Source organism: Mesorhizobium sp. B2-1-3A (genome assembly GCF_006442655.1).
GTDB lineage: Bacteria > Pseudomonadota > Alphaproteobacteria > Rhizobiales > Rhizobiaceae > Mesorhizobium.
In genome coordinates this window covers 114,243-222,675 of record NZ_VFWK01000007.1, presented here as the reverse complement: position 1 = coordinate 222,675, position 108,433 = coordinate 114,243, and the positions used below count along the sequence as shown (strand labels likewise).

Here is a 108,433-nt window from a genome sequence, read left to right as displayed (position 1 = left end):
CCAAGGGCGAGGATTTCGTCCTGTATGCCATTCTCGATTTCATCGTCGACAACTACATGCCCGTGCTCGAGCAGATCGAGGACGAGGTCGAGGCGATCGAGGACAAGGTCCTTTTGAAGCCGATGACCGGTCCCGACATCGAGCGGCTCTATATGCTGCGCCGCGATCTCCTGCGCCTGCGCAATGCAGCGCTGCCGCTGGTGGAAGTCTGCCGCCGGCTGACCAGCGCCGACCTGCCGCAAATCCATTCAGCCATGCACCCGCTGTTTCGCGACGTGACCGACCACATCCGCACCGTCCAGGAAAAGATCGACAGTTTGCGCGAGGTGCTGGCCTTCGCGTTCGAGGCAAGCCTGCTGGTCGGTCAGAGCCAGGAAACGGCGATCTCGAAGAAACTTGCCTCCTGGGCGGCCATCCTGGCGGTGCCAACGGCATTCGCCGGCATCTACGGCATGAACTTCACCGACATGCCGGAACTGAAGATGGAATATGGCTACCCGATGGTGCTGGCCACCATCGCGGCGATCTGCGCGTTTCTCTACTGGCGGTTTCGCAAGAATGGATGGCTGTGAGGTGAGTCAGTAGAAATTAGTAAGTAGTGAAACTCACTACTCACTACTCACTACTCCGCGCTCAGCGATTGCGTCTGCGCTCCGCCGCCGGCTGGAAGGCCACGCGGGCGTGGTATTTGCAATAGGGACCGGTTTCGGCGGCTTCGTTGCCGCAGAAGTTGAAGTCCTCCGACAGCGGATCGCCATTCGGCCATTTGCAGGTGCGCTCGGTCAGCTCGACGAGCTGCAAATGCCGTGAGATCGGTACCACCACATTCTCGACCGGGCGGATATAGTGTCGCGCCACCGGCTCGGCGTCGAATTGCGTCTGAAGGGCGGTCGCACCGATCGATGTCGTGACATGGCGAGTCGTGGTTGCGGCGCGCGCCACCGATTTCTGGACGGTCGAGCCCTGTGTCGCCTTCTTCTGGCGTGCCGGCGTCGCCGTTGCACGACCGCGGCCCGACAGCTTCAGCCGGTGCACCTTGCCGATGACGGCATTGCGGCTCACCCCTCCAAGCTGGGCGGCAATCTGGCTTGCGCTCAGACCCTCCGACCACAGTTTTCTGAGAAGTTCGACCCGCTCGTCAGTCCAGTTCATGAGACCGCGCTCCTGCTAAGCGTGCGGCAATCGGAATCCACTCCCGACCCAGCACCACTGCTGGGGCAGACACCACATATATCTGGTGATTAGGTCCGCCGCACGAAATCTAGTTATTTCTCGACTACAATTACCTTATGCGCTGACTCGGTGACAAGAGTCCCAAGTGCAACACGAATCGGTTTTTTCGGTTTTCCCCAACTTGCCCGGTCGCTTATGAGCCGGCGTCGCGTCGGAGGGCTTGCCGCGCGCACTACGCGACGTTTTCGTTGACTTCATGGCCGAAAAACACGATAAGCCGCACAAGGCCGCCGCTTTGGCGGCTTTTTTGATTTTCCGGTACCGGAGACGCATATAATGAGCGGTTCGGCGCTTTACGAGACCTTTGCGCGCGCACCCCTGGCTTTCGACCACGGGGAAGGCACTTGGCTGGTTACCGACAAGGGAGAGCGATATCTCGATTTCGCCGGCGGTATCGCGGTCAATTCGCTCGGCCACAGCCATCCGCATCTGGTCGCGGCGCTGACCGAGCAGGCGGGAAAACTCTGGCACGTCTCCAACCTCTATGAGATCCCGGGACAGAGCCGGCTTGGCGAGCGCCTGGCCGATGCCACCTTCGCCGACAAGGTGTTTTTCACCAACTCCGGCGCCGAGGCGCTGGAATGCGCGATCAAGACGGCGCGGCGCTACCACTTCGTCAAGGGTCATCCCGAGCGCTTCCGCGTCATCACCTTCGAAGGCGCCTTCCATGGCCGCACGCTGGCGACCATCGCGGCCGGTGGCCAGTACAAATACCTCGAAGGCTTCGGACCCAAGGTCGAAGGCTTCGACCAGGTCGGCTTCGACGACATCGATGCCGCCGAGAAGGCGATCACGCCGGAAACCGCGGCGATCCTCATCGAACCGGTGCAGGGCGAGGGCGGTATCCGCCCGGTGCCGACTCAATCGTTGAAACGGCTGCGCCAGCTCTGCGACCAGCACGGCCTGCTCTTGATCTTCGACGAGGTCCAGTGCGGCATCGGCCGCACCGGCAAGCTGTTCGCGCATGAATGGACGGGCGTGACGCCCGACATCATGGCGATCGCCAAGGGCATTGGCGGCGGCTTCCCGATGGGCGCGTGCCTGGCCACCGACGAGGCCGTGGTCGGCATGACGTCGGGCGTGCACGGCACCACATTCGGCGGAAATCCGCTGGCCATGGCTGTCGGCAATGCGGTTCTCGACGTGGTGCTCGAAGACGGCTTCCTCGAGGATGTCCAGCGCAAGGCATTGCTGCTGAAGCAAGGCCTGGCGGCGATCGCGGACGAGTTTCCCGATGTCATCGAAGGCATCAGGGGCACCGGCCTGATGCTTGGCCTCAAATGCGCCATGCCCAACACCAAGGTGAACATGGCGCTGCGCGACCAGCATTTGCTGGCGGTTCCGGCCGGTGACAACGTCATCCGCCTGCTGCCGCCGCTCACCGTCACCGACGCCGAGATCCACGAAGCGCTCAACCGCATCCGCGCTGGTGCCAAGGGCCTGGCGGACGCCATTGCCGTGGCCGCCGCGAAGTAATTCCGGAATATTGCTGATGTCAGTTCGCCATTTTACCGATCTTTCCACCGTTTCCGAGGGCGACCTGCGCTTCATGCTGGACGACGCGGTGGTGCGAAAGGCGCGCCTGAAGGCCGGCGAGCGGACCAAGCCGCTCGAAGGCAAGGTGCTGGCGATGATCTTCGACAAGCCGTCGACCCGCACACGCGTTTCCTTCGACGTAGGCATGCGCCAGCTTGGCGGCGAGACCATCATGCTGACCGGTACCGAAATGCAGCTCGGCCGCTCAGAAACCATCGCCGACACCGCCAAGGTGCTGTCGCGCTATGTCGACGCGATCATGATCCGCACCACCTCGCATGAGCGGTTGCTGGAACTGACCGAGAACGCAACCGTGCCGGTGATCAACGGGCTGACCGACGACACCCACCCCTGCCAGCTGATGGCCGACATCATGACCTTCGAGGAGCATCGCGGTCCGGTTGCCGGCAAGACCATCGCCTGGACCGGAGACGGCAACAATGTGCTGCATTCGCTGCTCGAAGCGTCTGCGCGGTTCCGCTTCAACCTCAACGTCGCCGTTCCCGAAGGCAGCGAGCCGGCGCAGAAGCATGTCGACTGGTCCAAGGCGCATGGCGGCAAGCTGCATTTCACCCGCTCGCCCGAGGAAGCCGTCGACCAGGCCGATTGCGTCGTCACCGACTGCTGGGTGTCGATGGGCCAGGAGCATCGCGCCCGCGGCCACAACGTCTTCTCTCCTTATCAGGTCAATGCCAAGCTGATGGCGCATGCCAAGCAGGACGCGCTGTTCATGCACTGCCTGCCGGCGCATCGCGGCGAGGAAGTGACCGACGAGGTCATCGATGGACCCCATTCGGTGGTCTTCGACGAGGCCGAGAACCGGCTCCACGCCCAGAAGGCGGTGCTCGCCTGGTGTCTTGGTGCTTGAGATGAAGTGTCTGGGCGCTTGATCTGCGGGGGCGCGATGCCTATCTGCGCCGCATCACGCAAATCAAGCGCGTTTGGACGCATGCACCCCAGGGGGCGGCATGGCCGCGCCCTGGAGCTTTGTCATGTTGGAAACGCATCAAGTGACTGAACATCACCCCAAACTCGGCGAGTTCGGCTATGCCGGCGACGACCATGTCGTGCCTTTCGAGGTCGGTCCGCTCGACGTGCGCGGTCGCACGGTCCAGCTCGGGCCGATGCTCGACGCCATCCTCAGCCGCCACGACTATCCCGAGCCGGTCGCCCGCCTGCTGGCGGAAGCCTGCGTGCTGACGGTGCTGCTCGGCACCTCGCTCAAATTCGAGGGCAAGTTCATCCTGCAGACCCGTACCGACGGGCCGGTCGACATGCTGGTGGCGGATTTCACGACGCCTTCGGCGCTGCGCGCCTATGCGCGCTTCGATGCCGATAGGCTCGAGGCCCTCGTCGCGGCGGGCGAGACGTCCCAGCAGACGCTGCTCGGCAGCGGCGTGCTGGCGCTGACCATCGACCAGGGTGCCCACACGCAGCGTTATCAGGGCATCGTGCAACTCGACGGCGAGACGCTGGAGGACGCGGCGCGCACCTACTTCCGCCAGTCGGAGCAGATTCCGACGGATATCAGGCTCTCTGTCGCCAAGCTTTTGACGCCGGGCCCTGGTGGCGCGCGCGAACAGTGGCGTGCCGGTGGCATCCTGGCGCAGTTCCTGCCGCAGTCCCCCGAGCGCATGCGCGTTCCGGACCTGCCCGGCGGCGATGGCGATCCGCGTGACGAGATCCACGATCCGGCCGACAATTCCTGGCAGGAATTGCTGGCGCTGCTCGGTACCATCGAACCGACAGAGCTGATCGATCCGACGATCGGCGCCGAGCGGCTGCTCTATCGCCTATTCCATGAGCATGGCGTGCGCGTCTTCGGCGGCGTCCCCGTCGCCGACCAGTGCTCGTGCTCGCGCGACAAGATCCGCGGCATCCTCGAGGGCTTCTCCGCGCAGGAGATCAAGGACTCGACCGAGGACGGCGGCATCCACGTCGCCTGCGAATTCTGCTCGAAGCAATATGACTTCGACCCGGCGGAATTCGCGGCGCAGTAAAGGGAGCTTCCTTCTTCCCGTCACTATCGGGGAGAAGGTGCCGGCAGGCGGATGAGGGGCAGCGCTAACTTTGGCAAGTGGCCGCGCGTAGACCCGTCACGTGCGTGAAAGATAATCTCATCAGTTCGGCGCCGCCCCTCATTGCGTGCCGGGCATTTCTCCCCGTGTAGTGACGGGGAGAAAGACGCTCAATTCACCGTCCGTCTCGTTCCCGGCAGATCCAGCGAAAAGGCCGGGATGGCGATGTCGAATGTCTCGCCGCGCTTGTTGCGCATCGTATAGCGCCCGACCATGATCCCTGACGGCGTCGAGAGCGGGCAGCCCGACGTGTATTGATAGCTGTCGCCGGGATTGAGTTCGGGCTGGTCGCCGACAACGCCGGGGCCTCGCACTTCCTCGACCCGGCCGGCGCCGTCGGTGATGTGCCAATAGCGCGACAGAAGCTGCACGAATTCGTCCGACTGATTGTCGATCGTTATCTGGTAACCCCAGACATAGCGGTTCTCGGAAGGATCCGAACGGTCCTCGAGATAGAACGGCCTGACCTGCACTTCGATGTTGCGCGTGACTGCGCGGTACATAAGCGGCTCCAAAACGATATCGAGCATGATCCCGAAAAGTGGACCGGTTTTCCCGGCCAAACGGTTTCCGCCTGTCCAAAGATCATGCTCAAACAAACAAAACTTTCGGCCCTCCAGGCGAGGAGGTCAACGTGCGCGTCTTGTCGCGCTCGTCCTCGAAAGGCAGGTGCCGGCAAAGAATGTCATTTAAGTGACACATGACAATGGTGGTGTGCGCGAACCGAGCGACTCGGCGCTCTGTCGAACTGTTGAAAGCGGCCACACCGCGGCCCGTCTCTTCTGGAGCGCCCAGATCTCGATGGAACTCACTATCATAGCCGCCTCGCTTTCGACTGCTCTTATCCTTTCAAACGCTGCCAGCATCGCGCTGGCGGCCTCACAGCTGAAACGGCGCACTACGATCTCGCCGCCAGCCGGCAAATCGCAGCCGGTGTCGATTGTCGTGCCGTCGCGTGGCGTCGAGCCGTTCACGCACGAGACGCTGGAGCGCGCCTTCTCGCTCGACTGGCCGCGCTACGAGTTGATCTTCTGCGTTGCCCATGCCGATGATCCGGTGGTCGGGTTGATCAGACAAGCCATTGCCCGTTTCCCCAAGCTGCCGGCCCGGCTGTTGATCGGTGACGATCGCGTCAGCGCCAATCCCAAGCTCAACAATTGCGTCAAGGGTTGGGAAGCCGCGCGGCACAAATGGGTCATCCTGGCTGATTCCAACGTGCTGATGCCCGGGGATTACATCCAGCATCTGATGGCGGCGTGGCGGCCAAACACGGGCCTTGTCTGCTCGACGCCGATCGGCTCGCGGCCGGATGGCTTCTGGGCCGAGGTCGAATGCGCCTTCCTCAACACCCTGCAGGCCCGCTGGCAGTATGCCGGTGAGGCGCTCGGCCTTGGCTTTGCCCAGGGCAAGAGCATGCTTTGGAACAAGCCGATGCTGGATGCCAATGGCGGCATCCGCGCGCTGGCCGCCGAAATCGCCGAGGACGCCGCCGCGACCAAGCTGGTCAATGGGCTCGGCCTGCGCGTCAATCTCGTCGCCTCGCCCTTCGAACAGCCGCTTGGCCGGCGCACGCTTGGCGAGATCTGGTCGCGCCAGGCCCGCTGGGCGCGCCTGCGCCGCGTCACCTTTCCGCTGTTCTTCGCACCTGAAATCCTGACCGGCGCGGTGGTGCCGCTGGTGCTTGCGCTGGTTGCGGCGGCAAGCGCCGGCTTCAGCCTGCCGCTGACGGCCGTCGCCGTGCTGGCGGCCTTCTACTTCCCGGAATGTGCACTGGCCTGGTCCAAGGGCTGGTACCTGTCGCCGCGCATGGTCGCGGCGATCGTGGTGCGTGACCTGATCCTGCCGGCGATGTGGGCACGCGGCTGGCTCGGCGGCGCCGTCGACTGGCGCGGCAATGCGATGACCATCGGCACCAAGGCCGCCGAACTTGAAGAGGCGCCGTCGCGAGCCTGAATCCGCCGCAGGCGACGCTGCCTGGACGGCCTGCTATTTGGCGGCTTTCAACGCCTGTGCGATGTCTTCCAGAAGGTCGTCGGTGTCTTCCAGGCCAGCAGACAATCTCAGCGTACCAGGCCCGATGCCGAGTTCGGCGCGGGCCTCGTCGCTTAAATTCTTGTGCGTCGTCGTCGCCGGATGGGTGATCAGGCTCTTGGCGTCGCCAAGGTTGTTCGAGATCAGCACGATGTCGAGTGCATTCTGCAGGGCGAAGGCTGCCTGCTTGCCGCCCTTGACATCGAGGCAGATCAGCGTCGAGCCGCCCGACATCTGCTTCTTGACGATATCGGCCTGCGGGTGGTCGGCGCGGCCGGGATAGATGACACGAGCAATCTGCGGCTGTTCGGCGAGAAAATCGGCGATCCTGCCGGCGCTCTCCGTCTGCTGGCGCACGCGCAGCGGCAGCGTCTCCAGGCCCTTCAGCAACGTCCAGGCATTGAAGGGCGACAGGCTGGGGCCGGTGTGGCGGAAATAGTCGTGCAGGTTCTCGTCGATCCACTTCTTGTCCGACAGGATCACGCCGCCGAGGCAGCGGCCCTGGCCGTCGATGTGCTTGGTCGCCGAATAGACGACGATATGCGCGCCAAGCTGCAACGGCTTCTGCTGCAAAGGCGTGGCGAAGACATTGTCGACGACAAGCCGCGCGCCGATTGAATTGGCAAGCGCGGCGACGGCTGATATGTCGACCACTTCCAGTGTCGGATTGGTCGGGCTTTCCAGGAAGAACAGCTTGGTGTTGGGCCTGACCGCCTTTTCCCAATTGGCGATGTCGGTGCCGTCGACCAGCGTGGCCTCGATGCCGTAGCGCGGCGCCAGCGTCTCGACCACCCAGCGGCAGGAGCCGAACAGCGCGCGCGCCGCCACGATATGGTCACCGGCCTTGACGCTGCACAGAAGGGCCGCCGTCACCGCGGCCATGCCCGACGCCGTGGCGCGCGCATCCTCCGCGCCTTCGAGCGCGCACATGCGCTTTTCGAACATGTCGACGGTCGGATTGGCGTAGCGCGAATAGATGAAACCTGGTTCCTCGCCCTTGAACCGGGCTTCGGCCGCCTGCGCCGTTTTGTAGACATAGCCCTGCGTCAGATACATCGCCTCGGAGGTTTCGCCGAAGCCGGAACGCAGGGTTCCGCCATGCACGAGGGCTGTCTGAGGCTTCCAGTTGCGCTTCTTGGTGCTCATCGCTTTTGTTCCAGACACAAAAAAACCGGCCGCGAAAGTCGCAACCGGTCCATACGGCCTTGCGGCCCGACGGTCCTTTAGCGACTTGTTTAACGTGGCTGCAAGCCGACCGGCCAAATCACCACGGGATAACGACCCTTTAGACCCGTCCCACGCTTGCGTCAATTGCCGGCTTCATTAAGAGGTTTGTACCAAGCGGGTTCGACAAAGCCTGCCCTCTAGGAGCGAAGCCTTGCGAGAGACGGGCATTCTTCCCGATCAGGACATTTCGGCGCTGTTCCAGTCCGGCGCGCTGAAGTCGCCGCGTGCCCTCGATGCCGACCAGATCCAGCCGGCCAGTCTCGATCTGAGACTCGGCGACAGGGCATGGCGGGTGCGGGCCTCCTTCCTGCCCGGCCCCAATCACAAGGTTTCGGAGAAGCTCGACCGGCTGAAGCTGCACGAGATCAATCTTGCCGACGGCGCGGTGCTGGAAACCGGCTGCGTCTACATCGTGCCTCTGCTTGAAAGCCTGGCATTGCCGGCGGAGATTTCCGCCTCGGCCAATCCGAAGAGCTCGACCGGGCGGCTCGACATCTTCACCCGTGTCATGACCGACCGAGGCCACGAGTTCGACAAGATCGCCGCCGGCTACAATGGTCCGCTCTATCTGGAGGTCAGCCCACGCACCTTCCCGATCGTGGTGCGCACCGGCTCACGCCTGTCGCAGATCCGCTTCCGCACCGGCAATGCGCTGCTCTCGGAGGCCGAGCTGCACGAACTCCACCGCGCGCAAATGCTGGTCGCCACCGAGCCGCCTAACATTTCCGGCGGCGGCATCGCGCTGTCGATCGATCTCAATGGCGACAGTGACGGGCTGGTCGGCTACCGCGGCAAGCATCACACCGGTCTCGTCGACGTCGACAAGCGCGCGGCGCAGGATGTCGTCGATTTCTGGGAGCCGATCCACAAGAGCGGCGCGGGCGAACTGGTGCTCGACCCCGACGAATTCTACATCCTCGTCAGCCAGGAAGCGGTCCACGTGCCGCCGCTCTATGCCGCCGAGATGACGCCGTTCGACCCTCTGGTCGGCGAATTCCGCGTCCACTATGCCGGCTTCTTCGACCCGGGCTTCGGCCATTCGGCAGCCGGCGGCACCGGCAGCCGGGCCGTGCTGGAGGTGCGCAGCCATGAAGTGCCGTTCATCCTCGACCATGGCCAGATCGTCGGCCGGCTGGTCTACGAGCACATGCTGAAGCGCCCGCAGGCGCTCTACGGCACCGATCTGGGCTCCAACTACCAGGCGCAAGGCCTGAAGCTGTCCAAGCACTTTCGCGCCGCGCGGTGACACTGCCAATCTCCCCCACGAGGGGGGAGATCACCACTCACAGCGCCTTTACAACCACCTTCACCGGCTTTTCGATCTCCAGCGGATTGCGCAGCGGCAGGCCGAAATCCCCCGCCTCGATCTCGAACACATCGCCGGCCTCGGTCTTGACCCCGTCGGCGAAGGACAGTGTCGCGGTACCGAACATATGCACATGCACGTCGCCCGGCTGGCGGAACGCCGAATATTTGAAATGGTGATGTTCGAGATTGGCGATGGTGTGCGACATGTTCGCTTCGCCCGACAGGAACGGTTTTTCCCACAGCATCTTGCCGTCGCGTACGATGCGCGATGTGCCGCGGATGTCGGAAGGCAGGTCGCCGATCAGGATCTCCGGCCCGAACGAGGCATTGCGCAGCTTGGAATGGGCGAGGAAGAGATAGTTGACGCGCTCGGTCACGTGGTCGGAAAATTCGTTCGACAGCGTGAAGCCGACACGGAAGGGCGCGCCGTCGTCGCCGATGACGTAGATGCCGGCGACCTCGGGTTCCTCGCCGGCGTCCTTGGCGAAGGCCGGTGACAGGAGTGCCGCACCTGGGGCCACGGCCATGGTGCCGTTGCCCTTGTAGAACCATTCCGGCTGCACGCCGACCTGGCCTTTGGCGGGCTTGCCGCCCTCCAGGCCCATGCGGAACATCTTCATGGAATCGGTGAGCTGCTCCTCGCCATCGGTGCTCAGCTTCTTGTGCATGGAATCGCGCGTCGCCGCCGAGCCGAGATGCGTCAAGCCCGTGCCGGTGAGATGCAGGTGAGCCGGATCGGGATGGTTGATCGGCGACAACAGCCGCCCCTTCTTGTAGGCGGCGTCGAGATCGATCGTCTCGCCAAGCCCCTTGCGCTCGATCAGGGTGGCAAGGCCGACGCCTGTGCGGGCAGCTTCCATCGCCAGCGAATAGACGCTGCGGGCGCCGTTGATTATCCGGGTCTTGCCGCCGCTGCGGGCCACGACACGAATGGTCTCGGCGTCGTCGAGAATCTGCGAGATCAGCATGATCAATCCTCTCTTATTTGCCTTGGTCCGGTTGCCTTTTGACAAACCTTGACCTGCGCGGCTCGGACCTCGCCGCGCCACGGGTGAAATTTTTCGTCCGGATTGCGCTCGCGGGCTTGATCCCCTGGGGGACTTCTTGATGCCGACTATTTGCCGGCGCCATCGCGATCTAGACCCGTATGCCTTCCTTGTTGCCTCGCGGGAGCGGTTCAGCTTTGAGGAACCGAGCCGCTCCCGGTATTTTGTTTCTGTGCAATTCCTGTGGGAAAACCGTGATGCGCTTTTCCTGGAATTGCTCCTGTCAGGCCTTGTTCTTGTTGTAGACGTCAAAGATCACGGCGCCGAGCAGCACCAGGCCCTTGACCACCTGCTGCCAGTCGACGTTGACGCCCATGATCGACATGCCGTTGTTCATCACGCCCATGATGAAGCCGCCGACCACCGCGCCGATGACCTGGCCGACGCCGCCCATCGCCGAGGCGCCGCCGATGAAGACTGCGGCGATGACATCGAGCTCTGAGCCCAGACCCGCCGCCGGCACGGCCTGGCCGAGGCGGGCCGCGATGATCAGGCCGCCGAGCGCCGACAGCACGCCCATGTTGATAAACACGTAGAGCGTCAGCCGCTCGGTGTTGATGCCCGACAGCTGCGCCGCCTTGGCGTTGCCGCCCATTGCGTAGATGCGGCGGCCGATGGTCATACGCTTGGTGACGAAGACGAACAGCGAGATCAGCACGCCCATGACGAGGAGCACCACCGGCAGCCCCCTGTAGCTGGCGAACTCATAGACCAGGAACAGCGCCAGCGCGCTGGCGACCAGCGTCTTGACGACGAACAGGGGGAAGGGTTCGGCTTCATAGCCATGGCGCTCGCGCTTGCGCCGGGTGCGCAGCCCGAAATAGGCATAGGCCAGCACGGCGATCACGCCCAGCACGACCGTCGTCATATGCAGCGTCAGGCCGCTGCCCATGATTGTCTTGCCGGCGGCGTTCACCGTCGGCGGGATCAGCGTCAGCGGGCCGATCACGTCCGGGATGAAGCCGGAGCTCAGTGCCTTGAAGCCGTCCGGAAGGGGGCCCACCGAGGATCCGCCGCCCAGCAGCGCCTGGCAGATGCCGCGGAAGATCAGCATGCCAGCCAGCGTCACGATGAAGCTTGGTATCCGGTGATAGGCGATCCAGTAGCCTTGCGCCGCGCCGATAAGGCCGCCCACGATCAGGCAGACGATCGAAACCACCAGCGGATTGCTGAGCGGTCCGAGCTGCCAGATCACCATCATGTTTGCCGCCAGCGCGCCGATGAAGCCCGCGACCGATCCGACACTGAGGTCGATATAGCCGGAAACGATCACCAGCAGCATGCCCAGCGCCATCACGATGATGAAGGAGTTCTGTTGCACCAGATTGCTGAGGTTCACCGGCTTGAACAGCGTTCCCGACGTGGTGAACTGGAAGAACAGCATGATGACAATCAGCGCGATGATCAGACCGTATTCGCGCAGGTTCGCCGTCAGCGCCGAGACGGCGATGCGTGGACGCTGTTCGTCAGTGACGTTGCCTTGCGGGGCGGGGGCGCTTTCGGTGCTCATGCTGCTTTTCCTTCTCCCCGAACGATGGCGCGCATTATTTTTTCCTGGCTTGCGTCCGCCGCGGGCATTTCGCCCACGATGCGACCTTCGTTCATGACGTAGATGCGGTCGGTGATGCCAAGCAATTCCGGCATCTCCGACGAGATGACCACGATCGCCTTACCTTCCGAGGCAAGGCGCGCGATGATCGTGTAGATTTCGTACTTGGCGCCGACATCGATGCCGCGTGTCGGCTCGTCGAGGATCAGCACGTCCGGGTCGGCGAACAGCCACTTCGACAGCACCACCTTCTGCTGGTTGCCGCCCGAAAGATTGCCGGTCATCTGATAGACGCTCGATGCACGGATGTTCGTTTTCTTGCGATAGTCGTTGGCGATGGCGAGCTCGCGCAGATCATCGATGACGTTGTGGCGCGACACGCCGCCGAGATTGGCGAGTGTTATGTTGTGCTTGATATGGTCGATGAGGTTGAGACCGTAGGTCTTGCGGTCCTCGGTGACGTAGGCGATGCCGTGTTCGACCGCCCTGCTCACCGACGAGACATCGATCTGCTTGCCCTTGAGCAGCACCTCGCCGGTGATGCGGCGGCCATAGGAGCGGCCAAACAGGCTCATGGCGAATTCGGTGCGGCCAGCGCCCATCAGCCCGGCAATGCCGACCACCTCGCCCTTGCGCACGTTGATGTCGATGCCCTTGATCACCTGCCGTTCGGCATGGAGCGGGTGATAGACCGACCAGTTCTTCACTTCGAACACGACCTCGCCGATCTTGGGTTCGCGCGGCGGATAGCGGTCGTCGAGCGAACGGCCGACCATCGAGGTGATGATGCGGTCTTCCGAAATGTCTTTCTTGGCCAGCGTCTCGATGGTGCGCCCGTCACGGATGACGGTGACCTTGTCGGCGACCCGGTTGATCTCGTTGAGTTTGTGCGAGATCAGGATGGAGGTCATGCCTTGCCGCTTGAATTCGAGCAAAAGGTCGAGCAGTGCCTGGCTGTCCTTTTCGCTGAGCGACGCCGTCGGCTCGTCGAGGATCAGCAGCTTGACATCCTTGCTCAGCGCCTTGGCGATCTCGACCAGCTGCTGCTTGCCGACGCCGATATTGGTAATCAGCGTCTTGGGGTCCTCCTTGAGGCCCACCTTCTTCAACAGGGCGCTGGTGCGCTTCTCGTTGGCATCCCAGTCGATCACACCGTATCTGGCGTGTTCGTTGCCGAGGAAGATGTTTTCGGCAATCGACAGCATCGGTACCAGCGCGAGTTCCTGGTGGATGATGACGATGCCCTTGTGTTCGCTGTCATGGATGCCTTTGAACTGGCATTCCTGACCTTGAAAGATGATCTGACCGTCGTAGGTCCCCGCGGGATAGACGCCCGACAGCACCTTCATCAGCGTCGACTTGCCGGCGCCGTTCTCGCCGACCACGGCGTGAATCTCGCCTTCCTCGACACGCAGGTTGACGTTCGACAGCGCCTTCACGCCGGGGAACGTCTTGGTGATGTCGCGCATCTCCAAAATCGTCGAGGTCATTGGCGCAAGCTCCTCCGAGGCCGGCAGAAACAATACCGGGGTCGCTTGTGAACGAAAAGGGGCCCTGCGTTGCGCAGGACCCCTGACTTTACAACCGAAATTACTTCAGGTCTTCGGCCTTGATGTAGCCCGAGTCGACGACCAGCTTCTGGTAGTTCGACTTGTCGACCTCATGCGGCGTCAGCAGGATCGAGGGGACGACCTTGACGTCGTTGTTGTAGGTCTTGGTGTCGAGGCCGTCAGGCTTGCCGCCCGAGAGCACCTTGTCGACGAGTTCGACGGTGGCCTTGGCCAGGTCGCGGGTGTCCTTGAACACGGTCGAGTACTGTTCGCCCGTGATGATCAGCTTGACCGAGGCGGTCTCGGCGTCCTGACCGGTCACGATCGGCCAGGGCTGTGCTTCCGTGCCGTAACCAACGGCGCGCAGCGAGGCGGTGATGCCGCGCGACAGGCCGTCATAGGGCGACAGGACGCCATCGACGCGGCTGCCGTCCGAATAGTTGGCCGACAGGAGGTTATCCATGCGTGCCTGGGCGGTTGCCGCCAGCCAGCGCAGCGTGCCGACCTTGTCCATGCCGGTCTGGCCGGACTTGATCTTGATCGAGCCGTCGTCGATCAACGGCTGCAGGACGGAAATCGCGCCGTTGTAGAAGAAGAAGGCGTTGTTGTCGTCGGGCGAGCCGCCGAACAGTTCGACATTCCAGGGCTTGGTGTTGGGGAAGCGCTCCTTGAGGCCCTTGACCAGCGAATTCGCCTGGATCACGCCAACGCCGAAATTGTCGAAGGTGGTGTAATAGTCGACATTGGCGGTCTTCTTGATCAGGCGGTCATAGGCGACGACGACGACGCCGGCGTCAGCGGCCTTCTGCAGCGCATCCGACAGGGTGGTGCCGTCGATCGAGGCGATGATCAGCGCCTTCGGGCCCTTGGTGATTTCGTTTTCCAGCTGGCTGAGCTGGTTGGGGATGTCGTCCTGCGCATACTGCAGGTCAACGGTGTAGCCGAGAGCCTCGAGCTGGGACTTCACGGCATCGCCGTCATTGATCCAGCGCTGCGAGGTCTTGGTCGGCATCAGCACGCCGACAAGACCCTTGTCGGCTGCGTGCGCCGAGTAGGTCATGGCAGCGATGCCAAGCGCCGCGACTGCGGCCAGTGTCTTGATGATTTTCACTTAACTCTCCCTGGTTGATGGACGCGGCACCCCGGGGGTCGCGGGCCGCGCAATCGTGCAGAAGCGCCAAGGCACTGCTGCCGTCATATCGATCTCCGGTATCCTCCCATGGCCCCGAGGCACTGATTTCAATCGATACGATTTTTATCGTCGGCGACTGTTGCGTCTCGGAACGCGCTGACGTTGCCGCCCTTTTGCCATAACTGTCAAATGCGATCTTTGATGATTGCTATACCGCAAGTGGTATATGTTATGACGCGTGACGGGTCGCTGGCAAATGCCGACGGGCCGCGAGCGGAGGTAAGGGAAAACCATGGCGACGTTACCGAATCCGGTTGCGGTTTCAAACGTTTACAGCGACGTACCGGGTGACGGCGAAACCCTGCTGCGCAGCGGTCTCAGCCTGCGTCACATGCGCATGATCGTCGCTCTCGACGATCACGGCCGGGTGAGCGCGGCGGCGCAGGTCATGAACATCTCGCAGCCGGCGGCCTCGCGCATGATCGCCGAGATGGAGGCGGTGCTCGAGGTCAAGCTGTGCGAAAGGCTGCCGCGCGGCATCACGCTGACACCCTACGGCAAGGCGCTGGCCAGGCGTGCGCGCTCGATCCTGCTGGAGATGCGCGAGGTCGACCGCGAGATTTCCGAACTCAAGGCGGGCAAGGGCGGGTCGGTGTTCCTGGGTGCCGTGACGGCGCCCGCGATCGAACTGGCGGTACCGGCGATCCGCGAAATCCGCCGCATCTACCCGCGCATCGAGATCACCATGCAGGTCGAGACCTCGAATGTGCTGGCGCGCGAACTGATTGCCACGCGCCATGATTTCATCATCGCCCGCATCCCCGACGACCTCAATCCGCGGCTGTTCGAATCGCGTGTCATCGGCGTCGAGAAAGCTTGCCTGATCGTGCGCCGTGGCCACCCGCTCACCAGCGGCGGCGTGGTGCGGCTGGAAGACACCGCCGCCTATGACTGGGTTTTCCAGTCAGGCGGTTCGCCCTTGCGCCAGGCGATGGAGAGCAATTTCCTGAACCGCAACATCGCCCTGCCGGACCGGATCCTCAACACCAGTTCGCTGCTGCTCACGCTGGTCATGGTCGCGCAATCCGACGCCATCGCACCGGTTTCGGTGCAGGTGGCGAAATTCATCCAGAATCCCGACGGGCTCGCCGGCGCCATCGACGTCGTCCAGACCGAATTCGACATCGAGGTCAGGCCCTACAGCCTGATCACGGTCAGGAATCGCGTGCTGTCGCCGGCCGCCAAGATGCTGCACGATTTCATCCTGCGGGAGGTCGGTTGATGCGTGGCCACATGATTGTCGGCGGGTGAAGAGGTTGCCATCTGGCGTATTGATCGGTTTACAATGGCCCGGCAGATCCATTGCAGGACAGGCGGGTAGGGGGACGTGAAAGCGAACGTCGTCGTTGTCGAGGATGATCCGCTCGTCGCCGCTCATGTCGGACGCGGCGTGGCGGCGCATGACGGCTTGTCGTTGGCGGGCATCGCGGGCACGCTGGCCGGTGCGCGTGCTCTGCTCGAGGAGAAGGTGGACTTGTTTATTCTCGATCTTGGCCTTCCCGATGGAAGCGGGATCGAATTGATCGAGGAAATCCGTGCACGAGGCGGTCTTGAGCCGAAAATACTCGTCCTCTCGGTGCTGGGCGATCAGGATACGGTGCTGGCGGCCGTGCTGGCGGGAGCGGACGGCTATCTGCTGAAAGATATCGACAGTCTCGACATCGGCCAGCAGGCCGCCGATGCGTTGACCGGTGGTGCGCCATTGTCGCCCAGCATCGCCGCTTATGTGCTGCGTCATCTGCGCCGGCAACGGGAAGATTCGAAATCGGATGATGCCGATCCGCCGCTGTCACCGCGCGAAATCGAACTGCTCCAGCTTCTGGCGCGCGGGTACAGCAACCGGCAGGCGGCGGCCGAACTGGAAATATCGCCGTACACGATCGGCGATCATGTGAAATCGATCTACAGGAAGCTCAGGGTGAGCAATCGGGGCGAGGCCATGGTACGCGCCTTTCGCAGCGGGTTGCTACGCCTGTGACCATCATGCCCCGGCTGACGGGATTGCGCCGCGCGCTGGCAATCATTCTCGGCGCGCAACTGCTGTTCTGGTGCGCTTATGCGCTCATCATCGCCGGTTTGCAGCCCGTGGGCACACTAGAGGAATATCGGTTGCCAGCGGCGCGGGCGCTGCTGGCGTCCGAGCCGGCCGAGGTGGGCGCCTATGCTGCCGGGCTTTCAGGGCCGGCCATGCTGCGTATCCCGGGCTGGCAGCCCGTGGTCCTGCAGCCGGCGCAGGCGAGCCTGTTGTCGCGCGCGGAGACGTCGGCGGGCAATGAGTGGTCGCTCACCTGCTGGGGAAATCCTTGTCCGGAGGCCGCGACAGCCTATGCAGGACCTTTCGACCGTATGGATGAGGCGGCCGGTCGGGAGAAGTTCCAGCGTTTCGACATGGTATGGCTGGTCGTTGTGACGGAACTGATGATGGGCGCAGCGCTGCTCGTCCTGTTGCCGGTCAACGGGTTTTCGCGGCTCCAGTGCGTCACTGGCCTGCTGCTCATATCGGTTGGCATCGACGCCTGGCTCACCACCTTCGGGGCGGAGAGCCTGCCCTATGTCTGGTTTCTGTTACTGCGCTACGGCGTGGAATATCTCATGTTGACGTTAGCAGCGCTTGCCGTAAACGCCTTTGCCGACTGGCGCTCGCGCGAGGCGTGGGCAGCCTGCGGCTGCTTTGGCGTCGCCTTCGTCATATTGCTTGGGACCATGATCGCAGGCGTCGGCTTTGCGACAATTGTGCCCTGGCTCGATGCGGTGGCGCTGACCCTGCTGTCGGGATATGGCGTTTTGGCCTTGCTGCGGATGGGACGGACAGCTCCGGGGCCGGCGATCCGGGTTCTGGCGATATTGCTTGTCGCTCTTGCCTCGATTGGTTTCGACCTGTTTCTCCTGCCGCCGCCCACCGGTTTCGCGTTGCAGGCGTCGGTCCTCGCACCGCCATTGACGATGTTCGGCATCCTGTTCGAGATCGCGCTGCAGGGGCACAGGCTCAATCAGGAGGCAGAGGAGGCGCGTAGCGATCTGGAACGTCAGGTGCTGGAGCAGGATGCGAGCCTGCTGCGCTCCTCGCGATTGTTGCGCCATCAGGAACGGTTGATCGCGATCGACGCCGAGCGTCAGCGTCTGCTGCGCGACATGCACGATGGAGTCGGCGGTGTGCTGACGCACCTTCTCCTCGATGTCCGCGAGAATCGACTGACCTCACGGGAAATCGAGCAGGGACTGCAGTCTTCGGTCGATGACCTGCGCAACATGGCCAGTGCGATCGACGCGGGCAACGAACCGATCGACGAGGCACTGGCGATGTTCCAGGAGCGCATGGCAGGCCGTCTTGCCCGATCCGGCATCACCCTGGACTATCGCTGCACGCTCCCGATTCCGGCGCCGAGCCTCGACGCGCGGCGGCTGCTTAGCCTCTATCGGCTGTTGCAGGAGGGTATCGCCAACAGCTTGCGCCATGCTTCCGCCACAAGGATCGAACTCGCGATGAACCCCGGCGACGATGGCGCCATTCTCGTCATACTGTCGGACGATGGCACAGGCTTCGAGCCTGAGAGAGCCTCAGGCGCTGCCGGCGAAGGACGGGGCCTTGCGAACATACGTCGTCGGGCTGACCAGATGGGCGGACGGATAGCAATCGAAAGCGCGCCTGGGCGCGGCACGCAACTGACCTTGGCCATTCCGACTCACGCCGCGGCACGAAAGGCCTGATCGCTGGGTCAAGGTATTCAGCGCGAAATGCCTAATTTGCCATGATATTTTGCCGGTACCCCCTCGAACGCGGGATTGATGTGTCCGCCGCCCCGGCGGAAAAGATCATCAACGACTCCCGTTCGGGATCGGGACCAAATCAATGAAATCGCGGTGCCGCCAGTGGCGGCGCGGGGGAGGGTGCATGCCCGCGCTCCCCTAGCGCCGGCGCGCGGGCGGCTGCCGTGAGGGAGCACGGCAATGGCGGCAGGGCGCGGCAATCGTTCGAGGACCATTTCGCTCCGCAGGCTGTCGGTCACGACCTCGACCCTCGCGCTCCTCGCCATCGCCTGCGCGCCTTCGACGGTCCAAGCTCAACAGCCTTGTGACCCGGGAGGCGGGCCGTACACCAGCGGGTCCCCGGATTTCAACGGCGGCCTTACCAATGGTTGCCAAGTGGATGCAGACGCAGCCAACACATTCAGCGGCACTGTTGCCGCGACCTTCCGCAATGGCGCCGTCCTCAATGCGAACGCGGCCGGCGCCGTCAGTGGCGGCCTCGTGCAATTGCCGACCTTCGACGCCGTCGTGAATGCGAACGTCGCCAACGCCATTACCGGTGGCACGCTGGTCCTCAATGGCACCGTGAACGCAATGGCCACCGGCGCCATCAATGGCGGTCGGTTGAGGCTCGGGGGAGACGGCGTCGTCAACATATGGGCCGCCAACGCGACGACCGTGAATACCGACCTGGAATTCGGCAGTCAGGCAGTGAGCGCGGGAGGTCTCCTCAACCTCAACGGCTTCAGCACGACCGTCGGTCGGATCACGAATTACATCCCCAGCGGGCAGATCGTAAACGGCGGCGCGGCGGATGCCGCGCTGACGATCGATGGTTCGGCCCTTGGAGATTCTTCTTTCGGTGGCGTGATCGCCGACGGGGCTGGTGGCGGCACGCTCGCGCTGGTCAAGCGGGGGTTGAGCACGCTGACACTTTCGGGTTCCAACACCTATAGCGGCGGGACGCGGATCGAAGCGGGTACCCTGGAACTAAAGGGCAACGGCACGCTCGGTGCGCCTACGGGAAAGCTCGACATCGCCAGCGGTGCCACGCTGCTTTTTGATACCACGGCTTTGACGGTCGGCTCGCTGTCTGGTGCGGGTACCGTCACCCGTTCGGACTTCAACCCGGGCGTGCTCACCGTCGATCAAGCCACCGACACCACTTTCAGTGGCGCCATCGCGGATTACTTCGACGAAATCAATGGCGTAACCACCATGACCGGACTGACCAAGTCCGGCACCGGCACGCTCACCCTGAGCGGCAACAACACCTACACCGGCACCACCAATGTGACGGGCGGCACGCTGCTCGTCGATGGATCCCTGGGCAATGTCATGTGGGGACCCATTGTGTTGGGAACTTCCACGGTTGCGATTGCATCGGGAGGCAGCCTCGGCGGCGCCGGATCGATCGCTGGCGATGTTTCAGTGGCATCCGGCGGCATCCTGCTGGGCCGCGCCGGTCAGACCCTGTCGATGGGGTCGCTGGCGCTGGACGCCGGCTCGGTCTTGGATGTCTCGCTCGGCGCACCGGGCAACACGCGCCTGTTCAACGTCGCCGGCAACCTGACGCTCGCCGGCACGCTCGATGTGAGTGACGCCGGCGGTTTCGGCGATGGTCTCTATCGCCTGTTCGATTACGGCGGGGCGCTGACCGACAACGGGATAACCGTTGGCGCGACGCCAAACGGTTATGCTGGCGGCGATCTGGCCGTGCAGACTTCAGTGGCTAACCAGGTCAACCTGCTGGTCGGGGCGGTAGCGCCCGGCTCCTACAGTTTCTGGAACGGCGCGCAGACCACGGCCAACAATATGGTCAACGGCGGCACAGGCACCTGGAGCGCCGCCGGAACCAACTGGACGAACGCGGGCGGCAGCGCGAGCGGCGTCTACGATCCGTCGGCCATGATGATCTTCCAGGGCACACCGGGCGTGGTCACGGTCAGCGCCGGTGGTGGCGCGCTGGATTTGGACGGCGGGATGCAGTTCTTCGTCGATGGCTATCAAATATCAGGCGATGCGCTCAATCTCACCGGATCCAGTGTTCCGATCCGCGTGGGCGACGGCACCGCAGGCGGCGCGGGTATGTCCGCGACCATTTTGTCCGCGCTCACCGGCAGCGGCGGCATCGACAAGACCGACCTCGGCACGCTCATTCTCTCGGGAGCAAACACCTACACCGGCGGCACGACCGTCTCGGCCGGTACGCTGAAGCTCGACGGTGCCGGCACGCTCGGCGCGACGACGGGCGCGCTTGCCATCGCCAGCGGCGGCGCGCTCGATATTGCCGGCACCAACCAGATCGTCGGCGCGCTGTCCGGGGCCGGCAGCATTACCAGTTCCGTTTCAGGCGGCATGCAAAGCTCGCTCACAGTCGATCAGGCCGGCAACACAAGCTATGGCGGTGCGATCACCGACGGATACATGACGGCCACCGGCACTGGCACCGTTTGGCTGCTCAAGAATGGCGTGGGCACGCTGACCCTGACCGGGAACAGCACGTTTGCCTTCAACACCGTCAATGGCGGCACGTTGGCGATCGCAAATGGCGGTGAGGTTGCGAACGAAACCAGTTATGTGGGTGACGCGGCGGGCAGCGATGGAACGGTTCTCGTCTCCGGCGGTGGGTCCGTGTGGACGACGGATTATCTGTACCTCGGCTATCGGGGCGCGGGCACACTCACCATTGCGGATGGTGGCAGGGTCAGCGTCGGCACGCTCGATATGGTGCGCACAAGCTCCGCCCGTGGCACGCTGAATCTGAACGGCACGGCCGGGGCACGCGGGGTATTGGAAACCAGTGGCATCGGGAAAGGCCTCGATGGCGCGACAGTCAATTTCGATGGCGGCATTTTACGAGCCACGGCTGCCGACGCCGATCTGCTCGGCCATTTTGCTGCCGACGATGTAACGATCAAGGCCGGCGGCGCATTTATCGATACCAACGGCTATCAGGTGGAGATCACCTCCCCGCTGGGCGGCGTCGGGGCGCTGACCAAACAGGGCGCGGGCGAACTGTACGTGATCGGGGCCAACACATACGAAGGCGGCACCAACATCGAGGTGGGGAGGCTGTTCCTTGGAGATGGCGGCACGCTCGGCGCTCCAACCGGATCGCTTTTCGTCGCAAGCGGCGCCACTCTCGATCTCGGCATCACGTCGCAGACGGTCGGTTCGCTGTCGGGTGCAGGCGATATCACCAGCACGGTCACGATGGGGGCTCCCAGCCTGCTCACCGTGGATCAGGCCACTGACACCACCTTTAGCGGCGCCATTAGGAATGGCATCCAGCTTGTCAGTCCAGGCAGCAGCACCCTCCCGGCGATTCTTGTACCCACGGTCGTCGGGCTGACAAAATCAGGCACGGGCACGCTCACCTTGAGCGGCAGCAATACCTATACCGGAAATACCAACGTCACCGGTGGAACGCTTCTCATCAACGGGACATTGGGCAGTGCCCAGGTCTCGGTCGCATCGGGTGCTGCCCTGGGCGGCACCGGCGCGATCACCGGCACGGTCACGGTCTCCGGCCGCCTCTTCGCCGGCACGGGCGCATCTGGCTCTGGCGGGGGCATCGGCACGATGACGGTGGTGGGCGCCGTCACCTTCAACACCGGCTCGACCTATCAGGTCGCCGCGAATGCGGCCGGACAAGCCTCCCATCTCGACGTGACCGGGCCGGCCACGATCAACGGCGGGACGGTCAGCGTGCTGGCTGGCGCGGGCAGTTATGGACCTCAGACCGACTACACGATCCTGTCGGCGACCGGCGGCGTCAGCGGTACCTTCGCCAATGTGACCAGCAATTTCGCCTTCCTCGATCCTTCGCTCAGCTACGACGCGGATAACGTCTATCTAAGGCTGCACCGCAATAACATCAGCTTTGCTTCGGTTGGCCAGGCCCCCAACCAGATGGCCACCGGCGGCGGCGCCGAGAGCCTGGGCAGCGGCAATCCGCTCTACGATGCCATCCTGCGGCTACCCGCCACGGCTGCCGCTGGAGATGCCCTCGACCAATTGTCGGGCGAGATTCATGCCTCGGCCAAGGGCATGCTGCTGGGAGATGGCCATTTCGTCCGTGATGCCGCTACTAGCCGCATCTCTGCTGCCTTCGGCGACGGCAGCATGGCCGCCCTGCCGATCATGGCCTATGGCGAGGGAGGTCCCGAAATGGTCGCCGCCGACACCGATCGTTTCGCCGTCTGGGGTCAGGCTTTTGGGTCTTGGGGCAGCACGGATTCCGATGGCAACGCCGCCGCCCTTGATCGCTCGACTGGCGGCCTGCTGGCCGGCGCCGATACGTCGGTCGGCGGCTGGCGTGTCGGTCTGCTCGGCGGCTACAGCCATTCGAGCTTCGGTGCCGACGATCGCAATTCGACCGGTAAGAGCGACAACTATCATCTCGGTCTCTATGGCGGTACCAATTGGCGCGCCATCGCTTTCCGCACCGGCGCCGCCTACAGCTGGAGCAGCATATCGACTAGGCGCTCGGTAGCCTTCGACGCTTTTGCCGACGCGCTCTCGGCCGACTATGATGCTGGCACCGCGCAAATCTTCGGGGAGTTCGCCTACAAGGCCGATGCCGGACAATTCAAGTTCGAGCCTTTCGCCAATCTTGCTTATGTCAGCGTGCACACAAACGGGTTTACCGAAAAAGGTGGCCCAGCGGCGCTGGCCAGCGCCGGTTCGACCACCGATGCCACCTTCACCACGCTCGGCTTGCGCGGTTCCACCGAATTCGCGCTTGGCGGCGTCAACGCCACCGCGCGCGGCATGCTCGGCTGGCGTCATGCCTTCGGCGATATCAAGCCGCTGTCGACCGTCACTTTCGCTGGCGGCGATCGCTTCACCATCGCTGGCGTGCCGATCGGCAGGGACAGCGCGCTCATCGAGGCCGGTCTCGACCTGCTGCTCGCCCCCAACGCCAAGCTCGGCCTGTCCTATACCGGCCAGTTCGGCGGCGGCGTTGACCAGGGTGCCAAGGTCGATCTCGGCGTGACATTCTGAGGGCGCCGGCGTCGCGTGCTGTCGCCGGCCGCCAAGATGCTGCACGATTTCATCCTGCGCGAAGTGGGGTGATGGAACAAGAAGTGCAGTCGCGCGTTCAATCCGATCGACATATCGCTGGAGCCCCGTTTTGGGCGAGGGAACGAGGTGCCGATAGTCAACAACTCTGGAGGTTTTTGATGGAACGTCGGTTGTTTCTCACTGGAATGCTGGGCGTCGCGGGGGCCGTGGCGCTTGCGAGCGTGGCCGGGACCGGCCGGGCGGTCGCCGGTATTCCCCAAGGCAACGGAATTCTCGATGAACTGGACAAGCCGGATCCGGCTGTCTTCGAAGGCGATGACGGGGTCGGACTGGAACAGGTCTCCCATCGTCGCGGGCATTACCGCTATCGTCGCCGGCATGGCGGAAGGCGTCGCGGCTGGAGACGGGTGTGCCGCAGTTACTGGCGTCATGGTCGTCGCCACGTCCGCTGCTGGCGCGAGCGGGTATGGCTCTGGTAGCAATCGGACTCTCGCTGACGCAAGCCGGCCACCGACAGCGTGGCCGGTGTCGTCACGATGTACAAAATGTACAGGGCCAATGTATGCGTTTTGCAGATCGGTGCCCCAGGCACCGATCAACCAACTGTTACGGACCCAGGCACGTATTTTAGCTTAATCTAACTCGTATTTTAGCTTAATCTGAGAATCGGCGGAACCATATCAGCCGTTACCCGTTGGGGCGCTGTTTAGTGGGGATTGTGACCATGCCAGACGGCCATCGAAAAGAATCTTATTCTGCAATTGTGATCACAGGTCCACAGGCCAGAGGTAATCCGCACGCATGAGGGGCGTGGCGATACTGACAGAAGCCCGCAGTGGCTCCGAATGGCTCGGCAGTCTGGCAAACAGTACGGGAACACTGGGACGGTCGGCCGAATGGCTCGATACGGACACGTTGGGCCTCAGGCCGAAATCCTTCGACGAACTCCTCTCCGCCGTCATCGACCGTGGCGGGACCGAAAATGGCAGGTTCGCCGTCAAGCTGTTTCCACGCCACCTTCACTGGTCGCAAGCGAAATATGAAGCCGACTTCCTTGCCGAATGCGTCCGGCGCCATGCCATGGGTGTGGTCCTTCTGGAGCGGCGGGACCGCCTTCGCCAAGCGATCTCCTATTGCCGGGCGAAGGCGTCCGGTCGTTGGAGAAGCACGATGGGCGGCGCGGATCGGGTTCCGCAATACGACTTCGCCGGAATCTGCCAGGCCTATTTCATGATCGGGCAGAGCTATGCTTTCTGGGAGGCTTATCTGCGCATGGCCGACCTGCCTTACGACCATTTGTTTTATGAAGATCTGTTGGACGACCCTCGTCCCTATGTCGCGTCGGTGGCCCGGCAGTTGTCGATTGAAGTGCCGAACTGCGAGTTCAGGACGAATTTGCGGTTGCAGCGGGACAGCCGCACCGAAGAGTGGGCTGAGCGGTTCCAGAGCGACGCCAAGTCCAAGGGTCTGCTTGCCCATCTTCCCAAGAAGGTGGCGCCGCGAAATATCAACAACCTTGCCCGGTTTCTGCTCAAGAAGCAGATGCGCATCGGTCAGGCTTAAGCTTGGCCATTCCCGTACCGATCGTGCCGGACAGGCACACTCTGGAAGCGCCTGTCATGAAAAGCCCGCCGGCTCCGGTCCGCGGCTTTTTATTTCGGCGGAGGCGCCGGCTTGTCGCGTTTCAGCAGGTCGCCGAGGACCGTGGCGCTTTCGCGCAACAACTCCCTGACGTCCTCCGGTTTTATCTTCTCCAGGTGATCGGCAGCGCTCAACAGCTCACAGACCAGCTCGACACCGCGCGCGTGCAAAACAGCCATTTTCGGTCCTCGTATCCAAGGCGTGCAGGCCGCATTTCGAGCTGCAACGCCGCAATAACAAATGACACCGAAAGGCGATTTTATTTTTCGGGAACAATTTCTCAAGTCCGCGCTTTTTTGGCCGTCAGACCAGAGGAGGCTTTCTTGAAACGAAGGATTGATCGCGAGAGGATTGAGAGAGCGGACCGCGCCAGCAAGCTGGTGATTGATGCCGAGCGGCAAGCCCGGGAAGCAAAGACGGCACGTTTGCGTGAGCAACGCATGTCCCTGGCGACTTTAGAACCGAAGGCTGTCGTCGTGGCGAAGGCCCGAAAGGGAGCGCGCGGAGCCAATGACGTCGTCTATCTCTCGGCGATGGAAGAACGTAATCCGAAACGACCGCTATATCTTCTGCCCACGCAAGGAGGACGCTCCCGACCGGCCCGTGGCCGCTGACCATGTGCCGCAAGACTTGCGCAAGGAGATCGAACAGTTCTTCCTGTCCTCGGTGCTGAGCACGGGCAAGACCATCAAGCTGAAGGGTTGGCAGGACGCCGGCGAGGCCGCCAAGGCGCTCAGCAAGGGCGCCAAGGCTTTTCGGCGCAGACACAAGCGGTAGTCCGCCTGGGACCGCTGGAACCGTTCCTCTTTTCGCTGGTTAGATCATTTCAACCCAAGCGGAGAAGCAGATCATGGACCACTCGAATCATACCCGCCTTGCTGACTCGGAACTGACCCCCGACATTCTTGAGGGTGCTACCATTTATGGCCCGGCCGACGAAAAGATCGGCTCCGTTGACCATGTCCATGGCACGCAAATTGTCATCGATGTCGGTGGGTTTCTTGGCATCGGGGCAAAGCCCGTTGCGGTCGCATTGAATGAACTCGACTTCATGCGCGATGAGGATGGAGATGTCCATGCCGTCACGTCATGGACGAAGGACCAGCTGAAGGCCATGCCCGAACACCGCGATTGATCGTTGCGGTTTGGCTCGCACGGATGGCCGAGGAGACCGTGATGCCGCGCGGCGTTCGGGCTGGCGGTCGGTTGTTATTATTCCGCCAGGCAACCGACTCCAATTGGCAAACGCTGTCCGGCGCGCTCGGGATCGCCCGCGCGCCTACTGGTCCGAAAACCTCACGCTCACGCCGCGCTGCCGAAAATAGGCCTGCATCAATTTGCGGCCAGATCGGTTGTTCTGCGCCAACTTGGTCGGATCGAACACAGCCTCTTTTGCGCCCTCTCGTGTCAGCGCTGCCTTGAGTGTCGCGATATGCGAGTCGATGTCGGCATTGTCCGCCCGTAGCGAAGCATAGATATTTTCGGTCGCCTCGGCCACGGTTGGTTCGCTCACAGGTGTCGTCCTTTGTTTGGGCGGCAGCTCTGAAAAGTGCCGCCTTATCCGTCTGTTGTCTGGGTGGTGCGCCGAAAGCCTGGAGCGGGTAGCGGGAATCGAACCCGCGCGTTCAGCTTGGGAAGCTAGGTATTTATACCAGATTCCAGCCACTTGCATGTAAAAACGTGCGAAACCCGCTTATTGAAAATCAATGGGTTACGGCGCGATTGTAAAACGGTCTATGCCCTCACTTCGGCAAATCCGCCCCGGCGACCCTGCGCGTGTAGGCGCGCTCGACTGCAAACACAGCTTCGTCCTTTGTCTCGACGCTCCCGCTCGAGGAGCCGCTAAACCAGGACCATCGCCCAGCGGACGGGCCATGGAATTCCTTCATGATGCGCCCGGCATTGTCGCTGAAACTCTGCCGAAAAATCGCACGGGGTCGACCGGCCGCCGATGGTGGTTCGCCCCCACGCCAGACGCACGCGGGCGCTGCGATCGACCAGACTGCGAAAAGCATCTTCTTTGGTTTCAAAGGTGGCTACGATGGTGCTGACGTCGACGACCTGCCAGCCGCGCTGGTAGGCGGATCGGACTGTGAGGCGATCACTACCCACGAAACCGTTCCGTGTACCAGGTGATCTTGCCGTCGACCTTCATCGGTTTATGAACCATCAGTCGCTTGGGCAGGTGTTCGGGATGCACCTCGAGCAGCGTGATTTTTATATCGGGCTTGCAGCGGCTGCAGTCGAACTTCAACTTCAGTGGATCGACGCCTCCGCCATAGACCATCATGAGATCGGCAGACCTGATATAGCGGACGTTGCCGCAGCTGCATTCTGCCTTCACCAGCATGTTGTGCCGGGTCGCCTTGCCCAGCGTGTCGATCGGATCGTGCGCCATGAGAACAGAAAAGGAACAAATTCCTTGCCCGTCAAGCGGTCTTATGGAATCTATGCCGCATGAGCGACGAACCCATCAAGCTTGTCGACGGCATGACGCCGGCGCCGCGAGACCGCGCCCGAGTGCTGGGCCACATGTGCGAGCACGCCGGATGCACAAAGCATGCGGGCTTCGGCTTTGCCCGGCCGCGACAGGACCCGCACTGGTTCTGTTTAGAGCACCGAAGTGACGGCGAGCGGTATCTGTAGGAGACACTACCCGATCAGGGTTATGGCCGCGCTCCTGGTCCTTCTTTGCCACGGCCATCAATCTTCCTCCCGGAAATCCTGCAACGAAGCGTGCCGCAAGTCTTCCTCACCCCGCAAGTGCTTCACCCGACCGATAATGCCCGGCTTGACCCATTGCGTCGCCGGCCGCTTCATCCCCTTGGGCGGAGGCCCGGCGTGCTCCTGGACGCGCTTCCACAGCCGTTCGCGGATGGCGCGGCTGGAATTGATGAAGGCCGATCCGACATACTTTCCAGTCTTCCGGTCGGCCATCAGCGCGAAGGCAGGCTTGCCCATCTCGCGCTCGACGCCGAGCAGATCGTATTCCTCGACCGCATAACTCTTGATCTTCAGCCAGTTGGTCGACCTACCGCTGCGATATTTGCTGTCGCGCCGCTTTGACACCATACCCTCGATGCCGGCTTCGTCGATCAGATGGAAGATGGCGCTTGCCTCGCCCGGCATGGCCTGACTGAACTGGATATGATCGTCCTGCTCTATGATGCCTTCCAGGATCTCGCGGCGGTCCTCCAGCGCCATGTCGCGGAGATCATGGCCATTGAGGTGCAACAGGTCGAATGCAACGAAATAGAGGTCCTGCTCCCGCCGCGTGATAGCCTTGCGCAACGCTGCATAGTCCGACAGCCCGGCTTGGTTCAGCACGACGATCTCGCCGTCGATGATGGCGCTTTCCACCTCGAGTCGTTTCGCGGCGCCAACCAGGTTGCGATACTTCATCGTCCAGTTGTGGCCATTGCGGGTGAAGATGCGCACGTCATGGTCGATGATGATCTGCGAGCGGTAGCCGTCGAACTTGATCTCGTGAATCCATTCGCCGCCCTCGGGAGGCTTGTCGACAAGGGTCGGCAGCAGAGGCTCAATGAATTTCAGACGCATGCACAGACTCGCAAAACCGCGATTCAATAAGCCTGCGCTAAAATGGTTCCGGAACTTTTACCGCGCCGCCGTGTTCGTTGCGTCATGAAGAACGATCACGAGGGACGCGCTGCGCTACGGCTGATCAGAGCCACGGTGGAAGAGCATTGCCCGCCAGGCGTGTTGCCCAGTGAAGAAGCCGTCAATGGCATCCATGGCCCAAGCCTTATGGACGAAGCCGAGGCGCTGGCCGCCGCGATCGTGGCCACGGTCGAGCGGCTGCAACTGCAAACAGCGGTCAAGCCGCCGGCGCCGAGTATCAAAGCGTAGGCCAAAACGCAAAAAGCCCGCCCCGGGCGAACCAGGGCGGGCTCCACAGCTCATTTCTTTTCGGGTCAGCCGACCGGCTGGAAGACCAGATAGAACGTGTCGCCGACCGCGAATTTGCCCAGCAACGCCGGATTTGCGATGGTCAGCGACAGCGCGCCCGCCGGCGAGAACCTGGCGAATTGCTGGTCTTCGTCGCTGCCGTCAGCGGGATAGGCTCCGTCCTTGGCCGGGAAGTTGAACGTCAGGGCTTCCTGCGTCGGATCCTCGTCGTTCGGATATTTCTTGATGCCGGTGATACGCACCTTTGCGCGCATGGTGGTCATGATCGTCTCCAATTTTCAGGGGTTTACCCGGAACCGCCGGGCGCGGATTACTTGCGGCGGGCGACTTCCTTGGCCAGATCGCCGATTTCTCGCCGCAGCTCGGCAATCTCATCGACGGCGCGATTGGCGACCTCGATGATCCGATAGCCGACCTGCCGCTGCTTTTCCGCATCGGCGCGATGGGCAATCGATTCCAGGGTGTGGCCCTCGATGGCTGCGGCGAGCGCCTTGACGGCTGTGTTGTCGACCAGCGCGCCGGCGACCTCGACCTGACGCTCTGCCGGTGTCGCGGTCTTCCCGCCATATTTCAGTCCGAAGATTGCGAGCAGCCCCAAAAAGCCAAGGCCGATGAAGTTGGCGACGGGCACGAGCTGCTCCGCCGGTATGCCGAAGATCATCAAAGCCTCCGATGGCCAGCACCGACATCAGCCCATGCTCGAAAGAGGTTCCACATCTCGATCGCCATGAAGGTGGAATAGGCGATCACGCCGGTGCCGCCGCCGCCAAGGGTCAGCCAGGCAATCAGGACGCCGAGGGCGATCTGCCCCCAGAACACGCAAGACGCGATCGAAGCCCCCGCCCGCAGATGGGGCGAGAACCGGAATTGCCGGAAGGTGCCGTTGACCGTCAGCGCGCCAAGGCGCAGCAGGCCAGCGAACAGGCAAATGTTCGCCCACATCGCCTCATCGCCGTAGCTGGCGATCACCGCGAACGCGCGTGCCGTCGAGAAGGTCGAGGGATCGCCGGCCAGCACGGCGGACCAGCCGAACAACGCGCCGGTCATGATCCATTCCGTGACACGCATCCCGAAATGCTGGCGGATGCCGCCGGCTATTCGCAGGATGATCATTTCCAGCACTTCCGGCGCTGGCCGTTGCGGTCATTGCCGAGCACGCGTTCGTAGCCTGGCCGGTCGGCGCCGATCAGCGCCACGGTCCCGGCCGGGCTAAGGCTGGCTTTCAGGAAGCCCGCGCAGCTGCTCGCAGGCGTCGACTGGCATGCCACTCCCGCGCAGGCCAGAAACGCACAAATCATAGTCAGACATACCAGAGAGCTTCGCATTGTCGCCTTTCCTTTCCAGTTCGGCTTTGACATCGGCCGCCGCGACTTCGGCGACGCGGCGGCTGTAACCCTGTGCATCTCCCTTCCGGTGCCCGAGCAGATAGCCGGCCGGCACCGCGGCGATGAGCGCGGCAAGCACGACCAGTTTCCAGTTCTTCAGGGCGAGCGACAGGATCTCGCCGGCAGCGGCGAGCGCGCCCATCAGATCGCGCTCCGGATTTCAGCCGCCTGGGTGTTCACCGCGGCGATGCTCGACTGCAGCTTGGCCTGCTTGGCGCGGCGGATCAGGCCATAGCCGACGATGCCAAGGACCAGGACGGCGGCGACGATCGCCACGACCTTCCAGTCGGCCCCGCCGAGGGCCGTAAGCGTCGGCGCGGCGCCGCCGAGTGCGGCATCCTTTTGGAACTGCGGATCCTGATAGAACGGCTTGTCCAGAGCTTCGCCGCCGACGGCAACCGGCACGGGCGTCTCGACCGGCACTTCGACCTTGGTCTCGACTTTCTTGGTTTCGACCACCGGGGCGGATTGCGTGACGGGCTGGATATCCGGATCGGTCATGTGCACCAGCGCCAGATGCAAGGCAGCGCGCGTCTTCGGGCCAGGCGCGCCGTCGACCTTGGCGTCGGTGTACCAGCCCTTGCGCTTCGCCGCCGCCTGGAAGGCCTTGTAGGCACCGAGCGGATAGCCCAGCACGACCAGGGCGGCGCGATCGTAATAGTCGAGGCGGTCATCGTAGCCGTTGAGGCCGCCATTGACCTTGCGGGTGATCATCTCGATGTTGTTCTGGTCGGCGTAGACGTTCAGCGATTTGCCAGTGGGGCTGCCGGCGTCCCAATACCAGATCGGCACCAGCCCCTCGTAGGGATCGGTGTTGACCAGGTCTGGCTTGGCTTCAAAGTCGGGAGCGTCGGGAATGAATTTGCGCACCCAGGCGGTAAACCGGCGATAGTTGGCCCGGCCGGTGATCTGGATGCCGGTGCGACCCTTGAAGCGCTTGCCGTCGCCCTTCTGGATATTGCCCAGATCCCTGCGGCCTTCATAGGCGGCGCCGCTGGCGATCTCCCGGTCATAGTGGAAACCGCCGGATTCGTGCGCCTCCTGGGCAATCAGATGCACGGCGCGATGCGGCAGGTCGAGGCCGAACCGCTGGCCATACTGGTTCATGGCAATCACGATCGACTGCACATTGTCATTGTCGGGCGCACCCTTGGCGATGCGCTTCAGCTGCGCGGCGGTGATCAGCATGGCAAAGTCCTTTCCGCCCGGATCGCGGGCAGGTTGTTCGATTGCGGATTTTGGCTATGGTCGGCGCCGGGGAGCGGGCCGATGAAACGAGACTGGGTAAATCTGCCGAAGCCGTGGGCCGAACTGCGGCCAGGCCTACGCGATGAGATCGCCGCCAAGGCTGGCGATATCCACACCTATGATGGTGGGCATGTCAGGCTGGTGGATGGCCTGTGGCAGGTGTCGTCCAGCGGGGACGCGAACGATGCCGATATGGTGTTGAATGCGTTGAGGAAGCCGAATTAGGACTCAGCCACAACAAACTTGCCGATGGCAGCGGTGATTGTCCCCGCCCTCTCCTGAGCTTCAGCCAACTGGGTTTGGAGGCTTGTGATATTGGCCTCCAGTTGGTCGACCGCCGCCTGCGCCGCGATAAGCTGGTCAGCATAAAACGCGGTGATGGACGCCATTTCCGTTTCGGTGGCGCCGAGCGTCGTCAGGACGTCTATGATCTGTTGATTGAGTTGCATGCTTTTAGCTCCCTGCCATGATGATCCAGTTTGTCCCGTCGCTGACGAGGGTCGCCCAGTTGCCGGCACCGGATGCCAGAATGGCGGTGCCAGCCGACGTCGAAGCGCGAGGGACGACATTTGAGGATGCTGAAACTACAGTCTGCGCCTGCATGTTCTTGATAGAGATTTCGCGACCGGAGAACGACGAGGCAGCGGGCAGCGTGACGGTGCACGTGCTGCCGCTCTTGTTGTTGATCAGATGATTTTCTGTGGCCGCAACCGTGAAATCGGCCGTCTTGGTGACAGGAGCGGCGCGAGACAACGAACCGCTGATGGTATGCATCCCCGCGCTGTCGATACGCAAGCGTTCGACGGGCACTGAACTTCCGGCTGGCGTCGTACCGAACACGATACGACCTGGCATGACGCCAGCGCCGGGCGTGCCGTCGACGTAGCCGCCGAAGAAACAAGCGGCCTGAAAGTTCGTGCCGTCATCACCGTTGAAGATGAAAGCGCCGAGGCTGTCCGCATTGCTGACGATTCCGCGCGTTCCAACGCCTCCACCACGGCTTTTCGCGAATATTGCCCGACCTCCGACCGCGTTGGCCGCCCACCGGGTCATCCCCAACCCAACAGTACCGCCAGAATGCAACTGCAAGGCTGGCAACGTTCCGCCAACGCCAGCCTCTTGGGCGTATGTATAGGCGGTTGTGGACCCTTGAAGAAAATTGCCCGAGGTGTCGAACCGACCAGCCCTGATCGAGCCGTTGTTGCCGACCAAGAAGTCGATGAAGTCGGCAGTTCCGACACCTGATGTCGACACAAGGGACAGTCCAGAGGAAGCACCAGAGCCGCCGAAGACGCCGCCCGTGAACGTCTGGACTGCCGACCATGTGCTCGCCGTGCCCAGCAAATAGGAGCGAACCGTGGCCTTCAGATTGGCCCAGGTCAGATTTTTGAGGCCGAAAGATGCGGCGCTGTCGAACAGAGACACCTCATCGGCGTCAACTGGCGTTGTTTTGGCCGTTCCAGGCCGTACCGCAGACACCACCGGCACAGCCGGATTAGTCGCGTCGACAGCAATACCTGTGCCCCCCACCAACGACGACACACCACCACTCGCAACGGCATTCGCTACCGTAAAAGGCCCCACCCATGCCAGCGTCGGCCCGTCCCAGCGGTAGAAGGCAAAGGCCACGCCGAGCTCGGCGCGCAGGAACAGGTAATTGTCGTCATCGGCGGTCAGCGTGAGCGCGTTGCGCTTTGCCAACGAGCCTGAATTGTTCGGATGGATGCCGGCCAGCGACAGGGTGATGAGGACGCGCGTCAGCTTGTCATAGAGGTCGACGACATTGGCAGCATCGGAATCCTCGCGGACGATGGCGTAGGAATACGTGCCGCTCGCCCCGGTCCATTTCACCGCCCCGGTCAGGTGCGTGTCATCAGCCACCGCGGCGATCGGCATCGGGTTGCCAGGCGCCTCGATGTTGAGCGTGCCGCCCGTGACCAGGGAGACAGCCCATGCGGTCCCGGTGCCGACAACCGCGGCACTGCCGTTCGTCACCGTGACGGTGCCGGTGCTGTATATCGATGTCATGGTGGTTTCCTAGTGGCTCGGCGGCACGCCGAAGATGTAGTAGCGCGCGCCCTTCAGCTGGGAGCTCCAGAATGAAGCGCTGGGCTGGATGGTCCACGGGTTATTGCCGGAGGCGTACAGATCGACGCTGGTTGGCGACGTGGGGTTGGCCCAGGTCGAATAGCCGGACGTTCGTCCCTGCCATGTCCCGTTGTTCGTGAAAACGCGATGTTGGCCCCAGAGCGCTGACGGCTCGTCATAAGCCGACAGCACTCCAGGCGGATTGTAGATGGCTCCGATCTTGGGAAAAAGCAGAAGGCCATCCGGATTCGGAACGGTGATCGTCGCCTTGCGAACCCCCTTGAACAGATCGCTCCCGGAAAGCACCGTCGGAAAGTCGCTTGTCCAGTTCAAGAAACCCTCGGCCAGGATTGGCAGATAGGTCAGGCGCGTATCGAGCATGATATCGTTCAGGTTCGGCGCAAGGTCGGAAGAACCCGGTCGCTTGATCTGGATATAATCGCCTATGCCGTCATTGCCGCCAATGAAGATTTCACTGCCACCTGTCGTCGGCGCCTCACCGGAATCGGCATAGATGACATAGAAGATGTCCATCGACGTGTCGCAGTTGCTGACCACCGTCACGGTCGATCCGGACACCGTGTATGAAAAATCGTTGGCGTGCGCGTTTATGTTGTCGATGAAGGGCGGTGCCCAATACGTCGCCTCCGTCGACTTCTTGACCAAATAGTCCATGTAGGTGAGCTCGGTCGTCGGCAATCGCGTGTTGATCACCACGGTAGCGAAGGCGGCAACGGTTATCGTTCCTGTCGCCAGGACCTTCGCGGGTATCCTGTCCTCGTGCAGGATGTAATTGTTCGGATCAGGATCCGCGACGGTGCGACCGGGCAATGCCACTCTGCACCTGCCGGGCGAAACGATGTCTACGATGACATCGCCGGCAACTGGAGACGAAGCATTGTTCGGGATGGCCTCATCGTGCATCGGCAGGTCGAAGACAGTCGCCAGCGCGCGCTTGACCGCTGGATTGCCGCCGGATGTCGAGACGAAGGCAAACACGGCCGGACGGTTGCGACCGGACGGGCCGCCATTCGATCCGGTGTCGATCACCCTGTTGGTCTCGCAGTCATAGCTGGAAAGGGACTGTATCTGACCGTTCGAAACCGATCCGCCCGTCAGATTGACGTTAGGCCCCCGAAACTGGTTTGTCGAAAAATTGATGGTTGGTCGCATCTCGACAAGCGGGAAATAGGAATAGCCGTATACGGCGGTGAAATACTCCTGAAAGAAATTCCACCGTTGGTAGTTCTGGCCGCCTGAGTTGAAGCTCTGGATCAGTATCTGGCAATTGTTCTTGTTCGATCCTGGTGGGTAGTAATATTTGGTCGGATTGATGGGGCTTCCGGTGGGAGGGTACGAGGCGAAGTCCGGCTCGACGACAAAGATGTCCTTTATGTAGCCGACTTTTTGATTGTCCGAGTTGAAGAAGAATTTCCCCGTATCGGAATTCGGCGTTGTCACAGGATTATAGGAGGCATCCGTCATGCCCTTGACGACAGGCCTGCCCGACTGGCTTTCCAGCGCGAGGAGCTTGCTCATACGATGATCCGGATGCCTTCGGCGCCGCCGGAGAAGGTGCCGATTTGTGTCTTGCCCGACGTTGTCTTGAAGAGGTCCATTGTGGCGGTACCGAACCGGGCAAAGAGGGCTTTCAACTCGCCATCTTCGAACGTCAGTGGCGTGCCGGAGTCCGTACCGTCCGTGACGACCCATTGCTTCACGTTGGTAACCATGCGCGAGAACGGCTGGAGCGGATCGCCGCCAACAAAGCCGGCTTCCCACAGTGTTCCTGCGGTCACGAAAGCGTCAGCTACAGTCGCGCGAATATCGAGCACCAGTTGAGCAGTGACGTCACCAGTGCCCGCGACGACGCGCATGCGCCACAGAATGCCGGAAGAAGCGTCACCAACCGTGGCTTGTACCGCATCGAGAATTTCGGCCTGGGCCAAAAGACCCGCTTCTGTCTCTTCAATCGAGGCGGTCATGGAGCGAAGCGCAACCGCCGTCGCATCCTTAAAGCGTCGAACCGCTGAATTATCCTGCACCTGGCGACCGGCCGCTTCGACGGCCGCCGCCGCAAGCTGAGCCATTTGATCTTTGTAACCCTGCAGGCTGACACTTATCTGCGTGAACAGGTCGAGCATATCTTGCTGGATTTGCGCGAGGCCGACCGACAGGGCGGGCAACGTCTCGGCATCGGTGGTGACCGGCAGCCAGTCCGACCAGACCGCATCCCGGCCGGAATAGGGCACGAAAATGCCGCGAGCTTCATAATCGGTGCGCCCAACGAACGTGCCGACGAGCTTGACCGACACCGGATCCGGGTTCGTGGCGGGATCGCCATACGGAAGCGTGCCGTCGAACTGCAGCACGTCGCCATCATCGAGGCGCACCTGCACCCGGACAAACTGCACGTCATCGAGCGCGCCGGGGAATTCCACGCGGATCGTCGGTTTGCGCGGCGAGCCGTCATTGCCGTCGAGGCTGTCGGGGAACACCTGCCAGCCGGTCATCGGTTGCGGCGGCGGCAGGATCGGCCCCACAGGCCCGACCGAATAGGGCTGCTGGTCGGTTTCCGGATCCCATGTGAAGTCGCTCGGGTCGACCTCCTTCAGGGAGGCCAGTTGCAGAAAGTTCGACCCGCCGTCGATCTCCGTGATCAGGAATTTCTTGTTGGAGTAGCTGTTGCGATTGCTGGTCCATGCGACGACGTCGCCGGGTTCCAACAGCCACGCTTCCGGCGGCAGGAAGAACTGATGCTGGCGGAACCGTCTGGAATCCAGAATGGCTTCCTGCAGCAGCCGTTGCACCTGGACGGCATAGGGCACTGTCGGGAAGGTCAGGCCCGTGACAAGGCGGCGGTTGTCATCCAGCACCTCGAGGTCAGTGCGCAGATAGGCCGGCGCATCCTTTGCCGCCCATTTCTCGGCAGGCTCGGGATAGCTCGCCTGCGCGCCGTTGTAAGTGCTTTCCAGGCCTGGGAACGGGTCGAGGCTCTGTCCCTCGGTGACGACGATGCTTTCGTCGGTGAAGGAGTAGACCGCGGCACCAGGCGCGCCGACCGTCACCTTGTACATGCCGCCGACTTCGGCGAGACGCCCGGAGCATCCCTTGAGGATGCTTTCCAGCACGTCGGCCGGCTCCTGGTCGGTCGTGATCTGGCAGCCGGCGCGATACTGCTTTTCGGTGCCGCCGCCGGCCAGCGAGACACTGGCGTCGCAAATGTTCATGGCCGCCATCCAGTTCGCCGCCGGCAACTGGTAGGCTTCCGTCGTCTGCCCGCCATAGACCCATTCGTCGCCGAAATAGATGCCGCGAATGATATTGTAGGCCATCACGATCGGGTTGTCGGATACTTCCCACGTCGAGGGCGTAGCCCAGCGATGCGCCCCCGACCCGCCGGCCGTGCTGTCCTTGCGAACATCGTATTGCCTGACGCCGTCGACTTCGAACAGATATTGCGGGATGCCCGAGAACATCGACTGCTTGAACTTGGCGGTGATGACGACATAGGGCACGCCCCTGCCGATCATGTCGTTCGACCAGGGCCGATCAGGATCCGAGCCGAACTGGCTGGTCAGGAAGTCGCAATCATCGGTCTGCGTCCCGTCGAAGAAATACAGGCAGAGATAGCGGCTTCCGTCCTTGGTGTACTCCGCGATCGGATAGCCCCGGCTGAGCGGCGCCGGGCCGCTCATGTCGGGCAGCGTCACCTTCTTGTCGTCGACCCACAGCCCCGTCAGCGACCCGACCGGCATGTCGGCGAGTGAAATGACCTGCGTCAGCAGCCCGTTGGGCGCGCTGCCGTCATTGCCCCAGGTGTTGGCATATTCTAGCTGGCCGGCGGTCGCGAAGTGGCCCATCACGAAAGACAGCGGGTTGTCGCCGCCGACCGTGATGCTGCTCTGGATGCCGGGTTCCTTCTCCTTCGGTGCCAGCGCCTTTTCGATCAGGCTGACGCCGATCTTGAGCGCGATGCCAAGCAAGGCCTGGACGAACGCGCCCGCGCCGGCGATCCATGAGCCGATGCCCAGGATGATGGAGATCGGATCGGCATGCGCCGCCGAAAGGCCCGCCAGAATGAACCATGCGGCAAGAAGGAGGCGAAGCAGCATTATCCGACCCGGAACGCCCGTGTTGCCGATAGCAGCGGAGACACGCCCATGGCGGCCTCGCCAACCGTGAGGATGGTCTCGCCATTGACGATGCCGATCGACCAGCCGAACGGTCCATCGGTCGGGATGGCGGCAAGGTCGCCTATGCGGGCCTGCGAGATATGGATCTCGGGCAACAGGGATGCGACAGCGTCGGCGAGATCGTCGAAGCCGGCTCGCTTCAGCAGGCCGGCCGCGCCCTTGGCCGTCTTATACCTGGCCCGATAGGGCGCCGCGATATCCTCGCCGGTCATCGCCAGGACCGCATCGGCGGCCCAGCCGAAGACGCAATCATGGCCGCCCCACGTGAATGGATCGCGTTTCACGCCGTCGATGAAGCCGTGCAGCCTGGCCGACCAGTCGGGAAGTCTCTTCATTTGGTCCTGCTCTTCTCGACACCCCAGAAGATCGGCACGTTGGCGACGCCGGAGTATTTGCGGAACCGGTCCCCGGAACGGCGCTTCTGCGTCTCATCCGACTTCTTGGCTGGATTGGTGCGGGTCAGTTCGCGGACGATGGAAACCACGTCGATGGTGACGGACCCCTCATCGCCGGCCTTTGGCGTCGAGATCGGCGCCTTGTTCACCTTGCCGACGAAGTGGCAATAGATCGAGCCGGCGAGGGCATGGGTCGCGGGATCGAACAGGCCGCGATGGATCTCGACGCGCGCGCCGCGAATGTCATTGCCGCGCACCATGTCCTGCACCGTCGCATGCAGCTGCGAGAGCGTGACCTTGACCGTTTGGATGGTCAGGTCCGAAACCAGGGGAACGCGGTCGACGGCGAACAGCGAACCGTCGCCGACGAAATCGCGGTTCTCCGCCGCCCCGGTGTCGCCGCGCAGCACCGACGCCGTGACGGTGTCGAGGTCGTTCCAGAAACAGAACCTCGACGTCGACAGCCCGTCGAGCGAGCGGGCGTAGAAGGTGACGAAATCACGCTCGCAAATGCCGGCGTCAGGCGCGGCAAGCAATGCGGCATAAGTGGTGCCGTCGATCGATCTCATAGCTTCTGGATCACCGCAAAGCTGATTTGGGACAGGCTTCCGGAGTTTCCGGTGTCCATGCTGCCGGGCTTGATGATGCACTTCATGGCCGGCCGGATCAGCGTGACCGCGGCGTTGACTACGGCGCCCGGGCGAATGAACGGGTTGACTTCGAACGCAGGCGTGATGCCGCCACCACTGGCGGTCGCGTCCTCGGCGAGTTCGTGGAAGGCACGGCGGGCGGGATCGCCGTAGTCGAAGGCGAGATAGTCCCCGGCGGTCAGGCGATATCCTGCCGGCAGACCCTTCAGCGACATCGACTTCGAGTCCGGCAGGGAATTGATCTGCACGGCCGATGCGCCGAGGATAACACCGCGCGGGTCGCGCGCGGGCACCGCCTTGCGCGGATCGTAAAGGTAGAACGACCCGGCCGAGCGGATGACCGCGTTGAGCAGCGCCTCGATGCGCCGGGCTTCCGTGGCGCGCCATGCACGTAGCATGATCGACGCGGTCCACAGTTGCGGTCCGAGATCGGCCTGCAATATCTGGCCGGAGCCCATGCCGGAGAATTCGCGATTGTCCTGCAACAGCCATTTCGCGGTCTGCATTCCGATGATGTCGGCGAAGCCGGCCAAAGGCAGGGGAAACGACAAAGCCATCTAGCGCGCCCTCGGATCGCCGTTGATCTGCTTCACCCGGTCGGGCATGCGGCTGTCATAGGCCGCAAGCGCTTTCTGTATCTCGGCGCCGACGCCCTGCTGCGCGCCGCGCGCATCGATGTTGTAGACACGACTGTTGTTGCTGTAGGTGGACGCGCGGCTGGACGAGCCGGTTGCCAGCTTTTCGCTGACATCGTGCGGCACGACCTGGCTCCCCTTCGGGAGATTAACAAGCTCGCGGCCCCTCTCTCCGACCCAAGCCAATCCACCCGGGGCCGACTTCGTGCCGCTTGCGAAGCTGCCAGTGATGAAGCTTCCGATAGCCGAGAAGATGCTACCGAAGGTGCCGCCGGAGCTGCTTCCCGATTGCGGCTTGAACAACGCGTCGAATGCGCTGTTCAGAAGCATGTCCGCCAGCTTGTCGAGGACGCCCGAAAGCGCATCCTTGAGGCTTTCGGCACCGGTGATGGCACCGATGACGCCCGACTTGAACGTATCGTAGAATTCCCCGGCCGCCTGCTCTGCCTGCTGTTGCTGTTCGCGGACTTGCCTCAGGATCTCCGCCTGGTGAGCGTATGCATCCGAAGCGGCATCGATGGCCGCGACCTGGTCAGGCGAGAGCTTTATCGAATCGAGATCGGTAGCTCCCTTCCTGGCGGCCTCCTCGCGCAGGCGCTTCAAAGCCTCCTGTTCGAGGTCCAGCGCCATCTTGCGCTTTTGCTGCTCCTCGTAGGAAAGACCGATCATGTCGGCTTCCTGACGCAGCGCTTCCGTCCTGTCTTTCAGCCCCTGGATATCTTCCTGTATGCGATCGTCGGCCGACAGACGCTGGCCATGCGATGCGCGTCGGGCCGCGGCAGCGGCAGCCTTATCCTGCGCCGCCAGCACGTCTTCACGGTTCGGTGCGAGCTCCGGTACAGGAGCATTGACCGGCGTTGCATTCGAGCGATGGAAGCCTTTTGGGCCTGCGGTATCTGGATTGGTATCGATCTTCGCCAGATTGGAATCGAGATCGATTGCCTTTTGGGACGCGACACCAAGCGCTGAAGCAACCCTGATGAAGGCATCCGCCAACGACTGTGCGGCCGGAATATGCGTGCTGTTCATCGCATCGGCTAGCAGATCCTGAACGCGTTTTGCGTCATCGGCGGTAGCGGTCTGATTCTTGATCTTCTCATCAAGGTCGACGAAGGCGGACTGAAGTTTTCCTACCTCTTCTTCCTGCCCTCCAAATGTCGACAGGTCAGAAATCAGCTGACCGAGATCCGAGCGAAGACTATTAACCTGGTTTCGCGCATCCTCGAAGGCGCCTTCCTTGCCAACCTGCGTTGCCTCTACCGCGTCTTTTTGGTCTGCAAGTTTTTGCCGTTCATCAGCATAGGCCTTCAAAGCAGGCAGCGCGTCACCCCATTTGTCGGTAACACGCTGGATAAGCTCGGCTTCCTGCTTAAGGGTTTCGGCTGATTTTTCCCCACCGTCCAGCAAGCTGGCGAAATACTGAACCACAAAGCCGCCACCAGCGATGATTGCGATCGTCGCCAGCGAGACGGGGTTGATCATTGACAGGAAAGCGCCACCGAGAGCGGCGACGGCACCTTTGGCCCCAGACGGCCCTAAAGCCTGCGTGATCTGCGTTCCCTGCTGCAAGGCGATCAGGAATGGCGATTGGCCGCCAGCAAGTTGGACGCCGATATCGTTAAATTGGGCGGCCAAATTTCCGGTATCCACCCGGAATGCTTTGACGGCTTTACCTGCTTTGTCGATGCCAGGCGTACCCTTGTTACCGATGTTGGCAAGGGCATCTTCGGCAGCAGTTCCATCCGCCTCGATCGACGAGAATGCAGCTTTGGAGGAAGCCTGTGCCTTGACCAGCGCCTTTTCAAGCGAGGTGAAACGTGCTTCGAAGATTGCGAGCAGGCGCTCGGCTTCAATCGCCATCGGGAGGGAACCTTGGATAAATGGCTGAAAATATTGATCGCCGCTGCTTGCGTCGCGGTCATTGCGGCCGTCGGATACTTCGCCCTCGGAGAATACAAGGCGTATCGACTGAGAGCTGAGATTGAAGCGGGGCGGGAAAGCGCTCGGGCCGAACTGTTCGATCTAGCAAAGGCCAAGCCGTACGAAATCGATAAGGTACGTGATTTCTGCAAAACCATGTCCGACAGGCGCTATGGCGGCGATGACAATTCAGAGATGGTGAGAATTCTGGTCCGTAACTGTAGCGGCCTTGGCTACAACTGAACGGAATCCAGGCTCTTCGCCGCCTTCACCGCAGCATCGAACTCGTCATCGCTTGGCGCTCCCGGCTTGCCGCCATGCGCCTTGTTCCACTGCCGGCCGATGGCGATCCACTGTCCGAGCGAGAGCGCCCCGACATTCTGGATTCCCATCAGGACTGCATTCCCGTGGACTGCGGCGAAGTCGATGCGGGCTGGTTCGACTTCGCCGTCTGTTCCCCCGAGGGCTTGTCTCCATAGACCTTGCCCAGCGCGGCACCAAGGATCCGGAGCGCGATCGGCGCGCACTGCTCGGGTCCATACACCTCGATCATCTCGACGGTTCTCATTTCGGCTTCGCCTCGCGACTTGCCGCCGCCGACCAAGCCGAGCCGGATGATCTCGCGCCACTGCTTTTGCCGCAGGAAAGGCAGCTCGGCGGCTAAGGCCCCTTGGGCGACGAAAATCGACATGTCGATCGCCGCCTCAAGTTCCTCGATCTCGGCCATGCCGAGGCGATAGGTGTCGATCCGGCCGTCAAGCCGGATATCGATTTCTCCGTGCCTGGTCATGCTGAAGCCGGTACCCAGATGACCGGACCATCGGAAACAAGAGTGGCGGACACTTCCGCCTTCTGCTTCCGCGTGCCGGTGACCTCCCATTGCGTCAGCTTGAATGCGCCGGCCCAATAGCCGCCGCCATTGGCGAGGCTGACGCCGTTGAGCAGAACGCGACAGTTCTTCGAATCGTCGCCGACGAACCAGTCGTTCCAGTCCGACACCGACGGCGTGTTGAGCTTGCCGGATCCTGTGATGGTGGCGGACAGTCCGTCCTTGGTCACCTGCTTCCAGGCGGGCGTGTCCGGATCATCGCAGAAGGGAATGACATCCTCGGTCGTATCGGAAGAAAACTGGATGCCGCGATCGGTATTGATCAGGCAATCGGCAGTGAACACTTCCGGATCGGCACCATCGCCGATCTGAACGAGCAGTTGCTCGCCATTGAGCACCTTGACAGGAGTAGGCATCGACAGTTTCCTTTTGCTGGAGAGGTCAGGCTGGTTCCAGAACATGCCGCACGGAAATGATACCGTGCTTGCTGACGCCATCCGGATCGTCGAGATAGCGAACATTTTCGATGGACGAGATGACGACCGTGAAACCGTCAACGTTGGTCACGGCCAGCAAGCGCGGCACGACGGCGGCGCCGATCGTCATGACCTCAAGCTTGCTGCCCATATCGGGCTCGGACCAGATGTCGATATCGGTGAAGACTTCCCACCCGTCGGCACAATCGGTGCCGTCGTCGAGCATCTGGGAACTGCCGATATGGATGTAAGGGGCCGCGGTATCGGACGGCACGGTGTCGAAGACCTTGGCGCCGACAATCGGCAGCTCCGGCGTGGTGAGCGCTGCATAAATCGCCTTCTGCAGCTCAGGGCCAATCATTTGCGGAATGCCTTCTTTGCTCCGGCGGAAACCGCGCGCGCCAGGCGTGGCTTGGCGCGTTTCTTGCCGATGCGGAAACCCGGGAAGAAAAACGGATTGGCGGACATCTTCTTGGTGCCGAATTCTTGCAGGACGGCATTCTGGAATTCCACGCCACGCTTGTTGGTGACGATGGTCGTCGCGTTGCCGGCGAACATGGTTACCGTCAGATCTGTCGAACCTTTGGCCGGCGCTGTAGAAATGCCCGCGCCTTCCGGCACCTCATCGCCAAGGACGTAACCGATCGAACGCTTCAGATCGCCCTTGTCGACCGGCACGAAGCGCTGCTGCAGGTCATTGGTTTCCTCTGCCGACACGACAAGCGCCTTCTGGATCTCGGTCCGCATGGCAGCAGGCAAGGCAGCGATTTGCGACAGGAACTTCTGTTTGCCGGCGATCTTCATCCGTTCGGGCCGCCGGACTGGGCAAGGATGTCGACCCATTTGCGATCGACCGTTTCGGTCACGTCGATGATGTTGAAATGCGTTCCCTTGCGTACATCCCGGACGCGCCAGGCCGTTGTGACGACCCGACTATGCGAACTGGACCGGACACGCACCACCAAGGTGTGCTTTCCCTGAAGGCGATCGGCCATGACGCTTTCGCCCGACGTCCGGTGCACGAAGCCGGCCCGACAAGAGAATTGCTCCTGCCAGGCGTTCGTGACGCCGCCACCACCGTCACTGCCGGTGCCGCGAAGATCGAATGCGACTTTCTCTTTCAGCGCTCCCGCGCTGTCAGGCATCGCCATCAATGATCTCCTGAGGCTTTCCCGCTCTGTTCGGCTTTCGCAGCCTCACCGCCTTGCCGGCGGCGACAGCGAGATCGGCGCATTCGCGGGTGACGTTCAACTCCATGCCGGCGCGATAGGCCGTGGTCGACCGGCCACCAAGCGCGGCCGGCGAGAAGTCGAAATCGCCCGTGAAGCGCACCCACATGTCAGTTCGAAACGCCGGTATAGCGGATGTCGAGCGCCAGCACCGATGCCGACTTGGCCAGGCCGATCAGGCAGACATATTCGCCGGCGCCGATGTCTGCGACCGGACAGATGCCGCCGGGCGTGTCGGACTGGTAGTAGGCGACGCCAGGTGTGAGCGTGGCGCCTATGACGATGTCGCCGCCGGGCTTCTGGTACTTGATCGGCTGGTTGAGCGCACCGCCGTTCAGCGCCACGCCGATCGGCGTCCGGATTTCAGCGGTTGCACCATTGGAATCGGCCTTCATCAGCTTGTTCGTGGTGCTGGAGCGGTAGAGCGTCTGACCGGCAGTGATGGTCTCGCCGGCGGAACCGCTATCCGTCTGGGCATTGGCGCCGGCGACAACGAGGGTTGCGGTGATCGACAGGTCGGTCATGGGAGGAATCTCCGGGTTGAGGGAAAAGCTAAATGCCGACGCGGCGGTATGGCGCTATCAGCGCGTCAACTGCCATCGGCAGGGGCGCGACAGTATCGCCGACGACAACGGCTTCGCGGTTTGCGTACCAGTGGACGGCAAGCATCATGATCGCCACCTTGATTGCCACCGGCACGGCATCGGGAGCACCAAAGCCAGCCGCGAAACTCACGCGGACAGGGTCGGAACGCTGATCGTTGAGCGCCGGCGCGTCAAAGCCGTCGCCGAGGCGGACAAAGGCTCCTCGGGCGTCCGACAGCGTCTCGTAAAGCGCGTTGGAAACTGTCTGTTCGGCATCGTCGATGTCGGAATATTTCACCACGACGTTGGCGACGTCGGGAAACGGCAAGCGGAGATCGCGACACGCAGGCCAGCATCCAAAATCCTGCCGCCAATCCTGGCTCACGATGCAGCGACCCAGAACACCTGTCCAACCATCAAGATGATCGGTCGCCGCCCGCACCAGGACGCCAAGCAACGTATCGTCGTCGGTGAAATCGCTGGCATTTGCATGGCGTTTGATCTCATCCAGCGAGACAGCATCAGCGGGCGCCGAGGTGCGGACGGGTCGAAGCATGGTATTTACTCTGCCGCCTTTTTGATCGCCGAAATGATGGCTGCCTTCTTGGTGGCAGTGCCCAGATCGATGTCGTGGTCGACGGCGTAGGCCCTCAGCTGGTCGACCGTCATCTCCGCGAAGTCGACGGAATCATCGCTGACTTCTTCATCCGTCTCCTCTGCCCACTTCTGGTCGACGGCAACGCGGGCGAGATCACCTTCGATGACTTCACCGACTTCGATCTGGCGCGGATGGATGGCGCCGTCCGGGGCGCCTGGGAAGGCCTGGATTACCTTGGCACGCATGTTCTTGATCTCCTATTGGGGGAAGAACGGACGGTGCGACGTAGCGCCGTCCGAAACGAAGGCCGTCAGGCCTGATTCACCTGCGGATTGTCTGTCCCGTTGCCCTTGATCAGGAACAAACCCAGAGGCGTTGCCGTGCCGTGCGTGCCGGAATAGTCAGCGAGCAGCTTGATCCAGCGTTTGCCGCCGACATAGCCGAAGTGATAGGCGGCGGCGGCGGCATGCGCTGCGACCAGTGACTTGATGATGCCGCCGGCACCAACGGCGGTGACGCCAAGCACATCGTCGATGTCGACCGCCGTAAAGTCGCCAGGATCCGGCGCGGTCCCGTCTGCCTTGTCATCGGCATGGGTCAGCTTGAACTCGATTTTGTTGGTGGCGTCGAAAGTGATGCCACCAATGCCAATGCCGAGCAGAAGCTCCGCCGAATTGTAGTTCTGCAAGTCGAGTGCCACCGGCGTGTTGTCGGCAGCGAGTGCGGCCATTGCGATCACGGCGATATTCAATTTGGAATGCAGGTCTTTCATCAGACCGTTCCTTTCCTGTTGAGTTACGAGGTGAGTTTTGCCGGGCGCAGCGCGCCCGGCTTGATCTGTTCAACGTTCAGCCGCCGCTTAGGACGAAGCGACCTTCAGCAGCTTGATCGCCTCGAAATTGACGACACCACCACCGACGCGTTTCGTGGTGTAGAACTGCACGTAGGGCTTCTTGGTGTAGGGGTCGCGCAACACGCGTATGCCGAACCGGTCGGCGATCAGATAGCCGCGGTTGAAATTGCCGAACGCTACCGGGAAAGTATTGGCGGCGATGGCAGGCATGTTGTCATCGGTATAGACCGGCTTCTGCAGGATAGTGGCGACGTCGGCCGAGGCAGCAGGCGGCGACCAGATGTAGGCACCGTCAGCATCCTTCCACTTGCGTACCGTGCCCATCACGGCATCGGACATCAGCCACGACGCACCGTTGCGGTAGCCGGACTTGAGCGCGTAATAGAGGTCGATCATACAGTCAGCCGGGCTGACCGATGCGGACGGCGTCTCGAATGTCGCCGCCTGGCCGGTCGCGACATAGCCGATCTTGCCCCATGCATAGGACGCGTTCGGCACGTTTTGATAGGTCAGGATGCCGCGCGGCTTCTTCTTGCCGTTGCCGGAGATGAAAGCTGCGCCTTCCTGTTCGGCGAACTCGATCGACACTTCGTCGCCAAGCCATGCGGCGATGTCGATGCGGGAATCGTCGAGCATCGTCTGCGTTGCATAGGGATTGGCATAAATCTCGCCGACATTGATGACGATCTCGCGCAGAGTTGGCGTATCGGTGTTAGGACGATCATCCTCCTCACCAACCCAGCCGGACGAAGCACCGCCCATGCTGACCAGCTTCTTGTAGGTATCGGTCGAGATCGAGATCACGCGCGACAGGCTGCGCAGCACCGATACCGTGCCGAGGATCCTGTCGATCGTGGTTTCGGTCTCCTCCGGCACCAGGTAGCCGCCATCCGGATCCGATTGCGTGGTCAGCTTGGCCTTGACCTCCAGGTCGGAAAGACCGTTGTCGACGCCTTTGCGGAACCATTTGTTGAACGCGAGGGCATGTTCGGCGGCATCTGGGTCAATGTCCCCCGCTGCGCCACCGATCTTGATGGCCGCCAGCATGACATTGGTGTCGTCGAGTGCCTTCTGCAGCTTCGTGATCTCGGCATTGATGCGGTCGACCTGTTCGGTCTGCACAACGTCGCCAAGGCCCTTCTTCAGATTGGCCAGTTCCGTGTTGTTGGCGTCCTTGAACGCTTCGAAGGTCTGTTTGAGCTCGTTGAGAATGGCGGTGGCGTTGCCGCCGTCATTGCGGATGGCCACAAGGCCGCGAGCCCGCTGGTTGAGGACGGGAGCGCACATCATGGCCATGCTCGCACCGACATCATGCGGCATGAGACCGGCAAGGTTGGAAAGATGATCGACTGGCAGGGCGAGCGATGCACAGACGACCGCGAACACGGCGCACAGCGCCGTCGCGACGAAGACGGTTTTCATTGGCGTTTTCCTATTTGCGGATTGTTGCGATGAGCTGCCTGACGGCAGCGAGGTCGACGCCTGCATCACGCGCGGCGGGTTTGCGGCTTGCATCACGCGGGGCCGCCAGAACGCCCATCTCCGTCAGGAGTTCGGAGCGCTTGTCTCTTGTGAATCCTGCCTTTGCCAAGGCAGCTTCTGTCTGTCTGCGGGCCATCAGCCCGCGATCCATGTTCTTCGCATCGCCTTCTGGCGCCGCTATCTTGTCGTCGACCACATCCGCGAAGCCGTTCTTGACAGCATCGGATGGCCCCATGAACGTCTCTGCGTCCATCATCGTTTCGATCGGCTTTCGATCCTGCCCGGTGCGCGCCATGTAGATGTCGACGATGGCGCTGTCGAAACCGTCGAACAGCGTCGCCGCATCGCGCATATCGTGCCGGTTGCCGACCACTACACCCCAGGCGTTATGCACCATCATGAATGTGCCGAGCCCCATGCGGATGTCGTCGCCGGCCATGGCGATTATCGATGCAGCCGACGCCGCCCAGCCCATGACCTGCACAGTCACCTTGGCGGGATGCTCGCGCAGCAGATTGTAGATGGCTATGCCCTCGAACATATCGCCGCCGGGCGAATTGATCTGCACGGTCACGTCCTTGCTGCCGATGGCGCGAAGTGCCGCCGACATGCGCTTGGCGGTGAAGCCGCCGCCGGTCCACCAATCCTCGCCAATTACGTCGAAGATGGTGATGGTGTTCGGGTCATCGGCGGCGGCGGCGTGAGGCGTCTCCGCCCATTTGGCAAGCACGTCGGACGGCGCGTCCCATTGGAAATTCTGGGGGCGCTGAAAGGTCTTGGCCTCAGGCAGATTGCGCAGGGTCATTGTTGTTTCCCTTGTTCGGATCGGCATTGCCGGCTGTGTTCGGCGGCGGGTAATAGATGTCGCCGCCTTCGCGCGGGTTTTCGTCTTCCAGGGCGCGAACTTCATTGGGGCTGTAGACGCCCCATTGCAGCATCGACACGTAGTAGGCCTGCCTGGTCTTCAGATCGCTTCGCACGAGCGCGTTGCGGTTGAAACGGGCGTAGAGGTCGGGCTCGGCGGCGGGGATCAGATCCCTGCCGATGGTTTCTTCCCAGGTCGTGAGATCGTCTTCGGCACTGAATGTGACGAAGCCCTGCGTCTGCTGTTCAAGGCCGGTGCCGAAGCTCGTCGACTTTTCCGTGTCGCCTATCATGTGCGGCGGCACGCCGAAGAACATCGCCAGGTCCGTACGCGAAAACTTCCGGCTGTCGATCCATTCGGCATCTTCCGACGTCATGGCGAGACGTTCGGTCGACATACCCTCCTCGAGGATCAGCGCCTTGCCCTCGCTTTCGCCGCCGGCGCGGTAATCGTCGAGGCTGGTCTTGAGGAAGTCGAGCCCTTCCTTGCCGAGTTTGGCGGGATGCTTCAGCACCACGCTTACGCGGGCGCCGTTCTTGAATATCGTGGCGCCGTGATTTTCCATGGTCAGCGAGAGGCCGATCGATTCACGGGCATAGGTCAGGACTGAGACACCATTGACGCCGTCCAGCGTCAGCCCCACCAGGTGCATCACCTCTTTCTGCTGAAGAGTGAGCTTCCGGCCGTCTTTGCGAGTGTAGACGTAGCTCAGCGACAGGTCGTTGGCCTGCTTGCACTCGACGCGGTCGGGATGCAGCGGGATCAGTTCCAGCGCCTTGCCGTTCGACCACACGATCAGGGCATAGGCCTTGCCGCGCAGCAACAGATGCGTCTGCAGCATGCGCTTGAACTGGCTCGGCGTCTGCCAACGGTTGGGTTTGCGACGCAGCAGGTTCCACAGCCAGTGGTCCGATGCGTTTTCGCGCGTCCGTTCGTCGATCCGGCGCTTCACGTCCAGCGGCATGTTGGCGACCACGCTGGCGCGCAGGCGAACGCAGGCATAAACAACCGCGGCGCGCATGGCTGTATCTGCCGTCACCCGCACCCCTGAAGCGCTCACGCTGCCGGTGCGCAGCGCCTCTTCCAGCTGGTCCGAGGTGGTTATGGTCAAGCCACCGTCGACGCTTTGCACCGCAGCGCGCGGCTCGGCCATTGCGACAGCCGCTTCTTTGCCGAACCAGCCTGACCAGAAAGCCATTTGGTCTCCTAAAGGGCGAGGATGCCGCGTTCGCGGTAGACGCTGTTGCCGAAAGCTTCCGGGTTCCAGCTCATCAGGATCGCCGCGCACAGCATGGCGATCACCGGGTCGATCTTGGTGCGGCCGGCCGCCTGCTTGGTGGCCATATTGCCGTTGCCCTTGACCTCGATTTTCACGTTACCGACCGACCAGGCCATCATCGCCGATCCGTCATGGCTGATCGTGCCGTCGCTCAGCTTGTGTTCAAGGCCCCACAATGCCGGAGAGAGCGCCGGGCCTTGACGAAGCCGGTGCAGCATGAGGCCGATGATCTGCTTCAGCGCCAACGCGTCGACGAAGGCCGCGATATTGTTCGGATCGAAGCCGACGGCGTTCTTTTCGGGCATCAGGCCAGCGTCACGCACTTGGGCGGCGATCTCGGCGATTTTTTCAATGTACTCCGACACCTGGCAGAGGGTCAGCGACCCTTCCGCGACGAAATCCAGCAGCCGCGGCGCGATCTCCTTGCGGATTTTCAGCACGTTCGGATGGGCAAAGGCGTGCGTCCAGACCAACCAGCGACGCGTGACCTTCTCACGTCCTATGACACAAATGCCGAAAAGATCATCCAAGCCGCCGCCGTCGGCTCCCACGACCGCCACTTCCGAGCGCGCAAGCAGCGATTCCAGCGTCAGCGTCTCGTCGGCGCACTGTTCCCAGTACTCAGCACCGCGCCAGCCGTCGCCGGCAAGGCCAACGCCGATCTCGATGTTGAGATGCTGGCTGGCCCATATCTGTTCGGTTTCCGCCGTCGCCGAACCGTTGTTTTCATAGTCCGCGACAAGGCGCTGCGGGTCGATCGAGCGGCCGATGTTCGGCAGAAGGTACTTCCAGTGGCGCTGGTTACGCCAGAAGGACTGGTCGCGCTGCTGCTCCGCTGGAAATTCGTAGAGGACGGGGAGAAGGATCGGTTCGCTGCCGCCTTTGCCGTCCCTGATCTTCCTCGCCTTGTCGAGTTCGGTTTTCCAGATGCCCGCCGGCTGTTCGTCCGACTGGGTTGTGATCATCAGCAGTTGGCCGCCCTGCATGGTGATGCCGCCGCCGCGTATCTGCTGCATGACAGCAGCAGCCTTCGCTTTCTTGCCCAGCTCATGAAGCTCATCGACGATAGTCAGGATCGGAATTTCACCGGTCACGATCGTCGTGTCGAAGGTCTTGACGTTGAGCTGCGTGCCGGTCTTGCGGCGCTCGATGCATTTCAGGTGATCCTGCACCCTGAAGATGGCGTCGAGGCGGACATCCAGCCTGATCATGCCCTGCGCCTGTTCGAAGCATCGCTCCGAGATGTTCTGGCTGGGCGCCACGATCAGCATCTGCCGGTTCGGCGCTTCCTCCATGAACAGCGCCGTGAGGCCGAGCGCGGCAACGTAGGTCGTTTTCGAGTTCTTCTTCGGGACCATGCAGAGCAGTTCCCAGACCAGGCGCTGTTTGGTCTCAGGATCCTCGCTGGCCAGGAAGGCGCACAGGATCTCGCGGAACCATTCGCCGCATGCTTCCGACAGCGGCGGATTGCCAGGCACGTCCGGAAGTTTCAGCCGGTTGAAGAAGGCCAGCGCCTTGGCGGCCTTCTCCTGGTTGAGCGGAACGTCGGCCATCGGCGTTTGCCCGGCCTTGATGCGTTCCCACCAATCGGGACACGCGAACCGCGGCAGCGCCTCAGTGTCGAGCATTCTGCGCGGCCGCTTCGCTTTCGAGTTCGGCCATCAGATCTTCATCGGCGGCGTGGGCGCGCTGCTCGTCGATCATCTTCTTGCCGACCTTGTCTTTCGAGACCGTAGGCTGCTCGTCGTCGCGACCCTTGCCCATCGAGGCCTCGATCGTCATGCGGTCGTTGCGATCGATCATGGCGCCGAGTTCACGCAATGCCGTGACGTTGCCGGCGTTGGCCTGCTCGAGCGCGATCTCGTACCGCCTCGCATCAAGCCGATCACGCATCGCGTCGCGAACTTTGAGTTCGGCTCTAAAATACCGCTTCATCGTGGCCAGGGAGATGCCGACACCGTTGGCAATCCGCTGATTCGACCAGCCAAGCGCCAGCAACAGCTTGATTTTGTTGCGGTCTCTTTCGGTCGGTTCATACGGCGGACGGCCGCGATTACCGAAGCCCTCACGAACCGGATGACCGAACAGGTCAAAATGCGGCTCCATCGAAAAAAAATCTCCGAATGTGGGGGACGCAGGTCCGGCGGGGAGGGGCTTCCAGACTTTCGACCCGCCCCCCCGATCGGTCGAACGGTCAGTACCAGACCCCTCGCTGGTCGAGGCTCGCCTGCTCGGCCTTCTGCGCATCGCTGTCGTGCCATTGCTTCGAGACAGCCATCAGGTTGGCCTCATCCCAGAACAGCACCTCGTTGCCGCGGTGCTCCTTGGCATGATGGATCACCGGGCTGTTCGGGGCAGGGTGCTTGCCGATCAGCAGCACGCCTGTCTTCTGGCAGGTGTACAGGTCTCGCACCAAGATGCGCTCACGCAACCGCTGCCAACGCTCGGTCTTGTACCAGCGCCGCCAAGGCGCTGTGTTGCTGCTCATTGTCTGGAATCTTTTCCATCGCGGTGAAGCATGCCGGGCCGTGCCCTTCGCTTCACCTGGGTCCTGCTGGCGCTTCCACCTTGCGGCGTGCGACTCTGTCAGGGCGTCCTGGGTGGGATTCGGTACTACCCTTTATCGATCTGATCAAGACCGAGAGTGAGCGGCACCGCACGACCGAAGATGTACACGTCGACGCTCAGTGTTCCGGCTTCATCGTCGATGGCACTGACGAAGCCATTGTGCGTGGCGAATGCACCCTCATTGATGCGCACCATCTGACCGAGCTTGAGCAGCGATGCGATCTCACCCATGGCAATGACATTGCCTTCGAGAAACACCTTCAATTGCAAGACTTTCTCGTGCTTTACGGGAAACAGCTTCTCATCCGCGCCAAGAACGCCGACGACGCCTTTCACCGTCAGAAGGCCTGCCCAAGCCTCTGGTGACGGCACCATGCGAACGAAGATATAGCCAGGCCAAGCGAGCATGGAAACAGCTTCACGGGCCTGTTTCTTACGCCCGCTGCGACGCCGCTTTTCCACCTTCATGAACGGCAACCAGTGCTCGACATTCGCGTCGGACAACAGTTTGTCCACAGCAATTTCAGCGCGCGTCTCGGTCTGGATCACATACCAGTGCAGTGCCGATTCGCTCTGACCGGCCGCGGCGAGCAAGGCCTGGCTTCGGCGCGACATGGCGCGCACCTTGTCGATCGCGGCTGTATGCCTGTCGGTCGGACCGATCGCTTCCGCCTCACTCAGCCGCTTGCCGTTCACCGCCATCATCGTTCTTTCCTCGCACCGCCTGTTCGAAAGCTTCCAGTCCATCCGGTCCGCCAACCGGGAAGTAGACCCACTCCTGCCGTCCGGGGTCTGGCAGCCATGGCCAGCCGCGTTCGTCGTGCAGCGCCTTCCATGCCCGGTATTCGTCGGAGCCGACGCGCACCGCAGCCATCAGCGCCAGCACCGTCTCGGCAGGCTCGACCTCGGGCCGCAGCGTCCAACCCTTGCCGTCGGCGGCGAGCTGATGCATGCGGCTGACCTCGGGAAAGCCATAAGTGGCCTGGCGCGACAGTTCCTCGCGCCGGCCAAGCTCGCCGCCCTCGCTGATCAGCTTGGCCGAGAAGCCCTTCGGCTCGGGCAACGGCCCACTGCCGGCAAGCAGCAACGCCGCGCGCCGCGCGCCCCAAGCCTTCCCAAAGGGTGCGGCCAGAACCGGCGCCGGCGGTGCTTCCGCCGGATCCGGCACAGCCTGCCAGAGCTTTTCGGTCAGATAGGTCGAGGGAGCGGGAATGTGCGATTTCTTCTGCGCCCGCAGCAGCGTCAGCCATGGCAGGAACCGCCGCCGCGCCGTCGCCCGCTCCTCCGCATCCAGCGTGCGCCAGATGCGCATCGCCGGCTCTTTCGGCATGCCGTCGAAGCCGGGCCAGCTCTTCAGCAGCGCCCAGCCATCGGCATCGATTTTCTTGCTGTCCTCGCGCTCACGCTCTCTCGAAATGCTACTTTCAGGTTTTGCTAAACCATCAGTATTTACTAGTGTTGGATTTACCGTCGACGGATTCACCGTCGACGGGTTTTCAGTCTGCGGTAAAGATGCAACACCAGCGTCAGCGGTGCTTTCACGAAGCTCGCGCGGCTCGTCGAAAATGACGAGCGAAAGCTTGCCGAAGCGCCCTTCCTCGCGTTCCTGTTCCTTGTCGGCATAGCCATGCTGCACCAGCTCGTTGACGATGCGCCGGGCCTTGTCTCGGCCGCAACCGCCGCGCCTGGCGATATCGCCGAGGATGACGGTCCAGTTGTCCGGCTTCGACAAGAGATAGCCCAGCAGCCAGCGCGCCTCCATGGAGAGGCGAACGTCCTCGAAGACGTGGTTTGGAACGGTGGTATAGCGCGCATTGCGAACGCCACGCCGGATGGTGGCTTCCTCGCTCACTGGTACTTCTCCAGGAATCTGGCGAGGCGATCCGGAATTTGTCGCTTAACCGGCTCCCGAGGTGGCGCTGGCAGATGCGACACAAGAAGCCAGTCGCGCTCAACATCCTTACGGCGTTCCCCCGGGAACGATATTGGCGCTCGGCCTTGGGTCAGCATCAACCAGAGACGGTATTCATCGACGGTCATCGAACTTTTGGCGCTATTGCAAGCGCGACACGCGGGCACGAGATTGCTAGCGACATCGGAGCCGCCGCGTTTCTCCGGCGTCATGTGGTCAATCTGCATATCGAACCGGCGGTCGGGGCGACCGGTTGCGAAGTCGTCGATAAGACCGCAATCGCAATAGAAGCAGCGGCCTCCTGTTCTATTCCAGACAGCCTGCCGTCGATCACTACGCATCATTGCAAATGCTCCTAATTCTCAGTGCGTGCTCACGCATCGCGCCATCCTGAACGTCCGAGGTGATGCGTTCGAGATAGCCGGCCTTGACCAGCCGCTCGATCGCCTCGAACACGGTCGAGCGCGCACAGCCCATTTCGTCGGCCATCTTCACCTGGCTCTTGCGGCACCAGCCGTCATCGTTGGTATGGCGGCCGAGCACGCACAGCACCTGCAGGTCGCGAGGCTTCAGCGCCCGGTCTGTAGCCGCGCGTGCAGGGATGATGGAGAGGCGTGGCCCGGTCATGCCGTCACCTTTTCGAGAATGTGAAGACGCTTCTTCGTCAGGCCGGCAAACCGCCATCCTGCCTGGTAGAAGCAGTGTCCCCATGTCGGTCGGCCGGCGCGCCACGTAGGCTTGACTTCTCGCGGATCGACGAACGTGAACAACCGCTGTCCCGGCCAGCGCAGCCAAGCCAGTCGCATCGCAGCGAGGAGCAGACTGGTGGCGATGTCACCCTGCTCACGACGGAAGATGGAGCATTCGACACCAGTCTGATCATCCAGGCGAATATCTGCCTTGCGCCAGGCACAGACAGCGCCGGCGTCAGCCGTGATCAATAGCATCTTGTATCCGGGCCCAATGATCAGGGCCGGCTGCTTGCCACGGCCGCCATCGCGACGCGGGTTCGAATAGTGGCGCGTGAACAGGTCGCGCGCGGTCGGATTGCCGTCCAGCACTTCGAGCCAGCCATTGCCGATCATGTCCGGTTGCAGGTTCACTCCGCCGCCTCCGCGAAGGCGTGCCGCACGTTGCATTCTGCCAGCAGCTCGATCATCAGCGGTGGCACGCTGTTGCCGACCAGGTGATACTTTTCGGTCTTGGTCAGCCGCCGCGTCTTCCCGTCTATGGTGATTTCGGCGGGCAGGGCGCCGGGTTTGAACCCGTGCGCGCCGGCGCCTTCCTCCGGTTCCAGCATGCGGATGCCGATGTCGTCGATGTAATGCGGCACGCCCTTGACCATCACCTCGACCAGGCCATAGCGCGCCTTGCCGGTCAGCGCGCCGAGCGGCTGGCGCACGTCGTCATCCTGCTTGCCCGAGCCGAAATAGTGCTGGAGGAAGCCGAGGATCAGGTTCGCGTGAGAACCGCCTGCCGCGATCGTCGACAGCGGCTCGTCGATCGGCCTGCCGGATTCGTTCGTGCCGTGCTTGTTGCCGAGCGTGGCGGCAATGACCCCCTGTTGAGATCCCGACGCCGTGACTGTCGACAGCGGCTCATCGGCGCAGCGGCCGGGATTGACGCCGCCGATGCGGCGATCGTCGTTGTTGTGCTGGGCCAGAAAAGCCGCTACGACAGCCTTGCCGCCGCTGGCCCCGACAGTGCGAAGCGGATCGTCAAGCGACAATTCGGACACGCCGCGCCCCATGCCCTCGCCATGTGCGGTATCGACGAGCGTAGCCGCGACAAGCAGCCGGTCTTCCTTGCCCGTCGTCGTGCCGAGCGGCTCCAGCATGTCGCGCGGCGCCGACTGCGCGGCACGCCCGCCGGCGCCGACGATGGTGGCACCCATCACGGCCATGCCCGATGAGGTGTGCAGCGTGTTGACCGGTTCCTCGACCGAGTGCACGCCATTGCGTGCCGCCGCGCTCTGCTGGTCGGTTCGGATCAATGTCGGCGCCACCACCGACATCTCGCCGCGGTGCGCCGTGGTCAGCGTGCGCAGCGGCTCGGCGGCATCATGCACGCGGTCGTCGCCGGCATGCGTGATCGGCACGATGAACGGCTTGGCCGCATCCACGACATAGCGCATGACGCCGCGCGCGGTGCGGCGCAGCGTCGCCTCGGCCAGCGGCTTCTTTCGCCCGAAGATCGATTTCACCGGCAGCGACCAGTCGATGATCGTGTGTGCGCCGACCCATGGTTTCAGCCCGAGCCGTTTGGCGTCCTTGCGCGGCGCATGCGTGCGCACGGGCCACACGATCGGCCTGCCATCCGCCTGCGCGACGCCGAAGAAGCGCTTGCGTATCGTCGGCACGCCATAGTCGGCGCACACCAGCACGCGATGCTCGAAGCTGTAGCCGAGCCCGCGCAGGTGTTTCAGCCAGGCGCGCCAGATGCGGCCCTTGTGGGCAGGATCCGGGATCAGCCATTGCTGCTCGACCGGCACGCGCTCGCCCTTGGCCGCGACCGAACCGTCGAGCCGCAGCACACGCCCGGTCGCCGGGTCGCGCTTGGCGATCAGCGGCCCCCATGTCGTGATCTCCTGCACGTTCTCCATGGTGATGGTTTCCGGCCGCACAGTGCCAGCCCAGCGGCAGATCACCCACGCCAGCGACCGCCGCCGCTTGCTGACAGGCTTCGATCCCTTGGCCACGGAAAAATGCGTGCAGTCCGGCGAGGCATGCAGCGCGCGCACGCCGCGCCCATTGGTCACCTTTCGCGGGTCGGCCTCGAACACGTCGCAGCGCAGGTGGCGCGTATGCGGGTGCCGCTTCTCATGCACTGCGACCGCCACCGGGTCGTGGTTGATCGCGACATGGACATGGAAGCCGGCATCCTCGAGACCATCGCAGCCGCCGCCCATGCCGGCGAACAGGACGATGGTCATGCGGTTGTCGAGCGAAAACGGTGCGTTCATCTCTGCGCCTTCAGCCATGTGGCGAAATCGGCGCGCAGCGCTTTCCACGCGTCGCCGGGCCGTCCGCCTTCGTTGAGTTCTTTGCGTGAGGTGACACCGAGCATCGAGCGCACTTTCTGCGCCGCGCGCTCGTCGGTCAGCGGGCGTTCAAGCCCGTGCCGCTCTTCCAGGAACACCTTGAAGGTCCACTCCTGGCACTTCATCGCGCATTCGGCGGCGAAGTTCTTCGGCTGGCTGGCCGCCGGCGGTTCGGCCGCCTGGTTGCGGTGCGACGGCGTGCCCTTCAGGAGGCGAATGGTGTCGAAGGCGTTGTCGAGCAGCCGCAGCAGGAAGCCTATCGTATCGGGCGCATCGCAGGCGAAGGCCATTTCGTCGGGCGTTGCCTCGTCGAAGCGCAACAGCACGAACAGTTCGCCCATCTCGCCGCGCGATTCGATGAAGGCGCCGGCCTCGCCATGCACCCGCGTCCAGTTCGCCGGCGCGATGGCCTCCAGCGACGCGCGGATGGCGCGCAGCTTGGCGGCATCGGCAAGGCGACCGTCGCGAATGTCGGCTGGCGCGTTCATGCCTTCCTCGCCCCACGATAGACGCCAGCCGCGCGGATGGAATGCAGCACGGTGGTGTGGTCGCGCCCGCCGAACTCCCGGCCGATCTGGGGCGTCGATAGGTCAAGCCGCGTCAGATAGGCCTCGACCATCGCAGCCCGGCGCGCCTCGACGATCGGCCTGGCGCGTGACGGGCCGGTGATGTCCAGCGGACTGATGCCGTGGCGCTTCGCAACCTCCAGAATGATGGACCGAACCGATACTTTTGAAGGTTCCGCCGGTTTACCGGCCTCAGCGGCGGCAAGGATGGTGCTCGCTTCATGGCGGGCATCGGCAACGATCCTCGCCGCCTCTATCGCCGCGCGGTCCAGTTTCTGCTCTGCTTCGCCCTTGGCGGTCGCCAGGATGGCCTTTGCCTCTCGCCGTGCTTCCGCCAGCACTGCCGCGCCATCGCTCTCGGCCTGGCTTGGCTTGGCCTCGGCGCTGCGCAGCCGAGGCAAGGTCGCGCGGCTCTGTTGGCGGGCAATCAGCGCCGGCGAGCGCATGTCGAGGCGCGGCAGGCCACGGTCCAGTTTGCGCTGCGCCGCCTCAGCCATGCTGCCCTCCGGCGAAGGCGGCGAGGCCGGCGCGCATCCGTTCCGCCAGGTCGGCGAGATCGGCGGGCGGAAGCCCTTGGCTGTCGCGCACGGCCAGCATCAGCGCGGTGCGCAGGTCGACGAACTGCTGGCCCGCCTCGAATCTGGCACGACGGCAGCTTTCGAGGATGACGCCGTGATATTTCAGCAGGATCGAATCGGGCATGCGCAGCAGCACGTCGGCGCGCGCGATATCGCCGTCGGCATCGTGCAACTGGCGCAGCATCGGCAGCATGGAATCGCTCATCGAACGCCCTCTGTTTCACGTGTGGCCACTGGTGTAACCAGTTGATCTGCAATGGATTTCAGCGTCACGCGGCGGTGCGGCGGGCGCTCCAGATAGGCATAGGGATCGAGCCCCGCCATCTCGCACAGCAGCAGGAAATTGCCGGCCGACAGCGTCTTGCCGTTGATGGCGCGCGACAGCATCGCGCGGTCCGTGTCGGGCCACTGGTCTTCCGCCCGGCGCAGCGAATAGCCGAGTTCGTTCAGCCGGTCCTGAAAGGCATTGGCGAAGCGCAGGAAGGCGATGTCAGCCATGGCCAGTCTCACGCAACTTGCGGTCCAGCGCGCGCTTCAGCCGCTTCATCTCGCGTTCGGTTTCAGCATCCGGCGCGCGCGCTTTCACCTCCGGATAGTGCTTGTCGCCGCGCAGCCGCTTGGCCTCGATCGCGGCGGCGTAGCAACCGGCGGAGTTCTTGTCGGGATCGTATTTGGGGGTCATGCGACTGCCCCGAACAGTCCGGCATCGGCCGCGATGCGCCGGCGCGCAATATCGGCATAGGCCGGGTTGAGTTCGATCAGGATGGCGTCGCGCTGCAGCCGATCGGCGACGAGGCCGGTCGTGCCGGCACCGCCGAAGGGGTCGAGGACCGTGCCGACGGCAGGGCATCCAGCCTTGATGCAGGGTTCGATCAGTTTGGGCGGGAACGTCGCAAAATGCGCTTCCTTGAAGGGCTGCGTCGCCACGGTCCAGACCGAGCGCTTATTGCGCTTGGTCGAAATCAGGAATTCGCGATAGTAGCCGCCGAGCGCAGCCTTCGCCTCGTCTGCCAAGGCCTGCACGGCGGGATCGTTCTTGCCTGTGCCGTCTTGCGTGACGCGGGCCTTTCCGGTGTCGGTGATGCCGACGGATCGGATGGCGGCGATATGGGCATCGGTGAGGCCATGTTGCTCGGCAAGTTGAGCCGCGCGCTGCGCTTGCGGACGTTTGACATTGCCGGGAACGGCACGCTTCCCCATCGTGCCATTGTCGATTGCGCCGCCAACATAGGCGCCGCCGCGAAATGTGCTGCTGTCTTCATCGGAAGTGCGCTCTTCCGCGATAGCCTCGGCATCGAAATAATATCGCTGGCTCTTAGTGAGCAGGAACAGATATTCGTGCGCCTTCGTGCACCGGTCCGTGACGCTCTCCGGCATCGGATTAGGCTTGTGCCAGATATTATCCTGGCGCAGATACCAGCCGTCGGCGCGCAGCGCGAAGGCCACCATCCAAGGGATGCCGATCAAGTCTTTGGGCTTCAATCCTGGCTGCTTGATACTGCCCGTCTGGGAAAGTCGTTGCGGATGGGCTGAAATCTGCGCGGCCGACATGTTGCTGCGGCCGCGAACCTTTGAGACAGACCGGCTTGCCATCTGGCCAGTCTCGCCTTGGCGTCCCTGCGCGCCCCATGATCCGGCGTAGCTGTCGCCGAGGTTCAGCCACAGCGTGCCATCGTCGCGCAGCACGCGGCGCACCTCGCGGAACACGGCCACCATCTCGGCGACGAACGCATCCGGCGTTTCCTCGAGCCCGATCTGGCCGTCGACGCCATAGTCGCGCAGCCCGAAATAGGGCGGCGACGTCACGCAACAATTGATGCTGCCATCGGGCATGCCGGCGAGCACGGTGCGACAATCGCCTTCGAGGATGCGCACGCTCATGCCGGCACCGCCTTGCCCGCGATGGCGTTGTCTATTTCGATCAGCGTCTCGCCGCTGATCTGCAAGTCTTTGCCGTATTCAAGTCGCACCCGAATGAGTAAGGCAGCGAGATCGGAGCGCGCGTTGATCGCTGCAACAGCAGCGCAGGCCAGCGCTACATGGTCTTTGCAGTAGATGCCCCCGATAGCCTTGCCACCCGCGTCGATGAACATGGTGGTTTGTCTCGACGCAGCACGAACAGCCTGAAGCGGAAGATCGAATTGGGGCGTCATGCCGGCACCGCCTTGCGCTTGCGCTTGGGCAAAGGCGCGTGGTCCTGCTCCGCGGAGACAGGTTCGCCGCCACCACGCTTGCGGCCGCCAGTTAAGCCGGGCGACGCGGGACGCTGGCGGTCCTCCACATCGTCGCCCCTACTGGCCGGATCGCCGGAAGCGGCAGCTATCGCGCCGTTCGCTTCCTCCCCGGTTTTCGCTACGGGATCAGGCCCGATCAGGATCGAGTTCTCGAACGTCTTCCAGTCGACGCGCACCAGCTGCGTGCCGCGCTTGCCGTCGGCGTCATAACTGTCGGTCGCCTCGTCCAGCGTCCAGACGAACCAGGCGGTGTTCATGCGGCTGGAAGCGATTTCTCCCGCCCAGCCGTCGCGATGCATCATCGGCAGGCGCCGGGTGAATACGTAGACATCGCATGGCGGATGCTCATCCATGGCGAAATTGCGGTCGGGGTCCTCGAAGCCGCACAGGAAATTGAGGTTCAAGAGCAGCGCCATGCGGCGCGGCCGGTGCGCGCGCAGCGCATGCGCGACGAAGGCGTTGAGGTCGGCGCCATAGGGCGGGTTGGTGACGATGTCGGGACGATCGGCATCCCAGGCACGCGGTGGCGAGATGAGAAAATCCTCGACGCGCTGCACCTCGCCATGGCGATCCGACGTGCCGTAGTCGACGAGATCGGAAAGCTCGACCTCATAGCCGGCATCTTCCAGCATGCGCGAGATCGCGCCCTTGCCGCAGGCCGGCTCCCAGACCTTGGCCGAGAAGCGCATGAACGACAGCAGCGTGCGCATCGCTTCCGGCGGCGTCTCGTAAAGATTGTTGCCGCGCTCGGCGGCGGTGGCCGAGTCAGTGCCGACGGCGGCGCGCAGGTTCGGTGTAGTCGCCCGCTTCAAGGCCGTCCGTGTCGGCTCCCTGCCGGCGGCAAGCATCTGGTCGAGCGCCCGCCGGACGATGCCCGGATCCTGATCGATCGCAGCGCGCATCTGGCGGGACTCGTAAATTTCCTTGCGGGTCAATCCGGCTTCGGCTGCGGTGAAACCGTTCCCGGCTGGAACGGTTTTCGGGCGGCCACCCTTGGCCGCTTCGGCAGGCCGTGCCGCATCGAACTCATCGGCGAGCCGCCGCTTGGCCAGGCTTTCGATTTCGAGTGAATCGGCCTGCACGCGATAGGTCGCGGCGACCAGCTCATCATGCGCACGCTTTGCCTTCTGCAGGCGGGCGGTGCGCTTTGCCGCATCATAGGTCGCCGTCGCCATGTCGCGCGCGGACAGCACCTCGGCGGCGCTCGTTGCGCGCGAAAGCGCCGCTGCCGCCTCTTTCACAAGAGACGGCAACTGCGTATCGGCTATGGCGACAGCCTTCGGCATCAGGCCTCCGGTGCGCCTTCAAAGGCCGGCAGGCCCGTTTTGTCAGCAGCTTCCTTCAGGTCATAGCCGACCTGTTCGCGCAGGAAGAATTCCCAGCGGTAAAGCTGGTAGAACCACTTCACGTCGCCAGACACGATACGGTAGCGCAGGCGGACCGGGATGCGCACGGCGTCGCCGTCGACGAAGGCCGGCAGCGCCACCATGAAGATGCCGGGAATGGTCACGACCTCGCCCTTGGCGTCCTTGTGCTCCTCCGAAAACTCGATCGTCCGCTCTCCGGTCTGCAGGCGGATGCCCTGTTTGACGCGGGCAGAGACAAACACTTCCAGGTGCCGCGACAACGCGATCAGCTCGGACGGCGTCGCGAACTTCTCCTTGAACAGAGGCTCATAGGTCGAACGCTCTCCATCGGAAGGTGCCGCCAGTTCCGCCGCATGCTCTTCGAGAAAGGCGGCGAAAAGATCCTGTTCCATCGGCTTGGCGCTGCCGTTGACCCAGGCCTTGAATTCCTCGGTCAGCGGAAAGGCATAGACGACGCGGTGCGAGCGATTGCGCGCTGGCACGCCTTCCCTGTCATAATCGAGCACGGCGGTCAGCTTCGGGTCCGGCCACACGGTCTTGCCGAAGAGGACGGAGTCCTCATCCTTATGCCTGTCGACAAGCGCAATGAAGCTCGCCAGCGTCTCGACCGTGGCGGTGCCCTTGCGCCGGTCAGGCGCCTGGCGAAATTCTTCGATCAGAGGTTTGACGGATTTGAAGGACTGAGACTTGCGGTCGAACGCAACGGGCAGATTGGTTGGCAGCCCAGCCGAAAGCCCGGTGGTGTCGATCAGAAGGAGAAACGGATCAACAGCTTCGGTGGCCAGTGTCTTGATCAGATCGATGCCGTGCGCATCGAGGGACGTGTCTTTATCGGGCATGGGATTTTCCTTTCAAGGATTGAGGAGTTGGTCAGGACGCCGCGGCTTCCTCGTCGTCGTCTTCATCCTCGCTGTCGCGCGAGGCGGCCGCGCGCGGCGCGCGGAACATGTCGATCTGGTTGGGGTGCTCGACCGAAAGCTGGCCGTCGACAGCCCAGAAAGGCGTCTTCATGAACTTGACGGTGTCGGGCAGCTTCGACTTAGACTCGACCTTGATGTCGATGCGGCCAAGCTCGTAGTCGAGCGTGATCTTGACAGTGATTTCGGCCTTGCACTTGTCAGCCGGGCACGCTTCGACAGCGGCAATCGCTTCGTTTAGCTGCTGGTCGAGATGGCGCGAGAAATCGCCACGCGACAGCAGGCCAAGCATTTCACGGAAGGTGCGGAGCACGCGGCTCATGGGCTTTCTCCAGAGGGTTGTGGCGAGGCTTCACCCTCGCCGGGGACGCGGTAGATCGCGGGGCGAAGGCCCGACGACGGAGCGACGATTTCAATCGTGCCGGCGGCGACGAGACGTTCGATCAGGAGTTCCACGCGAGGCACGCCGACATCGGCGGCGAGATCCTTCAGCGAACGCTGCACAAGGCCGTTGCGGGCATGCGTCGACAGCGAGAGCCAAAGGTTCGCGGCCTGGATCGTCACGTTGTGGCGCTTGGCGAAGCTCGGCGCATCGAACCGCGCGGGTTGCGCCGCGAGGCTTGCGGGGGCGACGTCGAGGATGGTCTCGAAATGCCGCTGCACGAAGCTGTTGACGCTCATGCCGGCCTTGCGCGCGGCGGCTGCTATCTTGAGGTTCGTCAGCCGGTCGCATTTGACCGAGAACCGGTAGAAACTGTCGGCGCGTTCTTCCGGATCGCGAAGAGCCAGACTGGCCATCACTCGCCTCCCACGACCTTGAGCCCGCCCGCGGCGCGGGCGCCGGCGAGCACCTTGCGGTATTCGGCGGCGGCGTTCTGCAGCTTGGCCAGCGCGCGGTCGATCTGGGCGCTTTCGGCGGGCGTCAGTTTGCCGTCGGCGAAGGCGATCGCGCCCTCGGTCATCACGTCGCCCATACTCACCACCGCTTCGGCATGCGCGGTCATCACGCTGCCATTGGCGGCGACCGCCTCGACTTCCGCGACGCTGCGCCCGCGCGCCTGGGTGATCGCTTCGCTCATGTCGAAGCGGCCGGTTTCCTCCTCGAGCGCGAAGATGGCGTCGAGCGGCATCAGCTCGGAACTGTCGGAATTGGCCCAGCGGCCCACGGTCGACTTGCCGTAGGAGCAGACCGAGGCGGCGCGCTCGATGCCGCCGGCGGCGGCGATCAGGTCGCGCTGCTTGGCCTTGAGCAGGAAGTGGCGGGCATTGGCATTCGGCACCATGATTTGTCCCTCGCGACAAAAGGTTTCCCGCGCCGGGAAATCCCGGCGTCGTTTCCCGTGGCGGGAAAGGGTCTTTGGAGTCAGAAAGCGGGCGTGAAATCCGCTATGGAGGCCCGCAGCAAAATGTCCTCATGGTCCGCCGCTCCTGAATCGGTTCGCCGCTTGCCGCGCATGCGCGGGCACGTCGGCCAGGTCGTCGTCGAGGTCGGCCACGGCACGCGCCAGGGCGCCGGCGCCGATCGTCGTGGCATATTCGGTCAACGCGATCGCCACGGCGCGTTCGTTGCCGCAGCGCTCATAGGCGGCGACAGCGCGCACCAGGACCATCACATGGTCGGGCAGCAGGATCGCATTGCTGGAATGGGTGACCGCGCCGGCGGAAGGGGCAGCAACTGCCGGCGCGGTGTCCTGTCTGGCGGGGTGGGCCACCGGACAGGATCCGGTGAAATGGGAAAAAGCCGCGCCGTCCGGGAGGGGAACGGACGGCGCGGCAGGCTCTGCGCACAGGGAGACGTCAGCTTGGGAGGCTTGCGCAGTGGGGAATTCATAATCGACGGCGCCGACCTGGCGCGGCACGAGGCGTTCGGTGAAGCCGACGCCGGCAAGGCGCGCGCCACGATCGGCGAGGGCAGGGGAGGCCATGCGCATCTTGATCATGCGGCAACCCCTGTCTGGGGCGAGGGCATGGGCGCGCTGAACTTCTCAGGCCGATTATCCTTCAGCCATGCCAGTCGAATCTCATGCATGTCTGCCGCAGTCACGGCGCCAGCGGTCAACGTGACGATGCGCTCGATCATGTCTGCGTCAGGCTGCCGCGATCCATTCTCGATGCGCGCTAACGTTCCGCCAGGGTTCACGCCCTCTATCCCAAGAGCGCGCGCCGTTTCAGCAAAGCCCAATTTTCGGTCAAGTCGCCATTCACGAAGTTGCATACGTACAGGTAAGCCATAATGGCTAAGATAATGTCAAGAGAAAGTTTAGCCGCATTGGCTCTTTCCACCATAGCCAATTTGGCTAGTTTCCCGGCAATGGTCGATCTAGCGCACAAGTTTGAGCACTACCGGCGCCGATTCCGTCAGGCGATGGACGCGCGCAACCTGACAAATGAAGGAATGGCGGAGCGCATGAAAGCGCATCCTGTTACCATTTCCAAATTGCGGTCAGGCAAGATCAAGTTGGATGATGAGTGGCGCGCTTCGGCGGCCTCGGCACTTTCGATCCCCGAGGAGTTATTGTTTGGCGAGGCGCCTTTGCCCGCACCCAAGCCTGCGGAAATGTTCGTCTCACCAAAGAAGGCGGCCAAGCTCAGACGGGCTGGGAACGACAACATTCCGCTGTACGGCCTTGCGGCGGGGTCTCTGCAAGGTGCGCACTCCATCACGTCCGATCCCATTACCGAGGTGCCGTGCCCTCCGGCATTGCGCGACGTGATCGGTGCCTATGCGCTAGAGACGCAGGGGGAATCGATGGAGCCTCGCTATTTCCCCGGTGACGTACTCTATCTACATCCGCACCAGAGGGTGCGCGCTGGCGACCATGTCGTCATTCAGGTGATGCTGCATGACAATTCTGGAACGGAGACATGGGTCAAACGCTTCGACAGTGAAGATGCCGACTCGTATCATTTGTGGCAGTACAATCCGCCGGCCAAGATTTCGTTTAAGAAAAAATACGTGAAACACGTCCACAGGATTCTGCCCACAAACGAACTCTTCGGCGTCAAATGATTGTCACGCCTGTAAGCTCCACGCATAACCTATTGAGAAGTTCCACTTCCGCTGAATGACGCTTTCCATCTGCGTCAAGTACAGCCAGCGCGGCACGTAAAAGGCGTGTCACATGCCTGGCGCCAAGGCCAGCGATATTGTCCAGAGAAGCGCCGATGGACCGGCCGGAAGGCCTCAGGCGTTGAAAATGCGCGGAAATAAGGTCTATCTCGGCAGGCGTAAGGAATATGTCGGTTCGCTCGACCGCGGAAGCGAGATGACGTGTCGCCACATCGACTTCCGTTGAATGTACCGTTCCGTCGGACTGCGACATCGCCGCCAGCACGACGGCGTCATCCCTGATCAGATTAAGGATGTCTCTCCACCTTGCTTCGGCAACGGCATCCGCCTTTCGGCTGGCAAGTGACAAGCTCATTCCGAAGTTGTCGAACAGAAACGTTGCGACATCGTCGTGGATTTCGCCGCTATAATCGATGCAGCACCGGATACGATCGACGCGAAACTGTCGCGTTGCCTTTCGCTCGTGACACCTCGCGGTAAGAAGAGGAATTCCAGCGCTCCCCATAGCTAGGCCATAGACCGAAATTCGCCGTGACGACTGCCGCCCTCCCGAATCGACATACTCGATCATGAAGGATTGACCTTCAGCTTCGCCAAGATGCTCGATATCGCGTTCGATAGGCTCGTCGACGTCGGGCAACATCACTTGGCGTGGCGCGCCCGGCAATGGCCGCGCAAGCACATGCGTCTCAAAGGCGACGGCGAAATTCTCCAACCTCATATGCACCCTCCCCAGGAAGGCACACATCGTGTGATTCGGAAGTCGAATTGCCAATAGCCGTTTTGGCTAAACTTTTGCTTGACACGATATTAGCCGATATGGCTTATATCGCCTCCAATCGCAATCCTGCGATGGAGGCAAGATCCATGATCACCACACAGCAGCGCCCGGCGCCTTCCGTTCCCGCCGCCATCCTCACCGCTCAATCCATCATCGAGCGCATGGCCGACAAGATGCTGGAAATGGGCATGAACGGCACCGCCGTCACCGCCGACAGCCTGGCCGAGCATTCCGACTTTACGCGGGCGCAGATCAAGGACTACGGCCCCGAGGCCTCGGACCTCGCCAAGGCGCGCGCCGTCCGGCACCAGGGCTGACGGCCATGGCCAGGACCGTCGCCAGCCGCCTGATCGCGGCATCCGAGACCTCGCCCGAGCGTTTCGACTGGATTTCCCGCCAGTTGCAGGCGGGCCGCAAGCCGTCCGAGATCCTGCGTGACCTCGAAACCACGGCCGACCGCATCTGCGCCGCCATGGCCTCCGTCGGCATCAGGCTGGCGTTCGCCTCGTCGGCCACCTTCGCGCTGGCCTTCGTCTGGACCGCGATGGGGCTGCGCTGATGGTGCACCCCCTCGACTATGAACGCATCGCCATCACAGGGGGCGACGGCGCGGTGCGCATCGTCTGCCACAATTGGCCGACCTGCGGCTGTGGCGACGACTGCACCCAGCAATCCCCCGAGGACTCGCCGTTCGCCCGCCGGATCCTGCTCGCCCTGATGATCGCCGTCGCCCTGATCGGGGCAGGGCTGGTTTATGCGGGGATGCGGTGATGGGTGTCCGCATAAAGACCCTAGGCTATCCGAGCCGGACCGATGCCGTTCTTGCATTGCGGCGGCAAGGCATTTCGACGGCGGAAATCGCCGCCCGCATCGGGATAAAGACCACGACCGTCTCTGCGCTGGAGCATTCCGCAGGTCGTGCCAAGCGTGCCCCGCGCCCGCTCGAAGAACTATGTCGGACGGTCTTGTTTCCGATCGACGTTCTCAACGCTTTGGGTCCTCACGCGGCGAAGCGAAACATGCACCCAAACCGCTTGGCTCGTCTCATCGTCGAGACGGTCAGCGACGAGAAGATGATCGACGCCGTTCTGGACGACGCCGACGACTTGGAGGGCTGGGCGAATGGCTGACAAATCCCCCATCGAATGGACCGACGCGACGTGGAATCCCGTCGTAGGCTGCTCCATCGTTTCGCCCGGCTGCACGCACTGCTACGCCATGAAGATGGCCGGCCGCATCGAGGCAATGGGCGGCGCCAAGCACTATGCCGGCACCACGAAGATGGTGAACGGCACCACCGTGTGGACCGGCAAGCTGGCGCTGGCACCGGAAAAGACCCTGCTGCAGCCGCTTGCCTGGCGCGCCCCGCGCCGCATCTTCGTCAACTCCATGGGCGACCTGTTCCACGAGGACGTGCCCGACGAATGGATCGACCGCGTCTTCGCCGTGATGGCGCTGGCGCCGCTGCACACCTTCCAGGTGCTGACCAAGCGCGCGAAGCGCATGCGGGAGTATCTGACCGATCGCACCGTCATGCGCCGCATCTACACGCTCGTCTGCGAAATGACCGTCGAGCTTGAACCCGGCATCGTCCTGATTGCTGCCCCGCGGCATGAGAAGAACGCACCGCCTGGTCCCCGCGTCTACCTCGATCAGTGGCCACTGCCGAACGTCTGGCTTGGCGTCTCCGCCGAACGGCAGCAGGAAGCCGACGAGCGCATCCCCGATCTTCTGGCGACGCCGGCGGCGATCCGCTTCGTCTCCGCCGAGCCGCTGCTCGGCAAGATCAACTTTCGACGTATCCGAGTCTCGCCTGATCACTACACAATTATCGACGCGCTGGACGGATACGCGATCGCTGACGCGATCTCCGGTTCCGGCCAAGAACGCACAATGCTCGACTGGATCATTGTCGGCGGCGAGAGCGGGCCCGGTGCACGCGGCATGCATCCAGCATGGGCGCGATCGATCCGCGACCAGTGCAACGCCGCCGGCACGGCATTCTTTTTCAAGCAGTGGGGTGCGTGGGCACCGTCAACGCCTGAAGCGGCTTACGGAAACCCGCGCTCGGGCTGGCGCTGCCTGGCCGCGCACCCGCATGTGGCGCGTGCGCAGGAACTCTATCCCGAGGCCGGCGCCGAATTCATCGCAAACGTAGGCAAGAAAGCCGCCGGCCGGCTGCTCGACGGCGTCGAGCACAATGGCATGCCCGAGATGCGCGAGGTGCCGGCGCTATGAGCATCGAAAAGCACGCCGGTCTTCAACAGATCGTCTGCGAATGCGGTGCTGCCCAGCGCCGCACCTATCAGGCCGACGAGTTCGACGTGATGGTTTCCGACGCCCGCGGCGAAGGCTTCGTCATAGCCAAGGTCGCCGGCGAATGGACCCACACCTGCCAGGACTGCGCAGCGCCCGGGCGGAAGCAAAGGAGGCTGCTTTGATCGATCTTCCAGAACTCGCGATCTCGGTCCGCCAGCCTTGGTCATGGGCGATCCTTCACGCCGGCAAGGACATTGAAAACCGCGACTGGCCGACAAAGGTCAGAGGACGGGTTTGCCTGCATGCGTCGAAAGGCATGACGCGTGACGAATACGAGGACTTCCTCGACACGGCGCATCACATCAGCCTGCGCCGGCCGTTCGCGCCGGGTCTGGCGTTGCCAGAGTTCGAAGGCTTGCTGCGAGGCGGAATCGTCGGGACCGTAGAGATCGTCGATTGTGTCGCCGATAGCACCAGTCCGTGGTTCTTCGGCCGCTACGGCTTCGTTCTGCGCCAGCCGGAACCGCTGCTTGATTTCATTCCGGTCAAGGGCGCGCTCGGCTTCTTCAGATGGCGCGACAATCTCAATGCCGCGACGGCTGCAAAGCCCATCCCCGCGCAGGGGAGCCTGCTTTGACCCAGCCAATTCGCATCCAACTGTCGCGCCGCAAGGGCTGGCGCATGCCCGAAAACACCGTCAGCGTGGCCCGGCCGGGGCCATGGGGAAATCCGTTCGTCGTCGGAAAGCATGGCGACGCGGCCTATTGCGTCGACCTCTACAAGGCTTTGCTCGCCGGCCTTCTGCGCGTCGGCACCGATCCCGACATCGAGGCGCTTGAGCGCACACGCCGGTTCGTCGCCGACAACGCCGGCGAGCTCACCGGCAAGAACCTTGCCTGCTGGTGCAGGCCAGGCGCCCCTTGCCACGCCGACGTTCTGCTGAAGGTCGCCAACCGGCAGCACAACCCATGAGCCGCCGCCCAGCCCTGCGCCCGTCAGACCTGGTCAACGCCCTTGCCGCACTCAAGCAGGCGGGCGTCGAGCCGTCCTCGCTCGAAGTGCTGCCCGACGGCACGCACCGCTGGCACTTTACGAAGCCCGCCGCTTCGGATGACAATGACCTCGACAAGGAACTGGCGGAGTTCGACGCGAGACATGGTCATGGTTGAATTGAAAGGCCTGCACACGGTCAAGGCAAACGGCAAGGCCTATTACTACGCGTGGCGGGGCGGGCCTGCCGTCAAAGGCGAACCGGGAACACCAGCCTTCCAGGCTTCCTACAACGAGGCGATCGCAAGCCGCAGCGCGCCGGACTCATCGAAGTTCAGCGCCAGCGTCATCCGCTACCGGGCAAGCCCGGACTATAAGAAACTGGCGGATTCGACGCGGCGCAACTGGGGTCCATGGCTCGACCGCATCGCGGACCATTTCGGCACTCTGTCCGTGCGCCAGTTCGACCGGCCGGAAAAGATCAGGCCGAGGATCCGTGCGTGGCGCGCGAAGTTCGAGGAGACGCCGCGTGCGGCTGACTACGGCATGCAGGTGCTGTCGCGCCTGCTGTCGTTCGAGGTCGACCGGGGAAGCCTCGCGTTGAATCCGTGCGAGGGCATCAAGCAGCTCTACAGCGGCACGCGTTCCGAGATCATCTGGACGGATGCCGACCTGGCCCGCATCCGCCCGCACGCCTCGGTCGAGGTCCAGCACGCCATCGACCTGGCCGCGCACACCGGCCTGCGGGCTGGCGACCTGGTGCGCCTCTCCTGGTCGCATGTCGGTGAAGACGCCATCATCGTCACCACCGGCAAGAGCAGGCACCGGCGCGAGGCCATCATTCCGCTCTATGATGATCTGCGCGCATTGCTGAAGCGAATCCCCTTCAAGTCCCCGGTGATCCTCACATCGAGCAAGGGACGGCCATGGAACAAGGATGGCCTCGGCGGTTCATTCATCCAGGCGAAGAAGGATGCCTGGCCGGAAGGGTGCGACCTGCACTTCCACGACCTGCGCGGCACCGCCGCGACAAAGTTCTACATCAACGGCCTGACCGAGCGCGAAATCGCCGAGATCATGTCGTGGGAAGAGGACAATGTTTCGCGCATTATCCGCCGTTATGTCGGCCGCTCCGCTGCGATCAAGGACAAGATCAAGCGACTCAATGAGGCCAGACAGAGAACGTGACCTGTAAAAACGCCTGTAAAAACGCTGATTTTCAGCGATGTCTAAATCAGGCGCAAACCCTTGTGGCATATAGTGGAGCGGGTAGCGGGAATCGAACCCGCGCGTTCAGCTTGGGAAGCTGACAGGCTACCATTACATCATACCCGCGCGTGCCCTCGTTACCATGAGGTTCGGCCTTCGGGCAATCGCAAAGCGGCTCTCGAAACGCACTCTCCAGCGGTTCCCTCGGCGCGGACCTGCGTTTTTATTTTGCCTTCGCGACCTTGTTGCTGGCGGCAAAGCTCGGCCAGTATTTCGAGATGGCGAGTATCGCGCCTGCCGAAGAGAAATGACCGTAGTCGAAGTAGAGAAATTGCCTGGTGCCGGCGTCTGCGTAGGAACAGCCGGCCGCGTCGCACAGATAGGCCAGCGGATCGATGAAAGTTGCCCCTTTGACGAAAGGCAGCACCTGTTTGTTGATGTCCGGATCCATGGCCATCGGCCAGGATGTGTTCGCCACGTGCTCTCGCCGTGCGAAGAAAGCGATTTTCTGCACATCGGCGATGAATTCCGGAGACTGTCCGATGACATAGACCTTGACGCCCATCCCGTTGAGCCGGTCGATCGTCTTCTGCAGGCCGTCGAAGCCTCTGGCCTGGTAGTCGGTCCACCGGCCACTCAGGATCACGGCCTGGATGTTGGCATCGCGGATGATCGACAGCGCCCGTTCGTTGAAGCGCGTGCAGGCCGGCCGGGCATAGGAGAAGTAGCTCAGGTTGGGCGGGCAGCCGGCATAGGTGTACTGGATGACATTGGCCTGGATTTTCTGCGCGTTCGCCTCCAGCCCCGATACGTAGTGAGCGGCGAAGGAATCGCCCCACAACAGCACATTGGTTGGAAAGCCATGCGTTCGGGTGCAGTCGGCGAGGTTCCAGTTCTCGATCCGGCTCGCGCCCTCGTTGAAACAGACGCCATTGCGCCAGTCACCCACCAGCACTCGCTCCGTCGAGAAGTCCGGGAACCGTTGCGGAAACCCCTTGCCGAGCGCACCGGCCAAACCGCCGACGCACAAAAGGACGATCGCCGTCGCCGAAAAGGCGAAGATGGGCAGCGGCGCCGTGAAGGTGCTTTTCCGGCGGAACGGCTGCTCGACATATTTCCAGGAGAACGTCGCCAGGGCGACGCTCGCCACGATCATTGCGATGATCGTCGGCACGCCGATGGCTTTCAGCGAGAGATAGTGGACGAACGAATTGATCGGCCAGTGAACGAGGTAGAGCGAATAGGAGATGAGGCCGACCCAGACCAGTGGAGTGAGCTGAAGCACGCGGGTGGCGACAGGGACAGGTCTGTCCGGGTGGATCTGGCCCGCATAGATCAGCAGCGCCGTCCCGATGCAGGGAAACAGGGCATTGTAGCCCGGAAACGGGTCGCTCTCCGAAATCGTCAGAAAGCCGAATGCAAGCAGGCCAAAACCGGCGAGGCCGATCAGTTCCGTCAGCGGACGGTTGGCAAGTGCCGGGGGCTTTCTAAGCATCAGCATGGCGCCCAGCGCCAGTTCCCAGACGCGCGTCGGCAGGAGGTAGAAGCCGGCGGTCGGCGCCAGCGTGGTTGCCATCACCGCCAGGGCAAAACTGCCGATGGTAATCGGCAGCAATATCGTCAGCCAGCGCTTCGAGGCGTATCGGTAGATCAGATACACAAGGATCGGCGCGAAGATATAATACTGCTCCTCGACCGAAAGCGACCATGTGTGCAGCAGGGGCCGCAGTTCCGCGTCGATGGAGAAATAGTTGGTCGTCTTCCAGAAATAAATGTTCGACCAGAAGGTCGAGGCCGCGATCACACTGAGACTGTATTCGTGAAGGTCGGACGGCAGAAGGATGAACCAGGCGGCGATGCTCGCGAGCAGGATGACGAAGGTTAGCGCCGGCAGGATGCGCCGTGCGCGGCGCCAGTAGAAGCGGCCAATCGAGAACTGGCCGCGCTCGAGATCGTCGAGCAGGCTGCCGCTGATCAGATAGCCCGATATCACGAAGAAGATGTCGACGCCGGTGAAGCCGCCGGGAATGGCGGACACGCCGAAATGGAAGAGCACGACGGGCAGCACCGCAACGGCCCGCAGGCCATCGATATCGCGCCTGTAGTTCATTCGGCCGATCCGTACGCCGTGGCTCGTGCCTCGGAACCTGACATGCTCCTCATGCTGCGATGTCCCCGTCGTACAAAAAATCGTGGCTCGTGATTTTCACGGACTGTGCCTTGCAGCATAAGTTTGCTGCACTGCAATATCCATGTCAAGCCGAATGCCGGGGTTTGGGTGCCGGCTGCGCCGGCCCCTCGGGACGCTGTAGATCAGGTGCCGGGCAGGTAGATCACGGCATAATCGTCCGCATAGGCCCGCTTCCAGCCCAACTCCGCGAAGAAGGGGATGCGGGTGTCGTCGGCTGTAAGCAGTGCCCAGCCAATGGCGTATTTCTTTAACTGGGCCTCGAGCAGTGGTTTTCCGTCGCTGCGCCCTGTTGCGTCGTCGGTTTTCGTGAAACCGCCCAGGAACAGCTGGTCTGTCCTGCCGTCGATGTAAGTCTTGATGCCGTGAAAAATCAGTGTGCCGCCAAAATTATAGGAATTCAGCACGTTGCCCGACAGGTGGTGTTCCCCTGCGAATGCGAGGGCACCGCTGGCGGATGTCTTCGGGCTCGGTGCCACCTGGTAGGCATTGCCGAGGATTGCGGCCGCCGCGACCAGCAAGACGGCCATGGTGCCGCTGACAGCGTAGAACCGGTTGGCGAAGAATTTTTCCAGCCCGTCACGCTTTTCCACCAGCCAGGTCGTGGTTGAGAGCGAAGGGTATTGCTGTGCGACCTCGACGGCGATCACCAAGGGAATCAGCAGGAAGGGCAGATATACAAATCGCAGATGGGTGAGATAGACATGCAAGGCGAAGACGACGAATAGCGCCTTGGCCCAGCCGATCCGCAGCCTCGACACCAGAAGCCCGAAAAGCGCCAACAGCATCACCGCTTCCTCGAAGATCTGCTCCTGGGCATTGAACGGCCGCCACTCCAGGATGAGTGGCACCGCCTCGTTGCCATAGGCCACGGTGAATGTCGCCAGGATGGCTTTCACGCCATAGGGATGCATCAGGCTCACGACTGGGCAGAGCAGGCCGAAAGCCACCCATTTCGCCAGGAGAACGGGTTTCGACAGGCCCGAGCGCGCCAGCAGACCGAGCCCGGCAAAGGCGGCGATGACGAAGCTCAGGGTGAATGTGGCGTGCAGGTTGGCCCACAAGACGACAAGTATGAGCAGCCACAGGGGTGGAGCCCTTTCTTCCCGCGCGGCGCCAAACAGCATTGCCGTCCAGGCGACGATGATCGGCAAGGTGAAGACGTGGGGGCGTGCCGTATAGATAGGGGCGATCAGGAAAGCCATCACGAAGGTCAGCCCTATCGCCAGTATCGGCTTCAGCCATGCGCTGAGGAACCATCCCATCAGGAAGACCGTCAGGCCGACGGTGGCGATGATCAGTGCGACGACGCCATTCCAGCCGCCCGCGCGGTAGGCAAGCGCCAGAAAGACCTGTCCCAGCCATTCCTTGGCGATCCAGGGCTGGCCGCCGAACGTATAGGAATAGGGATCGACAAGCGGAAACGTCCCGCGTTCCAGGAAGTCCAGGCCGACTTTCACTTGCCACCAATTGTCGGGATCCTGCAGGATCGCGCTGGCAAGGGCGCTGAGCACACAAGCCACGATGCAGGCGCACAGAAGGCAGAATATCAGCCTGATGCGTTGCGCGTCGCCCAGCGAAGGCGTTGCCGTGGCGATTGCAGCGGCCTGGCTCATGTTGCGGCTCCGGGTGACGGGGTCGCCGTCACGACTGCTGCGGCCTGGTTCATGTCACGGCTCCCGGGCCATTTCGCGCTCGTCGCGGCGAAGGCGTCAGGATCATCCGCGCCGACGAAGACGAACCGGGCCGAGCCGAGATAGAAGATGACCGAGTAGAGGCAGTTTCCCGCCAGGTGGACGAACGGGTTCTCGATGAAGCCGGCTGACATGGCGGCAATGACGATGCCCAGATTGGCGCCGTAGGCAACGACGAAGGTCATCGCGTATCGAGCAACCGCGCCGGGGCGAAAGCCGCCTGCACGTCCGAACGTCCAGCGGCGATTGAGAAAGAAGCCAAGGGTGAGGCCAGCGGCATAGCCTGCCGCATTGGAAACGATATCGCCGAGGCCCAGCGCCAGCCCGGCCAGGATCAGCGTATATCCGAGCGCCGTGTTGAGAAGCCCGACAGCGCCAAAGCGCAGCATCCGCGAGACATCAGATGGAAGAGCCGACCGCATGCCGCCCACGCCGTTTCGGTTGCATCCGGTCGACCTTCGCCTCAGCCAGGCGCGACCCTTTCGCCATCTCCTGCAGGCGATGGATGGGTAGGTCGCTGTCCCTGGTGGGCTGGTCGCGCGAAACGATCTCATTGACGAAGTACAGCGGCCGCCGCTTCGTCTCCATGTACATGCGGCCGAGATATTCGCCGAAGATGCCAAGCACCAGAAGCTGGACGCTGCCCATGATCAGCATGATCGCGGCAAGGCTCGTCCAGCCGGGCACGACGTTGCCCCTGGACCATTCGAACAGCGTATAGCCAAGCACGACCATGCCGAGCAAGCCGAACATCATCCCCAGCAGCGAGGCAAACCGCAAAGGCAGGATCGAAAAGCTGGTCATCGCGTCGACCGCCAGAAGAACCATCTTCTTCAGCGGGTAGTGCGTGGTGCCGGCAAAACGCCGGTGCCGCTCGTATGGAAAGGCGACCTGGTTCAGGCCGATCCAACTCACCATGCCGCGAATGAACCTGTAGCGTTCGGGCATCGCGTTCAGATGATCGAGCGCACGGCGGCTCATCAGCCGGAAGTCTCCGGAGTCCGACGCGATCTCGACATCGACCATCCGGCCGAGCAATCGGTAGAACATCGAGGCCGAAGCCCGCTTGAACCAGCTTTCGCCGTCGCGCTTCACCCTCTGGCCGTAGACGACGTCGAAGCCTTCATCCATCTTGGCCATCATCGCGCTGAGCAGTTCGGGCGGATCCTGAAGGTCGGCGTCGAGAATGAGAATGCGCTCGCCGCGACAGAATTCCAGCCCGGCGCTGAGCGCGATCTGATGGCCGTAGTTGCGGGCAAGGTCGATGGCGACGACATGGTCGTCCTTTTCGGCCAGTTCGAAAATGGCTTCGCGGGTGCCGTCGGTCGCGCCGTCGATGACGAGCACGATCTCGTAGGAAGCGTTCTGCTCAAGGCATGCGGCGCTGACGCGTCGGTGAAGCTCGGCCACGCCATCGCGCTCGTTATAGCATGGCACGACAACCGACAGCATGAGCGCGCGGTGCGCGCCGATTTTTCCCGTTCCCACCAAAGCCTGGCTCCCGCTCTTGCAATGGCAATAGCGGCAATTGGTTAGAAAACAGATAAATCAGAGGGAAGAACTGCCATTGGCCGGCCGACCGTCATGCATCTCGGCACCGTCACGAACGCACCGGCAACTCCATGCGGATGCGGGCGCCGCGCCATGAACCCGCCAGGATCCGGATCGTGCCGTCATGCAGCAGCGCGATCTGCCGGGCAAGATTCAGTCCCAGCCCCGCCCCGCGCGACTGCGGCTGCAAGCGGTAGAAGGGCTCGAACACGTTCCCGCGCTCTTCCGCGGGAATGCCCGGACCCTCGTCGCGCACCTCGATGCCTCCGGTCGCGTCGATGGCGATCGTGATCGTGCCGCTGCCGCCGCCATGCTCGATGGCGTTGCGCACCAGGTTGGCGAGCGCGCGCTCGATCTGCAGGACATTAACCTCCACCTCGGCCTTGCCGGGTGGCGGCTCGAAGGCAAGGTCATAGCCGGCCTCGATGGCGAGCGGGGCGAAGTCGGCGGCGACCCGGCTGACCAGGTCGCGGAGGTCGACGATCTGGCGCTGGTCCGTCGGGCGGTCGAGCAGCTGATGGTCGAGCAGTTGCTGCGCAATATGCGACAGGCGCTCGATGTCATGCAGCAGTCGCGTGCTTTGCGGCTCCTGCTTCAAGAGTTCGGCGCGCGTGCGCAGGATGGCGATCGGCGTGCGCAGCTCATGCGCCGCGTCGGTGAGGAAGCGGTTGTGCCGATCATAACCCTGCGCCAGCCGGGCCAAAGCCTCATTGAAGGCGTGCACCAGCGGCGCGATCTCCTGTGGCACGTTCTTGACCGGCAGCTGCATGGCGCGGGTGCCGATGTCGATGCGCGCGGCCTGGCGGACCGTTTCGACAAGGCCGGCGAAGGATCGGCGCACCACTGCTGGCGTCGTCACCAGCGTCGTCGCGCCCATGACGAGGATGATCGGCAGAAGCAGGATCGCGATCACGACCGCGAGTGCCGGCAGGGCGCGCTCCCAGTTCCTGCTGCCGTCGGGATTGCGAGCGACTTCGACGGTGGCCGAAATGTTGATTTCGAGCCCGTCGGTCTGCTGGCGCGACGACTGTGTCGCGGCGACGATCTGCACCGTGCCAGCTCTGGTCGAAGCGTTTTCGATATAGGCTTCCGGCCGCATGTCCTTGTCGGAGAATCCGATCGTGGCGTGATCGGCCCCGTCAAGCAGGTCGCCGAAGCTTTTGGTGTAGATGTCAGGTATGTTGCCGGAGCGCACGCTCTCGCCACTGCCATCGCGAACGATGTACCAGACATTGGGGAAGCCCTCGCGAAACGCGGTGAGTTCCTCCGTTTCACGCACGATCAGCCTGCCATCCTTGTCTCGGTCGACGGCATCCTTTACCGCCGCGACGGCAGCCTCGTTGTCGATAAGCAGGCGCGGATTGGCGATCCACAACGCGGCCGCGCAAAGCACGATGAAGATGAGCAGCGTCGCCGCTTGCAGCAGGATCAGCCGCCGGACCAGGATCCATTGCAGCGAGCGCGTGCGGACCTTCTTCACAAGGCCGCCCGCAAGAGATAGCCGAGGTTGCGGATCGCCCGGATCTCGATGCCGGCGGCGACATCGTCGAGCTTGCGGCGCAGCCGCGAAATGTGCGCATCGAGCGCATTGGAGCCGATCTCGTCGTCCAGCGCGTAGACGGCCTCCTCCAGCGTGCTGCGCATGATGGTTCGGCCCGGCCGGCGGATCAGCGTTTCGAGCACCAGCCTTTCGCGCCGCGGCAGATCGAGCGCCTGGTCCTCGACCAGCGCCTCGCGATGACGGAAATCATAGGTGAGGCGGCCGACCATCGTCTGGTTGGCCCGCGAGGTGAACGCGCGCCGGTGCAGGGCATGAAGCCGCGCGACCAGTTCCACCGTGGCGAAGGGCTTGACCATGTAGTCGTCGGCGCCGGCATCGAGCCCGGCGACCCGGTCGTCCAACCCGCTCATCGCCGTCAGCGCGATGACAGGCACATCCAGGTGCAAGGCACGCAGGCGCGGTATGAGGCTGAGACCGTCGCCATCCGGCAGCCGGCGGTCCAGCACCACGGCGTCGTGATAGCCCAGACGCGCCACCGCCTCGGCATCGGCCAATGTCGCGGCATGGTCGACGATGATGTCCAGACGCTCGAGCGCGGCCTTCAGCACGGAGGCCATTTCCGGTTCGTCCTCGATCAACAGGACGCGCATGAATATTCTCCTCTGTCCGCGGCCGGTCGGGATCTGCGGCCGCGGCAATTCATTCGCATTCCAGCTTGGGCTGGCGGAAATTGGTGATGAACCAGCGGCCGCCGGAAGCGCGGGCGTAGAATGTGTAGAAGCATTCCTGACGCTCGATATAGCCGGGCGTCTCGGTCTCTTCATAGACGGTTCCGTGTTTTGTGTGGCGAACCTCGCCGCTCGATGTCCCGGAAACCGCCGACGTCGAAACCTTGCGCCACTGATAGGCTCGCTCGCCCTGGCCAAGATCGACGACAGCGGTTGGCGGGCCGTAATCCAGGATGACCGATTCGATGGGCTGCCCGACATAATTCTTCATGATGTCGGAGGCGCAGCCCGCCAGCGCTAGCGCGATTGCGATGAAGACTATCTTCGGAGCCCGTATCGGGAGGCCGGCGCCACGCGTGGACATATCGGAACAGATTCCCATCATGAAAGTTACGCGCGGGACCTAGATCGCGAAGATTGCATCGACATTGCAACGAAGCGCGGAAATGGATCCATTGTCGAAAAAGGCCGGGCCATCCGGGGTACCGGCGCGCATCGAAACACAGGGATTGCGCGATGCCCCTGCGGCCACCGCGCAATCCAATTCGCCCGCTCTAGAACCGGTAGTTGATGCCGGCCTTCAGTTCATGGCTGCCGATCGTCGTCTTGGACGTGCCGAGAGCCGATGTCGTCTCGACGCCCGGGGTGCGGACATAGTCGTACTCGACCTTGGCGGACAGTCCGCCGGCAAAGCCCTGCTCGATGCCGGCGCCGAGGAGATAACCGACCTTCCATCCGTCGGCGCTGCTGACGTTGTCGCCCTTGTCGAATTTGGTCAGGGCAACGCCGCCGGTGCCAAACAGCAGCGTCTGGTCGAAGCTCACGCCTGCCTTGGCCTTGGCGGCGCCGCGCCATTTCTCCTTGATCTTGCCGCCCTGGACGTCGTGTTCGGCGCCGCCGAGATACGAGCCTTCGATCTCGGCGCCGAGAACCGCGGGACCCATCTGCTGGTTGTAGCCGGCCTGAACGCCGCCGCTGAAGCCATTTCGGTCGGCGAACGGATTGGGCATCTTCGTGAATGCCGTGCCGCCATGGACGCCGACATAGGCGCCGCTCCACTGGAAGGCGGGGGGATCATTGTAGGTGGGTGAAAGGTCGGCGGCCATCGCCGGCCCGAGAAGGCAGATGCCAAGGACACCGGCCGTCAGGACGATCTTTGCTTGAGAGGACACGAGCATTACTCCAACACAAACGCGCATCCGGCAAATCGGTACGCAGGTTAACTCCCGGGGAGCGTGACCTCTGGGGCGGTCGGGCTCCGATTTGGTGTCTTCCAGGGACTGTTGCACGGTCCTGAAACTGGCGTTCGCCAGCTTTGGTAGGGGGGTCAGAGCGCAGCGCAACCAGTCACCTGAAAGACGCCTGATGTCTCGCAGGTGAAAATTGCACCCACATTGCGCAAAATTCGAAAATGACGATTTTGTGCTTTATTTTCAACAAATTAAAGCGATCTCGTTTACCGATATTTAAGAACTGCGGACTTTCGCAAGCCCCACGGCCTGGTTCACCGCGAGGCCAGATGCTGCAGCGGTGCGGATTTTCCGCGGCCGTCGGAAGCTAGCAACGGATGCCGGCTTGACGCACCCGGTTCGGCGCACAGACCGCGCTGGCTTGATGGATGGCCGCCAAGCACGTATCTCTGGGCCGTGCCCATGAGTCCGGGCATCTCAATCGGGAGACGGCCTTGTCCGCACTGACGCGCTTTCTCGGCGACTCGCCGCTCAGGGTGATCCTGAAGCTGCTGGTGGTGTCGTTCCTCGTTGGCCTTGTCATGAATGCCTTCGGCTGGTCGCCGATGGATGTGTTCTACGGCATCCAGAAATTTTTCATCGACCTCTGGAACCTGGGCTTCCACGCCATCGACCGCTTCCTTGGCTACATCCTGCTCGGTGCCGCGATCGTCGTGCCGGCCTTCATCTTGCTCAGGATCGCCAACTACCGGAAGTGACTTGGAGCAATTCCAGGAAAAGTGTGAAACGGTTTTCCGTTCGGAATTGCATTAAAACAGAGGGCTAGGCGTAAGCCGAGGCGACCTCGAACAGCAGGGCATGCCGTGCGGCAAGCGCCGGCACGTCCGTGGAATAGCCGCCGCCGATGACGCCGCAGACCGGAATGCCTTGCGCGAGAAAGTGGCCGATGACCATCTTGTCGCGGGCGCGCAGGCCGTCATTGGAAAGCGCCAGCCTGCCGAGCCGGTCCTCGGCATGGACATCGACACCGGCATTGTAGAAAACGATGTCCCAGCGCAGCTGGGCCGAGAGCTCCGGCAGGATCGTGGCCAGCCTTTCGAGATAGGCGGCATCACCCGTGCCGTCGGGCAGTGCAATGTCGAGATCGGAAGCGATCTTGCGCACGGGGTAGTTGCGCTCGCCATGCATGGAAAAGGTGAACACGCGTGGCTCGTTGCCCAGAATATCCGCGGTGCCGTCGCCCTGATGCACATCGAGATCGACGACCAGGATGTTTTGTGCCGCACCCTGTGTGAGCAACACCAGCGAAGCGACGGCGACGTCGTTGAAGGTGCAGAAGCCGGCACCTTGCGCGCGCCGCGCATGATGGCTGCCGCCGGCGGTGTTGCAGGCAATGCCGTGGCGCAAGGCAAGTCGTGCAGCCAACACCGTGCCGCCGGCGGCAAGCTGCGCGCGGAGCGAAACGCGCGGGCCGACCGGAAAACCGATCTCACGCTCGATTTTTTCCGGCACCGAACAGCCGATGACCTGGTCGACATAGTCGGCCGCATGGGCAAGCTTCAGCCATGACGCCGGTGCCGGGTCAGCGGTGTTGAGCGCGTCGGGTCCGGCCAGGCCGCGTGCCCGCAAGGCCTCCATCAGGAGCGGATACTTGCTCATCGGGAAGCGATGGTTGGCAGCGAAGCCGGCGTCGTAGTCAGGATGGTGGACGATCTGCAGGGGCATGAACGGAATCCGGCGGGCTCACGCCAGACCGGGATTTCGGTTGGCCATCGCGGGAAGAATGATTGCGCGGTGGCCGGAAAATGGGGCACATCGGCTCCTCGATCAAGCTTCAATCAGCAAGGCAGCAATCCCTTGGACGAGGGTGCAATCCCAGCCAACGCCAGATCTTTTGTCGTCACCAACCGTTCCGTGCTCGCCATAGCGGTACCGATGACGCTCGCCTATCTGACCACGCCAATGCTCGGCCTTGTCGACACGGCGGTGGTCGGGCAGTTCGGCGACGCGGCCCTTCTCGGTGGCCTGGCCGCGGGATCGCTGGTGTTCAGTGTCGTCTTCACCACCTTCAATTTCCTGCGCTCCGGCACCACCGGTCTCGTCGCCCAGGCTTTCGGGCGCGGCGACGCGCTGGAGGAACAGGCGGTGTTCTGGCGCGCCGTGCTGATCGCGGTCGTCGCCGGCATCGTGCTGGCAGCGCTTTCACCGCTTATCGCCGTCGGTGGCCAGTGGTTCATGGGCGCCGAACCGCGCGTCAGCGAGGCGATGGGCGTCTACATCAGGATCAGGCTGCTTGCCGCACCCTTCTCGCTGATCAACTATGCCATCCTCGGTTATGTGCTAGGGCGTGGCGAGGGTGGGCTCGGCCTTGTGCTGCAGCTGGTGCTCAACGGCATCAACATCGCGCTCTGCTTCCTGCTTGGCCTGAAGCTCGGCTGGGGCGTTGCCGGCGTCGCCTGGGCGACCGTCACCGGCGAATTCCTGGCCATGCTGCTGGGTCTCGCCATCGTTGTGCTCCGCTTCCGCTCGACCCCGTCCCTGCCGCGCCATCGCCTGCTCGACATGAGCGCCTTCCTGCGCATGCTGTCGCTCAACCGCGACATCATGATCCGCTCGTTCTCGCTGCTCGCCGCCTTCGCGCTGTTCACGCGTCAAGGTGCGCAGTTCGGCACTGTGACGCTGGCCGCCAACGCGGTCTTGATGAACTTCTTCCTCGTCGCCGGTTATTTCCTCGACGGTTTTGCCACCGCCGCCGAACAGCTCGCGGGCCGTGCCGTCGGCGCACGTGCCGAGCAGCCCTTCCGGCGGGCGGTGCGGCTGACCTTGTTCTGGGGTTTCGGGCTGGCTGGCGCCGCGACGCTGGTGCTGCTCTCGGCTGGTGCCGATCTGGTCGCTGTCGTCACGACATCACAGGAGGTCCGCTCGGTGGCCGACATCTATTTGCCCTGGGCGGCATTCACCGCGCTGAGCGGCGTGCTGGCGTTCCAGATGGATGGTGTCTTCATTGGCGCGACATGGTCGCGCGACATGCGCAACATGATGTTGCTGTCATTTCTCGTCTTTACCGTCGCGCTGCTGACCCTCGCGCCTGCCTTCGGCAATCATGGCCTGTGGGCGGCACTTCACGTCTTCCTGCTGACGCGGGGCTTCAGCCTGCTGGCGATTCTGCGGCTGCGGCTGCGGACGGCGTTCAGTTGAGCGGCTTTGACGCCCACCGATCGAGATGGCTGTCGCGCAACGCGCGGATGGACTTCAGGCGCTCCGTCTCGCAAAAGCGCGCCATGCCGGCGACGATACGGCCCGGCAGTGCCGGCCCTGCATAGATCATGCTGGTGTAGAGCTGGACGAGATCGGCGCCCGCGCGGATCTTTTCCAGCGCCGCATCCGTGGTATCGACGCCGCCGACGCCGATAATGGCGATATCCGACCCCAGCAGTTTGCGCATCCTGGCCAGTACGATGGTCGAGCGTTCGAACAACGGTTTTCCCGAAAGTCCGCCGGTCTCGCCGGCGGCGTCGGTGTTGCGCAGCGGCGGCCGCGAAATCGTGGTGTTGGAGACGATGACGCCGTCGATTTTCTTCTCGGTGACCTCGGCGGCGATGTCTTCCAATTCGGCCTCGACCAGATCCGGCGCGATCTTCAGGAAGACCGGCGGCTGCGCGGACGCCGTGGCGCGTGCGGCCATGACCCGCGACAAAAGCTCGCCGAGCTGCTCGCGCGCCTGCATGTTGCGCAGGCCCGGCGTGTTGGGTGAGGAGATGTTGACCGTCAGATAACCGGCATAGGGGGCGAAGCGGACGACGCCGCGCTCATAGTCGCCGATGCGGTCGGTGCTGTCCTTGTTGGCGCCGATGTTGACGCCGACAATGCCGGAATGCCCCTTGCGGGCGGCAAGGCGTCTTTCGGCCGCCGCATGGCCCTCATTGTTGAAGCCCAGCCGGTTGATCACCGCTTCATCCGCCGTCAGCCGGAAGATGCGCGGCTTCGGGTTGCCGGTCTGCGGCAGCGGCGTGACCGTGCCGACCTCGGCAAAGCCGAAGCCGAGGCCAAGCAGCGCGTCCGGCACCTCGGCATTCTTGTCATAGCCGGCCGCCATGCCGAGCGGGTTGGGGAAATCGAGGCCGCAAAGGCTGACCTTCAACCTGCTATCGTGCACCGTCCGCGCGCCGACCGGCAGTCCGCAGCGCAGCGCCGCGATGGACAGGCCGTGCGCGGTTTCCGGATCGAAGGTGAACAGCAGCTTCTGGCCGAGCCGGTCGAGCACGCTCATTCGGCCTCCAGCGCCGGGAAGAGGTGGGTACCGTCGGCACCAAGCGGCAGCGGTCGCACCCACTTGACGGCTTTGAGTTCCAGCACGCCGTAAAGATGCGGAAACAGCGCGCCGCCGCGCGAGACCTCATATTGCAGGGCGGGTCCCAGGCTGGCGCCGTCAACGGCGACGAGCAGAAGGTCTGTCTGGCCGGAAAAATGCTTTGCCGCCGTTTCCCGGGCCTGCGCCGCCGTCGAGAAATGGATGAAGCCGTCGGTGACATCGATCGGCGCCCCGGTAAAGCGGCCATTGGCTTCGGCCTCGCGCCAAAGCGCTTGCGGGGTTATCTTGTAGATAAACTGAGACATGGTTGCGCTATAGTCCGAACCAGTCGAGCGGGGAAGGCCACGCCAAGGGTCTTCCCCATTTCCGGCGCAAACATTCGATATTTCAGGCCTTGGCCATGGAGGACAACATGCGTCTGCACCACATTTTGATCCCCGCCGCGCTCGTTTCACTGGTCGCGGTATCAGCCTATTCGGAAGAAACCGATCGCTACCGGCTGGAAAAGTCCGCCAACGGCTATGTCCGCATGGACACGCAGACCGGCGCCATGTCGCTCTGCGAGGAGCGTTCGGGCCAGCTCGTCTGCAAGATGGCGGCCGATGAACGCGCCGCCTTCCAGGACGAGGTCGACCGCCTGCAGACCTCGATGAAGGCAATGGATGAGCGCGTCACCAAGCTGGAGAATTCGCTCTCCGCCCGTCTCGAATCGAAATTGCCGAGCGAGGAGGATTTCAACAAGACGATGAGCTACATGGAGCGCTTCCTGAAGGGCTTCATGGGCATCGTCAAGGATATGGACAAGGATAACGGCGACGGCGCCCAGCTCAACTCGCAGAAAACCTGATCATCCAAACCAGTGAAAATGGGGCGTGCCGGCTTTGCCGCTTGAAAACAGCGCGCGGCCCCTCATAATCGTCCGACTGGTCCCGAAAAGCTAAAAATCATCGACGGGATTCGGGGAGGAACATTTGCCGTCAGGCTATTCTTTCGTCATCGCCGACGATCACCCGCTGTTTCGCGGCGCGCTGCGTGAGGCACTTGCCGGCATCGGCAATGTCGCCGCCATCCACGAGGCCGGTGATTTCGAAAGCGCCAAGGCGCTGGTCGTGGCCAATGAGGATGTCGATCTTGTGCTGCTCGACCTGTCGATGCCGGGCGCCAGCGGCCTTTCCGGCCTGATCTCGCTGCGCGGCATCCATCCGGCGGTGCCGCTGATCGTTGTCTCGGCGCATGACGATCCAGCGACCATCAGACGCGCGCTCGATCTTGGCGCCTCCGGCTTCATCTCCAAATCGGCGAGCATGGAAGAGATCCGCAACGCCGTGCAGTCGGTGCTGGCCGGCGACATAGCGGCTCCGGTTGGCGTCGATCTCGGCGTCGAGCGCGATCCCGAAATATCGGACCTGATCAAGAGGTTGCAGGCGCTGACGCCGCAGCAGACCCGTGTGCTGGGCATGCTGGCCGAGGGCCTGCTCAACAAGCAGATCGCCTACGAACTCGGCGTCTCCGAGGCGACCATCAAGGCGCATGTCTCGGCCATCCTGCAGAAGCTCGGCGTCGACAGCCGCACCCAGGCGGTTATCCTGCTGTCCAAGATAGGCAGCGACCCGTTGCAGCCGGCGCACTGAGTGCCGGCGTCGCAACGGATTTAGGCGACGCGCTTCAGGTCATTGTTCAGCCTTGTCTGTCACCCTTGCTTGGCTATCGCCTGTGCGATCGCGCGCATCCAGATCGCAACGGCCGCAGCGCCCCCGTCCGGCGCGCCGACTGCCCGCTCACCGAGATAGCTTGCCCTGCCAAGACGCGGCGACATCGAGGCGGTGGCGTCGGCCCCGTCTGCCGCGGCGTCCGCCGCGCGCGTGCAGCGCTCGCTGGCCGGAAGGCCAACCGTTGATTTCAGTGAACGGACCGCGGGCTCCAGGGCGTCCAGCATGGTGCGGTCGCCAGGCTTCGCGCCGCCGGCCTCGGCTACGGCGGCAATTGCAAGTTCGAATGCGTCCACCCAGTGCTGCGCCGTCAGGTTTGGCTGCTGTGCTAGGTGACGTCCCGCGCGTGCCAGGGCAATGGCATAGAACGGCCCCGAACTGCCGGCGATCGCCCGACGCAAGGCGGTCGAGATTTCGATGATCGCCCCGGGTGGGCTCGACCAGGCCGATTCCGGAAGGGCGCGAACGGCCTGGGCACCGCGCATCATGCTCGCGCCCAGATCGCCGTCGCCGGCCTTGCTGTCGAGATCAGTCAGGTGGTCTTCCGCCGACTCGAGCGCGTCCGCCACCGCCATGACAATTCCGCGCAGACTGGAATCCGCGGCGTTCAGATGCGCCTCGGCCGGTTCGGCGAACGGTTCGATCGTGGCCGCGACGATGGACCGGTTGGCTGGAACATGCCCGCAACCGGGCCACGCGCTTGCTTCAACGGAGGCATCCAGGAAGCGGAGATCATCGGCATCGAGCTTCAGCACGGAGAGCGAGCAGCCCGGCATTTCAAGCGCGGTGAGCAAGTTGCCGCTCCAGGCGCGCTCGACCGTGATGCCGCGCCCGCGCAGGTCCGCCAAAGCGTGACGCGCCACGATGGCGAGTTCCAGCGGTGGCGTCGCGCCGAGCCCGTTGACGAGCAGTGCGACACGATCTCCCGCCTTGAGGCCGCATTCCTTGACGATCCTGGCGATCATCCGTTCGACCAGTTCGTCAGCGGGCTTGATTTCTCCGCGCTCGACGCCTTTCTCGCCATGGATGCCGAGACCCAGTTCGATCTCGCGCTCGCCCAGCGTGAAGCCTGGCCTGCCGGCCGTGGGAACGGTGCAGGCGCCGAGGGCGACGCCCATCGTGCCGACCCGGGCGGCCGCGGATCGCGCTTTTTCCGCCACCTCGGCCAGTGGAAGTCCTGCTTGCGCGGCGGCGCCGGCGATCTTGTGCACAAGCACCGTGCCTGCAATGCCGCGCCGCCTCTCCGGCGCGACGACGCCCGCCAAGGCGATGTCGTCGGCTACCACCGCGATCTCGACAGGGATGCCTTCGGCGCGGGCGAACTCGGCCGCGATGCCGAAATTCAGCCGGTCGCCGGTATAGTTCTTGATGATCAGCAGCGCGCCTGCCGGCCCCGCCGTCGCGCGGATCGCCGCAAGGACGGCATCGGAACTGGGCGAGGTGAAAACGTCTCCTGTCACCGCTGCGCTCAGCATGCCCGACCCGACATAGCCGGCATGGGCTGGCTCATGCCCGGCGCCGCCGCCCGAGATCACGGCCACGGGTCGTTCCGCCGCCGTCGGCAGGCCGATGCGCAAGGCGACATTCTCGGTGTCCAGCAGCGCCAGATGCGGTGTGAGGTCGGCGAGCCCCTCGAGCATTTCGCGAACGACGTTTCGAGGATCGTTGATCAGTTTCTTCATGGCGTTCAGTCGACCTTGCGAAGGAAATCAACGAGGCGGTTAGCCCCTTCCTGGATGAGCTTTGGATCGACCGCGAAGCAGACGCGCAGATAAGCCTCGCCGCCCCGGCCGAAGGCCGAGCCCGGCGCCACGCCGACACCCGCCTCGCGCAGGATACGCCGGGCCATGTCGTAGCCGCTGTTCATGCCGTGGACGGAGAAGAAGAAATAGAAGGTTCCATCCGGCCAGAACACGCGCACATTCGGCAGGCTGTCGAGCGCGGAGCAGATGATCTCCCTGCCCTTGGCCGACCGCGCCACCAGCTCCTTGATGAAGTGGTCGCCCTGGTCGAGCGCGGTGATCGCGGCGTGCTGGATGAACGTCGCGACGCTGGTCGTATTGTACTGGCTGAGATTGTCGAAGACCGTGCCCATGCCGCGCGGATAGATCAGCCAGCCAATCCGCCAGCCGGTCATGCACCAGTTCTTGGAGAAGGTGTTGGTGATGATCAGCCGGTCGGTGGGCGCGGCGAGTTCCAGGAAGGAAGGCGCGATCGTGCCGTCATAGGTGAAATGGGCGTAGACTTCGTCGGAGACGATCCAGATCCCGCGCGCGCGGGCGAAGTCGAGCACTGCCTTCATCTGCTCGAGCGGCATGATCCAGCCCGTCGGGTTGGACGGTGAGTTGATGGCGATGACGCGGGTGCGTGGGGTGACGGCGGCAAAAAGGTCGTCGAGGTCGAGACGAAAGCCTCCTCCCTCGGCGACGCGATAGTTCACCGGCACCACCTTGCCGCCCAGGATGCCTACGATCTCGACGAGGTTGGGCCACGCCGGAACCGGAACGATCACCTCGTCGCTGGGGCTGAGAACGGCCTGGAAGGCCTGCATGATCGCCTGCACCCCGCCCGCGGTGACGCTGAAGCGGTCCGCACCGATCTCCACCTTCCAATGGCGCTTGTGATAGCGGTCGAGCGCCTCGCGAAGGGCCGGCACGCCATGGGAATAGGTGTATCGCGTCTGGCCCGCGGCCAGGGAAGCCACGGCCGCCTCGCGAATGAAGTCCGGCGTGGGAAGGTCGCCTTCGCCGATCCAGAGCTTGATGACGTCCGGGTCCTCCCGGGCGAGATCGGCGATGTCACAGATCTGATTGAGTTCGATCCCGCTGATCCGCTCGGGACTGCCCGCCATGGGCCACTGTGACGTATGCCAATCCATACTTTCTCCTCCGGACGGGTTCGCCCGCTTCAATGCACGTGTGTGGACATGGCGGGACGCGTCGCGCGCCCCGCCATCGGCTGGCATTCTATGCGAGAAGCGCTTGCAGGGCTTCGTCGATACGGCCCTTCTGGCTGTCGCTGACGGGCGGCATCGGCGCGCGCGGCAGATGAAGCGCCAGGCCCTGCCGATGCTGGCAGTACTTCACACAGGCCGGAAGATTGTCGTGAGGCAGTGCGTCCCACAGATCGGCAAGGCGATAGTGCAGGGCGAGGGCGGCCTTGTGGTCTCCGGACTGGACATGGTTCCAGAGCTTCACCGTGACGGCCGGAACCGCGGACGTCAGGGCACTGATCGCGCCGTGCACGCCAAGCGAGAATGCCGGATAGAGCAGCGCATCGGTGCCGGTGAGCACGACGTTTCCCGGCTTGAGGCGATGGAGCAGGTCCGAGACGAGCTTCAGGTCGCCGGCACTCTGCTTCATGCCGATGACGCCGGGAACCTCGTCCATGATCCGCAGCATCAGGTCCGAGCTGAGATAGTTCCAGGGGACAACATTGTAGATGATGATCGGGATGCCGGTCTCTTCCCAGATCGTGCGGAAATGCTGGACGGTGGCATCCTCGTTCGGCTTGAAGAGATAGTGCACGGGGGTGACCTGCATCGCGGCGATATTCAGCCCCTTGAGCATGCGGGCGCGTTCGATGGCGCTGCGTGTGCTGTTGATGATCAGTCCGGCAAGGAAGGGGACACGGCCGCCGATTGCGTCATGCACGGCCTTCATCGAGGCCGTGAAGTCGGCGTCGTTCAGCGTATGGCCTTCGCCTGTGCTGCCACCTGCGACCATGCCGTCGACGCCCTGCTCGATCATGAACTCGACCTGCTCGCCGATCGCTCCCGGAACGAGATTGCCGTTGGCGTCGAAAGGCATCGTGATGGGCGGGATGATGCCCGTGAGCTTTTGGCCGGAAGCGGATTGTGTGGGCATGTCATTCTCCAGGAGCTGGGCTGCTTGATTTTGTATTCCGAAATGCGGGATACATTGTGTCACAAGTCATTTAAAACCCATATTTTATGTTTTGGTCAAGGGCTGGGCTTGTGTATTTCAAAAAAATGTGGATGCATCGCATTGCAACCCTTGCATATGTTCCGGTATGCGGGATTAATAGCTGAATCAATGGGAGTGATTGATGAATTTCAACAAACTGGTTCCGTTGACGCTCGCACTGCTGATGGGCGCGGGCGTGACGGCGTGGGCTGCGGACGAGAGTCCGACGCTCGCCAAGATCCAAGGCGACAAGAAGATCGTCATCATGAACGACCTGTCGGCCGCGCCGTGGCAGTTCCGCGATGCCAACGGCAACGCCGCCGGGTTCTCGATCGACCTCGATCGCATGATCGCGGCCAAGCTCGATGTCGACCTGGAGCTGAGGAACGTCGAATGGGCGGGCCTGATACCCGGGCTGCTGACACGCAAGTCCGATATTCTGGCCACCAGCATGACCGTTACTCCAAAACGCGCGGAGCAAATCCTGTTCACGAAGGAAAACTGGTACTCCACCGGCGTGGTAACGATCGTGCGGCCGGACGACGCGGCTCTCTCCTGGGAGGATCTGAACCAGCCGGGCAAGACGATCGCCGTCAAGGCTGGCACCAGCGCTGTCGACATCGCCAAGCAGTTTTTCGCTAATGCCGAGGTTCAGAGCTATCCGAACGATACCGACACCTATCAGGCCCTGAAAACCAGTCGTGTCGATGCCGCGCTGAACGACCTGGCGGTGCTCGGCGTCGTGCAGCGCGAATATGGTTTCGTGTCGCTGAAGAAGCCTCGTGAACTGATCAGTTCGGACGACTGGGCCTTCGCCGTGCGCAAGGATGATGTGGGCGCCCAAGCCTATCTCGATACGTTGCTTGCCGAGATCAAGGCAAACGGCAAGCTCGAGGCTTTACGCGCCTATTGGGTAGACGGCGAGGCCTGGAAGAAGGACTTCCTGGAGAAGAACGGCGGCGTGTCCGAGGAACGCAAGAAGCTGGTCGAGCAGCTCGGCATTTCGGCCTATGTGCCGGAAAGCGGCAAGGGCACGCGAATGACCCTGGAATAGCATTGCGGTGCCGCATCCCTCGGGACATCGAAGGGATGCGGCAGCGGCACTTCTCTGACCTGGCGCATGAGCCTCTCCGAGCCGTCCTTTCCGGCCCATGCACCAGCAATCCGGTAAGCACGCCAGCGTCAGGCATCTCCTCCACTTTCGGTGACTGAATGACATTTTTCGAGGCCAGAGACGTCAATTTCCACTTCGGCGGTTTTCACGCGCTGCGCGACGTTTCGTTCGAGTTCGGCAAGGGCGACGTGCTGGTCGTTTGCGGCCCTTCCGGTTCGGGAAAGAGCACCTTGATCCGTGCCATCAACCGTCTTGCCGGCCCGCTCACCAGCGGTTCGATGTCGATCGAGGGGCGCGATCTGGCGGGCCTGCCCGGCAGGGAACTCTATCGGCGCATTGGAATGGTCTTCCAGCGCTTCAACCTTTTCCAGCACCTCACCGTGCTCGAGAATATCGCGCTGCCGCAGAGGCGGGTGCTCGGCAAAGGCCGGCGCGAGGCCGCGGACCGCGCCAGGGCACTGCTCGATCGCGTTGGCCTGGCCGACAAGGCCGGCACCTATCCCGTCAGGCTGTCTGGCGGCCAGCAGCAGCGTGTCGCCATCTGCCGGGCGCTGGCGATGGACCCCGAACTGCTGTTGTTCGACGAGCCGACGTCCGCTCTCGATCCCGAAATGGTGGGAGAGGTGCTGCAGGTCATGCGCAACCTGGCCGCCGGCGGCATGACCATGATCGTGGTGACCCATGAGATGGGTTTCGCACGCGAGCTTGGCACCGAGATCCTCTTCATGGAGGCAGGCCAGGTGGTCGAGCGCGCGCCGCCCGCCGATTTCTTTGCCTGTCCGCGGGAGGCGCGCACGCGCGCCTTCCTCGACCAGATACTCCATCATTGAGGCCAGCGATGTTCGCCACAGCCTATGACCTGTTCTGGCAATATCGCGACGTTTATCTGCGAGGGCTGGGCAATGCCCTGATGGCGGCGGCTTGCGGCCTGGTGCTGTCCCTCATTGTCGGCGTCGTCGCCGGCGTCGTCCGCTTCTCCTCCACGGGTGTCGCCGGGCGCATCGTGGCCATCTATGTTTCCGTCGTGCGCAACACGCCGATGCTGGTGCAGGTCTATTTCATCTATTTCGGCTTGCCGGCGCTCGGCGTCACGCTCTCGGCCTTTGCGACGGGTGTTGTCGCACTCACCTTCAACTCGGGCGCCTACATCGCCGAGATCACGCGTGGCGGCCTTGCCGCCATCCCGCAAGGACAGACCGAGGCGGCGATGGCGCTTGGCCTCAATCGCCGCATCCTTTTGGCGCGCGTCCTGGTTCCGCAGGCGGCGCCGACTGTCCTGCCCGCAATCACCGGCCAGTTCGTGCAACTGATCAAGGACACCTCGCTGCTCTACACCATCGCGGTCCTGGAGATCACCAAGGCTGCCGACGACGTCGGCAACGAGACCTACCAGTTCCTGGAGGCCTATCTGGTGAGCTGCGTGATCTACGTCGTGGTCTGCGCCATACTCAACCTGCTTGTCGACCAATACGAGCGCCGTGCCGGCTTCTCCAGGCACCGGAGGGTCTGAGCATGACGCTCTTCTCGCTGGTCTACGACGCCGCCACGCTCATTCTTTCAGGGATGCCGATCGTCATCGTGCTGATGGTCTCGGCCTTCTTTCCCGCGCTCGCCCTTGGCATACTTGGCGGCCTGATGAGCAGTTCGAAATCCAGGCTGCTGCGCATCATAGCGGGATTGTATGTCTACATTTTCCGCAGCGTTCCCTTCCTGATGTTCATCTTCCTGGTCTATTACGGCCTGCCCTACTACGACATCGACATCGGTCCGGTCACGACCGCCATCATAGCGCTCGCCCTGAGCCACGGCGCCTATATGACCGAGATCATCCGGGGCGGGCTGCTTGGCTTTGACAAAGGGCAGAACGAGGCCGCGATCGCGCTTGGCTTTACCCTGACGCAACGGCTCAGGGACATCGTGCTGCCGCAGACGCTGATGGCGATCATTCCATCGCTTCTTGGTCAATCGATCCTGATGGTGAAGGATACCTCGCTGGTCTCGGTGGTGGGAATCAGCGAGCTCACCCGCCTCGGGCGGGAAGTCGTCATCAGGACCAATGAGCCCTTCGTTGTTTTCACGATCGTCGCGGCTGCCTATTTTGTCCTATGTTTCGGTCTGGAAATGGTGGCGGTTCGTCTCGAAGCCCGTGTGCGCAAGATAACCTCGAGGCAATGAGCGATATGGAAGGGAAGACCATGAGTCAGGCCGGAACCGTCACGCCGCCTCGCGCCGCGTCCGCCGACGGGGTCGACGAAGCGGCGCGGGAGAGCCGCGACTCCGGGGCAAAGTCACTGCGCAAGATGTCCGTCGTGCTGGACTGCTTCACGCGGCTGCATCCCACATTGACCGTGGGCGAGATATCGGAGGCCACGGGCTTGCCCCGCACGACCGTCCACCGCATCGTCGCTTCGCTGAGGGAAGTCGGGATGCTCGACCAGGATGGGCGCCGCCAGAGCTACCGGCTTGGTTTGAAGATGTTTCACTACGGAAGCAGCGTGCTGGCGAGCCTCGATACCCCCCGGCGGGCGCATCCTCACATCGCCAAGCTGCAGCTCTTCACCGGCGAGATCATTCATTTCCACATGTTCGACGGCAGCCAGATGGTCTGCGTCGAGCGCGAGGAGATGGGCAGTTCGCGGCTCACCACATTGACCACCATCGAGGGCGCTCCGACCTATTGCACGAGCGTCGGCAAGGCATTCCTGGCATTTCAGGATGAGACGCTGGTGCGTCGGATCGCGCAGGAGGAAGGCCTCAGGCGATACACCCCCAGGACGATCACCGATCTCGGCAAGCTCCTCGAAGAGTTGGCGCTCATTCGTTCCCGCGGGTTCGCGATCGACGATGAGGAGAACCAGGTAGGTCTTCGTTGCATTGGGGCGCCGATCAGGGACGCTGCTGGCAGGGTTTTTGCCTCGGTCAGCGTATCGGGGCCCGCCGAGCGGATGCCCGACATCCGGCTCGAGGGTCTTGCTCCGCTGGTAATCCAGACCGCGAACGATATCTCGAAGGCCCTGGCATAGTGCTTACCAGGCGATGCGTACGAGTGATAGGACCTGATCTTACTCGGCCGACGCCATCGGCCTGACCCTGGCCATCATCGAGCGCAGCACCGCCGGTTTCAGCGGCTTGTTGATCATCGGAACGTCGAGTTCGCCAGCCGCCGCGCGCACCTCGTTGGAACGGTCGGCGGTGACCAGCACACACGCAAGATCCTGGCCACACGTCGCGCGCAAGGTCCTGATCGCGTCGAGCCCGGTGACGCCGTCGAGATGATAGTCGGCAAGCACGATGTCGGGCCTGCGCGCGCCAGGCCGCAGGAGCTCTCCCGATCCGGAGGCGGTGTCGACGGTGCACCCCCAGCCTTCGAGCAGAAGACGCATGCCGTCGAGGATGCGCTCGTCATTGTCGATGCAAAGCACTGTCAGCCCGGCAAGCGAGGAAGCGGCGCGTGCCGGTGCTTTCTCGATCTCGCGTCGCGGCGCCGCCACAGCCGCCACCGGCAGTATGACCGAGAAGCGCGTGCCCTTGCCCGGATTGGAGAAGAGGCGGATTTCGAGCCTGAGTACCCTGGCTATGCGGTCGACGATGGAGAGGCCGAGACCGAGGCCCTCGGCCTCCCGCGCACCTTCGTCCAGCCGGGTGAACTCATGGAAGACGGTGTTCAGCCTGTCGCCGGCGATGCCGATGCCGGTGTCGATCACCTGGATCTCCGCCAGTTCGCCGCGTCGCCGCACGCCGACCAGGATGCGGCCCTGGCGCGTATATTTGATGGCATTGGAGACAAGGTTCTGGATCAGGCGGCGCAATAGATTGCGGTCGGTCACCACCGTCAGCGAAGATGGCATGATCGTCAGGCCGAGCTTTTTCTCCGCGGCCATCGGTCGAAAATCATTGCCGATCTGGCGCAGCAATCCGTCGAGGTTGAAGGCGGTATCGTCCGGCTTCATCGCGCCGGCATCGAGGCGGGAGATGTCGAGCACGGCGCCAAGGATCGTCTCAACCGATTCCAGCGAGGATTCGATGTTGACCGCGGCCTTGCCGGCCGGACCCTTGCCGGCTTTCTCGATCAGCGAGGAGCAATAGAGCCGGGCAGCGTTCAACGGCTGCAGGATGTCATGGCCGGCGGCGGCGAGGAAGCGCGTCTTGCCCAGATTGGCCTCCTCGGCCAGCATCTGCGCCTGCGCCAGTTCCTCGTTGACCCGGGTGAGTTCGATGGTTCGGGTCTTGACGCGTTGTTCCAGCGATTCATTGGCGCGCTTCAGCGCCAGATCCTGCTCGACGCGGCCGGAAATGTCGGCATAGGTGGCGACGATGCCGCCGTCCGGCATCGGGTTGGAGCGCAGTTCGAGAATGCGGCCGCTGGTCTTCAGCTCCATCTGCCAGGGGCTGACGAAACTGGTCAGACGGTTGAGCATTGTCACGCGCTGGTCGGCGGGGATGTCACCGCGCTCGGCGAGATGGCGCAAGATCTGGTCGAGCGAGACGCCGACCTGGCCCATCTCGTCGGGCAGGTCGAACAGCGCCCGGTACTGGCGGTTCCAGCAGATCAGCCGAAAGTCCTTGTCGAAGACGGTAATGCCTTGCTCCATCTGGTCGAGCGCGATCTGCAGCAGGTCGCGGTTGTGCTGCAGTGCCTCGGTGGCGTCGTCGAGCAGGCGGAAGGCATCCCGGGATTCGCGGTCATGGCGCCTGAACAGCAGCGACAGGATCAGCCGCGCCGAGGAGGAACCGACGGCGCTGGCCAAAAGCTGCTCGGAGAAGCGGATGACGTCCATGCTCGCCTGCTCCTTGCCGTGCAGCGAGGTGCCGTTGGTCCTCTCGAACGACTGGAAAGAGCGCTCGGTGCGCTCGACGCCGAGATAGCGGCCGATCGTGTCCTTGAGGTCGTTGACGGTGATGGCGGTGCGGAAGCGGCGTAGACTCGGCATCGGGCCGGCGTCGCGCGGCACGAAGATCGATGCCTGGATGCGCTCCAGCGGCACCGACGCGCGCGACAGCGAGCCGAGCACGAAGAACACCGCGTTGATCGACAGGCTCCACAGCACGCCGTGGTTCAGGGGTTCGGCAACCGTGCCGAACAGGGCTTGCGGGCGCAGTGCCTCGAAGCCGAACAGCCCATGCACGACGATGTCGGTGTCGGGCGCGACAAGCGAAGGCAGGAGCAGCGTGTAGCTCCAGACAAGGATGCCGGCGACCATGCCGAGCGCGGCACCCCTGCCGTTGGCGCCGCGCCAGATCAGCCCGCCGATCAGCGCCGGCGCGAATTGCGCGATGGCCGCGAACGACATCAGGCCGATCGATGACAGCCGCGCGCTGTTGGTGCTCTCGCGATAGTAGAGGAAGGCGATGAACAGGAGGATGAAGATCGCTCCGCGCCGCACGTTGAGGATAAGCGTCGACCAGTCCTCGGTCTCCAAGGTCGAGGTCTTGAGCAGGCGGCGCACGAACAGCGGAATGACGAGGTCATTGGAGATCATGATCGACAGCGCCACGCTTTCGACGATCACCATGGCTGTTGCCGCGGACAACCCACCGATGAAGGCCGCCATGGCCAGCAGGTCGTGACCGCTGAAGAGCGGCAGCGACAGCACGTAGAGATCGCTGCTGGTGCCGGTGCCGACCAGCGACAGGCCGGCAAACGCGATCGGCAGCACGAACAGGTTGATCGCCACGAGGTAGAGCGGAAACACCCAGGTCGCGGTGCGCAGCTCGGCCTCGCCGCGGTTCTCGACAATGGTGACGTAGAACTGCCGCGGCAGCATGATGATGGCACAGCCGCTGAGGCCCGTCAGCACCAGCCAGGTGGCAAGCGAGGTGTTGTAGCCCATCGCCTGCCGCACCTGCCCATTTTGCGCCAGCTTGGCGAACATGTCTCCCGGGCCGCCGAAGATCAGGAAGGTGACCATCAGGCCGATCGCCAGGAAGGCGGCGAGCTTGACCACGGTTTCGACCGCCACCGCCAGCACCAGCCCGTCCTGATGTTCGGTGGCATCGGCGTGGCGGGTGCCGAACAGCACGGCAAACAACGCCAGAAGCATCGCCACGACCAGCGAGATGTCGCTGACGAACGGATCGAAGGAGGGCGGCGATCCCGTATAGTGCTCGACCATCAGGCTGACCGAGCCGGAAATCGCCTTCAATTGCAGCGCGATGTAGGGCACCGCCCCGATCGTGGCGATCAGCGTGGCGATCGCCGCGACGGTGAAGCTCTTGCCGTAGCGCGCGCCGAGGAAGTCCGCGATCGAGGTGATCTTCTCGGTCTTGGCCAGCCGTACGATGCGGTTGAGCAGGGGAAAGCCGAACACGAACACCAGCACCGGGCCGGTGTAGATGCCGAGGAATTCGAGGCCGCGTTCGGACGAGAGGCCGACGGAGCCGAAAAAGGTCCACGAGGTGCAGTAGATCGCCAGGCTGAGCGCGTAGATGAATGGCCTTGCCCGGCCCGGCCCTGAAATGGCCGAGCGGCGATCGCCCAGGCTGGCGATGGCGAACAGCAGCGTCACATAGGCGATCGCGATGATGACGATGAACAGACCCTGCACGCCTGGAATTTCCTCCTTTGCCGTTTTTTATCCGGCTTGCTCGAACGCAATCACAGCTTGAGCCCTAAGTCCATCGCGGCTTTGGGCGCATGAAGGGCATGATTTCTGGAGGTTGAGGTGGGCAAGGAGAAAGCGGTTGTTTTCTCCCTTTTACCCATGTTGCAACTCCAGGTTTTTGTTATTGTGCCCATGGTCGATGCCGCAAGGACGGAACGGCAGCGCGGCCGGGTCATGACAAGGAGGGTCGGAATGCTGAAAGAATTCCAGGAATTCATTTCCAAGGGTAATGTGATGGACTTGGCCGTCGGCGTCATCATTGGCGGCGCCTTCAGCACGATCGTTACCTCGCTGGTCAATGATATCATCATGCCGATCGTCGGCGCGATTTTCGGTGGTCTGGATTTCAACAATTATTTCTTCGGCCTTTCCTCGGCCGTCAACGCCACCTCGCTGGCGGACGCCAAAAAACAAGGCGCCGTTTTCGCGTATGGCAGCTTCATCACCGTGGTGCTGAACTTCCTCATCCTCGCCTTCATCATCTTCCTGATGGTCAAGGTGGTGAACAATATGCGCCGGCGGCTTGAGGCCGAAAAGCCCGCGCCCGCCGCGGCGCCGCCCCCCGCCGATGTCGCGCTGTTGACCGAAATCCGCGACCTGCTCGCCAGGAAATAACTCGGCCTGCCATCGCTGGACCAAAACCCCGGTCGCTCGCGGCCGGGGTTTTCTGTTTTCGCATCTGGTAAGGAGCGCTGACCAACGCTTGAGACCGGAACCGACCCGCCATGACCTTGATCGACAGCTTGCGCGCCGAAGCCCGCGCGGCACCTGAAAGCGGCATTGTCGCCGTCGTCAATTACGGCCGCCTGCGCGAGGGCTTGATCCCGCTTTGGGCGGGTGAGGGCGACCTGCCGACGCCGGCCTTCATTTCCGACGCCGCTGCTCGGGGATTGTCCAATGGCGAGACCTTCTACACCTGGCAGAAGGGCATTCCTGATCTCAGGCAGGCGCTTGCCCGCTACTATGCAAGGCATTTCGCCAGGACGTTTCCCGAGGAGCAGTTCATCGTCACCGGCTCCGGCATGCATGCCATCCAGCTGGCGCTCGACGCGCTCGCCGGGGCCGGCGACGAGGTTATCTATCTGTCGCCGGCCTGGCCGAATTTCGATGCCGCGGCGGCGATATCGGGAGCCGTTCCGGTACCGGTCACGCTCGACAACTCGGGCAATGGCTGGTCCTGCGACGTCGAGAAGATAGCGGCGGCGATCACGCCGCGCACCAAGGCGCTGTTCATCAACACGCCTTCGAACCCGACCGGCTGGACCGCCGATCACGAGACCTTGCAGGCGATCCTCGATCTTGCGCGGGCGAAGAACCTCTGGATCATCGCCGACGAGATCTATTCGCTGTTCCACTATGGCCATGGCCGCGCGCCGTCCTTCCTTGACATAGCGACGGCGGAGGACCGCATCCTGTACGTCAACTCCTTCTCCAAGAACTGGGCGATGACCGGCTGGCGCATCGGTTGGATCAAGACGCATCCGAGCCTGCAGCAGGTGTTCGAGAACCTGATCCAGTATTCGAACTCGGGTGTTGCCCAATTCATGCAGCGCGGTGCGATCGCCGCGCTTGACGAGGGCGATGGCTTCGTCGCCGAGCAGGTGGAGCGGGCGAGGAAGGCACGCGACCTGGTCTGCGGCATTCTCGGAGCCACCGGCCGGGCCCGGTTCACCGTGCCGCAGGGCGCCTTTTACCTGTTCTTCGCCGTCGACGGCATCACCGATTCGCGCTCGGCCGCTTTCGAGATCGTCGACAAGGCCAATGTCGGCCTGGCGCCCGGCACGGCCTTTGGTCCTGGCGGCGAAGCCTTCCTCAGGCTGTGCTTCCACCGCCGCCTCGATCAGATCGACGAAGCGGCGCACCGGCTGGCGAAGTGGATGAAGACCGTTTGAGCGGGTGGTGGTTTTAGCCGCCCGAGATCAGCCGCCCGACTTGGGGACCAGCAGGGGAATGATGCGGTCGGTCTTGGCGACCGAAGGTCGGCCGGCGGAGCCGTAGGGAATGCCGAGCGCATCCCAGGTCTCGACCAGCGCATCCTGCAGTTCGGCGATCAGCGCGTCCGAATGGAACGGCGTCGGCGTGATGCGCAGCCGCTCGGTGCCGCGCGGCACGGTCGGGTAGTTGATCGGCTGGATGTAGATGCCGTGAACGCCAAGCAGCCGGTCGCTCGCCATCTTGCAAAGCTCCGGATCGCCAACCAGCACCGGCACGATATGGGTCGCGGAGTCCATCACCGGCAGGCCGGCGGCCGCCAGGATCTGTTTGGTTCGGCTCGCCTGCTGCTGCTGCGCGTCGCGCTCGGCCTGCGATTGCTTGAGATGACGGATGGACGCGGTGGTGGCGGCGGCGATCGCCGGCGGCAGCGCCGTGGTGAAGATGAAACCCGGCGCATAGGAGCGAACCGCGTCGATCACCGCGCTGGTGCCGGTGATGTAGCCGCCCAGCGTGCCGAACGCCTTGGCCAGCGTGCCCTGGATGATGTCGATGCGGTCGGCAAGGCCTTCGCGCTCGGTGATGCCGCCGCCGCGCGGTCCGTACATGCCCACGGCATGGACCTCGTCGATATAGGTCATGGCGTTGTAGCGCTCGGCGAGCTCGACGATCTCTCTGATCGGCGCGATGTCGCCGTCCATCGAATAGACGCTTTCGAAGACGATCAGCTTGGCGCGCTCGCGCCCCGCCGCCTGCAAGAGGCTTTCCAGATGCGCGACGTCATTGTGGCGGAAGATCTTCTTTTCGGCGCCCGAGCGCCGCACGCCCTCGATCATCGAGGCGTGGTTCAACTCGTCCGAGATGATCAGGCAGTTGGGCAAAAGCCGGGCAATGGTCGAGATCGAGGCTTCGTTGGAGACGAAGCCGGAGGTGAAGACCAGGGCCGCGTCCTTGCCGTGCAGGTCGGCAAGCTCCTGCTCGAGCTCGACCAGCGGGTTGGACGTGCCGGAAATGTTGCGGGTGCCGCCGGCGCCCGAGCCCATCTTGCCGGCCGCATTCTGGAAGGCGGCGATGACATCGGCGTGCTGGCCCATGCCGAGATAGTCGTTGGAGCACCAGACGGTGATTTCCTCGGCGCGGCCATTGGAGCGCCAGATGGCGCGCGGAAACTTGCCCGCGATACGCTCGAGATCGGCGAAGACACGATAGCGCCGCTCGGCGTGGAGCTGGTCGATCGCTTCTTCGAAGAACCGCTGGTAGTTCATGTCGGCTTCCCAATTTTGCGCGGGATCATAATCATTGCCCTATTGGTCGTCCACCGGGCCGTTTTGGTCAAAATGCCACGCCCCGCACCTGTTCCTAACGCTTGCGGATCATGGCCTATTCCCGTTCCAAGACACGCTCTGTGGATCACTTTTGTTTCCACACGATGCCACATCAAGTGAACGCCGGTTACCAAGGGTTCTAATGGCCATGCGGATGGCTTTCCAGTAAGGCGGTGTTTGAGACAGTTTCCGATAAATCTTGAGATGCGAGGATGCGGATGACGGTTTTGGTGACAGGTGGCGCCGGCTATATAGGCAGCCACATGGTCTGGGAATTGCTGGATGCCGGCGACAGCGTGGTCGTTCTCGACCGGCTTTCGACCGGCTTCGAATGGGCGGTGGCGCCGGAGGCAAAGCTTGTCGTCGGCGATGTCGCCGACAAGGAATTGGTCGGATCGATCATCCGGGACAATCAGGTCGACGCCATCATCCATTTCGCCGGCTCCATCGTGGTTCCGGAATCGGTCGCCGACCCGCTTGCCTATTATGAGAACAACACCTCGAAGACGCGCACGCTGATCGAAACCGCGGTGCGCGAAGGCGTGCCCAACTTCATCTTTTCCTCGACCGCCGCCGTCTATGGTGGCGCCGGGCTTGAGCCGGTGCGCGAGGACGCCCGCCTGGCGCCCGAATCGCCCTACGGCCTCTCCAAATTGATGAGCGAATGGATGCTGCGCGACGCGGGCCTTGCGCACGACATCCGCTACACGGCGCTGCGCTACTTCAACGTCGCCGGCGCCGACCCGAAGGGCCGCACCGGCCAGTCGACGCCGGGCGCCACGCATCTTATCAAGGTTGCCTGCGAGACCGCGCTCGGCAAGCGTCCCTTCATGCAGGTGTTCGGCACCGACTACCCGACGCCGGACGGCACCTGCATGCGCGATTACATCCATGTCAGCGACCTCGCCGCCGCGCATCGCCTCGCCTTGCAGCGGTTGCGCGCGGGGGGCCCGAGCCTCGTCGCCAATTGCGGCTACAGCCATGGCTATTCCGTGCTCGAGGTGATCGACAGCGTGCGGCGCGCCTTCGGCCATGATTTCGAGGTGAGGATGGGCGATCGGCGTCCCGGCGATGCCGCGGCCGTGGTCGCCAATTCGGACCTTGCGCGAGCGGAACTCGGCTGGACCCCGCAACGCGACGACCTCGACCAGATCGTCGCCGACGCGCTCGCCTGGGAACGCATCCTGACCAGCAAGAACTCCGCACGCGGCTGAGCCAGGCTCCCCAAGGGCTCGCAACGCGCGCGGTGACACGCTATGGAAGCATTAGCGACACGGCGTGGAGGCGCTGTGCCGCGAAGAGCTTTTGGGGGATGGCATGAAGATAACGGTGCTTGGAGCTGGCGTCGTCGGCACGGCGGCGGCCTATTATCTGGCCGCCGACGGTCACGAAGTCACGGTGATAGAGCGCCATCCGGCGCCGGCGCGTGGCACCAGCCAGTCGAATGCCGGGCTGGTTTCGCCGGGCGACGCCACCGCCTGGGCCTCGCCGGCGGCGCTGAAGACCTTCCTGCGCGGGCTCTACAACCATGATCTCGGCATCAAGGTGCGGCTGCGCTTCGATCCTTATTTCCTTGCCTGGAGCCTGCGCTTCCTGCGCCAGTGTACCGTGGCCCGCCTGCGCGCCAACAGCCAGGTCAAGCTGCGCCTGGCGCTCTATTCACGTGAGTGCATCAACGCCATCTCGGCGGGCACCGGCATCCACTATGACGAGCGCAAGAAAGGCATCCTCTACTTCTTCCGCTCACAGCACAGCCTCGACACGGGCACCGACAATTACCGCTATCTGGCCCAGCATGGCCTGCCGATCGAGATCGTCGGCCGCGACCGGCTGGTCGAGCTTGAACCGGGCCTTGCCGGCGTGAAGGAAAAGATCGCCGGCGGCGTCTACTCGCCGATCGACCAGACCGGCGATTCCCGGCAGTTCGTGGAGAAGCTCGCTGCCCACGCCGCCGAAAAGCTCGGCGTGAGATTTCTCTACGGCACGACGGTCGAAGGCCTCGACATCGAGGGCGGCCGGGTGCGCGCGGTGATGACCTCCGCCGGACCGGTCGCTGGTGATGCCGTGGTGATCTCGATGGGCCCGGAAAGCGGCCTGCTCGGCCGCCGCTACGGCATCGACCTGCCGGTCTATCCGGTGAAGGGCTACACCGCGACCATTCCGTTGGAAGACGAGAGCAAGGGCCCGACCATGGGCGGCGCCGACGAGGACCAGCTGATGGCCTATTCGCGCCTTGGCAATCGCTTGCGGCTGGCCTCGACCGCAGAATTCACAGGCTTCGACCGCACCCACAAGCCAAGCGACTTTGCCACCATGTTCAGGACTGCCAGGGATCTCTTTCCCGGCGCCTTCGACGAGAAGAAAGCGGAGCTGTGGGCTGGCCTGCGGCCAATGATGCCGAACTCCGTGCCGGTCATTGGCCAGGCGCGCTATGAAAATCTCTATCTCGACACCGGCCACGGCCATGTCGGCTGGACCATGGCCTGCGGCTCCGGGAAATTCCTGGCCGACCTTGTCGCAGGCCGCAAGCCGGAGATCGACCCGCAGGGGCTGGTCTACGGAGGCTAGGCATGTCGGGACCGCAAGTCGCCATCGACCTTGGCCGTATCGAGCGCAACGCCCGCACCATCGTCGACCGCTGTGCACTGTCTGGCATCAAGGTGTTCGGCGTCACCAAGGGCACTTGCGGCATGCCGCAAGTGGCGCGCGCCATGCTGCGCGGCGGCGTTGCCGGCATTGCCGAATCGCGTTTCGAGAACATCCGCCGGCTGCGCGACAGCGGCATCAACGCGCCGATCATGCTGCTGCGCAGCCCGCCCATGGCACGCGTCGAGGAGGTGGTGCGTACCGTCGACATCAGCCTGCAATCGGAACTCGCCACCATTCGCGAGATTTCGCGCATCGCCGAGCGCATGGGCCGCGTCCACGACATCATGCTCATGATCGATCTCGGCGATCTCCGCGAAGGTATCTGGCCGAGCGACCTGATCCCCACCGTCGAGAAGATCCTGGAATTCAAAGGGGTGCGCATCGCCGGCATCGGCACCAATCTCGGCTGCTTCGGCGCCATCATGCCGACGCCGGAGAATCTCGGCCAGCTCGTCGCTCACGCCTACAAGACCGAGCGCCTGTCGGGCAAAAGCCTCGACTGGATTTCAGGCGGCGCCTCGTCGTCGCTGACGCTGCTGCTCGAAGGCAGGCTGCCCCCCGGCATCAACAATCTCAGGGTCGGCGAGGCGATCCTGCAAGGCGGCGTCGAGACCTTTCGCGAGATGCAATGGGCCGAACTCGAACCCGATGCCTGCCGCCTGACCAGCGACATCATCGAGGTCAAGCTCAAGCCGTCACGGCCGATCGGCGAGTCCGGCTACGACGCCTTCGGCAACCAGCCGGTCTTTCCCGACGAAGGCGACAGGCTGCGCGCCATCGCCAATATCGGCCGCGAGGACGTGCTGGTCGAAGGGCTGACGCCGATCGCCAAGGGGATAAGGGTGCTCGGCGCCTCCAGCGACCATCTGCTGCTCGATGTGCAGGACGCCGATCCGCCACCCGCCGTCGGCGACCGCGTCGCCTTCCGCATGAGTTATGGCGCCATGCTGCTCGCGATGACTTCGGAATATGTCGAGAAGGCGCCGATGCACGACGTCGCGGACTTTTCCGGCCGCAAGATGGTGTCGATCTCGGCTGAACCGGAAGCCGCCGGCATTCTCGCCCGCGAGGGGACGGGCGGGCGGCTGGAGGCGATGAATTTCGACGTCGTCGAACTGGCCGATGTCGAGCGGCCTCCCTCGGGGCTGATCCGTCTCACCGCCGGCGCCGATCGCCGCGTCGTCCACAAGGCGCTGTCCGTGACGGCGCGCGCAACGCACTCCTTCGGCCTGATCTGGATCGATTCCATCGCCGCCCTGATGCCGGAGGATGAAGAGGGCATCGACCTGCCGGAGGCCTCGGTGCTGGCGCGAACGCTCGGTCTCGATCACAAGGCCGGCGCGCTGCAGCCTCAGCTGTCGCCGGAGAATGTCGTCATCGTCGGCTTGCGCCATGCAGATCCGGCCGAGGCGCGGGTGCTGAAGGATTCGCGCGTTTCGGCCTTCACCATGACCGACATCGACGCCATGGGCATGCGCGACCTGATGCATGAAGCGATCCGTATCGCCACATCGGGCACGCAAGGCTTTCATGTCAGCTATTCGCCGACAGCGACCGAATTCGCCGGCTGGGCGGCCGGCTCCGGCGGCCTGACCGTGCGCGAGACGCATCAGGCGATGGAGGCGATCGCGCTCTCCGGCGGCCTGCTATCGATGGATGTTTCGGGCCTGACCAAGGATCTTGAGCCCAGGATCGGCACCGATACCGTCAATTTCATCATGTCGGCCTTCGGCAAGCGGATCCTGTAATCAGCCCCGTGCTTCGACCGCCGCCCGCCATGCGCTGACATAGTTCGCCCAGGCCGGGTCGGCCGGCGGTTCCAGCCTTTCGCCTTTGCCATGCGTCGCGGCCTGATCCGATGCCAGCAATGCCGCGCCAATGCTGGTGCCGGTTGCGGCTTCCGAGGCGACGACGCTGCGGGCGGTGGCCGCCGCCAGCATGCCGACAAAGAGCCTGTTGCGGGCGAAGGGTCCTTCCACGGTGGTCGGACCGAAGGCGCCGATCAGCTCGAGACAGGTCGCCGTCATCAGCGCCAGGTAGAACGAGATGGCGGCGAAGCGCTGGCCATCATTCATGCCGTCGGCATCAAGCCATGTCGCGGCCTGGCGCGGGAACGGTCCCGACCCCTGCTGCGTCGACGGCAGCAGCAGGATCTTCCTTGCCAGAACCGCAAGCATATCGCTTCCACTGCAATCCAGCGGCTTGCCGTCGGTCAGCAGCGAGAATTCGCGTCCGCCCATGAAGCGAGCCGACGGCACGGGATTGCCGAGTGCATTGACATTGACCAGCGTATCGCGCGCCGCATCCAGCGTAACCTGCTTGCCGCCGACCGCCATCGACACCACCCAGGTCCCGGTCGAGACGACCGAGAAGGGCGGCGCATCCGACAAGAGATGCGGCAGCAGCGAGGCGTTGGAATCGTGCAGGCCGCAGAATACCGGTGTTTGCGGATGAAGCCCGGTTCGCACCGCAATCGCGGGCAGGATCGGGCCGAGACGGTCTCTTGCCGGCCGCACCGGCGCCATCAGGCCGCGCCAATCCAGGCGGTCGACCAATGACGAGAAATCCGCCTTCCACGGGTCCCAAAGATCGGTGTGGCAGCCAAGCGAGGTGACCTCGTTGGCGGCGACGCCGGTGAGGCGCAAGGCCCAGTATTGCGGGTACATCAGCATCGCCACGGCCCGCGCGAACTCGGCCGGAAAGCGTTTCTGCTGCCAGAAGAATTGCGCTCCGAGATTGAGGCCGAGCGGCAGGCGCGGCGTGCCTGTCTCGGCAAAGGGCGGGCGGATCGCGTCATAGTCCGCCGCCAGCGTGTCGGGACCATCGAATTCATAGTCGAGTACCGGCAGCACCAGTTCACCAGCGGCATCGACCAGCGCGCCCGTCGCGCCATGGGTGGTGATCGAAATGGCGTCGATGCGCTGTTCGCGGTTGAGGCTGGTCAGGCTGTTGAGGATGAATGTCCACAGCGCTTCGACATCATGGTGCGGATAGGGCGCCCGCCGCAGCGGCGCATTGGCCATCCGGCGCAGCGCGACTTCGCTCAACGTTGTGAGGTCCACCAGCGCCACCTTGGCGTTGGTCTTGCCGATGTCGATGACGGCGATGTGGCGCATCGCACTCATTCCATATGGAACACGGTTTCCAGCGGCACCACCACCGGTTCGTTGTCAGGCCTGGTTTCCATGATGTCGGCCATGTGGGCCCACCAGCGCTGCATCACCGGATGCTTCGGCAATTCGTCCATGTCGTGGTCGTCCCGCCGCCACAGCACGCCAAACAGGGTGTTGGTCTCTTCGTCGAGATGGATCGAGTAGTCGTGGACGCCTGCCTGTTTCAAGAGCGCGACCAGCGCCGGCCAGATCTCGTCGTGACGCTTCCTGTACTCGGCCTTCATGCCAGGCTTGAGCTTCATCTTGAACGCGTATTTCTGCGGCATCAGCGTCCCCCGCGCAGCCGCCGCCAGACGATCGGCAGCGCGATGACGATGATCAGCAGCAGGCCGATGAAGATCGACATGACGATACCGGGAACGTTGAGCAGGCCGAGGCCGAAGGTCACCAGCCCCATGATGAAGGCTGCGAGCACGACGCCCATAATACTGCCGGCGCCGCCCAGAATGCTGACGCCGCCGAGCACCACCATGGTGATGACTTCCAGCTCATAGCCTTGCGCGATCGACGGCCTTGTCGAACCAAGCCGCGAGGTGATCAGCACCGAGGCGATGCCAGACATCAGCCCGGTCAGGCAGAACAGGATGAATTTGATGCGGCCGACGCGCACGCCGGAAAACTGCGCCGCGACCGGATTGTTGCCGATGGCGAAGACGCGGCGGCCGAAACTCGTGCGATGCAGCAGGAACCAGTAGACGATGGCCGCGATCAGGAAGAGCATCAGTTCGAACGACACCACCCACCAGACGTAACCCTGGCCGAAGAAGGCAAAGCTTTCGGGATAGCCCTTGTAGGCCTGGTCGCCGAGGATGATGAAGGCGATGCCACGGAACAGGCTCATCGTGCCGATGGTGACGACGATGGAGGGCAGGCCGAGCCTCGTCACCAGCAGCCCGTTGAAGGCGCCGCAACCGAGGCCTACGACAATGCCGATCGCCACCAACGCCGGTGTTCCGGCGCCTGCCTGTACCGCCATGCCCATCATGGTCGAGGCGAGCGCGATGATAGCGGCCACCGAAAGGTCGATCTCGCCCGAAATGATCAGCAGCGCCATGGCGAAGGCGATCAGGCCCTTCTCCGTGAAGTTGAAGGTCAGGTCCGACAGCGAATAGGGGTCGAGGAAATAGGGCGAGGCGAAGCTGTTGATGGCGAAGATGGCGACGGCCACCACGACCAGCAGCGCCTCCCAGGAAAAGATCGCTGACAAAAGCGGGTTGTCGAGCCGGTCGGGAATATGGCGCGGGGCAGGGATGTCGGTCATGTCACCGCCTCCACTTTTCGCAAGATGATGCGGCCCTGCTGGCGTTCGCCGCGCGCGTTGAGCACGACGGCCAGGATGATGGCGCTGCCCGAAATCGCCATCTGCCAGAAGGGCGAAATGTTGATGACCGGCAGCGCGTTGGAAATGATGCCGAGGAACAGCGCCCCCAGCACCGCGCCGCCGACCGAGCCGATGCCGCCGGCGATCGAGATGCCGCCGATGACGCAGGCGGCGATGATGTTGAGCTCATAGCCGTTGGCGACTTCGACCGAGGCG

124 protein-coding genes, 1 tRNA gene and 1 riboswitch (2 of these 126 only partly in view) are annotated in these 108,433 nt (G+C 63.0%); of the genes, 43 read left to right on the top strand and 82 right to left on the bottom strand.

Annotation, left to right across the window (positions count from 1 at the left end; genetic code table 11):
• Positions 1-572 carry the 3' portion of a magnesium and cobalt transport protein CorA gene (locus FJ977_RS28230; RefSeq protein WP_140775442.1) on the top strand. 436 nt of this gene lie to the left of the window's left edge, so 572 of the gene's 1,008 nt are visible here — the last part of the coding sequence; its start codon lies beyond the left edge, outside the window; its stop codon occupies positions 570-572.
• 61 nt (positions 573-633) lie between these two features.
• On the opposite strand, the gene FJ977_RS28225 is transcribed toward FJ977_RS28230, so the two are convergent.
• Positions 634-1,152, bottom strand: a complete 519-nt coding sequence (locus tag FJ977_RS28225; RefSeq protein ID WP_140775441.1) for a GcrA family cell cycle regulator — start codon at positions 1,150-1,152, stop codon at positions 634-636.
• A 357-nt stretch (positions 1,153-1,509) separates the two neighbouring features.
• Here FJ977_RS28225 and FJ977_RS28220 point away from each other — a divergent pair, with 357 nt between their 5' ends.
• The 3 genes from FJ977_RS28220 (at position 1,510) to FJ977_RS28210 (ending at position 4,769) form a co-directional block, all read left to right on the top strand.
• Positions 1,510-2,709, top strand: a complete 1,200-nt coding sequence (locus tag FJ977_RS28220) for an aspartate aminotransferase family protein (RefSeq protein WP_140775440.1) — start codon at positions 1,510-1,512, stop codon at positions 2,707-2,709.
• Positions 2,710-2,725: 16 nt separating this feature from the next.
• Positions 2,726-3,637, top strand: coding sequence for an ornithine carbamoyltransferase (argF, locus tag FJ977_RS28215; RefSeq protein WP_140775439.1), 912 nt, complete (start codon positions 2,726-2,728; stop codon positions 3,635-3,637).
• Between the two features lie 100 nt (positions 3,638-3,737).
• Positions 3,738-4,769, top strand: a complete 1,032-nt coding sequence (locus FJ977_RS28210; RefSeq protein ID WP_140775438.1) for an Hsp33 family molecular chaperone — start codon at positions 3,738-3,740, stop codon at positions 4,767-4,769.
• Between the two features lie 188 nt (positions 4,770-4,957).
• Here FJ977_RS28210 and apaG read toward each other — a convergent pair whose 3' ends face one another.
• Positions 4,958-5,350: a Co2+/Mg2+ efflux protein ApaG gene (gene apaG, locus FJ977_RS28205; protein WP_027146773.1), complete on the bottom strand. Its 393-nt coding sequence runs from the start codon at positions 5,348-5,350 to the stop codon at positions 4,958-4,960.
• A 298-nt stretch (positions 5,351-5,648) separates the two neighbouring features.
• Here apaG and FJ977_RS28200 point away from each other — a divergent pair, with 298 nt between their 5' ends.
• Positions 5,649-6,800 carry a ceramide glucosyltransferase gene (locus tag FJ977_RS28200; RefSeq protein WP_140775437.1) on the top strand — a complete coding sequence of 384 codons (1,152 nt, stop codon included), beginning with the start codon at positions 5,649-5,651 and terminating at the stop codon, positions 6,798-6,800.
• A 33-nt stretch (positions 6,801-6,833) separates the two neighbouring features.
• Here the strand turns inward: FJ977_RS28200 and FJ977_RS28195 are convergent, their stop codons facing one another.
• Positions 6,834-8,024, bottom strand: coding sequence for an O-succinylhomoserine sulfhydrylase (locus FJ977_RS28195; RefSeq protein WP_140775436.1), 1,191 nt, complete (start codon positions 8,022-8,024; stop codon positions 6,834-6,836).
• 57 nt (positions 8,025-8,081) lie between these two features.
• Positions 8,082-8,159: riboswitch (SAM riboswitch) on the bottom strand.
• 97 nt (positions 8,160-8,256) lie between these two features.
• Between FJ977_RS28195 and FJ977_RS28190 the strand changes: the two genes are divergently transcribed.
• Positions 8,257-9,351 (top strand): 2'-deoxycytidine 5'-triphosphate deaminase, encoded by a 1,095-nt coding sequence (locus FJ977_RS28190; protein WP_140775435.1) that lies wholly within the window; start codon positions 8,257-8,259, stop codon positions 9,349-9,351.
• A gap of 37 nt (positions 9,352-9,388) precedes the next feature.
• Here the strand turns inward: FJ977_RS28190 and araD1 are convergent, their stop codons facing one another.
• The 4 genes from araD1 to chvE form a co-directional block, all read right to left on the bottom strand.
• Positions 9,389-10,381: an AraD1 family protein gene (araD1, locus tag FJ977_RS28185; protein ID WP_140775434.1), complete on the bottom strand. Its 993-nt coding sequence runs from the start codon at positions 10,379-10,381 to the stop codon at positions 9,389-9,391.
• A 301-nt stretch (positions 10,382-10,682) separates the two neighbouring features.
• A complete protein-coding gene (gene mmsB, locus FJ977_RS28180) occupies positions 10,683-11,969 on the bottom strand; it encodes a multiple monosaccharide ABC transporter permease (protein ID WP_140775433.1) in 1,287 nt (428 codons plus the stop codon).
• The gene (mmsA, locus tag FJ977_RS28175) at positions 11,966-13,498 is read right to left on the bottom strand and encodes a multiple monosaccharide ABC transporter ATP-binding protein (protein WP_140775432.1); all 1,533 of its coding nucleotides are present in this window, start codon (positions 13,496-13,498) and stop codon (positions 11,966-11,968) included. Before mmsA ends, mmsB begins: the two co-directional genes overlap by 4 nt.
• A gap of 100 nt (positions 13,499-13,598) precedes the next feature.
• Complete coding sequence (gene chvE / locus FJ977_RS28170; protein ID WP_140775431.1) at positions 13,599-14,669, bottom strand: multiple monosaccharide ABC transporter substrate-binding protein; 1,071 nt, start codon at positions 14,667-14,669, stop codon at positions 13,599-13,601.
• A 313-nt stretch (positions 14,670-14,982) separates the two neighbouring features.
• Between chvE and FJ977_RS28165 the strand changes: the two genes are divergently transcribed.
• From FJ977_RS28165 to FJ977_RS28140, 6 genes are all read left to right on the top strand, one after another.
• Entirely contained in the window at positions 14,983-15,972 is a 990-nt protein-coding gene (locus FJ977_RS28165; RefSeq protein ID WP_056570074.1) for a LysR family transcriptional regulator, read from the top strand.
• A 105-nt stretch (positions 15,973-16,077) separates the two neighbouring features.
• On the top strand, positions 16,078-16,728 hold the full coding sequence (locus FJ977_RS28160; protein WP_140775430.1) for a response regulator transcription factor: 651 nt from the start codon (positions 16,078-16,080) through the stop codon (positions 16,726-16,728).
• A 5-nt stretch (positions 16,729-16,733) separates the two neighbouring features.
• Positions 16,734-18,458 (top strand): ATP-binding protein, encoded by a 1,725-nt coding sequence (locus FJ977_RS28155; RefSeq protein WP_246683367.1) that lies wholly within the window; start codon positions 16,734-16,736, stop codon positions 18,456-18,458.
• A 240-nt stretch (positions 18,459-18,698) separates the two neighbouring features.
• The gene (locus FJ977_RS28150; RefSeq protein WP_140775428.1) at positions 18,699-23,507 is read left to right on the top strand and encodes an autotransporter domain-containing protein; all 4,809 of its coding nucleotides are present in this window, start codon (positions 18,699-18,701) and stop codon (positions 23,505-23,507) included.
• 179 nt (positions 23,508-23,686) lie between these two features.
• Positions 23,687-24,007: a protamine-2 (modular protein) gene (locus FJ977_RS28145; RefSeq protein WP_140775427.1), complete on the top strand. Its 321-nt coding sequence runs from the start codon at positions 23,687-23,689 to the stop codon at positions 24,005-24,007.
• A 322-nt stretch (positions 24,008-24,329) separates the two neighbouring features.
• Positions 24,330-25,091: a Stf0 family sulfotransferase gene (locus FJ977_RS28140; protein ID WP_140775426.1), complete on the top strand. Its 762-nt coding sequence runs from the start codon at positions 24,330-24,332 to the stop codon at positions 25,089-25,091.
• Between the two features lie 89 nt (positions 25,092-25,180).
• Here FJ977_RS28140 and FJ977_RS35990 read toward each other — a convergent pair whose 3' ends face one another.
• A complete protein-coding gene (locus tag FJ977_RS35990) occupies positions 25,181-25,348 on the bottom strand; it encodes a hypothetical protein (protein WP_181180099.1) in 168 nt (55 codons plus the stop codon).
• Positions 25,349-25,492: 144 nt separating this feature from the next.
• Between FJ977_RS35990 and FJ977_RS35985 the strand changes: the two genes are divergently transcribed.
• The 3 genes from FJ977_RS35985 (at position 25,493) to FJ977_RS28125 (ending at position 26,304) form a co-directional block, all read left to right on the top strand.
• Complete coding sequence (locus tag FJ977_RS35985; protein WP_181180105.1) at positions 25,493-25,783, top strand: hypothetical protein; 291 nt, start codon at positions 25,493-25,495, stop codon at positions 25,781-25,783.
• The gene (locus tag FJ977_RS28130) at positions 25,773-25,946 is read left to right on the top strand and encodes a hypothetical protein (RefSeq protein ID WP_246683364.1); all 174 of its coding nucleotides are present in this window, start codon (positions 25,773-25,775) and stop codon (positions 25,944-25,946) included. The genes FJ977_RS35985 and FJ977_RS28130 overlap by 11 nt, the downstream gene beginning before the upstream one ends.
• A gap of 73 nt (positions 25,947-26,019) precedes the next feature.
• Positions 26,020-26,304 carry a PRC-barrel domain containing protein gene (locus tag FJ977_RS28125; protein WP_140775424.1) on the top strand — a complete coding sequence of 95 codons (285 nt, stop codon included), beginning with the start codon at positions 26,020-26,022 and terminating at the stop codon, positions 26,302-26,304.
• Between the two features lie 144 nt (positions 26,305-26,448).
• Here the strand turns inward: FJ977_RS28125 and FJ977_RS28120 are convergent, their stop codons facing one another.
• From FJ977_RS28120 to FJ977_RS28100, 3 genes are all read right to left on the bottom strand, one after another.
• On the bottom strand, positions 26,449-26,682 hold the full coding sequence (locus FJ977_RS28120; RefSeq protein WP_140775423.1) for a hypothetical protein: 234 nt from the start codon (positions 26,680-26,682) through the stop codon (positions 26,449-26,451).
• A gap of 591 nt (positions 26,683-27,273) precedes the next feature.
• On the bottom strand, positions 27,274-27,567 hold the full coding sequence (locus FJ977_RS28110; protein WP_140775422.1) for a hypothetical protein: 294 nt from the start codon (positions 27,565-27,567) through the stop codon (positions 27,274-27,276).
• 305 nt (positions 27,568-27,872) lie between these two features.
• On the bottom strand, positions 27,873-28,730 hold the full coding sequence (locus FJ977_RS28100; protein WP_140775420.1) for an ATP-dependent DNA ligase: 858 nt from the start codon (positions 28,728-28,730) through the stop codon (positions 27,873-27,875).
• 84 nt (positions 28,731-28,814) lie between these two features.
• On the opposite strand from FJ977_RS28100, the gene FJ977_RS28095 reads away from it, so the two are divergent.
• The gene (locus FJ977_RS28095) at positions 28,815-29,039 is read left to right on the top strand and encodes a hypothetical protein (protein WP_140775419.1); all 225 of its coding nucleotides are present in this window, start codon (positions 28,815-28,817) and stop codon (positions 29,037-29,039) included.
• Between the two features lie 65 nt (positions 29,040-29,104).
• Here FJ977_RS28095 and FJ977_RS28090 read toward each other — a convergent pair whose 3' ends face one another.
• From FJ977_RS28090 to FJ977_RS28070, 5 genes are all read right to left on the bottom strand, one after another.
• Complete coding sequence (locus FJ977_RS28090) at positions 29,105-29,362, bottom strand: hypothetical protein (protein ID WP_140775418.1); 258 nt, start codon at positions 29,360-29,362, stop codon at positions 29,105-29,107.
• Between the two features lie 47 nt (positions 29,363-29,409).
• Positions 29,410-29,760 carry a hypothetical protein gene (locus FJ977_RS28085; protein ID WP_140775417.1) on the bottom strand — a complete coding sequence of 117 codons (351 nt, stop codon included), beginning with the start codon at positions 29,758-29,760 and terminating at the stop codon, positions 29,410-29,412.
• The gene (locus FJ977_RS28080; RefSeq protein ID WP_140775416.1) at positions 29,760-30,212 is read right to left on the bottom strand and encodes a hypothetical protein; all 453 of its coding nucleotides are present in this window, start codon (positions 30,210-30,212) and stop codon (positions 29,760-29,762) included. The genes FJ977_RS28085 and FJ977_RS28080 overlap by 1 nt, the downstream gene beginning before the upstream one ends.
• Positions 30,213-30,308: 96 nt before the next feature.
• On the bottom strand, positions 30,309-30,626 hold the full coding sequence (locus FJ977_RS28075) for a hypothetical protein (protein ID WP_140775415.1): 318 nt from the start codon (positions 30,624-30,626) through the stop codon (positions 30,309-30,311).
• Complete coding sequence (locus FJ977_RS28070; protein ID WP_140775414.1) at positions 30,626-31,672, bottom strand: glycoside hydrolase family 19 protein; 1,047 nt, start codon at positions 31,670-31,672, stop codon at positions 30,626-30,628. The genes FJ977_RS28075 and FJ977_RS28070 overlap by 1 nt, the downstream gene beginning before the upstream one ends.
• Before the next feature lie 81 nt (positions 31,673-31,753).
• Between FJ977_RS28070 and FJ977_RS28065 the strand changes: the two genes are divergently transcribed.
• A complete protein-coding gene (locus FJ977_RS28065; RefSeq protein WP_140775413.1) occupies positions 31,754-31,957 on the top strand; it encodes a hypothetical protein in 204 nt (67 codons plus the stop codon).
• Here FJ977_RS28065 and FJ977_RS28060 read toward each other — a convergent pair.
• The 8 genes from FJ977_RS28060 to FJ977_RS28025 are packed head-to-tail and all read right to left on the bottom strand — an operon-like array spanning position 31,954 to position 41,556.
• Positions 31,954-32,181, bottom strand: coding sequence for a hypothetical protein (locus tag FJ977_RS28060; RefSeq protein WP_140775412.1), 228 nt, complete (start codon positions 32,179-32,181; stop codon positions 31,954-31,956). The genes FJ977_RS28065 and FJ977_RS28060 overlap by 4 nt on opposite strands.
• 4 nt (positions 32,182-32,185) lie before the next feature.
• Positions 32,186-33,760: a hypothetical protein gene (locus tag FJ977_RS28055; RefSeq protein ID WP_140775411.1), complete on the bottom strand. Its 1,575-nt coding sequence runs from the start codon at positions 33,758-33,760 to the stop codon at positions 32,186-32,188.
• 9 nt (positions 33,761-33,769) lie between these two features.
• Positions 33,770-35,359, bottom strand: coding sequence for a hypothetical protein (locus FJ977_RS28050; protein WP_140775410.1), 1,590 nt, complete (start codon positions 35,357-35,359; stop codon positions 33,770-33,772).
• Positions 35,356-37,935, bottom strand: coding sequence for a phage tail protein (locus FJ977_RS28045; RefSeq protein WP_140775409.1), 2,580 nt, complete (start codon positions 37,933-37,935; stop codon positions 35,356-35,358). Before FJ977_RS28045 ends, FJ977_RS28050 begins: the two co-directional genes overlap by 4 nt.
• Positions 37,935-38,351 carry a hypothetical protein gene (locus FJ977_RS28040; RefSeq protein ID WP_140775408.1) on the bottom strand — a complete coding sequence of 139 codons (417 nt, stop codon included), beginning with the start codon at positions 38,349-38,351 and terminating at the stop codon, positions 37,935-37,937. The genes FJ977_RS28045 and FJ977_RS28040 overlap by 1 nt, the downstream gene beginning before the upstream one ends.
• Positions 38,348-38,980: a hypothetical protein gene (locus FJ977_RS28035; protein ID WP_140775407.1), complete on the bottom strand. Its 633-nt coding sequence runs from the start codon at positions 38,978-38,980 to the stop codon at positions 38,348-38,350. The genes FJ977_RS28040 and FJ977_RS28035 overlap by 4 nt, the downstream gene beginning before the upstream one ends.
• The gene (locus FJ977_RS28030) at positions 38,977-39,594 is read right to left on the bottom strand and encodes a hypothetical protein (protein WP_140775406.1); all 618 of its coding nucleotides are present in this window, start codon (positions 39,592-39,594) and stop codon (positions 38,977-38,979) included. Before FJ977_RS28030 ends, FJ977_RS28035 begins: the two co-directional genes overlap by 4 nt.
• Before the next feature lie 24 nt (positions 39,595-39,618).
• Entirely contained in the window at positions 39,619-41,556 is a 1,938-nt protein-coding gene (locus FJ977_RS28025) for a phage tail length tape measure family protein (RefSeq protein WP_140775405.1), read from the bottom strand.
• 12 nt (positions 41,557-41,568) lie between these two features.
• Here FJ977_RS28025 and FJ977_RS28020 point away from each other — a divergent pair, with 12 nt between their 5' ends.
• Positions 41,569-41,859, top strand: a complete 291-nt coding sequence (locus tag FJ977_RS28020) for a hypothetical protein (RefSeq protein ID WP_140775404.1) — start codon at positions 41,569-41,571, stop codon at positions 41,857-41,859.
• Here the strand turns inward: FJ977_RS28020 and FJ977_RS35980 are convergent.
• The 36 genes from FJ977_RS35980 to FJ977_RS36810 all read right to left on the bottom strand — a co-directional run bounded on the left by FJ977_RS35980 (position 41,850) and on the right by FJ977_RS36810 (position 65,208).
• The gene (locus FJ977_RS35980; RefSeq protein ID WP_181180098.1) at positions 41,850-42,008 is read right to left on the bottom strand and encodes a hypothetical protein; all 159 of its coding nucleotides are present in this window, start codon (positions 42,006-42,008) and stop codon (positions 41,850-41,852) included. The two genes, FJ977_RS28020 and FJ977_RS35980, sit on opposite strands and share 10 nt — an antisense overlap.
• A complete protein-coding gene (locus FJ977_RS28015; RefSeq protein WP_181180097.1) occupies positions 42,008-42,406 on the bottom strand; it encodes a gene transfer agent family protein in 399 nt (132 codons plus the stop codon). Before FJ977_RS28015 ends, FJ977_RS35980 begins: the two co-directional genes overlap by 1 nt.
• On the bottom strand, positions 42,403-42,861 hold the full coding sequence (locus FJ977_RS28010; protein WP_181180096.1) for a phage tail tube protein: 459 nt from the start codon (positions 42,859-42,861) through the stop codon (positions 42,403-42,405). The genes FJ977_RS28015 and FJ977_RS28010 overlap by 4 nt, the downstream gene beginning before the upstream one ends.
• Before the next feature lie 25 nt (positions 42,862-42,886).
• Positions 42,887-43,282, bottom strand: coding sequence for a DUF3168 domain-containing protein (locus FJ977_RS28005; RefSeq protein WP_140775401.1), 396 nt, complete (start codon positions 43,280-43,282; stop codon positions 42,887-42,889).
• On the bottom strand, positions 43,279-43,725 hold the full coding sequence (locus FJ977_RS28000) for an HK97 gp10 family phage protein (RefSeq protein WP_140775400.1): 447 nt from the start codon (positions 43,723-43,725) through the stop codon (positions 43,279-43,281). The genes FJ977_RS28005 and FJ977_RS28000 overlap by 4 nt, the downstream gene beginning before the upstream one ends.
• Positions 43,722-44,072 carry a phage head closure protein gene (locus tag FJ977_RS27995; RefSeq protein WP_140775399.1) on the bottom strand — a complete coding sequence of 117 codons (351 nt, stop codon included), beginning with the start codon at positions 44,070-44,072 and terminating at the stop codon, positions 43,722-43,724. Before FJ977_RS27995 ends, FJ977_RS28000 begins: the two co-directional genes overlap by 4 nt.
• Complete coding sequence (locus FJ977_RS27990; protein ID WP_140775398.1) at positions 44,059-44,259, bottom strand: hypothetical protein; 201 nt, start codon at positions 44,257-44,259, stop codon at positions 44,059-44,061. The genes FJ977_RS27995 and FJ977_RS27990 overlap by 14 nt, the downstream gene beginning before the upstream one ends.
• A 1-nt stretch (position 44,260) precedes the next feature.
• The gene (locus FJ977_RS27985) at positions 44,261-44,674 is read right to left on the bottom strand and encodes a hypothetical protein (protein WP_140775397.1); all 414 of its coding nucleotides are present in this window, start codon (positions 44,672-44,674) and stop codon (positions 44,261-44,263) included.
• Between the two features lie 28 nt (positions 44,675-44,702).
• Positions 44,703-45,290 carry a head-tail connector protein gene (locus FJ977_RS27980; protein WP_140775396.1) on the bottom strand — a complete coding sequence of 196 codons (588 nt, stop codon included), beginning with the start codon at positions 45,288-45,290 and terminating at the stop codon, positions 44,703-44,705.
• A gap of 5 nt (positions 45,291-45,295) precedes the next feature.
• Positions 45,296-45,577: a hypothetical protein gene (locus FJ977_RS27975; RefSeq protein ID WP_140775395.1), complete on the bottom strand. Its 282-nt coding sequence runs from the start codon at positions 45,575-45,577 to the stop codon at positions 45,296-45,298.
• 65 nt (positions 45,578-45,642) lie between these two features.
• Positions 45,643-46,104 carry a hypothetical protein gene (locus FJ977_RS27970; RefSeq protein ID WP_140775394.1) on the bottom strand — a complete coding sequence of 154 codons (462 nt, stop codon included), beginning with the start codon at positions 46,102-46,104 and terminating at the stop codon, positions 45,643-45,645.
• Between the two features lie 87 nt (positions 46,105-46,191).
• Positions 46,192-47,607: a phage major capsid protein gene (locus tag FJ977_RS27965; RefSeq protein WP_210243880.1), complete on the bottom strand. Its 1,416-nt coding sequence runs from the start codon at positions 47,605-47,607 to the stop codon at positions 46,192-46,194.
• A 10-nt stretch (positions 47,608-47,617) separates the two neighbouring features.
• Positions 47,618-48,472, bottom strand: a complete 855-nt coding sequence (locus FJ977_RS27960; protein ID WP_140775393.1) for a head maturation protease, ClpP-related — start codon at positions 48,470-48,472, stop codon at positions 47,618-47,620.
• Positions 48,450-49,820 carry a phage portal protein gene (locus FJ977_RS27955; protein ID WP_246683362.1) on the bottom strand — a complete coding sequence of 457 codons (1,371 nt, stop codon included), beginning with the start codon at positions 49,818-49,820 and terminating at the stop codon, positions 48,450-48,452. The genes FJ977_RS27960 and FJ977_RS27955 overlap by 23 nt, the downstream gene beginning before the upstream one ends.
• On the bottom strand, positions 49,739-51,439 hold the full coding sequence (locus tag FJ977_RS27950; RefSeq protein ID WP_140775392.1) for a terminase TerL endonuclease subunit: 1,701 nt from the start codon (positions 51,437-51,439) through the stop codon (positions 49,739-49,741). The genes FJ977_RS27955 and FJ977_RS27950 overlap by 82 nt, the downstream gene beginning before the upstream one ends.
• Positions 51,426-51,917 carry an AraC family transcriptional regulator gene (locus FJ977_RS27945; protein ID WP_140775391.1) on the bottom strand — a complete coding sequence of 164 codons (492 nt, stop codon included), beginning with the start codon at positions 51,915-51,917 and terminating at the stop codon, positions 51,426-51,428. Before FJ977_RS27945 ends, FJ977_RS27950 begins: the two co-directional genes overlap by 14 nt.
• 88 nt (positions 51,918-52,005) lie before the next feature.
• Positions 52,006-52,299: an HNH endonuclease gene (locus tag FJ977_RS27940; RefSeq protein WP_140775390.1), complete on the bottom strand. Its 294-nt coding sequence runs from the start codon at positions 52,297-52,299 to the stop codon at positions 52,006-52,008.
• A 125-nt stretch (positions 52,300-52,424) separates the two neighbouring features.
• Positions 52,425-53,084 (bottom strand): transcription termination/antitermination protein NusG, encoded by a 660-nt coding sequence (locus FJ977_RS27935; RefSeq protein ID WP_181180095.1) that lies wholly within the window; start codon positions 53,082-53,084, stop codon positions 52,425-52,427.
• The gene (locus FJ977_RS35975; RefSeq protein WP_181180094.1) at positions 53,053-54,231 is read right to left on the bottom strand and encodes a helix-turn-helix domain-containing protein; all 1,179 of its coding nucleotides are present in this window, start codon (positions 54,229-54,231) and stop codon (positions 53,053-53,055) included. The genes FJ977_RS27935 and FJ977_RS35975 overlap by 32 nt, the downstream gene beginning before the upstream one ends.
• A 393-nt stretch (positions 54,232-54,624) precedes the next feature.
• On the bottom strand, positions 54,625-54,918 hold the full coding sequence (locus FJ977_RS27920) for a helix-turn-helix domain-containing protein (RefSeq protein ID WP_246683361.1): 294 nt from the start codon (positions 54,916-54,918) through the stop codon (positions 54,625-54,627).
• On the bottom strand, positions 54,915-55,394 hold the full coding sequence (locus FJ977_RS27915; RefSeq protein ID WP_140775387.1) for a hypothetical protein: 480 nt from the start codon (positions 55,392-55,394) through the stop codon (positions 54,915-54,917). Before FJ977_RS27915 ends, FJ977_RS27920 begins: the two co-directional genes overlap by 4 nt.
• On the bottom strand, positions 55,391-57,253 hold the full coding sequence (locus FJ977_RS27910) for a DNA cytosine methyltransferase (RefSeq protein ID WP_181180093.1): 1,863 nt from the start codon (positions 57,251-57,253) through the stop codon (positions 55,391-55,393). Before FJ977_RS27910 ends, FJ977_RS27915 begins: the two co-directional genes overlap by 4 nt.
• Positions 57,250-57,819 (bottom strand): hypothetical protein, encoded by a 570-nt coding sequence (locus tag FJ977_RS27905; RefSeq protein ID WP_140775385.1) that lies wholly within the window; start codon positions 57,817-57,819, stop codon positions 57,250-57,252. The genes FJ977_RS27910 and FJ977_RS27905 overlap by 4 nt, the downstream gene beginning before the upstream one ends.
• A complete protein-coding gene (locus tag FJ977_RS27900) occupies positions 57,816-58,394 on the bottom strand; it encodes a helix-turn-helix domain-containing protein (RefSeq protein WP_140775384.1) in 579 nt (192 codons plus the stop codon). The genes FJ977_RS27905 and FJ977_RS27900 overlap by 4 nt, the downstream gene beginning before the upstream one ends.
• Entirely contained in the window at positions 58,387-58,668 is a 282-nt protein-coding gene (locus FJ977_RS27895; RefSeq protein WP_140775383.1) for a hypothetical protein, read from the bottom strand. Before FJ977_RS27895 ends, FJ977_RS27900 begins: the two co-directional genes overlap by 8 nt.
• An 8-nt stretch (positions 58,669-58,676) precedes the next feature.
• Positions 58,677-58,973, bottom strand: coding sequence for a hypothetical protein (locus FJ977_RS27890; RefSeq protein WP_140775382.1), 297 nt, complete (start codon positions 58,971-58,973; stop codon positions 58,677-58,679).
• Positions 58,966-59,157 carry a hypothetical protein gene (locus tag FJ977_RS27885; RefSeq protein ID WP_140775381.1) on the bottom strand — a complete coding sequence of 64 codons (192 nt, stop codon included), beginning with the start codon at positions 59,155-59,157 and terminating at the stop codon, positions 58,966-58,968. Before FJ977_RS27885 ends, FJ977_RS27890 begins: the two co-directional genes overlap by 8 nt.
• A complete protein-coding gene (locus FJ977_RS27880; protein ID WP_140775380.1) occupies positions 59,154-60,356 on the bottom strand; it encodes a site-specific DNA-methyltransferase in 1,203 nt (400 codons plus the stop codon). The genes FJ977_RS27885 and FJ977_RS27880 overlap by 4 nt, the downstream gene beginning before the upstream one ends.
• Entirely contained in the window at positions 60,353-60,628 is a 276-nt protein-coding gene (locus FJ977_RS27875) for a hypothetical protein (protein WP_140775379.1), read from the bottom strand. The genes FJ977_RS27880 and FJ977_RS27875 overlap by 4 nt, the downstream gene beginning before the upstream one ends.
• Positions 60,625-61,995 carry an SAM-dependent methyltransferase gene (locus tag FJ977_RS35970; RefSeq protein ID WP_181180092.1) on the bottom strand — a complete coding sequence of 457 codons (1,371 nt, stop codon included), beginning with the start codon at positions 61,993-61,995 and terminating at the stop codon, positions 60,625-60,627. Before FJ977_RS35970 ends, FJ977_RS27875 begins: the two co-directional genes overlap by 4 nt.
• Positions 61,995-62,915, bottom strand: a complete 921-nt coding sequence (locus FJ977_RS27865; protein ID WP_140775378.1) for a DUF2303 family protein — start codon at positions 62,913-62,915, stop codon at positions 61,995-61,997. The genes FJ977_RS35970 and FJ977_RS27865 overlap by 1 nt, the downstream gene beginning before the upstream one ends.
• A 31-nt stretch (positions 62,916-62,946) precedes the next feature.
• The gene (locus tag FJ977_RS27860) at positions 62,947-63,315 is read right to left on the bottom strand and encodes a hypothetical protein (RefSeq protein ID WP_140775377.1); all 369 of its coding nucleotides are present in this window, start codon (positions 63,313-63,315) and stop codon (positions 62,947-62,949) included.
• Positions 63,312-63,791: a hypothetical protein gene (locus FJ977_RS27855; RefSeq protein ID WP_140775376.1), complete on the bottom strand. Its 480-nt coding sequence runs from the start codon at positions 63,789-63,791 to the stop codon at positions 63,312-63,314. Before FJ977_RS27855 ends, FJ977_RS27860 begins: the two co-directional genes overlap by 4 nt.
• Positions 63,791-64,276, bottom strand: a complete 486-nt coding sequence (locus tag FJ977_RS27850; protein WP_140775375.1) for a phage regulatory CII family protein — start codon at positions 64,274-64,276, stop codon at positions 63,791-63,793. Before FJ977_RS27850 ends, FJ977_RS27855 begins: the two co-directional genes overlap by 1 nt.
• A gap of 129 nt (positions 64,277-64,405) precedes the next feature.
• Positions 64,406-64,933, bottom strand: coding sequence for a hypothetical protein (locus tag FJ977_RS27845; protein ID WP_140775374.1), 528 nt, complete (start codon positions 64,931-64,933; stop codon positions 64,406-64,408).
• Positions 64,930-65,208, bottom strand: a complete 279-nt coding sequence (locus FJ977_RS36810) for a helix-turn-helix transcriptional regulator (protein WP_348643234.1) — start codon at positions 65,206-65,208, stop codon at positions 64,930-64,932. Before FJ977_RS36810 ends, FJ977_RS27845 begins: the two co-directional genes overlap by 4 nt.
• A gap of 18 nt (positions 65,209-65,226) precedes the next feature.
• Here FJ977_RS36810 and FJ977_RS27840 point away from each other — a divergent pair, with 18 nt between their 5' ends.
• Positions 65,227-66,003 (top strand): S24 family peptidase, encoded by a 777-nt coding sequence (locus FJ977_RS27840; RefSeq protein WP_140775373.1) that lies wholly within the window; start codon positions 65,227-65,229, stop codon positions 66,001-66,003.
• On the opposite strand, the gene FJ977_RS27835 is transcribed toward FJ977_RS27840, so the two are convergent.
• Entirely contained in the window at positions 65,996-66,784 is a 789-nt protein-coding gene (locus FJ977_RS27835) for a WYL domain-containing protein (protein ID WP_181180091.1), read from the bottom strand. The two genes, FJ977_RS27840 and FJ977_RS27835, sit on opposite strands and share 8 nt — an antisense overlap.
• Before the next feature lie 146 nt (positions 66,785-66,930).
• On the opposite strand from FJ977_RS27835, the gene FJ977_RS27830 reads away from it, so the two are divergent.
• Genes FJ977_RS27830 through FJ977_RS27785 form a run of 10 tightly spaced genes read left to right on the top strand, consistent with a single transcriptional unit; the run spans position 66,931 to position 71,281 of the window.
• Positions 66,931-67,161 carry a hypothetical protein gene (locus FJ977_RS27830; RefSeq protein WP_140775371.1) on the top strand — a complete coding sequence of 77 codons (231 nt, stop codon included), beginning with the start codon at positions 66,931-66,933 and terminating at the stop codon, positions 67,159-67,161.
• Positions 67,162-67,166: 5 nt separating this feature from the next.
• On the top strand, positions 67,167-67,403 hold the full coding sequence (locus tag FJ977_RS27825; protein ID WP_140775370.1) for a hypothetical protein: 237 nt from the start codon (positions 67,167-67,169) through the stop codon (positions 67,401-67,403).
• Positions 67,403-67,615: a hypothetical protein gene (locus FJ977_RS27820; RefSeq protein ID WP_140775369.1), complete on the top strand. Its 213-nt coding sequence runs from the start codon at positions 67,403-67,405 to the stop codon at positions 67,613-67,615. Before FJ977_RS27825 ends, FJ977_RS27820 begins: the two co-directional genes overlap by 1 nt.
• A complete protein-coding gene (locus FJ977_RS27815; protein ID WP_140729891.1) occupies positions 67,615-67,974 on the top strand; it encodes a hypothetical protein in 360 nt (119 codons plus the stop codon). The genes FJ977_RS27820 and FJ977_RS27815 overlap by 1 nt, the downstream gene beginning before the upstream one ends.
• Positions 67,967-69,082, top strand: coding sequence for a phage Gp37/Gp68 family protein (locus tag FJ977_RS27810; RefSeq protein ID WP_140775368.1), 1,116 nt, complete (start codon positions 67,967-67,969; stop codon positions 69,080-69,082). The genes FJ977_RS27815 and FJ977_RS27810 overlap by 8 nt, the downstream gene beginning before the upstream one ends.
• Complete coding sequence (locus FJ977_RS27805) at positions 69,079-69,285, top strand: hypothetical protein (protein ID WP_140775367.1); 207 nt, start codon at positions 69,079-69,081, stop codon at positions 69,283-69,285. The genes FJ977_RS27810 and FJ977_RS27805 overlap by 4 nt, the downstream gene beginning before the upstream one ends.
• Positions 69,282-69,740 (top strand): ASCH domain-containing protein, encoded by a 459-nt coding sequence (locus tag FJ977_RS27800; protein WP_140775366.1) that lies wholly within the window; start codon positions 69,282-69,284, stop codon positions 69,738-69,740. Before FJ977_RS27805 ends, FJ977_RS27800 begins: the two co-directional genes overlap by 4 nt.
• On the top strand, positions 69,737-70,075 hold the full coding sequence (locus FJ977_RS27795) for a DUF4326 domain-containing protein (protein WP_140775365.1): 339 nt from the start codon (positions 69,737-69,739) through the stop codon (positions 70,073-70,075). The genes FJ977_RS27800 and FJ977_RS27795 overlap by 4 nt, the downstream gene beginning before the upstream one ends.
• Positions 70,072-70,272, top strand: a complete 201-nt coding sequence (locus FJ977_RS27790) for a hypothetical protein (protein WP_140775364.1) — start codon at positions 70,072-70,074, stop codon at positions 70,270-70,272. Before FJ977_RS27795 ends, FJ977_RS27790 begins: the two co-directional genes overlap by 4 nt.
• Positions 70,259-71,281, top strand: coding sequence for a site-specific integrase (locus FJ977_RS27785; protein WP_140775363.1), 1,023 nt, complete (start codon positions 70,259-70,261; stop codon positions 71,279-71,281). The genes FJ977_RS27790 and FJ977_RS27785 overlap by 14 nt, the downstream gene beginning before the upstream one ends.
• A gap of 73 nt (positions 71,282-71,354) precedes the next feature.
• Here FJ977_RS27785 and FJ977_RS27780 read toward each other — a convergent pair.
• The 9 genes from FJ977_RS27780 to FJ977_RS27740 form a co-directional block, all read right to left on the bottom strand.
• Positions 71,355-71,428, bottom strand: a tRNA-Gly gene (locus tag FJ977_RS27780).
• 97 nt (positions 71,429-71,525) lie between these two features.
• Positions 71,526-73,412, bottom strand: a complete 1,887-nt coding sequence (locus FJ977_RS27775) for an acyltransferase family protein (protein WP_140775362.1) — start codon at positions 73,410-73,412, stop codon at positions 71,526-71,528.
• 203 nt (positions 73,413-73,615) lie between these two features.
• On the bottom strand, positions 73,616-75,106 hold the full coding sequence (locus FJ977_RS27770; protein WP_140775361.1) for a hypothetical protein: 1,491 nt from the start codon (positions 75,104-75,106) through the stop codon (positions 73,616-73,618).
• Positions 75,103-75,573, bottom strand: a complete 471-nt coding sequence (locus FJ977_RS27765) for a GtrA family protein (protein WP_246683360.1) — start codon at positions 75,571-75,573, stop codon at positions 75,103-75,105. Before FJ977_RS27765 ends, FJ977_RS27770 begins: the two co-directional genes overlap by 4 nt.
• A gap of 10 nt (positions 75,574-75,583) precedes the next feature.
• Complete coding sequence (locus FJ977_RS27760; protein WP_246683359.1) at positions 75,584-76,672, bottom strand: glycosyltransferase family 2 protein; 1,089 nt, start codon at positions 76,670-76,672, stop codon at positions 75,584-75,586.
• A 112-nt stretch (positions 76,673-76,784) separates the two neighbouring features.
• Positions 76,785-78,215 carry a HAMP domain-containing sensor histidine kinase gene (locus FJ977_RS27755; protein WP_140775359.1) on the bottom strand — a complete coding sequence of 477 codons (1,431 nt, stop codon included), beginning with the start codon at positions 78,213-78,215 and terminating at the stop codon, positions 76,785-76,787.
• Complete coding sequence (locus FJ977_RS27750; RefSeq protein ID WP_140775358.1) at positions 78,212-78,886, bottom strand: response regulator transcription factor; 675 nt, start codon at positions 78,884-78,886, stop codon at positions 78,212-78,214. The genes FJ977_RS27755 and FJ977_RS27750 overlap by 4 nt, the downstream gene beginning before the upstream one ends.
• Positions 78,887-78,935: 49 nt before the next feature.
• Positions 78,936-79,328: a hypothetical protein gene (locus tag FJ977_RS27745; RefSeq protein WP_140775357.1), complete on the bottom strand. Its 393-nt coding sequence runs from the start codon at positions 79,326-79,328 to the stop codon at positions 78,936-78,938.
• A 190-nt stretch (positions 79,329-79,518) separates the two neighbouring features.
• A complete protein-coding gene (locus tag FJ977_RS27740) occupies positions 79,519-80,136 on the bottom strand; it encodes an outer membrane protein (RefSeq protein ID WP_140775356.1) in 618 nt (205 codons plus the stop codon).
• Between the two features lie 512 nt (positions 80,137-80,648).
• Here FJ977_RS27740 and FJ977_RS27735 point away from each other — a divergent pair.
• Positions 80,649-80,912 (top strand): DUF6460 domain-containing protein, encoded by a 264-nt coding sequence (locus tag FJ977_RS27735; protein WP_027047739.1) that lies wholly within the window; start codon positions 80,649-80,651, stop codon positions 80,910-80,912.
• A 64-nt stretch (positions 80,913-80,976) separates the two neighbouring features.
• On the opposite strand, the gene FJ977_RS27730 is transcribed toward FJ977_RS27735, so the two are convergent.
• Positions 80,977-81,879 (bottom strand): histone deacetylase, encoded by a 903-nt coding sequence (locus FJ977_RS27730; protein ID WP_140775355.1) that lies wholly within the window; start codon positions 81,877-81,879, stop codon positions 80,977-80,979.
• 132 nt (positions 81,880-82,011) lie between these two features.
• Here FJ977_RS27730 and FJ977_RS27725 point away from each other — a divergent pair, with 132 nt between their 5' ends.
• A complete protein-coding gene (locus FJ977_RS27725; protein WP_140775354.1) occupies positions 82,012-83,352 on the top strand; it encodes an MATE family efflux transporter in 1,341 nt (446 codons plus the stop codon).
• On the opposite strand, the gene FJ977_RS27720 is transcribed toward FJ977_RS27725, so the two are convergent.
• Together FJ977_RS27720 and FJ977_RS27715 are read right to left on the bottom strand one after the other, a co-directional pair.
• The gene (locus FJ977_RS27720) at positions 83,345-84,424 is read right to left on the bottom strand and encodes a quinone-dependent dihydroorotate dehydrogenase (RefSeq protein ID WP_140775353.1); all 1,080 of its coding nucleotides are present in this window, start codon (positions 84,422-84,424) and stop codon (positions 83,345-83,347) included. The genes FJ977_RS27725 and FJ977_RS27720 overlap by 8 nt on opposite strands.
• Complete coding sequence (locus FJ977_RS27715; protein ID WP_140775352.1) at positions 84,421-84,771, bottom strand: DUF952 domain-containing protein; 351 nt, start codon at positions 84,769-84,771, stop codon at positions 84,421-84,423. Before FJ977_RS27715 ends, FJ977_RS27720 begins: the two co-directional genes overlap by 4 nt.
• Positions 84,772-84,878: 107 nt before the next feature.
• Here FJ977_RS27715 and FJ977_RS27710 point away from each other — a divergent pair, with 107 nt between their 5' ends.
• A complete protein-coding gene (locus FJ977_RS27710) occupies positions 84,879-85,313 on the top strand; it encodes a hypothetical protein (RefSeq protein ID WP_140775351.1) in 435 nt (144 codons plus the stop codon).
• Between the two features lie 124 nt (positions 85,314-85,437).
• Positions 85,438-86,097, top strand: coding sequence for a response regulator transcription factor (locus FJ977_RS27705; RefSeq protein ID WP_140775350.1), 660 nt, complete (start codon positions 85,438-85,440; stop codon positions 86,095-86,097).
• Positions 86,098-86,156: 59 nt separating this feature from the next.
• Here FJ977_RS27705 and FJ977_RS27700 read toward each other — a convergent pair whose 3' ends face one another.
• From FJ977_RS27700 to FJ977_RS27690, 3 genes are all read right to left on the bottom strand, one after another.
• Positions 86,157-87,857, bottom strand: a complete 1,701-nt coding sequence (locus FJ977_RS27700; RefSeq protein WP_140775349.1) for a dihydroxyacetone kinase family protein — start codon at positions 87,855-87,857, stop codon at positions 86,157-86,159.
• A 5-nt stretch (positions 87,858-87,862) separates the two neighbouring features.
• Positions 87,863-89,053, bottom strand: coding sequence for a pyridoxal phosphate-dependent aminotransferase (locus FJ977_RS27695; protein WP_210243879.1), 1,191 nt, complete (start codon positions 89,051-89,053; stop codon positions 87,863-87,865).
• 88 nt (positions 89,054-89,141) lie between these two features.
• Positions 89,142-90,041, bottom strand: a complete 900-nt coding sequence (locus FJ977_RS27690) for a dihydrodipicolinate synthase family protein (RefSeq protein ID WP_140775348.1) — start codon at positions 90,039-90,041, stop codon at positions 89,142-89,144.
• Between the two features lie 202 nt (positions 90,042-90,243).
• Here FJ977_RS27690 and FJ977_RS27685 point away from each other — a divergent pair, with 202 nt between their 5' ends.
• From FJ977_RS27685 to FJ977_RS27665, 5 genes are all read left to right on the top strand, one after another.
• The gene (locus tag FJ977_RS27685) at positions 90,244-91,155 is read left to right on the top strand and encodes an ABC transporter substrate-binding protein (protein WP_140775347.1); all 912 of its coding nucleotides are present in this window, start codon (positions 90,244-90,246) and stop codon (positions 91,153-91,155) included.
• Between the two features lie 158 nt (positions 91,156-91,313).
• Positions 91,314-92,045, top strand: coding sequence for an amino acid ABC transporter ATP-binding protein (locus tag FJ977_RS27680; RefSeq protein ID WP_140775346.1), 732 nt, complete (start codon positions 91,314-91,316; stop codon positions 92,043-92,045).
• 8 nt (positions 92,046-92,053) lie between these two features.
• Positions 92,054-92,725 (top strand): amino acid ABC transporter permease, encoded by a 672-nt coding sequence (locus tag FJ977_RS27675; RefSeq protein WP_140775345.1) that lies wholly within the window; start codon positions 92,054-92,056, stop codon positions 92,723-92,725.
• Between the two features lie 2 nt (positions 92,726-92,727).
• Positions 92,728-93,390: an amino acid ABC transporter permease gene (locus FJ977_RS27670; RefSeq protein WP_140775344.1), complete on the top strand. Its 663-nt coding sequence runs from the start codon at positions 92,728-92,730 to the stop codon at positions 93,388-93,390.
• Positions 93,387-94,238: an IclR family transcriptional regulator gene (locus FJ977_RS27665; RefSeq protein ID WP_246683358.1), complete on the top strand. Its 852-nt coding sequence runs from the start codon at positions 93,387-93,389 to the stop codon at positions 94,236-94,238. Before FJ977_RS27670 ends, FJ977_RS27665 begins: the two co-directional genes overlap by 4 nt.
• 39 nt (positions 94,239-94,277) lie before the next feature.
• Here FJ977_RS27665 and FJ977_RS27660 read toward each other — a convergent pair whose 3' ends face one another.
• Entirely contained in the window at positions 94,278-97,760 is a 3,483-nt protein-coding gene (locus FJ977_RS27660; RefSeq protein WP_140775343.1) for a PAS domain-containing hybrid sensor histidine kinase/response regulator, read from the bottom strand.
• 249 nt (positions 97,761-98,009) lie between these two features.
• Between FJ977_RS27660 and mscL the strand changes: the two genes are divergently transcribed.
• Together mscL and FJ977_RS27650 are read left to right on the top strand one after the other, a co-directional pair.
• Positions 98,010-98,432, top strand: coding sequence for a large conductance mechanosensitive channel protein MscL (gene mscL / locus FJ977_RS27655; protein WP_140775636.1), 423 nt, complete (start codon positions 98,010-98,012; stop codon positions 98,430-98,432).
• Positions 98,433-98,542: 110 nt separating this feature from the next.
• Entirely contained in the window at positions 98,543-99,709 is a 1,167-nt protein-coding gene (locus FJ977_RS27650; RefSeq protein WP_140775342.1) for a pyridoxal phosphate-dependent aminotransferase, read from the top strand.
• 27 nt (positions 99,710-99,736) lie between these two features.
• On the opposite strand, the gene hemA is transcribed toward FJ977_RS27650, so the two are convergent.
• Positions 99,737-101,014: a 5-aminolevulinate synthase gene (gene hemA / locus FJ977_RS27645; protein WP_140775341.1), complete on the bottom strand. Its 1,278-nt coding sequence runs from the start codon at positions 101,012-101,014 to the stop codon at positions 99,737-99,739.
• Positions 101,015-101,292: 278 nt separating this feature from the next.
• On the opposite strand from hemA, the gene galE reads away from it, so the two are divergent.
• The 3 genes from galE to FJ977_RS27630 all read left to right on the top strand — a co-directional run bounded on the left by galE (position 101,293) and on the right by FJ977_RS27630 (position 105,471).
• Entirely contained in the window at positions 101,293-102,288 is a 996-nt protein-coding gene (gene galE, locus FJ977_RS27640; RefSeq protein WP_140775340.1) for a UDP-glucose 4-epimerase GalE, read from the top strand.
• Positions 102,289-102,391: 103 nt separating this feature from the next.
• Positions 102,392-103,642, top strand: a complete 1,251-nt coding sequence (locus FJ977_RS27635) for a D-amino acid dehydrogenase (RefSeq protein WP_140775339.1) — start codon at positions 102,392-102,394, stop codon at positions 103,640-103,642.
• A 2-nt stretch (positions 103,643-103,644) separates the two neighbouring features.
• On the top strand, positions 103,645-105,471 hold the full coding sequence (locus FJ977_RS27630; protein ID WP_140775338.1) for an alanine racemase: 1,827 nt from the start codon (positions 103,645-103,647) through the stop codon (positions 105,469-105,471).
• On the opposite strand, the gene FJ977_RS27625 is transcribed toward FJ977_RS27630, so the two are convergent.
• The 4 genes in view from FJ977_RS27625 to FJ977_RS27610 are tightly spaced (each overlapping or abutting the next) and all read right to left on the bottom strand, a layout consistent with a single transcriptional unit that may run on beyond the window.
• Positions 105,472-106,848: an FGGY-family carbohydrate kinase gene (locus tag FJ977_RS27625; protein WP_140775337.1), complete on the bottom strand. Its 1,377-nt coding sequence runs from the start codon at positions 106,846-106,848 to the stop codon at positions 105,472-105,474.
• Positions 106,845-107,162 (bottom strand): L-rhamnose mutarotase, encoded by a 318-nt coding sequence (gene rhaM, locus FJ977_RS27620; protein ID WP_140775336.1) that lies wholly within the window; start codon positions 107,160-107,162, stop codon positions 106,845-106,847. Before rhaM ends, FJ977_RS27625 begins: the two co-directional genes overlap by 4 nt.
• The gene (locus FJ977_RS27615; protein WP_140775335.1) at positions 107,162-108,157 is read right to left on the bottom strand and encodes an ABC transporter permease; all 996 of its coding nucleotides are present in this window, start codon (positions 108,155-108,157) and stop codon (positions 107,162-107,164) included. The genes rhaM and FJ977_RS27615 overlap by 1 nt, the downstream gene beginning before the upstream one ends.
• Positions 108,154-108,433, bottom strand: partial view of an ABC transporter permease gene (locus tag FJ977_RS27610; RefSeq protein ID WP_140775334.1) — the 3' portion only. It continues 701 nt past the right edge of the window; 280 of the gene's 981 nt are visible here — the last part of the coding sequence; its start codon lies beyond the right edge, outside the window — the gene reads right to left on this strand; its stop codon occupies positions 108,154-108,156. The genes FJ977_RS27615 and FJ977_RS27610 overlap by 4 nt, the downstream gene beginning before the upstream one ends.

Bases quoted from the DNA above. Each gene is read 5' to 3' on its own strand.
- FJ977_RS28040 (WP_140775408.1), bottom strand. From the start codon at position 38,351: ATGAAGAGACTTCCCGACTGGTCGGCCAGGCTGCACGGCTTCATCGAC.
- FJ977_RS35980 (WP_181180098.1), bottom strand. From the start codon at position 42,008: ATGGGAATCCAGAATGTCGGGGCGCTCTCGCTCGGACAGTGGATCGCC.
- FJ977_RS28150 (WP_140775428.1), top strand. From the start codon at position 18,699: ATGGCGGCAGGGCGCGGCAATCGTTCGAGGACCATTTCGCTCCGCAGG.
- FJ977_RS27670 (WP_140775344.1), top strand. From the start codon at position 92,728: ATGACGCTCTTCTCGCTGGTCTACGACGCCGCCACGCTCATTCTTTCA.
- mmsA (WP_140775432.1), bottom strand. From the start codon at position 13,498: ATGACCTCGACGATTTTGGAGATGCGCGACATCACCAAGACGTTCCCC.
- FJ977_RS28025 (WP_140775405.1), bottom strand. From the start codon at position 41,556: ATGGCGATTGAAGCCGAGCGCCTGCTCGCAATCTTCGAAGCACGTTTC.
- FJ977_RS27980 (WP_140775396.1), bottom strand. From the start codon at position 45,290: ATGCTTCGACCCGTCCGCACCTCGGCGCCCGCTGATGCTGTCTCGCTG.
- FJ977_RS27635 (WP_140775339.1), top strand. From the start codon at position 102,392: ATGAAGATAACGGTGCTTGGAGCTGGCGTCGTCGGCACGGCGGCGGCC.
- FJ977_RS27960 (WP_140775393.1), bottom strand. From the start codon at position 48,472: ATGACCCTGCGCAATCTGCCTGAGGCCAAGACCTTTCAGCGCCCCCAG.
- FJ977_RS27770 (WP_140775361.1), bottom strand. From the start codon at position 75,106: ATGAGCCAGGCCGCTGCAATCGCCACGGCAACGCCTTCGCTGGGCGAC.
- FJ977_RS27835 (WP_181180091.1), bottom strand. From the start codon at position 66,784: ATGAGGTTGGAGAATTTCGCCGTCGCCTTTGAGACGCATGTGCTTGCG.
- FJ977_RS27700 (WP_140775349.1), bottom strand. From the start codon at position 87,857: ATGAAGAAACTGATCAACGATCCTCGAAACGTCGTTCGCGAAATGCTC.
- FJ977_RS28145 (WP_140775427.1), top strand. From the start codon at position 23,687: ATGGAACGTCGGTTGTTTCTCACTGGAATGCTGGGCGTCGCGGGGGCC.
- argF (WP_140775439.1), top strand. From the start codon at position 2,726: ATGTCAGTTCGCCATTTTACCGATCTTTCCACCGTTTCCGAGGGCGAC.
- FJ977_RS28210 (WP_140775438.1), top strand. From the start codon at position 3,738: ATGGCCGCGCCCTGGAGCTTTGTCATGTTGGAAACGCATCAAGTGACT.
- FJ977_RS28075 (WP_140775415.1), bottom strand. From the start codon at position 30,626: ATGGGCGCGCTCGCCGCTGCCGGCGAGATCCTGTCGCTCGCCCTGAAG.
- FJ977_RS28100 (WP_140775420.1), bottom strand. From the start codon at position 28,730: ATGCGTCTGAAATTCATTGAGCCTCTGCTGCCGACCCTTGTCGACAAG.
- FJ977_RS27910 (WP_181180093.1), bottom strand. From the start codon at position 57,253: ATGAACGCACCGTTTTCGCTCGACAACCGCATGACCATCGTCCTGTTC.
- FJ977_RS27970 (WP_140775394.1), bottom strand. From the start codon at position 46,104: ATGAAAGACCTGCATTCCAAATTGAATATCGCCGTGATCGCAATGGCC.
- FJ977_RS28195 (WP_140775436.1), bottom strand. From the start codon at position 8,024: ATGAGCACCAAGAAGCGCAACTGGAAGCCTCAGACAGCCCTCGTGCAT.
- FJ977_RS27990 (WP_140775398.1), bottom strand. From the start codon at position 44,259: ATGTGGGTGCGCTTCACGGGCGATTTCGACTTCTCGCCGGCCGCGCTT.
- FJ977_RS35990 (WP_181180099.1), bottom strand. From the start codon at position 25,348: ATGGCTGTTTTGCACGCGCGCGGTGTCGAGCTGGTCTGTGAGCTGTTG.
- FJ977_RS27855 (WP_140775376.1), bottom strand. From the start codon at position 63,791: ATGGCCAGTCTGGCTCTTCGCGATCCGGAAGAACGCGCCGACAGTTTC.
- FJ977_RS28045 (WP_140775409.1), bottom strand. From the start codon at position 37,935: ATGCTGCTTCGCCTCCTTCTTGCCGCATGGTTCATTCTGGCGGGCCTT.
- FJ977_RS28200 (WP_140775437.1), top strand. From the start codon at position 5,649: ATGGAACTCACTATCATAGCCGCCTCGCTTTCGACTGCTCTTATCCTT.
- FJ977_RS28080 (WP_140775416.1), bottom strand. From the start codon at position 30,212: ATGATCATCCTGCGAATAGCCGGCGGCATCCGCCAGCATTTCGGGATG.
- FJ977_RS27790 (WP_140775364.1), top strand. From the start codon at position 70,072: ATGAGCCGCCGCCCAGCCCTGCGCCCGTCAGACCTGGTCAACGCCCTT.
- FJ977_RS27820 (WP_140775369.1), top strand. From the start codon at position 67,403: ATGGTGCACCCCCTCGACTATGAACGCATCGCCATCACAGGGGGCGAC.
- FJ977_RS27675 (WP_140775345.1), top strand. From the start codon at position 92,054: ATGTTCGCCACAGCCTATGACCTGTTCTGGCAATATCGCGACGTTTAT.
- FJ977_RS27625 (WP_140775337.1), bottom strand. From the start codon at position 106,848: ATGAGTGCGATGCGCCACATCGCCGTCATCGACATCGGCAAGACCAAC.
- FJ977_RS28165 (WP_056570074.1), top strand. From the start codon at position 14,983: ATGGCGACGTTACCGAATCCGGTTGCGGTTTCAAACGTTTACAGCGAC.
- FJ977_RS27860 (WP_140775377.1), bottom strand. From the start codon at position 63,315: ATGAGCCGCGTGCTCCGCACCTTCCGTGAAATGCTTGGCCTGCTGTCG.
- FJ977_RS27830 (WP_140775371.1), top strand. From the start codon at position 66,931: ATGATCACCACACAGCAGCGCCCGGCGCCTTCCGTTCCCGCCGCCATC.
- FJ977_RS35970 (WP_181180092.1), bottom strand. From the start codon at position 61,995: ATGCCGAAGGCTGTCGCCATAGCCGATACGCAGTTGCCGTCTCTTGTG.
- FJ977_RS27940 (WP_140775390.1), bottom strand. From the start codon at position 52,299: ATGAGCAGCAACACAGCGCCTTGGCGGCGCTGGTACAAGACCGAGCGT.
- FJ977_RS27815 (WP_140729891.1), top strand. From the start codon at position 67,615: ATGGGTGTCCGCATAAAGACCCTAGGCTATCCGAGCCGGACCGATGCC.
- FJ977_RS28055 (WP_140775411.1), bottom strand. From the start codon at position 33,760: ATGACATCGATATACAGCACCGGCACCGTCACGGTGACGAACGGCAGT.
- FJ977_RS27890 (WP_140775382.1), bottom strand. From the start codon at position 58,973: ATGGCTGACATCGCCTTCCTGCGCTTCGCCAATGCCTTTCAGGACCGG.
- FJ977_RS27920 (WP_246683361.1), bottom strand. From the start codon at position 54,918: ATGACCGGGCCACGCCTCTCCATCATCCCTGCACGCGCGGCTACAGAC.
- FJ977_RS27875 (WP_140775379.1), bottom strand. From the start codon at position 60,628: ATGACGCCCCAATTCGATCTTCCGCTTCAGGCTGTTCGTGCTGCGTCG.
- FJ977_RS27730 (WP_140775355.1), bottom strand. From the start codon at position 81,879: ATGCCCCTGCAGATCGTCCACCATCCTGACTACGACGCCGGCTTCGCT.
- FJ977_RS27665 (WP_246683358.1), top strand. From the start codon at position 93,387: ATGAGCGATATGGAAGGGAAGACCATGAGTCAGGCCGGAACCGTCACG.
- FJ977_RS27745 (WP_140775357.1), bottom strand. From the start codon at position 79,328: ATGTCCACGCGTGGCGCCGGCCTCCCGATACGGGCTCCGAAGATAGTC.
- FJ977_RS27615 (WP_140775335.1), bottom strand. From the start codon at position 108,157: ATGACCGACATCCCTGCCCCGCGCCATATTCCCGACCGGCTCGACAAC.
- FJ977_RS27965 (WP_210243880.1), bottom strand. From the start codon at position 47,607: ATGAAAACCGTCTTCGTCGCGACGGCGCTGTGCGCCGTGTTCGCGGTC.
- FJ977_RS28085 (WP_140775417.1), bottom strand. From the start codon at position 29,760: ATGATCTTCGGCATACCGGCGGAGCAGCTCGTGCCCGTCGCCAACTTC.
- FJ977_RS27945 (WP_140775391.1), bottom strand. From the start codon at position 51,917: ATGGAGCCGCATTTTGACCTGTTCGGTCATCCGGTTCGTGAGGGCTTC.
- mscL (WP_140775636.1), top strand. From the start codon at position 98,010: ATGCTGAAAGAATTCCAGGAATTCATTTCCAAGGGTAATGTGATGGAC.
- FJ977_RS28220 (WP_140775440.1), top strand. From the start codon at position 1,510: ATGAGCGGTTCGGCGCTTTACGAGACCTTTGCGCGCGCACCCCTGGCT.
- FJ977_RS27630 (WP_140775338.1), top strand. From the start codon at position 103,645: ATGTCGGGACCGCAAGTCGCCATCGACCTTGGCCGTATCGAGCGCAAC.
- FJ977_RS27995 (WP_140775399.1), bottom strand. From the start codon at position 44,072: ATGGCGATGCCTGACAGCGCGGGAGCGCTGAAAGAGAAAGTCGCATTC.
- galE (WP_140775340.1), top strand. From the start codon at position 101,293: ATGACGGTTTTGGTGACAGGTGGCGCCGGCTATATAGGCAGCCACATG.
- FJ977_RS28110 (WP_140775422.1), bottom strand. From the start codon at position 27,567: ATGGCGCACGATCCGATCGACACGCTGGGCAAGGCGACCCGGCACAAC.
- FJ977_RS27950 (WP_140775392.1), bottom strand. From the start codon at position 51,439: ATGCTCGACACTGAGGCGCTGCCGCGGTTCGCGTGTCCCGATTGGTGG.
- FJ977_RS27885 (WP_140775381.1), bottom strand. From the start codon at position 59,157: ATGACCCCCAAATACGATCCCGACAAGAACTCCGCCGGTTGCTACGCC.
- FJ977_RS27850 (WP_140775375.1), bottom strand. From the start codon at position 64,276: ATGGTGCCGAATGCCAATGCCCGCCACTTCCTGCTCAAGGCCAAGCAG.
- hemA (WP_140775341.1), bottom strand. From the start codon at position 101,014: ATGAACTACCAGCGGTTCTTCGAAGAAGCGATCGACCAGCTCCACGCC.
- FJ977_RS27775 (WP_140775362.1), bottom strand. From the start codon at position 73,412: ATGAACTACAGGCGCGATATCGATGGCCTGCGGGCCGTTGCGGTGCTG.
- FJ977_RS28050 (WP_140775410.1), bottom strand. From the start codon at position 35,359: ATGAGCAAGCTCCTCGCGCTGGAAAGCCAGTCGGGCAGGCCTGTCGTC.
- FJ977_RS28010 (WP_181180096.1), bottom strand. From the start codon at position 42,861: ATGCCTACTCCTGTCAAGGTGCTCAATGGCGAGCAACTGCTCGTTCAG.
- FJ977_RS27765 (WP_246683360.1), bottom strand. From the start codon at position 75,573: ATGCTGCGCTTTGGCGCTGTCGGGCTTCTCAACACGGCGCTCGGATAT.
- FJ977_RS28005 (WP_140775401.1), bottom strand. From the start codon at position 43,282: ATGATTGGCCCTGAGCTGCAGAAGGCGATTTATGCAGCGCTCACCACG.
- FJ977_RS27785 (WP_140775363.1), top strand. From the start codon at position 70,259: ATGGTCATGGTTGAATTGAAAGGCCTGCACACGGTCAAGGCAAACGGC.
- FJ977_RS28095 (WP_140775419.1), top strand. From the start codon at position 28,815: ATGAAGAACGATCACGAGGGACGCGCTGCGCTACGGCTGATCAGAGCC.
- apaG (WP_027146773.1), bottom strand. From the start codon at position 5,350: ATGTACCGCGCAGTCACGCGCAACATCGAAGTGCAGGTCAGGCCGTTC.
- FJ977_RS27935 (WP_181180095.1), bottom strand. From the start codon at position 53,084: ATGATGGCGGTGAACGGCAAGCGGCTGAGTGAGGCGGAAGCGATCGGT.
- araD1 (WP_140775434.1), bottom strand. From the start codon at position 10,381: ATGCTGATCTCGCAGATTCTCGACGACGCCGAGACCATTCGTGTCGTG.
- FJ977_RS27805 (WP_140775367.1), top strand. From the start codon at position 69,079: ATGAGCATCGAAAAGCACGCCGGTCTTCAACAGATCGTCTGCGAATGC.
- FJ977_RS27900 (WP_140775384.1), bottom strand. From the start codon at position 58,394: ATGGCTGAGGCGGCGCAGCGCAAACTGGACCGTGGCCTGCCGCGCCTC.
- FJ977_RS27680 (WP_140775346.1), top strand. From the start codon at position 91,314: ATGACATTTTTCGAGGCCAGAGACGTCAATTTCCACTTCGGCGGTTTT.
- FJ977_RS28155 (WP_246683367.1), top strand. From the start codon at position 16,734: ATGCCCCGGCTGACGGGATTGCGCCGCGCGCTGGCAATCATTCTCGGC.
- FJ977_RS36810 (WP_348643234.1), bottom strand. From the start codon at position 65,208: ATGCAACTTCGTGAATGGCGACTTGACCGAAAATTGGGCTTTGCTGAA.
- FJ977_RS28125 (WP_140775424.1), top strand. From the start codon at position 26,020: ATGGACCACTCGAATCATACCCGCCTTGCTGACTCGGAACTGACCCCC.
- FJ977_RS27880 (WP_140775380.1), bottom strand. From the start codon at position 60,356: ATGAGCGTGCGCATCCTCGAAGGCGATTGTCGCACCGTGCTCGCCGGC.
- FJ977_RS28035 (WP_140775407.1), bottom strand. From the start codon at position 38,980: ATGAGATCGATCGACGGCACCACTTATGCCGCATTGCTTGCCGCGCCT.
- FJ977_RS27985 (WP_140775397.1), bottom strand. From the start codon at position 44,674: ATGACCGACCTGTCGATCACCGCAACCCTCGTTGTCGCCGGCGCCAAT.
- FJ977_RS27840 (WP_140775373.1), top strand. From the start codon at position 65,227: ATGGCTAAGATAATGTCAAGAGAAAGTTTAGCCGCATTGGCTCTTTCC.
- FJ977_RS27975 (WP_140775395.1), bottom strand. From the start codon at position 45,577: ATGCGTGCCAAGGTAATCCAGGCCTTCCCAGGCGCCCCGGACGGCGCC.
- FJ977_RS27715 (WP_140775352.1), bottom strand. From the start codon at position 84,771: ATGTCTCAGTTTATCTACAAGATAACCCCGCAAGCGCTTTGGCGCGAG.
- FJ977_RS27845 (WP_140775374.1), bottom strand. From the start codon at position 64,933: ATGATCAAGATGCGCATGGCCTCCCCTGCCCTCGCCGATCGTGGCGCG.
- FJ977_RS27750 (WP_140775358.1), bottom strand. From the start codon at position 78,886: ATGCGCGTCCTGTTGATCGAGGACGAACCGGAAATGGCCTCCGTGCTG.
- FJ977_RS27905 (WP_140775385.1), bottom strand. From the start codon at position 57,819: ATGAACGCGCCAGCCGACATTCGCGACGGTCGCCTTGCCGATGCCGCC.
- FJ977_RS27685 (WP_140775347.1), top strand. From the start codon at position 90,244: ATGAATTTCAACAAACTGGTTCCGTTGACGCTCGCACTGCTGATGGGC.
- FJ977_RS28065 (WP_140775413.1), top strand. From the start codon at position 31,754: ATGAAACGAGACTGGGTAAATCTGCCGAAGCCGTGGGCCGAACTGCGG.
- FJ977_RS27865 (WP_140775378.1), bottom strand. From the start codon at position 62,915: ATGCCCGATAAAGACACGTCCCTCGATGCGCACGGCATCGATCTGATC.
- FJ977_RS28060 (WP_140775412.1), bottom strand. From the start codon at position 32,181: ATGCAACTCAATCAACAGATCATAGACGTCCTGACGACGCTCGGCGCC.
- FJ977_RS28090 (WP_140775418.1), bottom strand. From the start codon at position 29,362: ATGACCACCATGCGCGCAAAGGTGCGTATCACCGGCATCAAGAAATAT.
- FJ977_RS28225 (WP_140775441.1), bottom strand. From the start codon at position 1,152: ATGAACTGGACTGACGAGCGGGTCGAACTTCTCAGAAAACTGTGGTCG.
- FJ977_RS27825 (WP_140775370.1), top strand. From the start codon at position 67,167: ATGGCCAGGACCGTCGCCAGCCGCCTGATCGCGGCATCCGAGACCTCG.
- FJ977_RS28015 (WP_181180097.1), bottom strand. From the start codon at position 42,406: ATGACCAGGCACGGAGAAATCGATATCCGGCTTGACGGCCGGATCGAC.
- rhaM (WP_140775336.1), bottom strand. From the start codon at position 107,162: ATGCCGCAGAAATACGCGTTCAAGATGAAGCTCAAGCCTGGCATGAAG.
- FJ977_RS27810 (WP_140775368.1), top strand. From the start codon at position 67,967: ATGGCTGACAAATCCCCCATCGAATGGACCGACGCGACGTGGAATCCC.
- FJ977_RS27895 (WP_140775383.1), bottom strand. From the start codon at position 58,668: ATGCTGCCGATGCTGCGCCAGTTGCACGATGCCGACGGCGATATCGCG.
- FJ977_RS28140 (WP_140775426.1), top strand. From the start codon at position 24,330: ATGAGGGGCGTGGCGATACTGACAGAAGCCCGCAGTGGCTCCGAATGG.
- FJ977_RS28000 (WP_140775400.1), bottom strand. From the start codon at position 43,725: ATGAAGATCGCCGGCAAACAGAAGTTCCTGTCGCAAATCGCTGCCTTG.
- FJ977_RS27720 (WP_140775353.1), bottom strand. From the start codon at position 84,424: ATGAGCGTGCTCGACCGGCTCGGCCAGAAGCTGCTGTTCACCTTCGAT.
- FJ977_RS27695 (WP_210243879.1), bottom strand. From the start codon at position 89,053: ATGGATTGGCATACGTCACAGTGGCCCATGGCGGGCAGTCCCGAGCGG.
- mmsB (WP_140775433.1), bottom strand. From the start codon at position 11,969: ATGAGCACCGAAAGCGCCCCCGCCCCGCAAGGCAACGTCACTGACGAA.
- FJ977_RS28070 (WP_140775414.1), bottom strand. From the start codon at position 31,672: ATGCTGATCACCGCCGCGCAGCTGAAGCGCATCGCCAAGGGTGCGCCC.
- FJ977_RS27650 (WP_140775342.1), top strand. From the start codon at position 98,543: ATGACCTTGATCGACAGCTTGCGCGCCGAAGCCCGCGCGGCACCTGAA.
- FJ977_RS27690 (WP_140775348.1), bottom strand. From the start codon at position 90,041: ATGCCCACACAATCCGCTTCCGGCCAAAAGCTCACGGGCATCATCCCG.
- FJ977_RS27710 (WP_140775351.1), top strand. From the start codon at position 84,879: ATGCGTCTGCACCACATTTTGATCCCCGCCGCGCTCGTTTCACTGGTC.